Genomic DNA, 92,236 nt, shown 5'->3' on the forward strand with positions numbered 1-92,236 from the left:
GCGTTACGGCACCGGATTCAGGAATTGCACGCCCACGCCGGCGAGCCCAGCGTTCGTGTGACCGTGCGGATCATCGCCGAACGGGGCCTGCTGAACAAGGGCGAGAGCATCAGCCACACCACGGTCAACGCCGTGCGAAGGTGCGAGCGCCGCCCCGCCTGGCCGTACCTGCGGATGGTCGTGGCCGCCTGGGACGGCAACGTCGAGGAATTCCACCAGCTCTGGCTCGCCGCCCGGCCACAGCCAGCATCGCCCCCTGCTCCGCCCCCCGAGGCGACGCCCCCGCATCACAGGCAGATCGGCCGCTCGCTCACCGGCCACGACGACCGGGTGTTCGCGGTGGTGTGGAGCCCGGACGGCCACCGCCTGGCCAGCGCCGGCGACGATCACACGGTGCGGGTGTGGGACCCGGCCACCGGCCAGCAGATCGGCCAGCCGCTCACCGGCCACGCCGGCCCAGTGCTGGCGGTGGTGTGGAGCCCGGACGGCCACCGCCTGGCCAGCGCCGACCGCGATCACACGGTGCGGGTGTGGGACCCGGCCACCGGCCAGCAGATCGGCCAGCCGCTCACCGGCCACGCCGGCCCAGTGCTGGCGATGGTGTGGAGCCCCGACGGCCACCGCCTGGCCACCGCCGGCGCCGACCAGACGCTCCGAGAGTGGGATCTGGCCACCGGGGAGCAGAGTGGCCGGCCGCTCACCGGCCACGACGGTCAGGTGTTCGCCGCTGCGTGGAGTCTCGAGGGCCACCGTCTGGCCACAGCCGGCTTCGATCGCACGGTGCGGGTGTGGGATTCGGCCACCGGCCGGCAGATCGGCCAGCCGCTCACCGGCCACGACGGTCAGGTGTTCGCCGCTGCGTGGAGCCCGGGGGGCCACCGCCTGGCCACCGCCGGCGACGATCGCACGGTGCGGATGTGGGATCCGGCCACCGGCCGTCAGATCGGCCAGTTGCGCACCGGCCACGACGAGGCGGTGTTCACGGTGGTGTGGAGCCCCGACGGCCACCGTCTGGCCACAGCCGGCTTCGATCGCACGGTGCGGGTGTGGGATTCGGCCACCGGCCAGCAGATCGGCCAGCCGCTCACCGGCCACAACGGTCAGGTGTTCGCCGTTGCCTGGAGCCCCGACGGCCACCGCCTGGCCACCGCCAGCGCCGACACAACGGTGCGCCTGTGGGACGCCGCCTTTGATGCCGAGGCGCAGCTCGCTCTTGTGTCCCAGGAGTTGGCCCATCTGCGCCAGGCGTACGCCGCAGTCTGCCGCGAGCGGGATGAGCTCGCCCTGCAGGCCCAGCAATCCCGAGCTCTGCTAGAACCGCGGCAACGTGCCGACACATTGAGCGTCCCGATCGGCTGGCATACCGATGGGCCGTTCACCGGCCACGACGGCGCGGTGCTCACGGTGACGTGGAGCCCCAATGGCCACCGCCTGGCCTCCGCCGGTGTCGACGAGACGGTGCGGTTGTGGGATCCGACCACCGGCGAGCAGATCGGCCGGCCGCTCACCGGCCACGACGGCGCGGTGCTCGCGGTGGCGTGGAGCCCCGTGGGCCACCTGCTGGCCAGCGCCGGCCGCGATCGCACGGTGCGGTTGTGGGACTCGCTCACCGGCGAGCAGATCGGCCGGCCGCTCACCGGCCACGACGACCTGGCGAACGCGGTGGCGTGGAGTCCCGACGGCCACCTGCTGGCCAGTGCTGGCCGCGATTGCACGGTGCGGTTGTGGGACCTGGACACCGGCGAGCAGATCGGCCAGCCGCTCACCGGCTACGACGGCGAGGTGTGGGCGGTGGCATGGAGTCCCGACGGCCACCTGCTGGCCAGCGCCTGCGTCGACCAAGTGATCCGGTTGTGGAGTCCGGCCACCGGCCAGCAGGCCGGTCGGCTCACCGGCCACGCCGGCCCGGTGTGGGCGGTGGCGTGGAGTCCCGACGGCCACCTGCTGGCCAGTGCTGGCCGCGATCGCACGCTGCGGTTATGGGATCCGAACACCGGCCAACAGGCCGGTCGGCCGCTCACCGGCCACGACGGCGCGGTGTGGGCGGTGGCGTGGAGTCCCGACGGCCACCTGCTGGCCAGTGCTGGCCGCGATCGCACGCTGCGGTTATGGGATCCGAACACCGGCCAGCAAGCCGGCCAGCCGCTCACCGGCCACGACGGCGAGGTGCACGCGGTGGCGTGGAGCCCTGACAGCCACCTGCTGGCCAGTGCCAGTGGCGACGGCACGGTCCGGGTCTGGGTAGCGGGAGCGGTTCGGCCCGGTGCGTGATCTCTACGAGCGGAGGGGGCTGGTAGGGGCGAAGCGCATCTGGCCCCTCCAAGGTCGGTACCAGACAGAATCTCCTGGCGGAGTGTACGAATTCGTAGGCGACGAGTTTGTCCTCTGGCTGGTCAGCACCCGGGTCTGCGAAGTGGTCTGGCTGCTCGAAGGAGCAGAGTGAGAGACAAACCGTCTGTGGTTGGGCAGGGGCAACCGGTGAAACTAGAGCGTTATGCGCCCGGCCGGACGGAGAGGCGGACCAGTAGACCCGCGGTTGGTTCCTTCTGATGGTGCTGCCGAGGCGAGGTAGACGGTGCAAGCGGTCGCCTGGAATCGGTCGAGTGCCGCCGCATCGACCATGCGAAGTGCTGTGAGATAGTCGCTCCACTTGTCGCCCGCTAGTAGGTCGGCAAACAGGCTTCGGGTGAACTTCTCGAGGGCGCTCACTGGGCCGCCGTCCGAGAGGAGTTCGGTGATCACCGAATGCGTAGCCCAGTCTTTATCCAGCGCCAGGGCAGCGGCTTCTCTGGCCAGGTTGAGCGCGCGGTCGGGCCGGGATCCGGCGAATACTTTGGCGACGCGGATCAGTCCGGTGGCCCGATCGCCCGGGTCCCCGATACGGCGTACAGCCGTTCGAGCGCGGTGGAAGTCGCCGTCGGCTGCAAGTGCGAGCGCGAACCGCGCAAATGACGCGTCTTCCATAGATACCCGCCCGAGGCGCAGCAAGCCTTGTGAATCGTCCGGCGGTGCGCCGGGTGTATCGGTAGCGTCGAAGAGTTTCGAGCGGACCGCCGCCGGCACTGCCGAATGCGTCGCGAGCCGGGATAGGGCATCGAAGCGGTGGAGCCGATCGGGTAGTAGCTGCACCGCACGCTCCGCCTCGCCGAACTCCCTGCAACCCGCGAGGGCCGTTACAGATGCCGACGTCTGGCGCCATCGTTGCCACGGAGTTGGCAGCGCACTGATCGCCTCGGCCATTTCAAGCTTCAGTGATTCGACTGGCGATCCAGGCAGCGCCGTCGAAGCCGTCAGCAACGCTCGTAACAGATCGATACGGTGCCAGTTGCTCCGAACAGCGGCCGCAGCGGCGATGGCCCGTTCCAGCCACGCACGGGCTTGGGCGGGATCGATGTGGGCAAGGCTATGGGCCAGAGCGCCCATGGCGAAGGCCTGGGCCAGACCGGTCAGCGCAAGAGTCACCTCTTCGGCATCTCGGACATCTCGTCGTTCGACGAGCCCCGAGATCAGTCGCTGGATGACGGACCGACGGTGGGCGTGCGGGCCCAGCGCGCCCAACCAACCCTGCGGTGGTGTGGTGCCGCGGCGCAGGCAGACATCGAGGATTGCTAGAACCGGCGCCTCGACGGTGCCGACGAGATCGTGTGCAGTCAGCCAGGCCCGGTCAAGGTTGCCGAACTCGGCCGCGGCTCGAGCAACCTCGGCAAAGATTTCGCTTCGTATCTGCGCGATTCCGCTGCCGTGGTGCAGAAGAGTCGTCGTCTTAATCGCCTCATCGAACCTTCCGGCACGGGCCAGGGCAACCCCCAACCGGCGAACGACATACACCTCGCGGAGTGACCTCGTCGGCTCCGGACCGTGGACGACCTCATCGAGAATCGCCGACGCGTCTGAGGCGCGGCCAGCCGCGTGCAGAGCATTGGCGACGTCCAGGAGCGCGGCGGCTCGTTGACTCTCGTCTGCCACGGTGGAGGCCAGCATCCCAGCCGTCTCGAATCGACCCAGGTGAGCGAACTCGGCGGCAATCCGTGCCGGAATCCACATGGTCCACTCCGGGTCGGTAAGCGATCGTGACAGCGTCGCGGCCTGAGCGGCCAGCTCCAACCCGAGGCTTGTATCGCTACTGGCGAGCGAGCGGGCCATGGTGAGCAGGGCCTCCGCGCGAGTTTCAATGTGGGTGACTGCGTTGGCCAATCGGCGGCCGGTGTCGACCAGTTCCGTGTCGACCAGCTTGCCGAGGAATCCGAAGGTCTCTCTGGTCAGGTGTGCCCAGTCGGAGTCGGACATCCATGAGTCCAACATCCATGAACCGACATCGTGGTCACCTTGATGGCCGAGAATGTCGATGAGCGCGGCGGCGACCCGCTCAGCGGTCGATCGATCACCGGCGTCGCATCCCGCCTCACCGATTCGGGAGAGCGGCACGATAGCCCAGGCCGGTTTCGAAACCCCGAGGGCCGTGTCCAGGGCACGATCGGTGTCTCCTACCTGCCACCATAGGACACTCAGCCGTTGTAGCGACGCGTCATAAGCCGAAGGCCGCGGCGTACTGCCGAAATCGTAGGGGAGCAGTCCGAGCTCGGACCTCGTCGGAGCAGATATCGACTCCTCGACCTCCTGTATGAGCCGGCGAGCATGGTCGTGGTCGAACATCACAACCGCCTCGGCGAGGTCGAGCAGCAGCCATGTATGTCGCGCGGACTTCGCGAGGTACATGGCATCAATGGCTTTAGCAGTCCGCGCGGCCTGCACTGCGTCACCGAGATGGATCATGAGCCGCACAAAAGTCGGGAGGCACGAGTCCGGGCGTTTTTCCTGCGCGGTCCGCCACGTACGTTCCAAGATTTCACGCGCCAATGCGCTGTCGTTGCGGGCCACCGTGTTGATCAGCTCACTGAAATGGCTCTGCCAAGATTCGGCAGCGTCCAGTTCGTCGATCACCCGCTCGGCTTCACCGTAGTTCCCGATCGACAGCCATGCTCGAGCGATGTACTCGCGTGCGTTGCGCCGGGGATACGAGTAAGACGGCGTACCGTGGAATCCGCCGTGATGATATTTCGAGTCCGGAAGCTCATTGGCGATGGCGGTCGCCTTCCTCAGCAGCCGGCTCACTTGCGGACCGTCCCCCGGAAGCGCTGCCGAGGCGGCTGCAGTCAGCATGCGCACCGCCCAAACTCCGTCCGGCAACCGGTCGCGGAGCGTCTCCGACACCTCGTTCATGAGCTGCCGGGACAGTTCGGGGTCATGGTTCCGTGCGCAGACCGCGAGACGGCAGAGCTGCTCGACGCGCTCGAAGTCGAAGCCGAAGCCGGGGGCATCGATCACGCGACGGGCATCACCGAACATCCCGAGGCGGACGAACACCGTGATCAGCCGTCCCGTCGTCGTCCGGTCGCGCCTGGGCCAGGTCTCTGCTGCCAGTTCGCGCTCCGCGACGCGGGCCACGCGGCCAGCGTCCTCCACGCTGGACGCTGTGAGGACATCGGCCAGGTCGGCCAGTGCGGCGGCCCGTGCACCGGGTTTCTGCATCGTGAGCGCCGCTGCCTCCGCCTGAGTGATCCTGCCCAGATGCGCCAGGACCGAGGGCAGCGCGACGGGCAGGTTGTTATTCCGGTTCCGCAGGCGGGTGCGACAGAGGGCGAGAGCAGCCAGTGTCGCCAGACCGACCTCCGGGTCCGCCCGGTAAACGTTTCGAGCTTCCTCGATCTCAGCGATGCCATCGCGGTCAGCGCCGGTGACCAGCAGCATCCGGTCGTGTCGCCTGATGTCGGTGGCCAGGGCTGTCATCCGCTCGGCCCGGTGGCTTGCCGCGAGCATCCGGCTGTAGGGTCGCAGCAGGTAGGGCGAGGTCGTTTCGGGCCATCCCTGATCCTGGGTGCGTTCGGCCCAGGCTTCGATCTGTTCGGCGAAGCGGGTCACGTCACTGCCTAGGGTCTCTCTGGCGACGACATGCAGCTCGGGGTGGGCGAAGGCGTAGGTCTGTACTGTTCCCGACGCCAGGTTCATCGGCAGTTCGGCCAGGACCCGCGCGAACCGTCGTCGCAGCAGGATCTTGAGATCCGCCTCGGTACGATCGAGGAGAACGGCCAGATCCGACGCCGACAGTCCGCCACCGGCGGCCACCATGAAGCCGACTACTCCCGCCACGTCGGTGTCGGCTGTCGAGAGATGATCGAGGACCTCGTGTTCGGCGCGGGCCCGGATCGCGGCGGCGTGCGGCCATGGGCTCAGATGTCGGGACGGCGCGGTGCGCAGTGGGTGATCGGGCGCGACGTCGGTCGGCAACGCCGGTAGATCGCGGCTGGTCACCACGACGTGAACGTTGGCCGGGGGACGTGCCGGCAACAGCGACGCGATGCTTGGTCTGCCGCTTCCCGGCTGCGCCGCTGAATCCTCGTCCAAGCCGTCCACGACAATCACGAGGTGCTCATTACCGTTCCCCAGCTGTGCTGCCGCCTCCTGCAACAGGCGTCGAAATTCCTGGTCCAGGGCGTCGAAGCTCAGACCAGTCGGAAGTCGTGCACCCGTGAGTACGGCCAGCTGTTCCGCCATCGCCAGGATGAAATCCCCGCTGTCCACCCGGCGCGCGGGATAGGTGCTCGAAATGAAGAAGACGATCCGGGTCCCGGCCGGCGGGTGCAGAACGAACCAGGAACTGAGCGCTGTCTTACCCGCCCAGGGTGGCGCCTTCCACCACAGGTAGCCTTGCGCGCCAGTACTGAAGCGGGTCAGCGAACCGATCTCCTGACCACGGTCCTTCAGCCGGGGCGGGGCGATGTCTTGCAGGAGGGCGGCAAACCGTTTCGGAACGGCCCGGCGACCGATCACTTCCCGCGCCGCGCCCCCGAGCTGTGCCGCCTCGTCCGGGAACCGGCCCACCAGTCTGTCGAAGTTGAAGCGGTCCTCATCGATCGGGTTCCCCCGCGTAGAGGCCGATTCGTCGTAGACGGCCTTGAGACCGATGAGAAACGCTTCGACCTTCGCCTGCTGCAGCCGGCGCCCGCGATTGAGGTCCGAGATCCACGTGTGACCCACGGTGTAGCCCAGGTCCTCAGCTCGTTGACTGATCTGCCGCGGACTCGCTCCGACGTCAGCCAAGAGATCGAGAAGTGCCCGGCGCAACCCCGGCATAAGGTCGATCAAGGGAGTCCCATCACATCGGATTTCCTGGCCGAAACGATACCCCGGAACGGTCCGACAAGGTGTCCGACGTTTGCCGTGTCCGATCGGACCGATCGGACACGGCGGATCGGCAGGCTGGTCTCATGACCCGAGACAACGATCGCCAGCCGCTCAAGACTCGCCGTCGCGCGCGTCGACTCGCCGACGCCGCACTGTACGCCGGGGTCCGCGGCCTCGCCGCTGCCCTGGGAAGCAGCCTGGTCACCTTCGTGATCTGGTGGGTGACCAACCGGTAGGCCTCAGCCGTCACTGCTGACATGTCCGATCGGCCGATACCCCAGCGGGCTCCGTCACCGCAGGGGTGAAGGGCCTGGCCGAGGCATGTGCCGGAGACGATGCGGCCCGTCATCGATGGTCCCCGTTGTTCATGCCTGCCACCCTGTAGCGTCGGTCCGGTACTGAGGTGAAGCCCCCGCGCCAGCGGCGAAGCCGGGGTGATGGGGGCATTCGCTTCCGTGAGCTGCGATGTGGTGAGTCCGCGGAGCATGTTCTGCTGCCTTTCGAGATCGATGTGTTCAGGCATGGCGCTCATCGAGACAGACCCGGGACGCTGCCGGCGCAGCTCAGCGCCGTTCCGGCCGTGGGCGCCGAAGAGCTTTCCGGCTTTGACCGGGGCGTTCCCGTGCCTCTTCGCCGGGCCTGCGGCTTCGATGACTGCCATGGCACAAACCTCGCCGCGCGGCCCCGGGCGGCGGATCGTCCCGGCAGCTACCGTTGACCGTGGATGTGGCTGATCGTCTGATCCACCGAACGGTGGATGGCGCGGTCCAACAGAGACGCGAGGAAGGACGCCGCCGCTTCGCCGCGAGAAGGGATGGGTAGTCACGTTGCCCACGCTGCTCCCGGAGCCGCCTCCTGATGATCGCCCAGATTGTTCTCGAGGCTCCATGTCACCTCAGCGGCCGAAGAAGCTCCCGTGCACTGACGAAACCGTGACGAAGGTCCGCTGCGCGACCCGTGACTTGATGCCCACCAGGGTACGGCGACCTACGTGGACGGTGTTGGGCGATAGGTGATCCCTCGAGTGTTCCGCTACGGCGGCGTATCCGGTGCCGCGGTGTCGTCCGGCTCATGCGTAGCAACGCGATCCAGAGTTTGATCTGCTTGTTTAGCCTCCCCAGTTTGATTGCGTGACCGTGGGTAGAAGGCGGCTGCCTAACAGGCGGGCTGCCGTACAGGTATGGGTCGCGTAACCGTTCGCGATCCTGTGAACGCGACTGCTGCGAGCGGACCGTCGCACGTGCTCCCCTCGCGGCGGTGTGAGGAGCGTCGCGGTATGGCAGACAGCAGTGTTGGGCGAGGCTGGGCGATCGTGGCCGTGGTGCTCACGGGTTTCGGACTGGCCGGCGTCACCTGGGTGGTCGGTCTGGAGAAGATGAGCTGGATCGCCGCGGGTGGCAGCCTGGTGCTCGCCATGGTCGCCGCATTCGGCGGCAGTTCCAGCGGAGCCGGCACGGGCGTCGGCGGCGGAGATGATGGCGGACGTTCCCGGCCGGTGCTACAGAGAAGCCACAAGATCGCGCTGGCCGCTGGGCTGGCGGTCGTCATCGGTTCGACCGCACTGGTCAAGGCCGTTGTTCCCGCGGCCGCCGGATCGGAGGCGGAGGCGTGCCCGGGACCGTCGGACCCGGTCACGCAGGCGCCGGTCCGGTCAACCCGTGTGGCTGCCCACCCCAGCCTGGCGGTCACCTCCTTTGCCTACAGCCTCTTCTACGGAGCCGACGGCACTATGGAACTGGAGCCGACCGGGCAGCTCTCCGAGCCCATCCCGCCCGGGCAGATGCTCTACCCGTTCGGCTGGGCCGATCCGGGTTCACGCGACAGCACCCCCGAGCACAATCCCGGAAGTGGACGCTACCTGTGGGGTCACTCCCGGCAGATCTTCCCCGACGCCAATGGATGCTGGGCACAACCGCGCCGAGCCTACGGCGGCTACTCCGGGGCCCGAGGTCTGACCTTCCGCATGTACTTCGGGCTCGTCCCCCGCGCCCAGCTGCACTGTCTGCAAGGGCTGGTCGCCACCGAAGCTGGCCGCGAGCACGGCCAGACGCTGGACGAACTGACCGGGTGCGGCGTGACGCTGTTGGGATACGCGGTGATCCCCACCCAGCCGGAATAGCTCACCGGCGACCGGCACCCCGGACATAGGGGAGTCCTCCAGAGCGGTCCGTTCCCGGCCTCTCCTCCAGCCCAGTGGTTCAGCACGGAGCCAGGAGTTCGGTGCGCAGGTGCGCGAAGGTTTTGCTGAGGATGCGGGAGACGTGCATCTGTGAGATGCCCAGTTCGTCGGCGATCTCCTTCTGCGTGCGGTCGTCGAAGAAGCACAGCTTCAGGATGGTCCGCTCTCGCTCGGGCAGGGCGCGCACCAGGGGGCGTAGGGCGTGTTTGTCGATGACCATGTCGACGGAGTTGTCGTCGGCGGCGATCAGATCGGCCAGCACCGTGCTGTCGTCGTCCATGCCCGTGGGAACGTCCAGGGACAGGGTCCGGTAGGCCGCTGAGGCGTCCATGGTCAGCAGGACGTCCTCTTCGGAGATGTTCATGCGCTGCGCCAGTTCGGCCACGGTCGGCGATCGGCCCAGGTCCTGGGTCAGCTCGCCGGTCACCGCGTTCAGCTCGGCGCGCCGGTCCTGGTAGGTGTTGGCGGGGCTGATCGCGACAGCGAGGGGCAGACCGGTTCGCTCGGTGATGAGGTGGATCTTCGACCCACTCTTGCCGCGATCGACAGGATTCGGGCCTGTCAGCTCCCCCCTTTGGCAGCCCGCACGCTAACCGAATCGATCGCACACCGAGACCAGTCCAGCTCACCTCGGGCGCCGAGTTCATCCAGCAGGATCCGGTACAGCTTGGCCCACACTCGGGCGCTGCTCCATTCGGCGAAACGGCGGTGCACCGTCTGCCAGGAAGCTCCGAAGACTGGCGGGAGCTGCCGCCAGCAGCTGGCCGCCGGTCAGATGCCGGGTGACCTTCGAGCGGACCTTGGGCAGCTCCATCCCGTCGAACGGGTTGCGCTGCGCGGCCTCGGCGCGCATCAGGTAGCCGTACCAGCTGCGCACCGCCGACAACCGGCGCGCCCGGGTGGCGCTGGCCCAGTCGGCGTGCCGCATCGCCGCGGCGTACAGGTCGGTCTCCAGGAAGTCGACGTCGGCGATGATCAGCCCGCGGGTCTGCACCCACCACAGCCACCAGGACACGTCCTGGATGTAGGCCTGCTGCGTGGCAGGCGAGGCACGCCGCTCCGACATCAGCCAGCCGCCCCTCGCCTGCAGCAGCCGCTCGCCCGCGCCGGCGGTGCGCAGCAGTGCGGCGAGCTCGGTGGCGGTGCGCGCCGGGGGAGAGGTGCCCTTGGGCGGCAGCTCGACCGGGAGCGCGCCGAGCGGGATGAGCTCGCCCCATGCTGCCTCCTCACCGTCGTCGCCGGCCGCATCAGCCTCGAGCCCGCCGCGCCTCGGGGGTGCGTGAGGACGGCCGACCGGTGACCCGCCACATCGGTAACCGGTTCCATTGACCGGCGCAGCCCCTCACCGACGACGACCTCGACTCCATGCTGGTTTCCCGGCAGCTCGTGCTGGGGTGGGGTCGCGCTGGCCTCGTGAACCCGGAGCGGAGTCCATGATCGCTTCTGCGGCGGCAAGTGCGGGGGCTTTGCGGTCGCCAGGGCTGAGATATGACAAGCCGCGCTACGGAGGTTCTGTTGGTGGTGTGGCTCTGAGGAGAAACGGTCGCTCGTAACCAGAGGCAGGAGGACAATCGTTGATGTGATCCTCATGTTCGATGCCAACGCCTTGACCGCCACGTCCTTTCACAACGTCTGGTGGAAAATCCTCGCCCTTGGCAACAAGGCATGGGACGTTCAGATCCTTATCCCGAAGGTGTCGTTTGAGGAGATGGTGGGCCACGCAGAGCGGGCCGAGGACAAGCTGATCGAGGACCTAAAGTCGATCGCTCGTAAGGCGGGGAACACGTCTGGGTTTCAGCAAGCGATAGACGACCTTCGCGCACGACGTCAGGTCGTACGCGCGAATCGGATGGAGGGCCTGCAGGCCATCGGCGCCACGCTCGTGGATCCAGTGCCGGTTGATCACCTGCAGATCGTGAGACGGCAGGTGCAGCGGGTTCGGCCTTGTAAGGAGGCGACTGGTGACGGATATCGCGACACTCTTAACTGGCTGACCGTTCTGGACTACGCAGCCAACCATCCAGACCAAGAGGTGGCTTGGATCTCGGCAGACCGCGACTTCGCGGCTTCCGAAAGAACCTTCCACGCGGAGCTGCTGAGCGAGGCCCAGGCAGCCGGAGTCGCAGATCGATTGTCTCTGTGGCCGACGTTGAACGCGCTGGTTATGGATCTTCTACACAAGAGCGAACTCGGCAGCGACGCCGAAGCCGCCCACCTCGCCCTGATGGTCCAGTCGATTCAACTGCATGTAGCCGAGGAAGCCATCTCCATGGTGCTCGACTACGAGCACTTCAGCCCGATCGACGTCCTGGTTGCCCCTAAACCCTCCGAAGTTGCTGTCGAGCAACCCTCTAGCGACAGCCGCGAGTGGCCCTTCACGGTTAACCTCGCCGGCGCCACTCGAATCAACGGCGTGTTGACCGACGGGGATGTGCTCGTGAGCGGCGTCGTCAAGACCGATGTCTACAGCAAGATCATCGAAAGCCGCATAGACGCAACGGAGTGGACGCTTCTTCCTCGAACGCCGTCCCTTCAGGCAGATCAGACAGTCAACTCGATTGCTCTCGCAATGAGACTCGCAGGACAAGAGGGGACGTTCAAGGACTCGATCCTGTCGGACGACGTCTATACGCAGCTCAGCAAGGCAGTGAACGTCGGCGGCCTGGCACAACAGCTCAGTGGGCTGACGGGTGCAGAGAGCACGGTGGAACGGATCAGCAGGCTGGTGGATGTAGGCAGCCTCGCTGAGCGACTCAACTCCAAGGCACCCCTGAATGAAGAGAAGAGTTCAAATCCTCCGAGGCTTGACGAATGATGCTGTCCAGGAGGGCGTCGAAGCCGGACGGTTCGCCATCGGACTCTTTCTCCACCGCGGAGCACGTCGTCGGTACTGAGCAGGACGGCCAACAGCAAGGGGCGGTAGCTTCGCTGCGGCTTGCCGTTGTCGGATCGTCCCCGGTTTCGCACAACGTCAGGAGGAGATCGCCCGCTCGCCTCTATCGCCGATGAGGCAAAAGGCCGTCCTGGGGAAACACCCCGCGCCGGCGGCGGTGACTCAGGGTGCTTATCTGCGATGGGGTGCCGTTGACGGACGTGTCACCAGCTCCACACGAGCGACATCTCCGGCGGGAACTTCATCTGGCGGGCGACACGCTCGACGGCCTCGTCCGGCAGCTCGGCCCGGCCGCACGGGAAGCGGCCGTGCTGTGTAGAACTTCAGCAAGCGCGCGAACCCCAGCCGTGTCGCACCGCGTTTGCCGGAGATGACGACCATCTCGTCCTCGAGTGACCAGGTCGTCGATGCCTAGCGGCGCGCGCTCCATGCCAGAAGATCCGCTGGGGCCGCGCAGGCATTGCAGTCTCCTCATCGGTCATGATCATCCGCGGTTGGAGCCGGTGACGCGTTCGTTGACGCCACCCGGGTACGGTGGGCCTCCCGACGGTCGACCCCAACGATCACGAGCGTGAGCAGGGTGTATCCGGCGGCTCTCGGGGCAGCGGGACATGGTTTCACCGGATCGCGGCGCGGCTGGATGCTGTGACGGTGGCCCGGGTGCTCACCCTGGTGGCCGCCGACAACACCGTGCTGGCGAAGATCCGCAAGCTGAACGCGATCAGGGCCATCGAGTTGTCGGCCGGGTTGTTCGCGCACCTGGCTGCGACGCCGCCTGAACCCGACTCGTACGACTCGCGCGTGATCAGCCTCGACGCCGGCATGGCGCCGCGCAGTTGCCCCGGGCTACGCCGTGGTGAGCCGGGCGAGCTCGGCGCGCAGCCGATCCGCCTCGTCGGCGGCCACCGTGCGGGCGTGCTCGGCGTTGGTCCGGGCATGGTCGGCCGCTGCGGCGGCGCTCGACGCCGCTTCGCGTTGCCGTCTTTCCTCTTCCAGCGCGAGGCGGAGGCGTTCGTTGTCCTGGGCATGGGTTTGGGCGGCGGCTTGTGCGTGCTCGCGTTGCTGCTCGGCCAAGGCTGCCGCGGTGGCCGCCTGCTCGCGGCGTTGCTGTTCGCCAGCTAGGTCCAGACGCAGCCGGTCGGCTTCGCGGGCGGTGGCGGTGACGGCGCCGACGGCCTGGTCGCGTTCCCGTTCGGTCTCGCGGATGCGGTGTTCGTGCTCTTGCAGCCGTTGGCGCACGTCCGTCAGCTCGCCAAGTCGTTGCTCCATCTGTTGTTCCAGTTCGGCGATGCGGGCGGTGGCGGCGATGTTCGCCTCGCCGAGGGCTGCAGCGTGCTGCCGGGCGGTGTCGCGTTCGGTCTCGGCGTGTTGGCGGCGGGTTACCTCTTCGGCGGCCGTTTGTTCGGCCAGAGCGCGGGCGTTGCGGTGCTCGCCGACCTGACGCCAGGCGTCCTGCTCGCGTTCTCCCGCCCGGGCGCGTTCGGTTTCGGCTTGCCGGAGCGCCTGTTCGGCGGCGGCGATGCGGGTGGCGGCGGTGTTGAGCGCGGCGGTGGCGCGCTGGTCGGCGGCCGCGGCGGCGGCGCGGGCTTCGTCGGCGGCGTGTTCGGCCGCCTCCACCTGGGCCAGCGCTCCGTTGCTCAGCGCGTCGAGCTGGGTACGCAGGGCGTCCTGGGCACTCTGCCAGCGCTCGCCGGCAGCCAGCAGGGGGGTGAGCAGATCCTGCGCCCGCAGCAGGGCGTTGGCGACGGGAGCGGCGTGCGCGGTGGTGCGTGCCCGGTAGGCGGCGGCCCGGCAGGCGTCGCTGCAGTATTTCGCGCGGCTGCTGCGGCCAGGCAGGTCGTTGGCGCAGCCCGGCCCCCCGCATGGTAGCGCAGGCGGCTGCGGCGGCTGGTGCGCTGCCGGAGCAGCCTCCTTCGCGGTGTCCGGCGCTTCCGCGACGACGGCTCCGGAAACGGCGTTGGCCTGAGGGGTCGTGCGATCTTCTCTCACGATCGCATCTTAGCGTTCGCTTCGTACGAACGGAGCTGTTACGTGCGAACGCGAACGCAGCGATGATTCATCCTGACCCGTGATAACCTTCCTTATCGCGGGTTGAAAGCGATGGTCGGCACGCGCCGAAGAGGGGGACGAAACGGACATGGACGAGCGCGGCCTGACACCGGCGGCGGGGGAGTGGGCCCAGGCGACCCAACCGGCCGCCGAGCACGCCCACACCGGCCGCGACTACGCCCTCAGCGCCGACACCCGGCGCCTGATCGCCGACGGCGTGCCGGCCAACACCCGACGCGCCTACACCCGCCAGTGGGCCGCCTTCACCGCCTGGTGCGCCGGCCACCAGCGCCACAGCCTGCCCGCCACCGGCCAGACCCTCGCCGAATACACCGCCCACCTGTGCGCCCGCGGCCAGGCGCCGGCCAGCATCGAACAAGCCCTCGCGGCCGTGCGCACCATGCACCGCCTGTCCGGCCACACCGGCCAGCCCGCCACCGAAGCCGCCCGGCTGGCCCTCCGAGCCTACAAACGCCGCCGCGCCGAAAGCGGCGGCCGCGCCCAGCGCGAAGCCCCACCCATCACCATCGACGCCCTGCGCGCCATGGTCTCGGCCTGCGACCTGAGCACCACGATCGGGCTCCGCGACCGGCTGCTCCTCGTCCTGGGCCTGGCCCTCATGGGCCGACGCAGCGAACTCGTCGCCCTCAACCGCGACGACGTCCGCGAAGCCGCCGACGGCTTGGAGGTCACCATCCGCACCTCCAAGACCGACAAGGAATCACGCGGGGAGACCATCGCCATCCCCCGCGGCACCCACCCGCTCACCGACCCCGTCACCGCCTGGCGCGACTGGCTCCACGCTCTCGACCAGGCGGAATGCTCCGCAGGGCGGCTGCTGCGCCGCGTCAACCGCCACAGCGGCATCGGCCCCAGCCTGGGCGCCGACGCCGTCAACGCCATCGTCCGCGACCTCGCCGTCCGCGCCGGAGTTCCCTCCGCGCACACGGTCACCGCACACAGCCTGCGGGCCGGCGGCGCCACCGTCGCCTACGCCGCCGGCGTCCCCGTCGCCGTCATCGCCAAGCACGGCCGCTGGGCGCCGAGCTCACCCGTCGTGCTCCGCTACATCCGCGCCGTCGACCGCTGGCGCGACAACGCCATGCGCAACGTAGGACTCTGACCAGCGCGAAGGAGCGTTGATCACGCCGCTACGGCAGCTCACAGTGATACCGACCTGGCAAGCGGCGTCGCCTTGGGCCCCCGCACGCAAGGGCGACAGGTCAGCGCACACGACACGCAGCCAGCGATGACAACCCCTGACCAACCGACCGCCGTGGGACGACATCACATGACCACTGCCCAGTTCAACAACTGGTTGGTCGTCATGGTGTCAGGCCATGTGGTCATGACTTGTCACGCGGTGATGGCAGGCGGCGCAGGCCGCTGTAAGCCTCCGTACGGCGGCTGAGCGGATGTGCCGGGGGCGCCTGGCGCAGCAGGTGGGCGACAACGGCGAGGCGACTCAGGACCATCACTTGTCCGCTCGGATCGCAACCGGTGCCGCTTCATTAGAGCCATGACCTGCCGAAACGTCCTGATGGCCGAGCCCAGGACCTGAAGCGCTGACGCGAGCCGATGCAGCCTGCAGGGAGGCGCCAGCCATTCAACCCTGACAACGGTGACCAAAACCCATGACACCTCCGACTAACGGAGAGGTCAACGAAGTGACCAGTCGCAGCGGCGCTCTGGAGACGTACTCCACGCTCACAGTATGGCCGACCCTATCCGACGCAGCGTTACTTGCGGGAATTCTGCATTCTCGCAAGTCATTCGGACGCAACGGATCTTATTTTTCGATTTCCATTTTCTAGAAAACAAAAAATGCTACCGTGAGACCGTGACAGCAGAAGCCGGTGTGATGACCCCGTGTAAGCACTGCGGAGCCCCGATCGAGCAGCGAGGCGGCAAGGGGCGGCCACGCGCCTACTGCCGCGAGGGGGACTGCCAGGCGGCGGCCAAACGGGAGCGGGAGCTGAGGCGCGCCACCCCAGGTCTGGAGGGGGCGCTGGCCAGGGCGGAGCAGTTCTACGACCGCATGGAGGCGGGGCTGAGCGCCGTGCTGGAGCCGCTGGCGCACGCGCTGGCCGAGGAGCTGAGTCCCGCCGGGGTCGAGGCGAAGCTGAGCGCGGTGCAGGCCGAGGCGCACACGCGGGTGGCGATCGCGCGGACGGAGCGGGAGCAGGCGCTGGAGCAGGTACGGCTGGCGCGGGAGGCGGTCGAGCGGGCCAAGGCCGAGACGGAGGCCATGCGGGAGGCGGTCGAACGGGCGCACGAGGAGCGGGACGTGGCCGTCGCCGAGGGGGAGACGGCCAGGGAACAGGCCCTGGCGGCGTTGCGGGAGGCCTCGGCGACCGAGCGGCAGGCCGTACAGGCGGTGCAGGAGGCGGTACGGCGGGCCGAGGCGGCCGAGAAGGCCCGCGACCAGGCCGTCAAGGAGCTGGCCGAGCGGGTGGATGCCGCCGAGGCCAAGGTGGACCACGCCGAACGGGAGGCGCAAGCCGTACGGGAGGCCGCGGAGGAGACCGTACGGCGGGCACGGGAGGACGCCCAGGAAGCCGTGCGGCGGGAGAGGGAGGAGGCCGAACGGGTACGGGCCGCCAGCGAGGAAGCGGTCAGGAAGGCCAAGGAGCGCCTGGGCAGGGCCCGGGAGGAGGCCGAGGCGGCGCGGGTGGCGCGGGCCGAGGCCGAGCGCGAGCTGGCGGTCGCGGCGGCGCGGGCGCAGGTGGCCGAGCGGGAACGCGAGCGCGCCGAGCAAGCACGGGACGAGGCCTCGCGGCGGGAACGGGAGGTGTCGGCGGCGGTGGAGGAGGCGCGCAAGGAGCGGGCGGCGGCCGAGGCGAGGGCCACGGTGGCCGAGGAGCGGGCGGCGGCCGAGCGGGAGCGCGGCGCGGCCACGGCCGAGGAGCGGGACCGGGTGCGGGGGGAGCTGCAGCTCGAGCGGGCGCGGGTGGCCGACCTGCGGGCCGAGCTGGAGGCCGTCCGGGCCGAGGCGGCCCAGTTGCGCGAGCGGGCGGTCCTGGCCGAACTCCGGGCAGAGGGCCCCAAGCCCGGCTGAACCGCAGGACACAGGGCTCTGAATCCGGCGCGACCCGCTTGTCCGAGGTTCTCCGGGTGGGAGAGAAGCGCGGGCGAAAATCGGTGCCGTCAGGATGTCGAGAACGCGGGTCCGGCTCCGTCCCCGCTCCAGCAAAGACCCACCGAACAGGAGAGACACCATGGCACTGCAGCGGATGGACAACATCGGCATCGTCGTAGAAGACCTCGACACGGTCATCGCGTTCTTCGTGGAGATCGGCATGGAGGTGGAGGGCAGGGCGCCCATCGAGGGCCCCTGGGCGGCCCGGGTGGTCGGGCTGGAGGACCAGCGGGTCGAGGTGGCGATGCTGCGCTGCCCCGACGGGCACGGCAGGGTGGAGCTGGCGAAGTACCACCTGCCCGAGGCGGTCGCGGGCGTGCCGGAGAACGCGCCGGCCAACACGCTGGGCATCCGGCGGATCATGTTCGCGGTCGACGACATCGACGACGTCCTCGCCCGGCTGCGCACCCACGGGGCCGAGCTGGTCGGCGAGGTGGCGCAGTACGAGGACTCCTACCGGCTCTGCTACGTCCGTGGCCCCGAGGGCCTGGTGGTGGCTCTGGCCCAACAACTCGGCGGGCCGGCCGAGCGACAGAACTGACCGCCTGACATCCACCGAGAGGAGCGGCCCATGCAACCGCACGAGATCGCCGAGGTCCTGAACCGCCCGCTCAGCCAGGAGCTGCTGGCCCGCGACCTGACCCGCCTGGCCTACGTCGCCAAGGACGGCACCCCGCGCAACATCCCGATCGTCTTCGCCTGGAACGGCTCCGAGGTGGTGATGTGCACCCCGAAGAACGCCCCCAAGCTGCACGCCCTGCGCGCGAACCCGATGGTCGCCCTGACCGTCGACACCGAGTCGCACCCGCCCAAGATCCTGCTCATCCGGGGCCGGGCCGAGCTGGACCACGTGGACGGCATCCCCGCGGAGTTCCTGCAGCAGACCACCACCTACCAGATGACGCCCGAGCAGCGGGTGGAGTGGGAGGCGGAGGTGCGCTCGCTCTACCGCGACGGGATGGTCCGGATCGTGGTGACCCCGACCTGGGCCAAGCTGATCGACTTCGAGACGACCCTGCCGAGCCCGGTCGAGGAACTGCTGCGGCGACGCGCCGAAAGCACGAACGATGATGTCGAGAACCCGCCCGCCGCTCCGTCCCCGGAGTGAACACGGCCACAATGGGCCGGGGAGCGAAGGAGCACCGTCATGGCCAAGTACCTGCTGCTGAAGCACTACCGGGGCGCCCCGGCGGCGGTCAACGACGTGCCGATGGAGCAGTGGACGCCGGAGGAGCTGTCGGCCCACGTGCAGTACATGGTCGACTTCGCCACCCGCCTGCGGGACACCGGCGAGTTCGTCGACACGCAGGGGCTCACCCCGGAGGGCACCTTCGTCCGATACGACGGTGAGGGCCGGCCGCCGCTCACCGACGGCCCGTTCGCCGAGACCAAGGACCTGATCGCCGGCTGGATGGTGATCGACGTCGACTCCTACGAGCGGGCGCTGGAGCTGGCCGCGCAGTTGTCGGCGGCGCCGGGCGCGGGCGGCCGGCCGATCCACGAGTGGCTCGAGGTGCGCCCCTTCATGACCGAGCACTTCCCGGTGATCGAGTGAACGAGGCACTGCTGCGGAAGCTGGTGCCCGAGGTGATCGGCGTCCTGGTCCGGCGCGGAGCCGACTTCGCGGCGGCCGAGGACGCCGTCCAGGACGCCCTGGTCGAGGCCGTGCGCGGGTGGCCGCAGGAGCCGCCGCGCGACGCCAAGGGCTGGCTGGTCACCGTGGCCTGGCGCAAGTTCCTCGACGCCGCCCGCGCCGAGACCTCCCGGCGGCTGCGGGAGCTGCGCGTCGACAGCGAGCCCGAACCGGGCCCCGGCCAGGCCTTCGACGACACGCTGCGGCTGTACTTCCTGTGCGCGCACCCGTCGCTGAGCCCGGCCTCGGCCGTCGCGCTCACCCTGCGCGCGGTCGGCGGCCTGACCACCAGGCAGATCGCCGAGGCCTACCTGGTGCCCGAGGCGACGATGGCCCAGCGCATCAGCCGGGCCAAGCGCACCGTCGCGGGGGTGCGCTTCACCCGGCCGGGCGAGGTCGCCACCGTGCTGCGGGTGCTGTACCTGGTCTTCAACGAGGGCTACTCCGGCGACGTCGACCTGGCCGCCGAGGCGATCCGGCTCACCCGCCAGCTTGCCGTACTGACCAAGCACGAGGAGGTCGCGGGCCTGCTCGCGCTCATGCTGTTGCACCATGCCCGCCGTGCGGCACGCACCACCCCGGACGGCGCGCTGGTCCCGCTGGCCGAGCAGGACCGCGGCCGGTGGGACACCCGCATGATCGCCGAAGGCGTCGACATCCTGCAGGCGGCGCTGGCCCGCGACCGGCTCGGCGAGTACCAGGCGCAGGCCGCCATCGCCGCCCTGCACGCCGACGCCCTTACGGCCGGGGAGACCGACTGGGTGCAGATCGTCGAGTGGTACGACGAGCTGGTGCGCCTGACCGGCAACCCGGTGGCCCGGCTCAACCGGGCGGTCGCGGTCGCCGAGGCCGACGGTCCCCGGGCCGGGCTGGCCGCCCTGGCCGAACTCGACCCCGCTCTGCCCCGGTATGCGGCGGTCGCGGCCTACCTGTACGAGCGTGACGGCGACCTGGTCACCGCGGCCAGACTGTACGGCGAAGCCGCCCGGGCCGCCACCAGCCGCCCCGAACGCGACCACCTCACCCGCCAGGCCGCCCGGCTCAACATCCGCCTGCGCCGGTGAGGACCCACTCGCGGTTCAGCGGGTGCGGCGCAGTCCCTCCAGCGTCGCGGCGACCTCGGCCACCTGCTCGGGACGCCGCGTGGACCAGTCGGCCATCCCGTTGAACCACCGGCTCCACACCGCCGCGACCCGTTCGGGGGTGATCGGCTCCGCACCGCGGACCAGCGCGGCCAGATCCTCCACCTCGGGCCGGTACTCGTCCTGCGGCGCCCCCATGGCCAGCAGCCCTTCGGGGTCGTACCGGTCGATCACGCGATGGACCGCGGCGGTCACCTGATCGTCGCTCATGGGGATCAGTATGCACTTCGCCGCCCGGCGGCCGGTTGTCCCCGCCGCGCTCACACCCCGATGAAGCTCACCGTCTCCCTCAGGTCCGCCCGCCCCGTGCGCAGCCGTGGCACGCCTTCCTTCTCGAACCCCACCGAGACCCCGCAGAACAGCACGAGCCCGTCATCGGCTCCGACCAGCCGGCTGACCGTCTCGCGGCACATCGTCCACATCACCTGGGGGCAGCTGTGCAGCCCTTCCGCTCTCAGCAACAGCATGACCGTCTGTAAGTACATCCCCGCGTCGCCCCACTGCCCGGGCCCCATCGTCCGGTCGAGGTAGCAGAACAGGACGACCGGCGCCCCGAACGCCTGCGAGTTCAAGGCGGCGATCTTCCTGGGCCGGTCGGGGTCGTCACGCTCGATGCCCAGGGCTTGGTAGCGCTGGGCGGCTGCGGCGGAGAAGCGGTCCAGATACGGCGAGGTCAGTTCGGCCGGGTACATCGGATACTCGCGCTCATCACCCGGGTCTGCCGCCCGAGCCCTGGCCGTGGCGCGCCTTTTGAGTTCGGCCAAGGGCTCACCGCCCACGACGTACACGCGCCACGGCTGGAGATTCCCGCTCGACGGCGCCCGCGTCGCCGCCGCCAGCACGCGTTCGAGCAGTTCCTTGGGTACAGGCTCATCGCTGAACGCCCGCACGGCCCGGCGACTGTCCACGGCTTCGTACACATCCACGTCTTCGCGCCCCTTCACTCCACGCTGAGTCTTCCCCCCGGATGGCAGGCAGACCAGCGGCGAATAGCGATGGGCGGCCCTGGCTGCCGCCAGCGGTGTCGGGCGGGTCACCACGCGAGCCCGGCAGCCACGGCCCGCCCGACGGTCGCCGCGATGTCCTCGACGTACACCCGCCGGTGAGCGGGAGCCGCCGGCCAGCCGGGCTTGGCGTCGAACAACCTGAGGACCGTGTCGCCCAGTTCGACCTGGACCTGTACCGCACGAGCTTCGGCGATGGGTCTGGTCAGTGGGTGCCCGGTCGGGGGATGTGGATGCCGGCGGCGCGGAGCTTGGCCTCGACGAGGGCGATGCCGTGCTCGGTGGCCGTTCCCTGCTGTTCGCCGTGGTGGGCGAGCAGGTGGTAGCGGGCGGCGGTGTCGGTGCGGGCCTGCAGGCCGGTCACGATCTTGAGGTGCGCGGGGTTGGCGAGGAAGTGCTCGGCCATGGCGGTGGCGAGCTCGGCCACGCGCGGGTCGTCCGGCTCCCAGGCGGCGGCCTCGCTCGCGCGCCTGCTCAACGCGACGAAGGCCGGGTCGTCGAGGGCGTGCTCGACATGGGCGAGGAAGTCGTCGAAGCCCTCCGGGACCAGGGCCCTGGCCAGCACCCAGCCCTCCCGGGTGGCCGCCACCTGCTCCGCGCCGAAGCCCAGGTGGGACAAACGCTGCAGGAGCGCCACGGCGCGGTCGGGCAGCAGGGCCCGGTCCCCGTCGGCGAGCCGGCGCAGCAGGTCGCGGCGCGCGACCAGCTCCTCGATCCGCTCGGTGAGCTGCCGGTCGACGTCGGCCAGCGCGGTGGCGAACAGCGAGCCGTCGGCCTCCAGCAGGGGCCCGATCTCGGTCAGCGGCACCCCGGCGGTGGCCAGTGTCCGGACCTGCACCAGGCGCAGCAGCTCGGCCGAGCCGTACCTGCGGTAGCCGGAGCCGTCGCGCTCCGGCTCCTTGACCAGGCCGAGCTTGTGGTAGTGCCGCACCGTCTTCACCGTGACGCCGACGAAGGCCGCCGCCTGCCCGATCGTTACCCCGTTCATCCGCCGCATTCTGCTGGTGTCCGGGCCCGGTGACCAGGCGGGCCGGGGAGCGGAGGCCATCGTCAGGCGGCCCGCCGGCCGCAGAACACCTCGTGGACGAGCTTGCGCTGGGCTTCCGGGAAGGCGGCCGCGATGGACATGCCGGCGTCGTCCACCCAGTTCAGCACGGCGGTCAGCGTCCTGCCGCCGTCGGGCGTGCCGTACATCAGGCTCACGGAGCCGACGTTGCCGCCGTTGTGGGTGATGAGGGTGTCGCCGCAGTCGGTTTTCTGGACGAACACGCCCAGCCCGTAGTCCATGCCCGGGAGGCCCGTGGCGTACGGCGTGCACATCTCGGCCAGCAGCGGGGCGGGCAAAATCTTGCCGGCCAGCAGTGCGGAGATGAAGGTGGCCAGGTCCTGGGTGGTCGAGATCATGTCGCCGCCGGTGGAGACCCAGGAGGGGTTGTAGCGGGTGATGTCGGCCGTCTCCTGCCGGCCGTCCTGCTCGTAGCGGTAGTAGATGCGGGCGTGCGGCCGCGGGATCTCCGGCGAGGCGTCCGGCAGCACGGTGCCCGACAGCCCGAGCGGTTCCAGGATCCGCTCGCGCATCTCCTCGGCCAGCGAACGGCCGGTGACCTGCTCGACCAGCAGCCGGGCCAGCACGTAGTTGGTGTTGGCGTAGCTCCAGCCGGTGCCCGGCTCGAACCGGGCCGGCTTGGACAGCGCCAGCCGTACCAGCTCCTCGGGCCGGTAGGTGTGGAAACGGTCGTCCAGCCACTGCCGGCCGGTGGCGCGGTAGGGGACGGGGACGCCGTGCACGGTGGAGCCGTCGTCGTAGACCTCGCCGGTGAAGTTGAACAGCCCGCTGGTGTGCTGCAGCAGCATCCGCACGGTGATCCGCCCGTCCAGGTCGAACGCGGGCAGGTAGCCGGCCACCGGGGCGTCCAGCTCGATCCTGCCCTCGGCCACCAGGTGCAGCACCAGGGCCGCGGTGAAGGTCTTGGTGTTGCTGCCGATCCGGGCGTGCCCGTCGACGGGCGGTGTGGCGGTGCCGTCCAGCTCGGCCACTCCGGCGCTGCCGGTCCATTCGCCCCGCTCGTCGCGCACGCGCAGCGTCACTCCGAGGAACCCGGACTCGACGATCTCCTCGATCGCCTTGCGCAGCTCGGGGCGGTCGAAGCCGTCCTGCTGGGTCATGGTGGTTGCCCTTCTTCTCGGTCGGCCTGTCGCCGCTGCGCCGAGCTTCCACCTTGACCCGAGGTCAACCTCAACCGTGATCTGGCTCACACTCACGGGCGCAGCAGCGTCTTGACGGCGCGGCGCTCGTCCATCGCCCGGTAGCCCTCGGCGGCCTCCTCCAGGGGCAGGTCGAGGTCGAAGACCCTGCCGGGGTCGATCCGCCGGTCCCAGATGAGGCCGATGAGCTCGGGCAGGAAGCGGCGGACCGGGGCCGGGCCGCCGTGCAGGTGCACGCCGGAGAAGAACAGCTCCTCGCCGGGCAGCGCGACGTCGTGGCTCACGCCGACGTATCCGACGTGGCCGCCGGGGCGGGTGGCGCGGATGGCCTGCATCATCGACTCCTGGGTGCCGACCGCCTCGATCACGCTGTGCGCGCCCAGGCCGCCGGTCAGCTCCTTGAGCGCCGCGACGCCCTGGTCGCCGCGTTCGGTGAGGATGTCGGTGGCGCCGAACTCGGTGGCGAGCTTCTGCCGGTCGGCGTGGCGGCTGAAGACGATGATGCGCTCGGCGCCGAGCTGCCTGGCGGCTAGGACGCCGAGCAGGCCGACCGCGCCGTCGCCCACCACGGCGACCGTCTTGCCGGGGCCGGCCTCGGCGGCGACGGCGGCGAACCAGCCGGTGCCGAGCACGTCGGAGGCGGTCAGCAGCGACGGGACCAGGCCGGGGTCGGGCATGCCCGGGGTGGCGACCAGGGTGCCGTCGGCCAGCGGGACGAGCGCGTACTGCGCCTGGGTGCCGAAGGCGCCCATGGGTACGGCATGCACGCACCGCGACTGGTAGCCGGCCCGGCAGATCTCGCAGGTGTTGTCGGAGGCGAAGAACGAGCCGACGACGAAGTCCCCGACCTCGATCGTCTCGACCGCGTCGCCGACCTGCTCGACGACGCCGACGTACTCGTGGCCCATCGGGGCCGGTCCCGCGCCCTGGTCGATGCCGCGGTAGGGCCACAGGTCCGAGCCGCAGACGCAGGCGGCGGTGACGCGGATGATCGCGTCGGTGGGGTCGGCGAGGTGCGGGTCGGGGCGGTCCTCGACGCGGATGTCGCGGGGGCCGTGCAGAACTACTCCACGCATGACAACGATCTCCTTCGACGGTGGGTGGTGATGGATGCGATCAGCGTGCCCGCCCCGCGCAGGGAGGCCTTCCCCAGGTCGGCGGGGGTTGAACAGGGCAGACGATCTCTTTCCCCGCCCTTCGGGGGAGCTGTCCACGACGTGCGCCGCATGTTCGCTATATTCAGTACATGCTAAATATGACCGGTGTGCTCTCGCTCGACGGCTGCGACCTGCGCTACTCGGACAGCGGCGGCGAAGGGATGCCGGTGGTCTTCACGCACGGCGCCGGGGCCGACCACGTGATGTTCGACGCCCAGGCCGACCACCTGCGCGCCCGAGGCTTCCGCGTCGTGGTCTGGGACCTGCGCGGCCACGGCCGCTCCCAGCCGGCCGGACGCCCGTTCACCGCCGAACGGGCGCTGGCCGACCTGCGCGCGCTCATCGGCCACCTGGCGCTGGAGCGGCCCGTCCTGGCCGGCCAGTCCCTGGGCGGCAACCTCAGCCAGGCCCTCGTCCGGCGGGAGGCGAACCTGGCCCGGGCGCTGATCGTCATCGACGCGGCCTGGAACGCCGGGCCGCTGTCGTGGAGCGAGCGCCTGCTGCTCAAGCTGGCCGCGCCGATGCTGCTGGCGCTTCCGGCCGGCCGGCTTCCCGAGCTGATGGCCGCCGCCTCCGCGCACACCCCGGCCGCCCGGGCCGATGCGCGCCGCGCCTTCTCGCAGTTGTCGAAGAAGGAGTTCGTCCAGGTGTGGAAGGCCGCCGTGGAGCTCGTCGCCCCGGATCCGGGATATCGGACGCCCATACCGCTGTGCCTGATCCGCGGCCAGTACGACCGCACCGGCACCATCGCCTCCGCCATGCCCCGCTGGGCTCGCGCCGAAGGCGTCGAGGAGATCGTCATCCCCGACGCCGGCCACCTCAGCACGCAGGACAACCCGCAGGCCGTCAACGCCGCGATCGAGTCGTTCCTGCGCACGCTGACCCGCCAGGAGCAGCGATGAGCGGCGAGCGGCGCAGCGCGTTCATCGGCTCGGTGGGCGACCTGCTCGCCTCCTGGAACCTGCCGCACGCCACCGGCCGCGTCTACGGGCTGCTCCTGGTCAGCGAGGAGCCACAGTCCCTGGACGCCATCGCCGCCGAACTCACGCTGAGCAAGGGCTCGGTGAGTACGGCGGTGCGTCAGCTCGACTCCTGGGGGCTGGCCAGGGTCATTCCCCAGCCCGGCAGCCGCCGGCTGCTGGTGGAAGCCGCCGGCGGCCTCGCCTCCCTGCTGGAGGCGAGCCACGCCCGGGCCAAGACGCTGATCGCCGCCCTCCGGGAGGGCGAGGACCTGGTCGGCGCCGGCCCGGCCCGCGACCGGCTCCAGGACGTGATCGGGCTGTTCGCCGGGTATGTCGAGGTGGGGGAGCAGATGCTCGCCACCTACCGCCGCGGGCGGGAGCCGCACTGAGCCGCCTGTCAGCCGGTGTTGCGGGCCGCCGTCTCGGTGAGGTCCTTGATGTGCTGGTTGCGCAGGCGGATGAGCCGGGTCATGTACCGGCGCAGGACCAGGCGTTCGGCGAAGGCGCCGAGCGGGCCGTAGGGGGCGGCGAAGTCGATCACGTCTCGCATCACGGTGCCCTGGGCGCTCGCCTGGAAGTGGTGCTCGTGGTGCCAGCGGCGAAACGGGCCGGCCACCTGCTCGTCCACGAAGAACGACGGTCTGACGTAGGCGCTGATCGTCGAGGTCAGCCGCCAGGGGAGGCCGAAGTGCCGGGCCTGCCAGGTGACCTGGTCGCCCAGGGCCAGGCGGCCCGAGGTGACGCCGGCGACCGCGCGTTCCCGTGAGGCGCGCATCGAGGCGGTGTGGGTCTCCACCGACAGCGAGGTGTCGAAGACCAGCTCCACCGGGGCGTGGATGAGGGTGTCGACCTCGAAGCGTGGCATGGCCCGATCGTAGGGCGCGCCCGCCGTACCCCGAGAACCGGGCGCTCAGAAGGCGGCGATCCGGCGCAGGGCGGCCTGGGCGGGCGGACCCCAGGTGGGTTGCCCGCCGGGACGGCCCCGCCGCCCGGCCTCGGCGTGAGGAGCGCGCTCACCGCCCGCCCACGCCGGATCCCCCGGCGCGTAGGTCGCCGAAGTCGATCGCCCTGCCCCGGGTCGGGACGTTGGCCCGGGTGCAGGTCCCCGTGCAGCCACACCGGCGGGCCGGCCCAGGCGGGCGCGGCGACGGCCTCCGCCCAGATCGTCTGTCCGGCGAGAGCCACCACGGTAGATCCCGGCTCCACGCGGGGCCATCCAGGTGGATCACCGGGGGAGGAGCCGCGTGGTCAGGCCGCCACCTGCGGCACGCGCAGGCTCTTGAGTGCGCCGGCCCAGGCCACGACCTCCTCCAGCAGCTCGTTGAGGGTCGGCTCCTGGTGGGGGCCGGGGGTGAGGATGCCGGGCTCGGTGGGGTCGGCGAGCTCGAAGTCGGTGAAGGCCGACAGCGCCACCTGGGTGCGCACGCTGGCCACCTGCAGCTCGGTCATGGTCAGCCGCAGATGCTCGACCGCCCGCACGCCGCCGTGCACGCCGTGGCTGACGAAGCCGGCCGCCTTGTTGTTCCACTCGGCGTACAGGAAGTCGATCGCGTTCTTCAGCCCGGCCGGCACGGAGTGGTTGTACTCCGGGGTGACGAACACGAAGCCGTCGAAGGCGGCGATCGTCTCGGCCCAGCGGGCGGTGTGGGCGTGGCGGTAGTCGCCGAACAGCGCCGGCACCGGCTCGTCCAGCACCGACAGGCCGTACTCGGCCAGGTCGACGACCTCGAAGGCGGCCTGGCCGGCGGTGACGGCCGGGTGGCGGGCGGCGACCTCGGCGACCCAGCGGGCCACCACCGCGGTGCGGCGGCGCGGGCGGATGCTGCCGACGACGACGGCAATCTTGATCATGGCGTTCTCCTTCAGCGGGGCGATGTCCGGTAAAGTACAACGCACATGGCAAAAAGTAAAACGCTCCCTGCAATTAAGGAGATCCATGACCGAGCAGCCCCGCCGCGGACGGTCGGACAAGCGGCAGGCGATCCTGGCCGGCGCGCTGGCCGTCTTCGCCCGCGACGGCTACACCCGCGCCAGCATCGACGCCATCTCCGCCGAGGCCGGCGTCTCCACGCGCACCGTCTACAACCACTTCGCCGACAAGGCCGAGCTGTTCCTGAGCGTCATCCACGACAGCGCCGCCCGCGCCGCCGAGGCCCAGATCGCCATCATCGAGCGGCACCTGCGCAAGGTCACCGACCTGGAGGCCGACCTGATCGCCTTCGGCCTGGACTGGACCGCCCCCATGCCGGACCTGGCCGCCCACTTCGCCCTGGTCAAGCAGGTCGGCGCCGAGGAGGGCCACATCCCGCCGGAGGCGATCGAGACCTGGCGGCGCACCGGGCCGCAGCGGGTGCGGGCCGAACTCGCCGCCCGGCTCCGCCACCTGGCCGAGCGCGGCGCGATCCGCGCCGAGGACCCGGAGCGGGCGGCGTTGCACCTGATGCTGCTGGTCTCGGCCGACCTGCCCGAGCGCGACCCGCACGCCCCGCAGCCGGAGCGCAGCGCCGCCACCGTCGCCGCGGGCGTGCGGACCTTCCTGCACGGCCACCAAGCCCCGAGCTAGTCGGGCAGGGCGCCGAGCTGGCGCAACTGGCTGTAGAGGTCGACCACGCCCCACACCTCCGCGATCCGCTCGCCCTCGAAGCGCAGCACGAAGATCTCGTTGTAACGGACCTGCCGCCCTGTCGGCGGCATGCCGCGGTATTCCCCCAGGTGGGTGCCGGTGACGGTGTTGCGCATCACGACCTTGTCCCCCTCGGTGATCACGTCTTCGGTGCTCACCCGGATGTCGGGGAAGGCGCGCAGCAGCGTCGACCACACCAGCTTCAGCGCCTGCGGCCCGCTCAACCCCATCGGGACGGGCGCGTGGAAGATCAGCCCGGGGGTGACGACCTCGTCGATCGCCTGGGCGACGACGTCGGCGTCGCCGCTGTTGATCGCCTCGTGGAAACGGGTGAAACCGGTGTTCGGCACGGGGATTCTCCTTCGCTCACGGCATCGGTGCTCACCTGTTGTGACGGGGCGGGAGGCGCGAATGTGAGGCGTACGGTAAAATCGAAGCACCGAGGACACACAGAGCGTTGGCACCTGGTCGGCGACACCCCGGCGAACCACACTCAACCGGCCCGTCCGCAGGGCCTGGACAGGCGGCACCCGTGCCGCCACCCGCATTCGCCCGACGCCTGACCCTTCTCGATCCTCGTCTTCAGCTTCGCGCCTGACATTCGCCCCGCCCGACCAGCGGGCGGCGCGGTCTCGCCTTCTTCTTCCACTCCGATCGGAGCCCGTCATGACCGTCCGTACGCTCAGCCCGCCGGCCACCATCGTCCACCTGTCGGGTGACATCGACATCTTCACCACCGCCCAGCTTCGCCGGCGGCTGCTCAACGCGCTCGACTCCAGCACCGGCGCCCTCCAGCTCGACCTGGCCCAGGTCACCTTCTGCAGCGCCGGCGGCCTCGGCGTCCTGCTCGGCGTGCAGGCCCGCGCCAAGGCGCAAGGGGTCGCGCTCACGCTCGCCTCGGTGCCGCCGTTCATGCTCCGGCTGCTGCACGTGACCGGCCTGGCGCGCCGCTTCCCGATCGCCCCCTCGCCCCTGATCAGCGCGAACAGTCTGAACTAGGTCTAATCTTCGGTGGTGATTTCCTTCCGCCCCACCACCGAGGCCGACCTGGCCCACCTCACCTCCTGGACCGTCGAGGAGCCCGTCGGCTGGATCCCGGCCGGCCGCTACCTCGACGACCTGGCCGAGGGCATGTACCGGCCGGAGTGGAGCTGGCTGGCCGTCCGTGACGGCCGCCCGGTGGGCCGGGCGCTGTGGTGGGGTCCGCGCCACAGCGACCACCCGGTCGCCCTCGACTGCCTCGACGTGCACCCCTCGGTCCCCGACCGTACGGCTGTCGCCGCCGCGCTCGTCCAGGCGGCGCTCGCCGGTTTCACCAAACCCGTCCAGTACGCGATCAAGGTGGCCGGCGGCTGGCGCGAGCGCCCCGACCTGGCCGCCGCGGTCGAGTGGCGCCGCGCCGCCGCCCACGCCGCCGGCCTGGCCCACGAGGTCGAGCGCCTGCAGTTCGAGTGGCGCCAGGGCGCGCCGGTCCCCGAGGCCTCCGGGGCGCTGCGCTTCGCCCAGGCCGACGACGCCCAGTTCCTGGCCGTCTTCGAGCGCATCGCCGCCGGCAGCCTCGACGCTCGGACCCGGGCGAGCGTGGCCGCGATCGGCCTGGAGGCCGCCGCCCGCGAGGAGATGGACTTCTACCTGTCGGCGCCGGGCAAGCGCGAGTGGTGGCGCCTGGCCTACACCCCCGAGGGCGAGGTCGCCGGCATGGCGATCCCGTCGGCGACGCCGTACCACGTGAACGTCGGCTATCTCGGCGTGGTGCCCGAAATGCGCGGGCGCGGCTTCGTCGACGAGCTGCTCGGCGAGATCACCCGCTTCCACGCCGCCGGCGGCGCCGAGCGCATCACCGCGACCACCGACCTGGCCAACGCCCCGATGGCGGCGGCCTTCCACCGCGCCGGCTACCTCGTCTCCGAGATCCGGCTCACCCTGTCCAACGGCTAGCCGCGGTAGAAGCGCGCGACCGCCTCGAAGGCCTCCTTCGGCTCCCACGGCCGCCCCTCCAGCACCCTGACCAGGCCGTAGCTGCCCAGGTCCAGGTCGGCGGCGGGGTCGCCGGGGCGGTGCGGGTAGTCGTAGAGGGCGAAGGTGAAGACGAAGGCGGCCTCGACGCCGGCCGCCTCGAACAGCTCCAGCAGCTCGCGCACCTCGCGCGCCTGACCGGCCTCGTCACGCTCACGCACGCCGTTGACGCGCACCGGGACCCGGTCGGCGTCCACCTCGATCACCTCCAGGCCGCGCGCCCCGTCGCCCGCCGCGCCCCGGTAGGTGGCGCAGCCGAACTCGGTGATCGCCACCGGCTTGCCGAGCGCGACGAGCTGGGCCACGCCGTCGGCGAAGCGCCCGGCGCTGTCGGCCGAGCGGTACAGGTCCATCGACAGCACGTCGAACAGGCTCCAGTCCACCCGCTCGAGCTGGATGGCGGCGTAGGTGACCGGGCCGGCGAAGCGCTCGCGCACGACGGCGACGGCCTGGCGCAGGAAGGCGTTGAGCCGCTCGGCGAGCGGGCCGACCTGCTCGCGCACGGTGGCCGGGTCCAGCAGGCGGCGCAGCCGCTCGTCGGTGTCGCGGCCGGCGACGAAGCCCGGGTTCATCAGGCTGTGCTCGGCGCCGGTGACGAAGACGACGCTCGCGCCGGTGCGGCGCAGCCGTTCGGCGCGTTCGGCGCAGTCGGCGAACAGCTCCAGCATCTGCGCCTGGCTCTGCTCCAGCGGGTAGGGCGAGAACCACACCTCCAGCCCGAGTCCGGCGGCGATGGTCGCGGCCAGTTCGATGCGGTCGGGGTCGCCGCCCATGACGCGGACCGCGGTGCAGTGCAGCTCGTCGCGGATGACGCGCAGCTCGTGCTCGACGAGGTCGCGGTCGAACTGCGCCGCCCGGCCCACCCTGCCGTTGAGGACGAAGCCGGTGTCGTAGCTGACGCCTTTGATGCGCATGCCGTACTCCCAGACAGAATTTAAGGTACGTGACGTACCTTAAATGGCGTACGGCAAGCCAGGCAACCCCGGTGCGCGGGCTACGATCGCTCCCGTGAGTGGGCAGACGAGGCGGCGCGGGGCCGCCCTGGAGGAGGCCATCCTGCGGGCCGCCGCCGAGGAACTGGCCGAATCCGGCTACGCGGGGCTGACCATGGACCGCGTCGCCGCCCGGGCCGGCACCAACAAGAACGCCCTGTACCGCCGCTGGCCCAACCGCCTGGCCCTGGGCGTGGCCGCCTACCGCCGCCTGGCCCGCGACATCGCGCCGCCCGACACCGGCACCCTGCGCGGCGACGCCCTCGAACTGCTGCGCCAGGCCAACCGGCACTGGAGCTCGCCGCTCGGCGGGGTGCTGCGCGAGCTGCTGGTGGCCGCGGGCGGGAGCGGCGAGCTGCTGGCCGAACTGCGGGAGCATTCCGGCGAGGCGCTCGCCGCGCCGTGGCTGGCGATCCTGGAGCGTGCCGCCGCGCGTGGTGAGATCGCGGCCGAGATGCCGCATCCGCGGGTGGTGACGGTGGCGATCGTGCTGCTGCGCAACGAGTTCGTGGTGCGCGGGGTGCCGAGCGCGCCGGACGAGGTGCTGGCGGAGATCGTGGACGAGGTGTACCTGCCGCTGCTGCGCAGCCGCTGAAGAACCGCTGCGGCGAAGGGAGCCTCAGGCTCCGCTGTCCCCCAGGAGCGCGGCGGCGCCGGGGCCGGTGAGCTCGCCCGGCCGCACGGGGCGGCCGGAGACGGCGAGCAGGAGGGCCAGGGCGCTGCCGCGCACCTCCGCCCCGCCCCCGGAGCCGAATCGGACGTCGGTGGCGACCAGGCGCAGGCCCCGGGCCCGCTCCTTGCCGCCGCCCATGCCGACCCCGGTCTTGAGCTGGTGGGCCAGCGCGGCGGCGACGTGCTCGGCGGGGTACTGCCGCGACAGCCCGAGCGGGCGGCGGATGTCCTCGCCGTGCACGAAGGCCTCCACCAGGCGCGTGGCCGGCGGAGCCGGAGCGCTGCTGGTGCGGGAGGCGGCGGCGCGGAAGGCGTCCAGGGTGGCCTGCGGGTCGGCGGCGCGCTCGCGGGCCACCGCGGCGGCGTTGTAGCGGTCGAAGTCGAAGCGGGCGGCGGCCAGGCGCGCCAGGAAGCCCAGCTTGGTGGTCTTGGCGTCGTCGGCCAGGTGGGCCAGCACGTCGTGCACGTCCCAGCCGGGGCACAGGGACGGCGTGGCGAACCGTTCGGCCGGCACCTGCCGCAGGTCGTCGATCAGCGCGTGCCGTTCGGCGTGGACCACGGTCCAGATCTCGTTCATCGTCGGCTCCTCGTCCTCGCTAACTGAACTGTACCGTACAGGAAAGTTGTTTCTGTACTCAAGAGTTCAGTTGGCGTTAGGATGCGGACGTGGGCAAAGACAGCAGCACCAGACCAGCGCCGCCCTCGGGCCGGCGGGCCGAACGCAACCGGCAGGCGATCGTCGCCGCGGCGCGCGAGCTGTTCACGCGCGAGGGCTTCGAGGCCGGCATGGACCAGATCGCCGCCGAGGCGGGGGTGTCCAAGGTGACCGTGTACAACCACTTCGGCAGCAAGGAGGAGCTGTTCACCGAGGTCGTCGGGCAGGCGATGGGCGAGGCGCACACCACGATGGCCGAGCTCGCCGCCCGCCTGGCCGGCGCCGACGACGTGCGCGAGGTGCTGCTGGACACCGCCCGCGCCCTGGTGGAGGCGGGCACCGACCCGGCCCGGCTGGCGCTGCGCAACCTGGTCACCGGCGAGCTGCGCCGCTTCCCCGAACTCGGCCGGGCCTACCAGCACAGCGGCCCGGCCCGCTCGGCCGCCGCCCTGGGCGAGGTCCTGACCGAGCTGTGCGCGCGCGGCCGGCTGGACATCGCGGACGTGGAGGTCGCCGTCGTGCAGTTCTTCAGCCTGACGCTCTACCCGCATCTGATCGCCGCCTCCATCGGCGGCGCGCTGCCCGCGGACCTGGCCGACCGGCTGCTGCGCGACGGGGTCGAGCTGTTCCTGCAGCGCTACCAGGCGAGCTGAGGCGGTCTCACGCGCTCCACGCCTCGTGCACCGCGGTGACCGCCGAGGAGGCGGGCCGGCCGCCGGTGCGGGTGACGAGCGGCCGGCCGGGCACGGCGTGGCCGTCGACGCTGATCGAGGCGTGCTCGCACGGGATCACCTGCATCGACAGCCCGTGGCTGACGCCGCCCAGCGGGAAGTCGGGCTGCGCGAACGGCCGGGCGTCCAGCGGGCCGGTGATCGTGACCGCCAGGCCGGCCGCCTCGGCGAAGGCGCCCTCGCCGGGGTCGACGCGCAGCCGGACCTGCGCCTGCTCCACCCGCGGCGCCGGCCACGACGGCAGCGCCCGGGCCTCGTCGAAGCGGCGCACGAAGTACTCCTCGATCCACGCCGCCAGCGCCACGTCGCCGCCGGCCACCCGCAGCCCGGCGGGCGTCCACACCACCAGGGCCTGGCCGCTGCCGCGGGTGGACCAGTCGATGCGCCACAGCGAGGCGTACCCGGTGGGGGAGCCGCCCTCGTCGTACAGGGTCGCGAACGGGTTGGCTCCGGTCAGCAGCGGCCGGCGGGTCCGGTAGGTCATGGGGACGATCCTCCAGGCACCCGCACAAGGACGCGCACGCGGGGGCCGACTCAGGCCACCTCAACCGCCACCGCCTGCCGTACGGCGGGGGCGATCTCCTGCGCCCAGCGGCGGAGCGCGCGCTCGTCCTGCGTGCCGTGCTCGGCACTGAACAGGGTGAACCCGGCCGCGCCGTGCTCCAGCACGGCCCCGGTCAGCTCCTCGACCCACTGCTCGGCCGACCCGCCCAGCCAGCGGCCCTCGCGGTCGCGGGTGGCCGCCAGCGGCCGGTCGGTGATGCGGCCGGGCAGGTTGAACACGGTGCGGATCTGCCGCGGGTCGCGCCCGGCGGCGCGGGCGGCCTCGTCGATGATCGGCCGGGAGGCGCGGTAGCGCTCGCTCAGCCAGTCGGCGGCGTGCCCGGGGATCCAGCCGTCGGCGACGCGGCCGGTGGCGGCCAGCGAGCTCGGCCCGACCGAGCCGGTCCACACCGGGGGAGCGGCCACCGGGGCCGGCTCGATGCCGTCCACGCGGTAGTGCTCGCCGTGGAAGGTGACCGGCGCGCCGCCGCCCGACAGCTTCCTGATCAGCACGATCGCCTCCTCGAAGGCCGCCACCGCCTGCCCCGGCGTCAGGGCCGGCACGCCGAGGTCGGCGATGCGGCCCCACAATCCGCCCGCGCCCATGCCCAGCACCACCCGGCCGCCCGACAACGCCGACAGCGAGGTGATCGTGCGGGCCAGCAGGGGAGCGGGCCGGGTCGGCAGGTTGGTCACGTTGGCCAGCCCGGCGATGCGCTCGGTACGGCCCAGCAAGAAGCCCAGGGCGGCGTAGGCGTCCACCCGCCCGCCCAGGTAGGGGTGATCGGACAGCGAGAAGTGGTCGAGCCCGTCACGGTCGGCCTGCCGTACCAGGGCGAGCAGGGCGGGCAACTGCTCCAGGTCCGACGGGGCGCCGAAGCCGAACAGGACGTCAGTGGTGGTCATAGCGGTCTCCAACCCGTAGAGTTCGTGTCCCGAACCATATTGGTTCGGGACACGAACTTCAAGTCGGGGGCGGAGAAAACCGGTTGGGCCGCCGGCCCGCATGGCCCACCATCGAGACCATGGCCCTGACGCCCCACGACCTCGACCGGTTCGTCACCGACGGCTTCGTCCTGCTCGAAGAGGCCTTCCCCCGGCACCTGGCCGAGGAGTGCCGGGCCTTCCTGTGGCGCGAGACCGGCCTCCACCCCGACGACCCCGCCACCTGGACCCAGCCCGTCGTCCGCCTCCTGGGCTACGGCCAGCCGCCCTTCCAGGCCGCCGCCACCACCCCGCGCCTGCACGCCGCCTTCGACCAGCTCGCCGGCCAGGGCCGCTGGCACCCGCGCCAGGGCCTGGGCACCTTCCCCATCCGCTTCCCCCACCCCGACGACCCCGGCGACGCCGGCTGGCACATGGACGCCGGCTACAGCCCCGACGACGGCCGCAGCTACTGGCTCAACCTGCGCTCGCGCGGCCGGGCCCTGCTGATGCTGTTCCTGTTCTCCGACGTCGGCGAGCACGACGCGCCCACCCGCATCAAGGTCGGCTCCCACCTGGACGTGCCGCCCTTCCTGGCCCCGCACGGCGAGGACGGCGTCGAGATGTTCGAGCTGTGCCGCACCATGGACGCCGCCGGCCGCCTCGACGCCCCCGAACGCCCCGTCGCCCTGGCCACCGGCCGCGCCGGCGACGTCTACCTGTGCCACCCCTTCCTCATCCACGCCGCCCAGCCGCACCACGGCACCCGGCCCCGCTTCATGGCCCAGCCGCCGCTGCTGTCCACCGGCCCGCTCGACCTCGAACACGGCCCGCATACCCCGCTCGAACAGGCCGTCCTGCTCGGCCTGGGACGCTGACCGAGGCACCCGCCCGGAAAATGCGTCTTGTCCGGCGCGCGTTTGCCCCGCCATCGACGAGGTAGAGTCCCTCCTTGCCGATGAGTGACACCATCGCCGACTGGGCGACCAACCTGATGCAGACCCTCGGCGCCCCAGGCGCCGGGCTGGCCATCGCGCTCGAAAACCTCTTCCCGCCGCTGCCCAGCGAGGTCATCCTGCCCCTGGCCGGCTTCACCGCCGGCCGCGGCGGCATGGGCCTGGCCGAGGCGCTGATCTGGACCACCGTCGGCTCCGTCGTCGGCGCCCTGGCCCTGTACTGGCTGGGCGCCGCCCTCGGCCGCGACCGCCTGCTGGCCATCGCCCGCCGCATGCCGCTGATCAAGGTCTCCGACATCGAACGCACCGAGGCCTTCTTCCAGCGCCACGGCGGCAAGGCCGTCTTCTTCGGCCGCATGGTGCCCGTCTTCCGCAGCCTCATCTCCATCCCGGCCGGCGTCGAACGCATGCCCCTGGGCCGCTTCACCCTGCTCACCACGCTCGGCAGCGCCCTGTGGAACACCGTCTTCATCCTGGCCGGCTACCTGCTGGGCGACAACTGGGCCCTGGTGGAGGGCTACGTCGGCATCGGCACCAACATCGTCATCGGGCTGATCGTGCTCGCCTTCCTGACCTTCGCCGGCGTACGGCTGGCCGAACGCCACAAGGAACGCAAACGCTCCTAGGGCCGAGCCTCGTACACCAGGTTGAACGGCGTCTCGGCCACCCGCCGGAACCGGCTGAACCCGGCCTCGGCCGTCAGGCGCCGCACCGGCTCCTCCCCGGCCTGGGCGCCGAGGGCGTACCCGCCCTCCTGCGACAACGCGTTCGGCACGCACAGGAACGCCGAGAACGCGTAGTACACCCGCCCCACCGGATTGAGGTTGTCGGCCACGCTCTCCCCGGCCGCCGGCTCGACGATCATCCACGTCCCGTCCGGCGCCAGCCGCTCACGCACGTGCCGCGCCGCGCCCAGCGGATCGCCCATGTCGTGCAGCGCGTCGAACGTGGTGACCAGGTCGTACGGCCCGCCGCCGAAGTCCTGCGCCGAGGCCACCTCGAACCGCACCCGCCCGGCCGCCTCCCCGGCCTGCTTGCGCGCCGCCTCGATCGACCCGGCATGGTAGTCCGACCCGGTGAACGTCGAGTTCGGGAAGGCCCGCGCCATCAGCAGCGTCGAGGCCCCGTGCCCGCACCCGACGTCGGCCACCCGGATGCCGGCCCGCAGCCGCTCCACCACGCCCTCCAGCGCCGGCAGCCACGCGCCGACCAGGTTGGCGCTGTAGCCGGGACGGAAGAAGCGCTCGCACCCGGCGAACACCTCCCCGTCGTGCTCGTGCCAGCCCATCCCGTCGCCGGTCCGGAACGCCTTGGTGATCTCCTCGTCGGCCTTCAGCGCGCCCAGCGCGAGCTGGAAGGCGCCCGGCACGAAGATCGGCCCGTCCGGGTCGGTCAGCGCGAACGCCTGCTCCTCGGTCAGCCAGTACGACCCCGAGGCCGCGTCGTACTCCACGTACCCGCCGGCCGCCTGGCCGCGCAGCCACTCCTCCACGTACCGCACCGCCGTACCGGTGCGCTCGGCCAGCTCGTGCGGCCGCAACCGGCCCCCGGCCAGCGCCTTGTACAGCCCCAGCCGGTCACCGACCACCACGCCGCCGGCCCCCATCGTCGCGCCCAGATCGCCGACGAACCGGCCGACGAACTCCATCAGACGCCCCTCGTCCATGGACCTCCCCCTTCTTCGCTCTTCCGACAGACCCACCGTGCGGCCGCGGCGTGTGCGCGCACGTGTGAGAGCGTGGAAGGTGTGAAACCCGTGCATCTGGGCGCAGCCCTCGAATCCGCCGCCCCGCCCGCGCAGGTCTTCGCCGTGCTCACCGACTGGCCACGGCACGCCGAATGGATGGTCCTGACCCGCGCCGAGGTCCGCCGCGGCGACGGCCGCGGCCCCGGCAGCGTCATCGCCGCCTTCAGCGGCCTGGGGCCGATCGGCTTCCTCGACACCATGGAGATCACCACCTGGGAGCCGCCGCACCTGGTGATCATGCGGCACACCGGGCGCGTCGTGCGCGGCCGCGGCGCCATCCGGGTGCGCCCGTGGGGCGGGGGCGGCAGCCGGATCGTCTGGGCCGAGGAGCTCGACCTGCCCTTCGGCCCGCTGGGCCGGCTGGCCTGGCCGCTGGTGCGGCCGCTCATGCGCCGGCTGGTGCTGCTGTCGCTGCGCCGGCTGCTGCGCCTGGCCGGGCGGGGGGTGGGCGGCTGAGCCGCGCGTGTTTACCCTGGACAGCAGGGAGGTGGTGTCCCATGTCCGCCGAGCCGGCCTTCAACCACCGGCCCAAGGTCTGGCCCCAGGCCGCCCACGACGACGAGGTCGAGGACCCCGACACCTGCTGGGTGTGCGGCGTCAAGATCAACCCGCGGGACCGGTCGCTGCACGCCGGGGAGCTGGCGCCCTCGCAGCTCACCGACCCCGACGAGGAGTCCACCCGCGACTACGTCGAGACGCTGCTGCGGACCGAGCTGGCCGACACGCCGGTCTCGCTGCTGGACAGCCAGGTCGCCCTGCTGGCCCGCCGCGCCGCCGCCGCCCTGTACGCCCGCGGCGCCATCCGCCCCCGCCGCTCCGACTGGCGCCCCCGCCCCTGAACCCCCACCCCCGCGTCCCGGAGTGGCGCACGTTACCCTGGCGGGCGTGCCGAACCCCGCCGCACCCGCGCACCCCACCGGCCCCGCCGGCCGCCCCGCCGACCGCCTCGCCGACGTCAACGGCGTCCGCCTGGCCTACGACGTGCGCGGCCAGGGCCCGCTGGTGCTGTGCGCGCACGGCCTGACCTCCAGCCGCGCCGCCGAGGACGCCTCCGCCCTCCTCGACCACGACCACATCGCCGCAGCCGCCGGCCGTACCGTCGCCCGCTACGACGCCCGCGGCCACGGCCGCTCGCAGGGCCGCCCCGTCCCGGACGACTACCGCTGGCCCGCCCTGGCCGGCGACCTGCTCGCCCTGGCCGACCTGCTGCAGCCGCATGCGCCGGTGGCCGGCATCGGCGCCTCCATGGGCGCCGCCACCCTGCTGTGGGCCGCCGTACGCGAACCCGGCCGCTTCGACCGGCTGGTGCTGCGCATCCCGCCCACCGCCTGGCAGACCCGCACCGCCCAGGCCGCCGTCCTGGCCCAGAGCGCCAAAGCCCTGGAGCAGGCGGGCCTGCGCGCCTGGCTGGCCGCCGCCGGGCCGTCGCCGCAACCGCCGCTGTTCGCCGACGACCCCCTGCCGGTCCTGCCGCCTGCCGTACCCGAAGAGCTGCTGCCCTCGGTCCTGCGCGGCGCCGGCGCCTCCGACCTGCCCGACCCCGAGGACCTGGCCAAGATGGGCGTCCCGACGCTGATCCTGGCCTGGGCCGGCGACCCCGGCCACCCCGTCTCCACCGCCGAACGCCTGGCCGCCCTGCTGCCCGCCGCCGACCTGCACGTGGCCACCACCCGCGCCGAGCTGGCCTCCTGGACCGGCCGCGTCAGCGGCTTCCTCGCCGGGCCCGGCGGTGTTCTAGGCTGACCCGCGGCGGCGTAACGAGGAGAGGCCCGTGGCAGCAGGTGGATCCGGCGTCACCCCCGTCACCTTGACGGGCGTGCTCGAACGCATCACCTTCCAGGCCGAGGACACCGGCTACACCATCGCCCGCCTGGCCACCGAACGCTCCGGCGACGACCTGCTCACCGTCGTCGGGCCGCTGCTCGGCGCCCAGGTCGGCGAATCGCTGCGGCTGAGCGGCCGCTGGGGCTCCCACCCGCGCTACGGCCGCCAGTTCGAGGTCCACTCCTACGCCACCGTGCTGCCGGCCACCATCCAGGGCATCCAGCGCTACCTCGGCTCCGGCCTGATCAAGGGCATCGGGCCCAAGATGGCCGAACGCATCGTCGCCCACTTCGGCCTCGACACCCTCGACGTCATCGAACAGGCCCCGCACCGCCTGGTCGAGGTGCCCGGCCTCGGCCCCAAACGGACCAAGCTGATCGGCCTGGCCTGGGCCGAACAGAAGATCATCAAAGAGGTGATGATCTTCCTGCAGGGGGTCGGCGTCTCCACCAGCATCGCCGTGCGCATCTTCAAGGAGTACGGCGAAGCCGCCATCACCGTCGTCAAGACCCACCCCTACCGGCTGGCCGACGACGTGTGGGGCATCGGCTTCAAGACCGCCGACACCATCGCCCAGGCCGTCGGCATCCCGCACGACAGCCCCGAACGCGTCAAGGCCGGCCTGCGCTACACCCTGTCGCAGGCCGCCGACGACGGCCACTGCTACCTGCCCGCCCCCAACCTCGTCGCCGACGCCGTCAAGATCCTCGACGTGCCCGCCGACCTGGTCACCGCCTGCCTGGCCGAATCGGCCGCCGCCGAGGAGGTCGTGCGCGAGGACGTCCCCGCCGGCGAGGCGAGCGTCCCGGCCGTCTACCTGGTGCCCTTCCACCGCGCCGAGCTGTCCCTGGCCTCCGGCCTGCTCACCCTGCTGCACAACGGCCACGACCGCCTCAAGGCCTTCCACGACGTCGACTGGGCCAAGGCCGAGGCCTGGCTGCACGCCCAGACCGGCGCCGAACTGGCCGCCGAGCAACGCCAGGCGGTACGGCTGGCCCTCACCCACAAGGTCGCCGTCCTGACCGGCGGCCCCGGCTGCGGCAAGAGCTTCACCGTGCGCTCCATCGTGCTCATGGCCCGCGCCCGCAAGGCCAAGGTCATCCTGGCCGCCCCCACCGGCCGCGCCGCCAAACGCCTGGCCGAGCTCACCGGCCACGAGGCCACCACCGTCCACCGGCTGCTGCAGCTGCGCCCCGGCGGCGAGGCCACCTTCGACCGCGACAACCCCCTGCAGGCCGACCTCGTCGTCGTCGACGAGGCCTCCATGCTCGACCTGCTGCTGGCCAACAAGCTCGTCAAGGCCGTCGCGCCCGGCGCCCACCTGCTGTTCGTCGGCGACGTCGACCAGCTTCCCTCCGTCGGCGCCGGCGAGGTGCTCAAAGACCTGCTGGCCGCCCCCGACATCCCGCGCGTACGGCTGACGCAGGTCTTCCGCCAGGCGGCCGAGTCCGGCGTGGTGACCAACGCCCACCGCGTCAACGACGGCCGCCACCCCGTCCTGGAGGGCATGAAGGACTTCTTCCTGTTCCCGTGCGAGGAGCCGGAGGAGATCGCCGCGCTCACCGTCGACGTCGTCGCCCGCCGCATCCCGCGCAAGTTCGGCCTCGACCCCCGCCGCGACGTCCAGGTCCTGGCCCCCATGCACCGCGGCGCCGCCGGGGCCGGAGCGCTCAACCTCGCCCTGCAGGAAGCCCTCACCCCCGCCCGCGAGGACCGCCCAGAACGCCGCTACGGCGGGCGCGTCTTCCGCATCGGCGACAAGGTCACCCAGCTGCGCAACAACTACGACAAGGGCGCCGCCGGCGTCTTCAACGGCACCGTCGGCGTCGTCACCGACCTGCGCGGCGAGGAGTCGAAACTGACCGTCCTCACCGACGAGGACGAGCACGTCGACTACTCCTTCGACGAGCTCGACGAGCTCGCCCACGCCTACGCCGTCTCCATCCACCGCTCCCAGGGCAGCGAGTACCCCGCCGTCGTCATCCCGCTGGCCACCAGCGCCTGGATGATGCTCCAGCGCAACCTGCTCTACACCGCCATCACCCGGGCCAAGAAACTCGTCGTCATCGTCGGCTCGCGCCGCGCCCTGGCCCAGGCGGTGCGCACCCGCGGCGCCGGCCGCCGCCACACCGGCCTCACCCACCGGCTGCAAACCCGGCCGTAAAGCGCCCGCCCGCTGTTCGCCCCGGCTCCGCCGTACCCCCGCAGACCGCTTCGAGGCGACTCCGGGGGAGGGGTGAGCCATCTCTCCGCACCCCGCTTGACCCCGCTTGACCTCGCGGTTGACTGCGATGAGTGATCGAAATGTGACCGAACTCTGCGGAAGCATGCAGCGTCACATAAATAGGACCATTAAGGTTTTGTCACTATGTTGCACGTATGGGGGAGAGGATTGCCGTGAGGATTGCGCCGCCTTGGAGGAAGCCGGTCGCCGGCTTGGTCTTGGCGCTGGTGGCGACGCTTTCGGCCGCCTGCTCGGGCGGCCAGACCGCCGGGGGCGGCACCGGCGGCAACAACGGGGGCGAGGCCGCACCGCCCGCCACCCAGGCGCCACCGGCTCCGAAGATCCAGATCAGCCCCGCCACGGGTAATACCAAGGTCAAGCCTGACAAAAGAGTTGTCGTGGCGGCCAGTGGCGGCACCCTTGACGAGGTGAGCGTCCAGGCCGGCGGCCAGGAAGTGCGCGGCGCGTTCAACGCCGACCGCACCCGCTGGATCTCCAAGGAGCCGCTCAAGCCGTCCACCGGCTACACCGTCTCCGCCAAGGCCGGCCAGACCACCCAGAGCTCCACCTTCACCACGCAGAAGCCGGAACGCGAACTGAAGGTCATCGACGTCACCCCGGCGGTCAAGGGCGAGAAGGTCGGCGTGGGGGCGCCGATCATCGTCCGCTTCAACACCGCCGTCACCGACAAGAAGGCCGTCGAGCAGGCCCTGCAGGTCAACGCGGAAAAGCCGGTCGACGGCGCCTGGCGCTGGGTCGGCGACGACCAGGTCATCTACCGCACCGCCAAGTACTGGCCCGCCCACCAGACCGTCACCTTCACCGCCGCCATCACCGGCGTGCGCGGCGGCGACGGCCTGTACGGCGTCGCCGACCTGACCAAGAAGATCGAGATCGGCGCCCGGCAGATCGCCACCCTCGACGTCCGCAAGAAGGTCATGTACGTCCGCCACGACGGCAAGCTCGTGCAGACCATGAAGGTCAGCTCCGGCATGGGCACCACCCGCGAGTACACCACCACCTCCGGCATCCACCTCACCATGGAGGCGGTCAACCCGGTCTGGATGGAGTCGCCCGGCCGCAAGAAGGGCGACCCCGGCTACTACAAGGTGCTCATCAACCACGCCACCCGCATCTCCAACTCCGGCGAGTACGTCCACGCCAAGGACAACGTCTGGGCCCAGGGCGTGCGCAACGTCAGCCACGGCTGCATCAACGCCCGCCCCGACCAGGCGCGCTGGTTCTACGAGCACAACCAGCGCGGCGACATCGTCGACATCACCGGCACCAGCCGCAAGCTGGAGTGGAACAACGGCTGGGGATTCTGGCAGCTGTCGTTCAAGGAGTGGAAGAAGGGCAGCGCCCTGAAGTAACCCCACCGCGCCAAGCGAAAGGGGGGTGGCCGGTTGCTCCGGCCACCCCCCTTTTCGCCTTTCACGCCCCGGTCAGCTCGCGCTCCAGCACCATCCCCGGCCACGTCCCCACCGTGAACGGCTCGGCCCGCCGAAACCCGCAACTCTCGTAGAAGGCCACCAACCGGCCGTCGTCACCGGCGTAGCAGTCCACCCGCAGCACCGCCACGCCCAGCCGGGCCGCCTCGCCGTAGGACCACTCCAGCAGCGCCCGCCCCACCCCCAGGCCCGCGAAACGGCGGTCGGTCACCAGCGCCTGCACATACAGCTCGGCCACCTTGGCCGGCTCGACGTAGGCCGGCGGCACCGCACCCACCGTCACCGTCCCGGCCGGCACCCCGTCCACCTCGGCGATGCGCATCCCGCCCGACTCCGCCCAGGCGCGCACCTGCGCCTCGCGCTTGCCGTTGCCGGTGAACGGCTCCGACCCCCACTGCCCGGTCCGGCCCTGCGAGGCCAGCCACGCCACCGCGCTGTCGAACATCGCCAGCACCGCGCCGACGTCGGCCACCCCACCCTGTCGAATCTTCATCAGGCGACCATACTGGGACAGATGACGGTCCTTCATCTCAACTGCGGCACCATGCGGCCCGCCGGCGCGCCCCCCGTCGTCTGCCACTGCCTGGTCGTCGAGACCGCCCACGGCCTGGCCCTCGTCGACACCGGCCTCGGCCGCGGGCTCGGCCTGGCCTTCCGCTGGACCTTCAACCCCGACCTCGACCCCGCCGAAACCATGCCCGCCCAGCTACGCCGCCTCGGCTACGCCCCCTCCGACGTGCGCGACATCGTCCTCACCCACCTCGACCTCGACCACGCCGGCAGCCTGCACGCCTTCCCCGACGCCCGCGTCCACCTGCACGGGCGCGAACTCGACGCCGCCCGCCGCCCCGCCACCGCCGCAGAACGCCGCCGCTACCAGCCCGCCACCTGGGCCCACGGGCCGCTGTGGCGGCCCTACACCGACGAGGGCGACCTGTGGTACGGCCTGCGCGCCCAGCCGCTCGACAAGCTCGACGGGTTCGCGCTCGTCCCGCTGCCCGGGCACACCCGCGGCCACAGCGGCGTCGCCGTCCGCACCGGCGACGGCTGGCTCCTGCACGCCGGGGACGCCTACTTCTTCCACGGCGAGATCGCCGACCCGCCCTACTGCCCGCCCGCGCACCGGCTCCTGCAGCGCCTGGCCGCCGTCGAGCACGAACGCCGCCTGGACAGCCTCGAACAGCTACGCCGCCTGCCGGCCCAGGTACGCGTCTTCAGCGCCCACGACGCCACCGAACTGGCCCGCGACACCACCTGACCCGTCGTCTGTTTCCCCGCTGTTCGGTCTACGGCCCGCCTCAGATCAGGGCGAGCTGACCGGGTTCGGTCTTGCCCTGCCGTACCCCGCCCACCGGGGCCATCCCGCACGCCGCCGCCAGCGCCTCGATCTGCGCCACGATCCGCGCCTCATACCCCGCCGCCGGCATCCCCGGCCGGTCGTACACCTGCTCATACCGCTCCACCAGCCCCGGATGCCGCTCGGCCAGCCACGCGGTGAACCCCGCCCGCGTCGCCGCCGGCAACCGCAACACCACCGGCCACACCCCGCCGGCCCCCGCCGCCGCGATCCGCCGCACCGTCGCCTCCAACTGGTCGGCGCCATCGCTCAGCAACGGCAGCACCGGCCCCATCAGCACATGCACCGCCACCCCCGCCTCCGCCAACGCCGCCACCAGCTCCAGCCGCGCCTGCGCGCTGACCGCCCCCGGCTCCACCTCCCGCCGGATCCGCTCGTCCACGAACCCGATCGACACCGCCACCCGCACCCCCGCCCGCGCCAGCAGCCCCGCATCCCGCACCACCAGCGGGCTCTTCGTGTACACCGTCAGCGGCACCCCCGCCCGCCCGGCCGCCGCCACGATCGCCGGCATCAGCCGATAACGCGCCTCGGCCTCCTGGTAGCAGTCACCGGCCACCCCCACCGCCAGCTCCTCACCACCCCACGCCACCAGCTCCCGCTCCAGCCGCACCGCCGCGTTCGCCTTCACCACGATCCGCGCGTCGAAATCCCGCCCCGCGTCCAGCCCCAGCCGCCGGTGCGCCCCACGCGCCCCGCACCCCCGGCAGGCGTGCACGCACCCGCGATACGGCGAAACCCCCCACCGCTGCGGGATCCCCGCCCACGCCGGCACCCGCTCGATCACCGTGCGAGCCTGCGTCTCCAGCAGCCCCGCCCGCGCCACCGACCGGCGTTCGATCAGCGGCCGCTCATCCACCGCATCCACGAGCGAAAGCACGTCCCAGCCCACGACAAACAATGGAACACGCATTCGACCCAGCTCGCAAGGCACTCCACTAAAGTGACGCCCGACCCCCGCACCCAGCTCCGAAGGATCCGCCCCTGCCATGGCCTGGCTCCTGCTCGCCCTCGCCATCACCACCGAAGTCCTGGCCACCACCGCACTCAAACTCAGCGACGGGCTGACCAACTGGTGGAGCGCCGCCGTCGCCGCCGGCTACCTCGCCTCCTTCGTCCTGCTGGCCCAGGTGCTGAAACTCCAGCTCGGCATCGGCACCGCCTACGCCGTCTGGTCCGGCGCAGGCACCGCCGCCATCGCCGTCATCGGCGCCGTCTTCCTCGGCGAGACCCTGTCCGCCGCCAAGATCGCCGGCATCGCGCTCATCATCGCCGGCGTCGTCGTCCTCAACCTCGCCGGCGGCCACTGAACGGCGCCGACCCACGCTGAAATCCCAGGTCGAAACCCGCTCGCACCCGCCCGAACGCCGCTCGTAGACTGCACCACGTGCTGAAGCCGACCCTTCCCCTCACCACCGAACGCCTCGTGCTGCGCGCCTTCACCCCCGGCGACCTCGACGCCCTGTACGCCTACAGCTCACGCCCCGACGTCGCCCGCTACCTGTACTGGGAACCGCGCGACCTGCCCGCCGCCCAGGCCGCCCTCGACAGGAACCTCAACCGCACCGCGCTCAACGCCGAAGGCGACGTCCTCGAACTGGCCGTCACCCTGCGCGACAGCGGCGAACTCATCGGCAGTGTCCTGCTCATCTGGACCAGCCAGGCCCACCAGCAGGGCGAGATCGGCTACATCCTGCACCCCGGCCACCACGGCCGCGGCTACGCCCCCGAAGCCGCCCGCGAACTGCTCCGCCTCGGCTTCGAAGACCTCCACCTGCACCGCATCACCGGCCGCCTCGACGCCCGCAACACCGCCTCCGCCCGCGTCCTGGAAAAACTCGGCATGCGCCGCGAAGCCCACCTGATCGAGAACGAGTTCGTCAAGGGCGAATGGGTCGACGAGGCCGTCTACGCCATCCTCGCCACCGAATGGCGTGCCCAGCAGTGAACGCCCTGATCGACGCCAAGGACCTGTTCGAGGCCGACCCCGGCTTCCTCAACACCGCCAGCTACGGCCTGCCGCCCCGCGCCGCCAGCCAGGCCCTCGACACCGCCCTGGCACAGTGGCGGCGCGGCAGCACCGACTGGAGCACCTGGGACGCCGCCACCGACCGCGCCCGCGCCGGCTTCGCCCGCCTGCTGGACACCACCCCCGACCACGTCACCATCAGCTCCACCGGCGCCCAGCTCGTCTCCAGCATCGCCACCGCCCTGCCACCCGGCGCCCGCGTCCTGGTCCCCGACATCGAGTTCACCAGCAACCTGTTCCCCTGGGCCCAAGCCGCCACCGTCGAGACCGCCCCGCCCGACCGCCTGGCCGACGCCATCCACCCCGGCCTGGACGCCGTCGCCTTCAGCCTCGTGCAGTCCGCCACCGGCCAGGTCGCCGCCCTCACCGACATCATCACCGCAGCCCGCGCCCACGACCTGCTCGTCGTCACCGACGCCAGCCAGGCCGCCGGCTGGCTCCCCTTCACCACCGACGGCCTGGACGCCGTCGTCTGCTCGGCCTACAAATGGCTCATGGCGCCACGCGGCGCCGCCTTCGCCTACACCTCGCCCCGCCTGCGCGAACGCATGCGCCCCCTGGCCGCCAACTGGTACGGCACGCCCGGCCACGCCGGCTACTACGGCCTGCCCATGACCCTCTCACCCGACGCCGCCGCCTTCGACCTGTCACCGGCCTGGTTCTGCTACGTCGGCGCCGCACCCGCCCTCGACCTCATCAACGAGATCGGCGTGCCCGCCATCCACGCCCACAACCTCGCCCTGGCCAACCGCTTCCGCGCCGGCCTCGGCCAGCCGCCCGGCGACAGCGCCATCGTCACCACCCCCGGCGCCGACGCCGCCAAGCTCCAGGCCGCCGGCGTCCGCGCCGCCGTACGGGCGGGGAACCTGCGCGCCTCCTTCCACCTGTACAACACCACCGACGACGTCGACCGGGCACTGGAGGCCCTGGCATGATCCTGCACCTGGCCCTGGAACGCGACTGGCGGCAGGCGGGGGAGACCTACACCGTCTCCACCCTCGGACGCACCCTCGACCAGGAGGGCTTCATCCACTGCAGCGCCGACCTCGACCAGCTCGACGGCGTCGCCGCCGCCTTCTACGCGGGCGTCACCGAACCGCTGCTGGTGCTGCACATCGACCCCGCCGGGCTGGACGTGCGCGTCGAGGGCGGCTTCCCGCACCTGTACGGCCCGCTGCCCCGCACCGCCGTCACCACCATCACCTTCTACCCGCCCACCACCTGACCCGCCTCCCCTGCCGTTTCCCGAGCCCGTCTGCTTCTGATTCCGGCTGTTTGTTCCCGGCCGGCCCGTGGGCCGGCCCGGAAACTGTCGGACCGCCCCCGTAGGCTCACACCCGCCCACCCCGCCGACCGCCCGAAGGACACCCAGCCGCATGCTCACCATGGCCGCAACCAACCGGATCCACGCCGGCCGGATCGGCGCCGTCGTGGGCCGCAACGTCGGCGCCCTGCGCTCGGGCCCCGCCTACTGGCTCGTCCTGCTGTCCGGCTTCTTCGAGCCCCTGCTCTACCTGCTGTCCATCGGCGTCGGCGTCGGCGCCCTGGTCGGCACCATCCCCACCGCCCACCACGGCGAGATCCCCTACGCCACCTTCGTGGCCCCCGCCATGCTCACCGTCTCCGCCATGTCCGGCGCCCTGTCGGAGACCACCTTCAACTTCTTCTTCAAGCTCCGCTACGCCAAAACGCTCGAAGCCGTCCTGGCCACCCCCGTGCGCCCCATCGAAGCCGCCCTGGGCGAGCTCATCTGGGCCGTCATCCGCGGCACCGTCTACACCCTCGCCTTCCTCCTGGTCATGGTCGCCTTCGGCCTGACCACCCCCGCCGGAGCCCTGCTCGCCCTGCCGATCACCCTCCTGGTCAGCTTCGCCTTCGGCGCCATCGGCATGGTCGCCTCCACCTTCATGCGCGGCTGGCAGGACTTCGACCTGCTCACCGCCGCCCAGTTCTCCCTCTTCCTGTTCTCCGGCACCTTCGCCCCCGTCGACACCTACCCCACGGCCCTGCAGTGGCTCGTCTACGCCACCCCGCTCTACCACTCGGTCGAACTCGTCCGCGCCGCCACCATGCTCACCCCCACCCCGGGCCTGGCCCTGCACGCTCTCTACCTGGTGGCGATGCTCGCGATCGGCATGAAGATCGCCGCCCACCGCATGGAGAAGATCCTCCTCAAATAGCGCCCGGGGGGCCTCGCAAGAATCTTCAAGACCCCCGGCCCCCGCCCGGCCGATCCTGGCTGCCATGACCGCACCACCCGCCCCGGCACCACCCGACTCCGCGCCAGCCGACTGCGCGCCGGCCGTCCGGCGCGGCCCGATGCTCGCCGTCCTGCTCACCGGCCAGGCCATGGCCTCCATGGACGGCTCCATCGTCTCGGTGGCCGCCCAGACCCTGCGCGAAGACCTCGACGCCGACGGCAGCGCCATCCAGCTCATCGTCTCCGGCTACCTGCTCACCACCGGCGTCCTGCTGGTCTCCTGCGCCCGCCTCGGCGACCTGCTCGGCCAGCGCCGCGCCTTCCTGCTCGGCCTCGGCTGGTTCACCACCGCCTCCCTGCTGTGCGGCCTGGCCCCCGACGCCACCACCCTCGTCCTGGCCCGCATCGCCCAGGCCGTCGGCGCCGCCCTGCTCACCCCGCAGATCTTCGCCCTCATCCAGCAGCACTGGGACGCCACCGCCCGCCGCACCGCCATCGGCCTCTACAGCATGGTCCTGGCCCTCGGCGTCGCCCTCGGCCAGGTCCTCGGCGGCCTCATCGTCAGCACCGACCTGTTCGGCCTGTCCTGGCGCCCGGTCTTCCTGCTCAACGTCCCGATCGGCGTCGCCGTACTGATCGCCGGACCCCGCCTGCTGCCCCGCGCCCGCCCCGACACCCGCGCCCGCCTCGACCCGGCCGGCGTCGCCGTCCTCACCCTGGCCATGACCGCGCTCACCCTGCCGCTCATCTTCGGCCCCGGCCACGGCTGGCCCGCCTGGGCCTGGATCACCCTGGCCGCCGGCGCCGCCCTGCTGGCCCTCTTCGCCCGCCACGAGACCCGCGCCCGCCACCCGCTCCTCGACCCCGCCGCCCTGCGCCCCGCAGGCGTCAAACCCGGCCTGGCCGCCTGCTGGCTCGTCATGGGCGCCTACACCGTCTTCGTCCTCACCCTGACCCTCACGTCACCGCCGCCCTCACCGTCCTGCTCCTGGCCGGTACGGCCTGCGCCCTGCGCGTCACCCGGCGGGGGAGCGGCCCCCGCACCGAGGACTAGGCGGCCACCGGCAGCTGCGAGAACCCGCGGATCGTCACCGAGGGCCGCAACCGCCCCGCCCCCGCCGCCCGCAACCCCGGCAACCGCTCGGCCAGCACCCGGAAGGCGATCTCCCCCTCGATCCGCGCCAGCTGCGCCCCCAGGCAGTAGTGCACCCCGCTGGAGAACGCGAAATGCTCCGCGGCCTGCGCCCGCGTGATGTCGAACACCCCCGGATCGGCATACACCGCAGGATCACGGTTGGCCGCCGCCAGCACGGTCAGCACCTGCGTGTCCCGCCGCAACCGGCGCCCGCCCAGCTCCACCTCACGCTGGACCACCCGCCCGGTCAGCGGCACCGGCGGATCGAAACGCAACACCTCCTCCACCGCCCCGGCCGCCAGCCCCGCGTCGGCGCGCAGCAGCTCCCACTGCTCACGATGGCGCCCGAAGAGGTGCACGCCGTTGCCGATGAGGTTCACCGTCGTCTCGAACCCCGCGATCAGCAGCAACTGGCACGTGGAGACCAGCTCCCCGGCCGTGATCCGCTCCCCGTCGACCGCGGCCGCCAGCACGCTGATCACATCCTCACCCGGATCGGACCGCCGCCGCCCGGCCAGCTCCTCGAACAGAGCCGTCATCGACCGCGTCGCCGCCGCGAACTCCGCCCGCTCACGCACCCCCAGCCGGCCGTCCATCGCCAGGCCGGTCAGTGTGCCGTACCGGGCGAAATCCCCGCGCCGCTCCTCCGGGATGCCCAGCAGCTCACTGATCACCGCGATCGGCAACGGCGCCGCGAAATCCGCGATCAGATCGAACGGGCCCGCCCCGGCCCGCTCCAGCAGCCGCCCGGCCAGCTCCTCGATCCGCGGCCGGAACGCGTTGATCAGCTTGGGCCGGAACGCCGGCGCCACCAGCCGCCGCAACCGGCTGTGGTCGGGCGGGTCCAGCTCCAGCAGCGACGGCGCCATCCCCAGCGGGATCGCCTGCGAGGCCGGCAGCCGCCCGGCCGAGTCCCGCATCCCGAACTCCGGCCCCCGCAACACCCGCGAGCACAGCTCGTGGGAGGAGACCGCGGCGTACCCGATCACGCTGCGGTAGACCGGCCCCCGCTCCCGCAGCCGCTCATACAACGGCCACGGATCCTGCCGCGGCACGTACAGCGGCGCGATCCGGTCCCCGCAGGCGGCCAGCGTGCGCGCCGCCGCCCGGATCGCCAGGTCCTTCATCATGGACATGCTTCCTCCTCGGGTCCGCGGCGCACGTCGCGCCGGCCATCTCCTCAGGACGGTGCGCCGATCCCGCCCAGCAACGTCGACACCACCAGATCAGGCGCGTCCAGCGGCGCCAGCCGGCCCAGCGTGATCGCCTCCCACGCGCTGTAGACCAGCCCGTGAAAGGTCAGCGCCGCCCACCACACCGGCACCTCGCCGCGGAAGATCCCGCCCCGCTGCCCCTTGCGGATCAGCTCCTCGACCGGCTCGTCGAAGGCCCGGATGCGCGCGGCCAGTTCCTCGTCCAGGTCGAGCGACGGCTGGCGCGCCAGGAACTCGATCCGCGGCCCCAGCGGAATCACCGCCGTGACCAGCCGCCGCAGCGCCTCCAGCACCTGCTCGTCCGGCACGTCGAGGCCCGCCTCGCCGAACGCCTTCTCCACCCGGTCCACCGCGTCGTGGGCCACCGCCACGAGCATCGCCTGCCGCGTCGGATACCGCTTGGTCAACGTCGTGCGCCCCACCCCGGCCGCGGCGGCGACATCGGCCATCGACGCGGACGGATCAGCGATGAGCACCTCGGTGGCGACATCCAGAATCGACTGCCGCGTGCGGGACGCCCGAAGCCCCTCATGACCGATCATGCACCGAAGTGTACAACGATGTCCCCCTTAGGGGCTAGGGCGTCCCCAGGGGTCAAGGCGACGGACCATCCGGGAGCCCGGCAGACTGTCACCCGTGAACAGGAGGGTCCGCACCGCCCTGGAGGCCATCGCACTCCCGCCCACGGCCTTCCTCGGCTCCGGCTGGCCGTGGCGAGCACTGGGATACCTGGCGTGCAGCGCGGCCCTGTGCGGGCTCGCGGTGCTGGCAGGCGCCGGAATCAGCACGCTCGAACAGACCTGGGCCAGGGGAGCGGCCACCCTCGCAGGGGTGTGCGCCGCCGTACCCCTGGTGGGCCGGCTCGAACAACGACGCCTGCCCTGGGTGGACCGCAGAGCAGGCGGTACGGTCACCCCCAAGCGGGCCGCAGGAGCCGGACTGGCGTCACTGCTGATCCTGAGCTGGATCGACGTCATCATGGTCGGCCTGACCGTCGCCGGCCCCATCCTGCTGATGCTCACCCCCCTCGTCCAGCCGCCCGACGCCATCGCCACAGGCCCCGCACTCGCCGTGACCGCGGCAAGCCTGCTGCTGCTCCCACCCGCCGCCTACACCTTCACCGCCTGGGCCGGAGCACGCGGCGCGATCATCCGAGGACTGCTCGGCGGCAAGGACGCCGAACTCGAAGAAGTCCTGCGCTCCCGCGCCCGCCTGGTCGACGCCTTCGAAGTCGAGCGCCGCCGCATCGAACGCGATCTCCACGACGGCGCCCAGCAACGCCTGGTCGCCCTGTCCATGCGGCTCGGCCTGGCCAGACTCGACCTGCCCGCCGACTCACCCGCCGGCGAACAACTCGCCCTGGCACACGAGGAAGCCAAGCGCGCCCTGACCGAACTACGCGAACTGATCCGCGGCGTGCACACCCAGGTCCTGACCGACCGCGGACTGGCCGCAGCCGTACGGGAGGCAGCCGACCTCGCCACGATCCCCGTGGACCTCGACCTGGTGATCGAACCACGCCCCCCGGCCGACGTGGAGATCGCCGCCTACTACGCCGTCACCGAATCCCTGGCCAACATCGCCAAACACAGCCGAGCCCAGCACGCGTCGATCCGCGCCCGCCTCCAGGACGACACGCTGACGCTCCAGATCGAGGACGACGGCCAAGGCGGCGCGGACCCGGCCCGCGGCACCGGCCTCATCGGCCTGTCGGACCGCCTCGCCGTCCTCGAAGGAACCATCGCCGTGACCAGCCCGCAAGGCGGGCCCACCCGCATCCGGGTCGACATCCCGGTACCCCACTCGAGAAGGGACACCCATGCGGGTCGTGATCGCTGAGGACGACGTGCTGCTGCGGGAGGGACTCGCCGGACTGATCGCACGCTTCGGACACGAGGTCGTCGCCTCCGTCGGCGACGCCGCAGCCCTGACCGAGGCGGTGCACCAGCATCGCCCCGACGTCGTGGTGACCGACGTACGAATGCCACCCGGATTCACCGACGAAGGACTCCGGGCCGCCGTCGCCCTGCGCACGCAGACACCGCTGCCGGTGCTCGTGCTCAGCCAGTACGTCGAGCAGACCTACGCCGCCGAACTCCTGGACTCCGGCGGCGGCGCCGCAGTCGGCTACCTCCTCAAGGACCGGGTGGGGGAGGTGACCGAATTCGTCGACGCGCTCACCAGAGTGGCCGCCGGCGCCACCGTCGTCGACCCCGAGGTCGTACGGCGGCTCCTGCGACGCAGGCGCGACCCGCTCCACCGGCTCACCCCCCGCGAACTGCAAGTCCTCGGACTGATCGCCGAAGGACGCGCCAACGCCGCCATCGCCAGGCAACTCGTCGTCACCGACGCCGCCGTCGCCAAGCACATCGCCAGCATCTTCACCAAGCTCGACCTGCCCCCCACCGGCGACGGCCACCGGCGCGTCCAAGCCGTCCTGGCCTACCTGAACGAGCGAAGGTAGTGCCAGCTCTACCTCCCAGGCTCGCCCGCACGCCAATGTGCCCCCAGGCCCCCGCCGCTTGAATCGACACCATGAACAACGACTTGCCCGGCAGATGGATCGAAGGCACCGGACTCATCGCGGGCCCGCTGCTGGTGGCGACGGGCGTACTGCTGAAACTCGGCCACGACGCGTTCTTCCCCGCCCAGCTCGCCGCCTTCGCCGACAACCCCACCCAGATGACCGCCGCCTACAGCTGTCTCGCCGCCGGGATCGTGCTGCTGTGCCCGGCCGTCCTGGCCGTGGCCAGAAGGATCGGCCTCACCCACCCGCGCTGGGCGCAGTGGGGGCTGGCCCTGACCCTCGCGGGACTGTTCGCCCGCGCCTTCCACGCCGGAGTGAGCCACCTGGCCTTCCAACTGGTGACCGTCCAAGGCACCAGTACGGCACAGCAGGCCGTGAGCGCGCAGTACGGCTCCTTCCACATCTTCCAGACCATCAACCTCGCGACCATGGCCGGCTGGATCGTCCTGGCGGTCGCCGCCTGGCGCTCCGGCGCCCTGAGCCGGGTGGCGTCGGTCGGCCTGGCCTTGATGGCGGCCATGCCGGTCGGGGTACTCAAGGGCACGGGCGTGATGTCCATCGTCGCCGCAGCGGGCCTGTGCGTGGCCCTGATCCCGCTCGGCGTCAAGGTCCTGTCGCAAGGGCCGGCGCCGCGCTGGTGGACCTACCCCCTGGCCGCCGTCATCGCGACGGCCGGAGCCTTCATCAGCCTGGCCGGCTGACACCACCGGACGGCCAGGCCGCGATCATGAGCGACCGCGGGAAAGGGGGAGACCCGGCTCCTTTCCCGTCCTTTCCCGTCCTTTCCTTCATCTCCCCGTACGTTTCCGTCCTTTCCCGCAACCACATGCGACCGCCGCCGCGGCCGAGGCACCATGGGGTGCATGCCGCGAGCCCGCCCACGCCTCGCGCGCGCTCTCCGGCGCCTGCTCGAACCGGCGCCGCAACGACCAGCGCGCCCCCGCACCGGCACCCGCCACCCGCGGCCGGTCACGAACACGACCACACGAACCGCACGAACCGCCGACAGGGCCCGCCTCCTGCGGCAACAGGCCGAGATCGAACGACTCCGCGCCGAACTGGCCGCGCGAGAACACCACGACGCCGCTCACCAGGCAGCGGCGACGCCACGGCACGTGGGGCGAGCGGTGCACTGGTGGACCGCCACCGGCACCGCCCTCGCCGGACTGGCCGCCGTCCCAGCGCTGGTGATCTCGATGAACGCGCTGGCGATCAGCGAGCAGCAGCGGGCCGACACCCACGCCGCCTTCATCGGCCGGGTCGCACTCCAGCCCGAGACCGGCTGGGCCTCAGAGATCCTCGACGGAGGCCAACTCGTCGTCACCAACGCGAACTCGATGCCCACCGAGCTGTTCCTCAGCATGAAGGTGACCGCCGGATCCTTCCAGCAGGCCTACGACTTCCAGGTCGAGATCGACGCCTGCACCCAGTTGACCATCGACACGGTCGAGATGGAGCTCGACACCAGCCAGGGCTGGGAAGGCATCAACCACGCCTACGTCCACAACCCCCTCGACGGCCGCTGGTGGAAGTATCCGCCGGCCGGCGACCTCATCCCCGCCCACCCGGTCGCACGGGAGATCGCCGTCCCTAGCCGCTACAAGTCGCTCCCGCCCGCGTTCGAGTCCGTGGGCAAGACCAAGGACCTCTCCGGCTGCGTCTGACCGGCCCACCCTCCAACGGCCGGTGCACAGCAGAGCTTCGACGACCCGCCCTCGGCCTCAGTCGCGCAGCCGGCGAGCGAACGCCACCGAAGCCCACCACGTGCCCAGCGCCACGAACGCCACCAGCACCCCCACATGCGCCACCAAAGGCCACGGAGTCGCATCGCCCAGGATCGCCGCCCGGCACAACACCACCGCATGCCACAGCGGCGACACCCACGCCAGCACCCGCAACGCGCCCAGCTCGTCCACCGGGAAGAACACCCCGGAAAACAACGACGCCGGAATCATGACAAACCGGAACAACAGCGCGAAATAGCTATCATGCTCGATCGACGCCGCGAACGCCGTCACCGGAGCCGCCACCGCCACCGTCAACAACGCGGCGACCAGGGGAGTGGCCAGCACCCACGGCGACGCCACCACCCCGAACGCCCACACCACCGCCAGGAAGACCACAACCGCGATCTCCACCCGCACGACCAGATACAACAACCAGCCCCGCAACATGTCGCCCACCGACACCCGCGTGGCATACATCGCATGCGCCGAACGATCCCACTTGAACGACCCCAGCACCGGATACGTCGACTCACCCACCGCCATCTGGAACGCCGTCGACGCCAGCACCCCCGGCACGATCCACGCCGCGTAACTCACCCCGCCGAGCTCGCCCACATACTGACCCACCCCCAGCCCGATACTGGCCAGGAACAACAACGGCAACGCGAACGACGAGAACACCGACGCCCGCCACAACCGCTTGTACAACACCATGTACCGCTCGAACACCGCATACGTCGGATGCGCCATCAGTCCACCAACGTCCGGCCGGTCAGGTGCAGGAACACATCCTCCAGCGACGAACGCCGCACCAGCACACTCGACGGCGCCAACCCCCGCCGATGCACCTCGTTCACCGCCGCGTCCCCGTCCTTGGCATACAGCAGAATCCGATCCGGCAACGGATCCACCCGATCACCGATCCCGTCCAGCGCCGGCACGAACCCCGCCAACTCCTCCAGCCCGAACCGCAACTCCACCACCTCAGGGGAGGAGTACTGCCCGATCAACGACCGCGGCGACCCCTCCGCCACGATCCGCCCACCGTCCATCACCACCAGCCGATCACACAACTGCTCGGCCTCATCCATGTAATGCGTCGTCAGCACCAGCGTCGTGCCCCGCTGCTTCAACCGGAACAACCGCTCCCACAGCAGATGCCGCGCCTGCGGATCCAGCCCCGTCGTCGGCTCGTCCAGCAACACCAGCTCCGGATCGTTGACCATCGCCCGCGCGATCGTCAACCGCCGCTTCATCCCGCCCGACAACGGCTCCACCATCGACGAAGCCTTCTCCGTCAACTGCGCGAACTCCAGCAACTCCACAGCCTTCGCCCGCGCCTGCGCCCGACTCAACCCGAAATACCGGGCATACGTCGTCAGATTCTCCCGCACCGTCAGATCAGGATCCAGATTGTCCAACTGCGGACACACACCCAGCCGCGCCCGGATCGACGGACCCTCCGACACCGGATCCCGCCCCAAAATCCGCAACTCACCCGCCGACGGCAACGACACACAACTGATCATCCGCATCGTCGACGACTTACCGGCCCCGTTCGGCCCCAGAAACCCGAACGCCTCGCCCGGCGCCACCTCCAGGTCGATCCCATCGACCGCGGTGAAGTCACCGAAGCGCTTCACCAGCCCACGCGCGTAAATCAACGGAGAGTCAGACACGCAGCAGACCCTAGCCGCCGCCACCGACACTTCCGCAACCCGATAATGACCCCATGAACCCCCGGCAGGCCGCCCAGCACTTCGCCGACACCTGGCAACACGGCTGGAGCACCCACGACGTCGACACCATCGCCGCCCTCTACCACGACGAAGCCGTCCACACCTCCATGCCGTTCCGGCCCCCGCACCACGGCAAAACCCAGATCACCGACTACATCCGGCGCTCATTCCACGACGAGACCAACCCCCGAGCCCGCTTCGCCGTACCCCTCGTCGACGGCAACCACGCGGCCATCGAATACCACGTCACCACCGACCAGGCAACCCTGTCCGGCTGCGTCTTCGTCACCTTCGACCCAGACGGACTCGCCCGCACGACCCGCGACTACTGGCACGAGTCACCGAACGCCACCGACCTCACACACGCACCGGGGGAGTGAGCGAACCCACCGGGCGCACCATCTGCCGCGTCACCTCTTCCGCCGACGCCGACGCCGGGGCCTGCACCGGACGGCGCGGCGCGCACCCACCCCGGCAGTAACCGTTCGTCACGATCAGCCGCCCACGCAGCGGCGTGTAGGCGTCACGACCGGAGGCGGGCAGGACTCCCTGGCACACCTGGCACAAGACTGTGTCGTTCCCCACGGGTGCACTCCTTTATCCAGATGTAGCTACTGGCAATCAGACTATGTGCGTACATCACAGACGTGTCGCTATTTCCACGGGCCGTCAAGATAAACGTCAGGGGGCGGAAGAGGGTCTACTTGACATAATGTTCATTATCGAGCATATCGGGTGATAGGGTTCGTACAGGATCATCACCCGAGCGTACGGCTTGCTCGCCCCATCGGTTTCGGGTGGCGGGCGCCCGGGATCCGGTCGGCGGCGGGATTCGCCTGCCGTACCGGCGATTGTCGTGGGCCGGCACCAGGGCGTGCGCGGCGTGTGGCGCGTTACCATCGAGGCATGCCGAGCCTGGCGATCTCCACATCCGGCCTGATCGTTGTGACCATCCTCGTGACCGCGCTGCTCCTCGCGCTGATCATGCTGGCGGTCCGATTCGTCCACCGGCCTCCGACCACCGCCCCCAGCGGCGAACTCCTCGAAAGAATCCGCGACCTCAAGGCGCGCGGCCTCGTCCAGGACGCCGTGCTGCTGGTGCGCGGCGAGGCCGGGATGAGCCACCGTGCCGCGGTCCGGTTCGTCCGCCGTCTTTGAACCGTTCTTGGCCGGACAATATCCCATACCAGACAGAAGGTGAATTCTGTCTGGTATGGGATTTACTCTCGCCGGAAGGGACGGTTGACCCAGTCGCCTCGTCGATCACCCCCTCCTTGACGTACGGCGGAGCATCCCGTGACCCCGGGCGCGTGACCGCCCCGCCCGCACCCCGCCACGCCGACGCCACACCGGGCCCACCTTCCGCTGCCGCATCTCATATCTGAGATATGGTTGCCGACTATGGCAGACGACTACCTCGCCCGCATCGGACGGCTCATCCGCGACGCCCGCCAGCACCGCGGCTGGACGCAGTTGCAGCTCGCGGACGCCCTGGGCACCAGCCAGAGCGCGGTCAACCGCATCGAGCGCGGCAACCAGAACATCAGTCTTGAGATGATCGCCAGAATCGGTGAGGCGCTCGACAGTGAGATCGTCTCTCTGGGGTACTCGGGTCCCATGCATCTGCGTGTGGTGGGCGGCCGCCGGCTGTCGGGCAGTATCGACGTCAAGACCTCGAAGAACGCGTGCGTGGCGCTGCTGTGCGCGTCGCTGCTGAACTCCGGCCGCACGATCCTGCGGAACGTGGCGCGGATCGAGGAGGTCTACCGGATTTTGGAGGTGCTGTCCTCCATCGGCGTGCGGGCGCGCTGGATCAACGGTGGCGATCTGGAGATCGTCCAGCCGGCGCGGCTGGAGCTGGAGTCGATGGACACCGAGGCGGCTCGCCGTACCAGAAGTGTGATCATGTTCCTGGGGCCGCTGATGCGGCGGATCGACCGCTTCACCCTCCCCTACGCCGGCGGGTGCGACCTGGGGACGCGGACGGTGCAGCCGCACATGACGGCGTTGCGGCAGTTCGGGCTGGAGGTGACCGCGACGGGTGGTTTCTACCACGCGGTCGTCGACCCGGAGGTCTCCCCCACGCGCGCCATCGTGCTGACCGAGCGTGGCGACACGGTGACGGAGAACGCGCTGATGGCGGCGGCGCGGCACGACGGGGTGACGGTGATCCGCAACGCCTCGTCGAACTACATGGTGCAGGACCTGTGCTTCTTCCTGGAGGAGCTCGGGGTGCGGGTCGAGGGCATCGGGACGACGACGCTGACCGTGCACGGGGTGGCGCAGATCGACGTGGATGTGGACTACTCCCCCAGCGAGGATCCGGTCGAGGCGATGTCGTTGCTGGCGGCGGCGGTGGTCACCTCTTCGGAGCTGACGATCTGCCGGGTGCCGGTGGAGTTCCTGGAGATCGAGCTCGCGGTCCTGGAGGAGATGGGGCTGGAGTGTGATCGGGGTCCGGAGTACGCGGCGGCCAACGGGCGGACCCGGCTGGTGGATCTGACGGTGTTGCCGTCGAAGCTCCGCTCCCCCATCGACAAGATCCATCCGATGCCGTTCCCGGGGCTGAACATCGACAACGTGCCGTTCTTCGCGGCGATCGCGGCGGTGGCGCAGGGGTCGACGTTGATCCATGACTGGGTCTACGACAATCGGGCGATCTATCTGACGGAGCTGACGCGGCTGGGGGCGTCGGTGAAGCTGCTGGATCCGCATCGGGTGCTGGTGGAGGGGCCGACGCGGTGGCGTTCGGCGGAGATGATGTGCCCTCCGGCGTTGCGTCCGGCGGTGGTGGTGTTGCTGGCGATGCTGGCGGCCGAGGGAACTTCGGTGCTTCGGAACGTTTATGTCATCAATCGGGGGTATGAGGACCTCGCTGAGCGGTTGAATGCCGTTGGGGCGCAGATTGAGACGTTCCGCGACATTTGACGGAGTCGGTAGGGGATGCGTGGGGCGAGGGCCCGGCTCGTGGCGAGCCGGGCCCTCGCTGTTGCCGCCCGCGGCCGTGGTTTCGTGGTGGTGTTGTGTGGCAGTACGGCGGAGCCGCTCCCCCGCTGTCCCGGTTGGTGTTCTCCCTCTTCGGCGGGGTGGTGAAAGTGTCGGTGGGGCCCGCTAGCTTGTCGTTCAGTCCGCCGGGCAGGGCGGGTTCGTCGAGGGTGGAGGGGGTCGGGTGCGGCCTGCGGAGCTCGATCGGCTGACGGTGGCCGAGGCGGCTGATCGGTATGTGGAGCTGGTGCGCGCGCGGACGCTCACGGGTGGGCTGTCGGCTTCGACGGCGGAGGTGTACGCGCGTGATGTGGCGACGTTGGTGGAGCTGGCCGGTGAGGGCCGGGTGCTTGACGATCTGACCGGTGAGGATGTGGACGCCATTTTGCTGGCGTTCGCGCGGAAGCCGGATGGTCGGCGTCGTGAGCCGGGGTCCGGGGTGTTGCAGAGTGCGTCGTCGCAGGCGCGGTTCCGGCGGTCGATCTCGGCGTTGTTCAAGCATGCGACGCTGGCGGGGTGGGTGCAGATCAACCCGATGGCGATGGCGACGGTGTCGGCGCGTGAGCGTGGGGGTCTTCGGGCCGAGCGGCGGGCGTTGACGCGGGAGCAGGCGCAGGGGTTGATCGGGGCGGCGCGGTCGATGGCTCCTGAGGGTGAGCGGCGTCGTGATCAGCGGACCGAGGCGCGGGATGGGCTGATCGTGTTGTTGCTGGCGACGGTGGGGCCGCGGGTGTCGGAGCTGGTGCGGGCGAATGTGGAGGACTTCTTCACCAACGACGGGGTGCGGTATTGGCGGATTTTCGGTAAGGGGGGCAAGACGCGGGATGTGCCGCTCCCCCAGTTGGTTGCTGCGGCGTTGGATGCGTATTTGGCTGAGGGGCGGCCTGCGTCGCCGGACAAGGCGTTGTTGTTGTCGTGGCGGGGGCGGCGGCTGGCTCGGGGGGATGTGCAGGCGGTCATCGACCGGGTGCAGGAGCGGGTGGAGCCGGGTCAGCGGCGTTCGGTGACGCCGCACGGGTTGCGGCATACGACGGCTACGCATTTGCTGGCTGATGCGGTGGACATGGATGCGGTGCGTCGGGTGCTGGGGCACAGCGACCTGTCGACGTTGGGGCGGTATCGGGATGAGCTGCCGGGTGAGCTGGAGGTGGCGATGCGGTCGCATCCGTTGTTGCGTCCGCGTTCGGGTGGGTGAGCTGGGCGGGGTGGCGTTGCGGGGTGGGTGATGCGCCCGGGACCGCGTGTCGTCTCACGTACGGGGTGGCTGAGCCGGGGTCGAGGTGTTGGTGTGCTAGCAGCGGTGGCGGGCCTGCCCGGTCGGTCGCGGTAGCCGCTCTCCCCGCCACTTGTGCTCCCCCACCTGGCCTCGCGCGGGGCCGTTACTGGTGTCCTGGCGTTCCCTCTGCTGAGGTGGTGGGGAGCTGGGCCCGGAGCCAGGTGGGGTCGGGGTTGGTGTGGGCCTGGCCGGACAGGACGACGGTGGGGACGGTTTCGTTCCCGTGGTTGGCGGCGCGGACGATGGCGGCGGCTTCGGGGTCGGTCCAGATGTTGACCCAGTGGAGGTGCTTGGCGTGGCGGCCGAGGCGGAAGCACAGGCGCATGCAGTACTTGCAGCGTGGGCGCCAGTAGACGATGGGCCGGCCGTCGGTGGCGCTGAGGTGCCGGGCGCGGGCGGCGGTGACGGGACGTAGGAAGAGCAGGGGTGAATTGAGCCAGGCCAGGGCGGTGAAGGCGGCGGCGATGATGGCGGCGCTGAGGTGGGTGCCCTTGGTGGCCAGGAGGATCGCGGCGGCCAGGCCGAGGGTGAGGATGGCGGCCGGCGTGGCCCAAACGCGTGTCACGGTCTGTGAGAGTACCGGGGCCTTGCGGTAGGGGCGGGTGCTCTCGGGAGCCATGGGGCCAGGGGTCACGTCGAGGCCGTCCCTCGGGTCCTGGTTCACGGACCTCGGGCTCTAGTTCACGGACCTCGGGCTCTGGATCACGGGAGGCCGTGTCATGCCATGTGACTCGGTCGCGGAAGGGCCGGCCACTCGGGCGGGCGTCCGCTGTCAGGGGGACGCAGCGTCGCATCGCCCAGGACGTGCCGCCACCCGTCCGGCAACTCCCCGCCCCACCCACTGCTGCCGGTGATGCTGCCGGGGCTGGGGTTCGGGTCGGGACGCCTGCGTCCGGCTTCGCCGTACATCTGATGGGACAGGGTGCGGGGCGGGGTCAGGAGACCGGTTCGGAGGCGGGGTCGGTGAGGAGGAGGCGGTGGGCGAGTTCGTCGAGGGAGACGCCGAGGGTGGTGGCGAGGGCGGCGATGGTGAAGAAGGCGGGGGTGGCGATCCGGCCGGTTTCGATCTTGCGGAGGGTTTCGGCGGACATGTCGGCCGCGGCGGCGACTTCGACGATGCTGCGGTCGCCGCGGGCTTGGCGCAGGACGGTGCCGAGGCGTTCGCCGCGCAGGCGTTCGGCGGGGGTCATGGGAGGGCGGACCATGGGCAGAGTCTAGCAAGCGGGATTTTAATACCGGTATAGTTATCCGCATGGTTGAGATCAAGACGCCTGGCGAGGTCCAGGCCATGCGCGAGGCCGGACGGGTCGTCGGACGGGCCCTGGAGGAAGTGCGCAAGCACGCGGCCGCCGGGGTGAGCCTGCTGGAACTGGACGAGGTGGCCGCGCAGGTGATGGCCGAGGCGGGGGCACGCCCGGCGTTCCTGCACTACCAGCCGCATTTCGCGCCCACGCCGTTCCCCGCGGTCATCTGCACCTCGGTCAACGACGCGATCGTGCACGGCATCCCCACCCGCCGCCGCCTGGCCGACGGGGATCTGCTGAGCGTCGACTGCGGGGTGTACCTGGACGGGTGGGCGGGTGATGCGGCGATCAGCTTCTCCATCGGGGCCGGCTCCCCCGGCGACGCCGCGCTGATCGAGGCGGGCGAGCGGGCGCTGGAGGCGGCGATCGCCGCCATGGTGCCCGGCGGGCGGCTGGGCGATGTCGGGGCCGCGATCGAGCAAGTTGCCAAGGCCGGCGGGTACGGCGTGCCACGGGACTTCGGCGGGCACGGGATCGGGCGGCACATGCACGAGGACCCGGCGGTGCCCAACCGGGGCAAGGCGGGGCGCGGGATGGTGTTGCGGCCGGGGCTGGCGCTGGCGATCGAGCCCATGTTCGTCGCGGGTGGTGACGGGCGGTACACGGTGGATGAGGACGGGTGGACGTTGCGGGCGCTGGGCGGGCGGCGGGCGACGCACTCCGAGCACTCGGTGGCTGTCACCGAGGACGGGCCCGTGATCCTCACCCTTCCCTGAGCCGCGAGCGCGTGCCCTCCCCCGCCGAACCGTCTGCCGGGCGGCTCCGGCTGGTCGCGCCCGAAACCGTGTCATGGCATGGGGGCGCCTCGCCTGGTTGTGGGGATGCGGCCCAACGGTTGTTTGCCCCCGGGAATCTGCCATCGCTTTGATACCTCCGGTCAACGATCGGTTGTGCGGGCGAGGGGTTGCGGATGCGGTTCGGGTGGTTGTGGGCGGCGTACGGGACCAGTTCGCTGGGTTCGTGGCTGGCGTTCGGCGCGTTTCCGCTGATCGCGATCGAGGTGCTGGGGGCAGGTCCGGCGCAGGTGGCGGTGTTGTCGTCGGTGGGGGCTTTGGCGGGGGCGGCGATGGCGGTGCCGCTGGGGCCGTGGCTGGAGGGGCGTCGCCAGCGCCCGGTTCTGATCAGGATGGATCTGGTGCGGTGCGCGGCGTTGGCGACGGTTCCGGGGGCGTTCGGGCTGGGGGTGTTGTCGTTCGGGCAGCTTGTGCTGGTCTCGGTAGTGGTTTCGGCTGCTGACATCGTCTTTCGGGCCGCTTCCGGGGCTTATCTGAAGGCGGTGGTGCCGGCTGGGGAACTGCTGGTGGCGCAGGCTCGGCTGGAGTCCACGGCGTGGGCGGCCACCGTCGTCGGGCCGCCGCTCGGGGGTATGGCGATGGGGGTGCTCGGGCCGGTGGTGACCGTGGTGGGCGATGCGGTCAGCTACCTGCTGTCGGCTCTGGCGCTCCGGGCGGTTGGCGGCCAGGAACCGCAGCCGCAACCTCGGCCCCAGAACCTGCCCCACACCCCACCCCAAGCCCGGCCCGAACCTCAGCCGCGGCCCGTGGCTAGGACCCCTTGGCCTCAGGCCGGACCGCGGGCCGACCTCCCTCGGACCGCCCGGCCTCGGTTCCCCTCACAGCGCCGGCAGCGGTGCGGTGGGTGGGGCGGGGAGGTGCTGGACGGGCGGCGGCAGGTGCTGGGTGATGCGACGCTGCGTCCGCTGCTGGCCAACACGGTCGTCTTCAACGGCCTGATCATGGCCTCCGCCGCGCTGCTGGCCGTACTGATGCTGGGTGAGCTCGGGTTCGAGCCGTGGCAGTACGGCCTGGCCGTGGCCACGCCGGCGGTCGGCGGGCTGTTCGGCTCATCGCTGGCCCGGCCGCTCGTCGCCCGGTTCGGACAGCATCGCGTGCTGGTCGCGGCGGGGACGGCACGGGCGCTCTGGCCGGTCGGGCTGGCGTTCGCGCAGCCGGGGACGGGTGGGATGGTGCTGGTGATGGCCGTCGAGTTCGGGTTGATCTTCTGTTGCGGGCTGTTCAACCCGGTCTTCGCCACCTGCCGTCTGGAGCGCGCCGAGCCCGGCCGGGTGGTGCGCCTGCTGACGGCGTGGGCGGTGACGACCAGGGCGGCCACGCGTTGCTGACCGCGCTGTGGGGGGTGCTGGGCGGCCTGGTCGGGGCGCGCGCGGCGATCGGGGCGGCCGGGGTGCTCGTGCTGGCGACACCGCTGCTGCTCCCCCGCCACGCTCCGCAGCGCACGTCGGGGCGATCATGAGGTCGCCGGGCGGCTCCGGTTGACCCTCACGTGAGGGGAGGGTGCACGCTGGAGGCATGAGCTTCTCCGTGGGGCAGGTGGCGCGGCTGGCCGGGATCACGGTCCGTACGCTGCACCACTACGACGAGATCGGGCTGCTGTCGCCCGGCGAGCGCAGCGCCGCCGGCTACCGCCGCTACACCGACGACGATCTCGTCCGGCTGCAGCAGATCCTGTTCTACCGTGAGCTCGACTTCGGCCTGGAGGAGATCGCCGTCATCCTGGACGACCCGCAGGTGGACGAGATGACCCACCTGCGCCGCCAGCACGAGCTGCTGCAGGTACGGCTGGGCCGCGTCCAGGACCTGCTGGCGGCGGTCGAGCTGGCCATGGAGGCGCGCGGCAGCAGCATCACGCTGACGGCGGCCGAACGGCTGGAGGTGTTCGGCTCCTTCAAGCCCGAGGAGCACGAGGCCGAGGCCGAGCGGCGCTGGGGCGGCGGCCGGGAGTTCGCCGAGTCCCGCCGCCGGGTCGCCTCCTACGGCAAGGCCGAGTGGCTGCAACTGCGCGAGGAGGGCGAGCAGCTCATGCGGGAGGTGGCGCAGGCACTGAAGGCGGGGCTGGAGCCGGACGATCCGCGGGTGATGGATCTGGCCGAACGCCACCGGGGCTACATCAGCCGCTGGTTCTACGACTGCGGCTACGCCGTCCATCGCGGGCTGGGGCAGCTGTATGTGGAGGATCCGCGCTTCACCGAGGCGGTCGACCAGGTCATGCCGGGGGTCGCGGCCTTTCTGCGGGAGGCGATCGAGGCGAACGCCGACCGGTACGAAGGCTGAGCGGCCGCCGAACGGTCACAGGCCGAGGGCGGCCCGGGTGAGCGCCCTCGCCAGCGGGGGCCGCATGAGGACGTCCACCGAGTCGGTGAGCTGGTCGATGCTTCCGGTGGGCGGCAGGGCGGCCAGTTCGCCGCCGGACAGGAGCGCCTCGGCGAACCGTTCGCCGCCGATCACCTCGAACGGCCGGCTGTGGAAGGCGCGCACGCGGGCGGGCAGCGGTTCGGTGAGCGCGATGCGGTTGTGCCAAGCGGCCACGCGCTCGTAGGCGGCCGACAGGCCCGCCTGCCGTTCTCTCCAGGTACGGCCGGCCAGCGCGGTGGCCAGGGCCTGCGACACCTCGGCCGAGCCGGGCAGGCGGGCCATGGCGCTGCCGAGCCATTTGGCGTACGGCGGATAGCGGCGGCGCAGCAGCAGCGCCAGCCGCATCACCTCGCGGGCCAGCCGGGCGGTGTTCACCGCCGAGCCGACGTCGTCGCCGACCTCGCCGCAGCGGCCGACGAACGGCTCCTCCTGCGCGATGCGCCGCCACTGGCAGGCCAGCACGTACCGCCAGATCGACTCCGGATACCAGCGCAACGCCGCCCGCGCATCCTCCAAGCCGCCTTCACCGATCCCGTCACCAAGCCCTTCACCGAGGCCGTCGTGGAAGACCTCGCCGCAGGTCACCTCGGCCAGGCGCTGCCACGGGGCCGACAACCAGTCGAGCACGTCCATGCCCTGACGCGGGTCGAACCCGAGCAGGCCGCGCAACCAGCCACCCAGCTCGCTCACCACCACACCCGGCTGGTCGACCTCGTGGTAGGGGAAAACCGTGCGGTAGCCGCGGAAACTGGCCGGCAAGCGGGGCACGATACGCTCGGTGGCCTCCTGCTCGCAGCCCGGCGGCACGAACACCAGAACCCGCGGCCCCCAGTCGTGGTCGACCGAACGGGCGGTGTCGAACGCCAGCACCTCCGAGCCGGGGCCGACCAGCGCGGCGCTGTGCGGGAGGGAGCCGGCGAGGGGGGCGACGACCTCGGTGTAGAAAGCTCGCGACAGGTCCAGGCCTGGTATGAATCCGCTCATCACCAGGTCAACTCTGCCTGACGCCCATGCCGGGAATCACCCGGTTTTCCGGGCACCGCCCTCCAGAGAGATTCGGGCCCGCCGAAGGAAAGCCACCCGCCGCACGCGGATCCCGCCCGAGGTTGGGCTCGGCCGGACGGCCGCGAACCGACCAGCCGAGTCCCCGCTAGGCGAGCGCCGGCAGCCAGCCCACCGCCAGCCGCCGCCGGCTGAATCCCAGCCGCGCGTACACCGCCAGCGCCGCCGCGTTCTCGTCGTCCACCATCAACGCCGCCCGCCCGTGCTCGGCCACCAGCTCACCGGCCAGCCACCCGCACACCCGCGCGGCCAGCCCCGCACCCCGATGCCGCGCGACCGTCGCCACCCCGGCCAGCAACCCCACCGACGGCGTGCTCCACGCGTCAGCCGCCACCGACGCCAGCTCGCCCTCCACCCGCACGCCCGCCCAGCGCCGCACCGCGGCCATCCCCGGCTGCGCGTACGACGAGGGCGCGTGTACGGCCAGCAGCGCCGCCACCTCACCCTCCTCCGAGACGGGCAACCAGCCCACCCCCGGCCACCCGTCGTCGTCACCGAGCGGCGGGGCGGGCAGGCTCATCCACGAGAACCTGCCGCCGATCTCCAGCCCCTCGACCTTCAACGCCAGCTCCTCCAGCAGCGACGCCGACCCCATCGGCCGATACGAGCCGCCCAGCTCCGCCAGCGCGAACCGCACCAGCTCCACCGCGCATGCCGTACCGCCGGTCACCACCAGCCGGTCACGGTGGGCCAGCCCAGGACAGGCGGCCACCACCGCGTCCCCCAGCGCCCACGCCCGGGCGCCACCGTCGAGCCGCTGCGCGGCCCACACCGCCAGATCGTCGTCACCGCACGCCGAGCGAACCTCCTCGACGCGCGCCAGCTCCCTGATCACCTACGGTCAGAGGATCGCGCCCGGCCGGTAGGCCGCGGCCTCCGGGTAGGCCGACACCACCGCGCCCACCTGCTGCGTCACCGCCTCCACCTGGTCGGCCGCCGCCCCGGTGAACCCCACCCGGTCGGCCAGCAGCGCCCGCAGCGCCGCCTCGTCCAGCGGGAAGCGCTCGTCGGCCGCCAGCCGCTCCACCAGCGTGTTCCCCACGCCCTGCGAGCGCATCGCCAGCGCCGCCGCCACCGCGTGCTCCTTGATCAGCTCATGCGCCTGCTCGCGGCCCACCCCGGCCCGCACCGCCGCCATCAGCATCTTCGTCGTCGCCAGGAACGGCAGGTACCGGTCCAGCTCCGCCGAGATCACCGCGGGGAAGGCGCCGAACTCCTCCAGCACCGTCAGCATCGTCTCGACCAGGCCGTCGAAGGCGAAGAACGCGTCCGGCAACGCCACCCGCCGCACCACGCTGCAGGAGACGTCCCCCTCGTTCCACTGATCGCCCGCCAGCTCACCGGCCATCGAGGCGTACCCGCGCAGGATCACCATCAGCCCGTTGACCCGCTCGCACGAGCGCGTGTTCATCTTGTGCGGCATCGCCGACGAGCCGACCTGGCCCTCCTTGAACCCCTCGGTCACCAGCTCGTGCCCGGCCATCAGCCGGATCGTCTTGGCCAGCGACGACGGCGAGGCCGCGAGCTGCACCAGCGCGGAGACCACCTCGTAGTCCAGCGAGCGCGGATACACCTGCCCCACGCTGGTCAGCCGCCGCTCGAACCCCAGGTGCGCCGCCACCCGGTCCTCCAGCTCACCGGCCCGCGCACCCAGCAGATCCGTCATGTCCTGCGCCGTCCCCACCGGGCCCTTGATCCCGCGCAGCGGGTAGCGCACCAGCAGCTCCTCCAGGCGGGAGAAGGCCACCAGCAGCTCATCGGCCGCCGTCGCGAACCGCTTGCCCAGCGTCGTGGCCTGCGCCGCCACATTGTGCGAGCGCCCCGCCAGCACCGTCGACTCATGCTGCGAAGCCAGCGCCGCCAGCCGCGCCAGCAACGCCACCACCCGGTCGCGCACCAGCACCAGGCTCTGCCGGATCTGCAACTGCTCGACGTTCTCCGTCAGATCCCGCGACGTCATGCCCTTGTGCACGTGCTCGTGCCCGGCCAGCGCGTTGAACTCCTCGATCCGCGCCTTCACATCGTGGCGGGTGGCCCGCTCCCGCTCGGCGATCGACCCCAGGTCGACCTGCTCGACGACCTTCTCGTAGTCGCCCACCACCCCGTCGGGTACGGCCAGCCCCAGCTCCGCCTGCGCCTTCAGCACCGCCAGCCACAACCGGCGCTCGGCGATCACCTTCGCCTCCGGCGACCAGATCCGGGCCAGCTCCGCCGAGGCATAGCGGGCGGCGAGCACATTCGGGATACGCGGCTTCGTCACGTTGCCCCAGCCTACAAGCGCCCCGCCCCTTCCCCCGCACCAGGGGGCGATAATCCCCAGGTCGAACCACTGGAGGACGGATGACGCTGTTCACCTGCACCGGCTGCGACGCCGTCCGACCGCGCCCCTGTCACGCGTCACGCTGCCCGTGCACGCCCGCCAGCGCTGGGGCCACGAACTGCTCGGCCTGCTCATGGAACCCGGAACCTACGCCGTCGACCCCCACACCTCCCGGTCGCCGGGCGAGATCGTCATCACCCCCGGCGACCTGCGCGGCACGGTCATGATCCCCGCCAACTGCGAAGCCGGGTGCTGCGGGCCGGGAGACTTCGGCCACCTCAACACCGCCTGCGCCCGATGCGGGAACCAGGTGGCCACCCGGGTCGACGACTGCGGACAGTGGCAGTGCACCTGGCTGCACCCGTCCGCCGTCCGCGCCGTCATGGGCCCTGAGCCAGCCCCGGCGCCCTGGCACCGGTTACGCGAACTGCACCCCGGTATCCCCGCGGTCGACCTGGACGGCGTCCACCATCCGATGTGGGCGGCCGCGATCGGCGAAAGCCTCGCCCACCTGCTGGCCGCATCGCACGGCACGCCGATCACCGTCCCGCCCGGCCCGCTCACCGGCCTGCTGCGCCGTACCCTCGACACCCTGCTACCGCGGCGAGGCCCAGCCAAGACCCTCGTCCTGGCCGGACCCGACCTGCCGCTGCGTCACGGCGGCCCCGAGGTGATCGCGCTCGTCCCCCGCCACCCGCAGACCGGCCTGCTCTGGCACCCCCACGACGACACACCCGTCGCACCCCTGGCCGCCGACGTCTGGACCTACCTGACCCGCCCCGACGACCGCCTGCCCACCCCCGCCTCAGGCACCCTGCACCGCAGCATCCACCTCGACCACCCGTCACCGCCGCCCGCCCGCCTGGGCTTCGAACCGGACTACGCGATTCTCCTGCGCACCCTCGCCCGGCTGCCCCAGGTGAGCGAGCCGTGGCTCCGAGCCGCCTACGACAGGCTCCTCCGCGAACGGCCCTACACCCTGCACGCCCTCTGACACGACCGCGCCCGGCACCCCCAACGCAGGGGATACCGGGCGCGGTGAACCGGCGGTCAGACCGAGGCCTCCTCCAGCACCTTCGGCTCCGGCGCGCCAGCGCCCTTCGCACGGCCGCCCAGCCGGTCCTTGGCCCGCTCGACCAGCACGTACAGAGCCGGAACCAACACCAGCGTCAGCAGCGTCGAGGACACCAGGCCGCCGATGACCACCACGGCCAGCGGCTGCGAGATGAACCCGCCCGACCCCGTCACCCCGAGCGCCATCGGCGTCAGAGCGCAGATCGTCGCCACCGCCGTCATCAGGATCGGCCGCAACCGCCGCCGGCCGCCCTCCAGCACCGCCTCCACGATGCCCATGCCCTGCTCGCGGTACTGGTTGATCAGGTCGATCAGCACGATCGCGTTCGTCACCACGATGCCGATCAACATCAGCATGCCGATCAACGCCGGCACCCCCAGCGGCGTCGAGGTCGCCACCAGCAACCCCACCGCACCGGTCGCCGCGAACGGCACCGACACCAGCAGGATCAACGGCTGCACGAAACTCCGGAACGTCGCCACCATGATCATGAAGACGATCGCGATCGCCGCCAGCATCGCCAGCCCCAGATCACCGAACGCCTCCTGCTGATCAGCCGACACCCCGCCGATCTCGTAATCGACCTCCAGCGCATCCAGCTTCTCCTTCAACGCCGCCGTCACCGACCCCAGATCCGACGCCTCCGCCTTCGCCGACACCGTCGCCGAACGCTCACCGTCGATCCGCGTCACCTGCGTCGGACCGTCGACCCGCTCCACCTCGGCCACCGACGACAGCTTCACCAAACCCGCCGCCGTCGCCAGCTGCAGCTTCTCCACCGCCTCGACGTCCTCAGGCGCGTCCGACACCCGCAACACCAGGTCACTGGCCCGCCCGTCCAGCGTCAGCTGACCCAGCGGAGCCCCACGGAAAGCCTGCGCCACCGCCTGACCCACCGCCGCCTCCGACAGACCGCGCGCAGCCGCCTTCTCCCGGTCGACCCGCACCTCGATCCGCGGCGCCGACGCCTGCAGGTTCGACGACACCTCCCGAAGCCCCGGCACCTGCTTCATCGCCGCCGCGACCTCGTCGGCCGCAGCCGTCAACGCCGCGGTGTCCGCGCCACGCACGACCACCTCGACCCCGTCGGAGGCGAAACCGCCACCGCCGCCGCCACCGACCGACACCTCACCGACACCCTCCAGGGCGCCGATCCGCTCACGCAACCGCTCCTCGACCGCGGGCGTGTCCGCCCCCTCGGCCACCGTCACCGAATAGCTCACCCGGTCGGCGCCGCCGCCCAGGCCGCCCATCATCTGGTTGCCGCCGCCGACGGTCACCTGGTAGGAGGAGACCTCCTTGACCTCCGACAGCACCTGCTCGACCTTGCGCGCGGCGGCGTCCGAACGCTCCAGGTCGCTGCCGACCGGCATCCGCTGCGTCATCGAGATGGTGTCCTGGCCGGAGGAGTCGATGAAGTTCGTCTCCAGCCGCCCCGCCAGCCCCATCGTGCCGGCGAAGACGACCACACCCAGCAGCAGCGTCAGCCAGCGCCGCCTGGTCGCGAACCGCAGCACCGGCAGGTACATCCGCTGCAGCGGCGAGCGCAGCTCCTTGTCCTGCACCGCCTGCGCCTGCTCCGGCGAGAGCGGCTTCGACTTCAGGAACCAGTACGCCAGCACCGGGATGATCGTCAGCGACACCAGCAGCGACGCCAGCAGCGCCACCGTCACCGTGATCGCGAACGGCGAGAACAGCTCGCCCACCATCCCGCCGACGAACGCGATCGGCGCGAACACCGCCACCGTCGTCAGCGTCGAGGCCGTCACCGCCCCCGACACCTCACGCACCGCGCTCACGATCGCCTGCCGCTTGGCCTCGCCGTACCCGAGGTGGCGCTTGATGTTCTCCAGCACCACGATCGAGTCGTCGACCACCCGGCCGACGGCGATGGTCAGCGCGCCCAGCGTGAGCATGTTGAGCGAGTAGTCACCCGCCCACAACGCGATCAGCGCGATCACCACCGACAGCGGGATCGACACCGCCGTCACCAGCGTCGAGCGCACCGACAGCAGGAACACCAGGATGACCAGCACCGCGAACGCCAGACCGAGCAGGCCCTCGGTGGTCAGGTCCTCGATCGACCGCTCCACGTACGGGGCCTGGTCGAACACGACCGTCACCGCGGTGTCGCTGGAGTCGCCCAGCGCCTTGGTCAGCGACGGCAGCTTCTCCCGCACCGCGTGCGAGATCGACACCGCGTTGCCGTCCGGCTTCATCGTCACCGACACGCCGAGGCTCGGCTTGCCGGAGGTGCGCGTCAGCGTGCTGGCCTCGGCCAGCTCCCGCTTGACCTCGGCCACGTCGCCCAGCCGCACCGGCTTCGGCGCCACCGCCCGAGTCTGCGGCTGACCCTGGGGCTGGGCCTGCCCGGCCTGACCCTGCTGCCCCGCCTGAGGCCGCTGGCCGGTACCCGGCCGCGCCTGCTGCTGACCCGGCTGGCCGGCCTGACCTTGCTGACCCTGCTGCTGACCCTGCTGCTGGCCGGCCTGCGGTACGGCAGGCGTCAGATACAGGTCCTCCAGCTTGTCCACCGTGTCGACCCGCGACCCGACCTGCACCGTCAGCGACGTGCCGTCCTCGCTCAACGACCCCGCCGGGATCGGCGTCCCGTTGGCCCGCAACACCTCGGGAATCTGCGCCGGCGACACCCCCGCCAGCGCCATCTTCCCCAGATCCGGCTTGATCACCACGACCTCGTCACGAACCCCCGTGACGCTCGCCTCCCGGACCCCCTCGATGCCCTGCAACTCCGGGATCAACGTCTTGCGCAGCTTGTCGGCCATCGCCCGCTGGTCGCCACCGTCACCGACGGCCAGCACCAGCACCGGAATGTCGTCCGTGCTGCCCGCCACCACCTGCGGATCCACCGCGTCCGGCACCTGCGCCCGGCTCACCGCCTGCTGCATGCGCGAGACGGTGGCATCCATGTCGGTGCCGTAGGCGAAGGCGACCATCACCGTCGCCAGCCCCTCCTTGGAGGTCGAGGTCACCTCCTCCAGGCCCTCCAGGCCACGGAAGGAATCCTCGATCGGCTTGGTGACCTGCTCCTCCACGATCTCCGGCGAAGCGCCCTGGTAGACCGCGAACACCGACGCCATCGGAAACGACAACGACGGGAACAACTGCTGCTTCAGCTGCGGAATGGTGAAGAGCCCGAAACCGCTGACCACCAGGGCGATCAACACCACCAGGCTGCGGTTGGCAAGGCTCGCCCGAGCCAGCGCCGTCATGCGTCCTCCTTCGTCACGTGGCCCCGGGCCACGCCCCCTCCAAGAGTTCGCACCACACTAACACTTTGCCTTGAACGAATATTTAGCCCCGCATGTCATTCCTGATAACCTTCTCAGGAAGCGAGAGGTGGACGTGACCGACCAAGGCGACGAACGCGAAGAACTGATCGACCGCATCAGCCAGACCCAGCGCCACCTGGCCCGGTTGCTCGCCCGCCAGCACTCCCCGCTGTTCACCTCCACCCTCACCATGCGCCAGCTGCACGTCATCATGCTCCTGGCCTGCACCGACTCCACCTCCGGCCAGGACCTCGCGCACCGGCTCGGCGTCAGCCTCGGCACCGTCACCGGCCTCATCGACCGCCTGGTCCGCCTCGGCCTGGCCGACCGCCACGAAGACCCGCGCGACCGCCGCGTACGCCGCATCGCCCTCACCGACGCCGGCCGCAAGCTCGTCGAGGAGCTCAACGACGCCGGCCTGGCCCACTACCGCGCCATCATGCAGCGCCTCGACACCGAGACGCTGCGCGCTCTCGACCACGTCACCGCCAAGATCCGCGAAGTGGTCGAAGACCCGGGCCTCTCCCCTGGATGACGGGGTTTTCAGGGTGGGTACGGCATGCCGTACCCACCGATCGCCTTTACTTTGTAGATTTAACAGCGACCCGGACCGTCACCGACCCCGCCGTCGGGAAACGGAAGGTCACCGGGAACGGGGTCGCGCCGAGCTGCCGCGTCGTCCCCGCCAGCTCCAGATGCGGCGGATCCGACCCCTCCTGCAGCGACACCTGCCCCTTGGGCGGCACCACCACCCGGATGCCCCGCGTCCGCGCCCCCGAGGCGTCCACGTACACCACCGCCGAGGCCGCCTCCGTGCTCACCTGATCCAGCACCTGCTCCTTGTCGCTGTCGTTGAACAACGTCAGGTACAACGGCAGCGACTGGCCCACCTTCTGCTCGTCCATCGGCGGCGCCACCACGTGCACATGCACCAGCCGCACCTGCCCCACCTGAGCGTCCACGTGATTGCTGCGCCAGTCCTCCGGCCCGCGCGCCGAACCGCACCCGGCCAGAACCACCACGGCGGCCAGCGCCGCCCACCCCCGAACAGCCCCCACAGCTCCCCCTCTACACCGCGTCCCGCTCGATCGGGCAGGTCATGCAGTGCGCGCCCCCACGCCCCTTGCCCAGCTCGAACCCCTCGAACTCCAGCACCTCCACCCCGCGCTCACGCAGCAGCTTGTTGGTGTACTGGTTCTTGTGGTAGCCCATCACCACCCCGGGCGCCAGCGCGAAGAAGTTGTTGCCCGAGTCCCACTGCTCACGCGCCTGCTGGTAGTCGTCGCCGCCGGTCGGGATCACCTCCAGCTTGCCCACCCCCAGCGACTCCTCCAGCGCCCGCACGAACCCCGCGTCCCGGTGCACCTCCAGCGTGCCGGGCTTGTCACCGGGCCGCAGCGAGTACGTGGTCGCCGTCTCCAGGAACGGCGGATAGGCCGTCGCCTTGTCGGCGTCCAGCAACGTGAAGACCGTGTCCAGGTGCATGTAGGACCGCCGCTTGGGGATGTGGACCGCGATCACCCGCTCGGCCGCGCCGGCGGCGAACAACGACAGCGCGATGTGCTCGACCGTGCGCGCCGTGGTCCGCTCGCTCAGCCCGATCGCCACCGTCTTGCCGCCCACCGGCATCATGTCGCCGCCCTCCATCGCCGCGGTGCCGTAGTCCTCCTCGTGGAAGCGCTCGTCCTCGCCCGCGTGCGGGTACCAGAAGCCGAACTCCGCCTCGGTGAACATCGGGTGGTGGTGGTAGATCGTCGACTGGTTCATCGTCTCCAGCAGCCGCGCGTGGTAGAACATCGGGTTCAGCGACACCCCGCCGTACAGCCACGCCGCCGGATCGCGCTGGTAGAGCGAGTTCGGCAGCGGCGGCAGGATGAACTCCGCGTCCCCGGAGGCGGCCGCCACCAGCGAACGGTCGTCGTGCACGGCCGCGCCGTACTCCTGCTTGGTCAGCCCGCCGATCAGGTGCGTGGCCAGCTTCTGCCCGCTCCAGCCGGCCAGCGTCTCCCGCACGGTGTCCACCAGCGCCGGGCCGACCGTCAGGTGCGTCACCGCCGCCTCGATCGCCCGCTGCTTGGCGTCGAACGTCGCCTCCAGCGCCTCGGCCAGCAGCTCGTGGTGGTAGAAGACCTGCACGCCCCGCTCGCGCATCAGCGCCACGAACGCGTCGTGCTCACGCTGGGCCTGCTCCACCCACAGGATGTCGTCGAACAGCAGCCGGTCGTTGTTGGTCGGGGTGAGCCGCTGCAGGCTCAGGTCGGGCCGGTGCACGATGACCTTGCGCAACGTGCCGACCTCGGAATGAACGCCGAAACCCATGATGATCCGTCTCCGTTCTCAGATGGTGATCAGGCCGGTGGCCAGGCCCGCGACCCCCGCGACCGCCCCCGCCGCCACCGCCGCGAACAACGCCAGCTCGGCGGGGGAGAAGACCCTCCTGCCCCGCTCGCGCCTGGTGATGACGAACAGCACCGTGCCCGGCGCGTAGACGATGCACGACAACAGCAGGAACTCCAGCCCCGCGGCGAAGATCAGGAACGCGGTGTAGAGCACCGCCAGCGCCGACACCAGAACCTGCCGGGCCGCGCCGCCGAGCTTCAGCGCGTACCCGGCCGCCAGCAGGTAGGGCACCAGCGACAACGAACTGCACAACTTCAGGGTGAAGGTGAAGGCGTCCTCCGACCACAGGGTGACCGCCAGCACCGCGGTGATCAGGAGGCTGCTCATCACCAGCGCCGCGACCGGCGCGCCGTGGCGGTTCTCCCGCGTCAGGAACGCCGGCATGTCGTCGTCCTTGGCGGCCACGTACAACACCTCGGCCGCCATGAGCGTCCAGGCCAGGTAGGCGCCCAGCACCGAGACGATCAGCCCCACGCCGATGAAGGCCGCGCCCCACGGCCCGACCACCGCCTCCAGCACCCCGGCCATCGACGGCTGGCGCACCTCCTCCAGCTCCGCGCGCGGCAGCACGCCGTACGACAGGACCGACACCGAGGCGAAGACCGCCAGCACGCTCAGGAAGCCGAGGACGGTCGCCCGGCCCACGTCCTCGCGGCGGCGCGCGTAGCGGGAGTAGACGCTGGCGCCCTCGACGCCGAGGAAGACGAAGACCGTCACCAGCATCGTCGCCCGCACCTGCGCGAACAGCGACCCCCCGGCCTCGCCGCCCCAGAAGTTGCCCGCGAACACCCCGCCCTTCAGCGCCACCGCGACGATCACGATGAACAGCAGGATCGGCACCAGCTTGGCGATCGTGACGATCCGGTTGATCGCCGCCGCCTCCCGCACCCCGCGCACGATCATGAAGTGGAAGGCCCACACGCCGGCCACCGACACCACGACCGCCAGCACCGTGTCCCCCTCGCCGAAGCCGGGGACGACCGCGCCCAGCGTCGACTTGATCAGCACCCAGTAGCTGACGTTGCCCACGCACGCGCTGGCCCAGTAGCCGAAGGCGGAGAAGAAGCCGGGGAACTCCCCGAACCCCGCCTTGGCGTAGGCGTAGACGCCGGCGTTCAGATCAGGCTTGCGTACGGCCAGCATCTGGAAGACGAAGGCCAGCATGAGCATCCCGAACCCGGCCACCGCCCACGCGATCAGCGCTCCGAACACCCCGGTCGCCTGCGCGAAGTTCCGCGGCAGCGAGAACACCCCGGCGCCGACCATCGAGCCGACCACCATCGCGGTCAGCGTCGGCAACGACAGCCGCCCGCCGCTCACCCGCCCACCTCCTCCACCTTCGCCACCCTCTCCACCTTGAACCCGGTGAACCCGTACAGCACGCTCAGCAGCGGGCTGAAGATGTTGAACAGGCAGAACGGCAGGTAGGCCAGCGTCGAGACGCCCAGCACGGCGCCCATGAACGCGCCGCAGGAGTTCCACGGCACCAGCGGCGAGGTGACCGTGCCGCTGTCGGCGCACAGCCGCGACAGGTTGCCCGGCGCCAGCCCCCGCCTGTCGAACTCCACCCGGAACACCCGCGCCGGCAGCACCAGCGCGATGTACTGGTCGCCGGCCACCACGTTCAGCCCGAACGCGCACGCGAACACCGTCAGGAACAACCGGCCGGTGCTGGTCGCGGCCCGGATCATCGGCTGGATCAGCCGGTCGATCAGCCCGAACTCCTCCAGCACCGTGCCGAAGGTGACCGCCCCGATGATCAGCCACAGGGTGAGCAGCATGCTGTCCATGCCGCCGCGCGACAGCAGCCGGTCGACGTCGGCGATGCCGCTCGCGCTGGTGAACCCGGTCGCCATCGCCTGCCAGGTGGCCTTGATCCCGGCCAGCACCGGGTTCAGGCCGGGCTCGGCGACGAAGGCGCGCACCACCTGCGGCTGGGTGAAGACCGCCAGCACCCCGGCCACCAGGCTGGAGGCGAGCAGCGCCAGCGCCGCCGGCGCCTTGCGCACCGACAGCACCACCAGGACCAGCAGCGGCAGCAGGTTGAGCGGCGTGATCCAGAAGATGTCGCCGAGCGCCTTCAGGTCCACGGCCGTCTCGGCGGCCGGCGCCGGGGCCGGGCCGGCCGCGCCGAGCACCGCGAAGACGGCGAAGGCCAGCACGAAGGCCGGGATCGACGTCCAGGCCTGGCGTTTGATGTGCGCGTACAGGTCGATCTTCACCAGTTGCGCGGTCAGGACCGTCGTCTCCGACAGCGGCGACAGCTTGTCGCCCAGGTAGGCGCCGGAGATGACGGCGCCGGCGGTGATCGCCGGCGAGACCCCGATGAGGGTGGCGATGCCGACCAGGCCGACGCCGATCGTCCCGGCCGTGGTCCACGAGCTGCCGATCGACAGGGCGATGACGCCGCAGATGAGCGCGCCGGCGGCGTAGTAGATGCCCGGCGACAGGACCTGGATGCCGTAGTAGACCAGGGTCGGGATGGTGCCCGACAGGTTCCAGGTGCCGATCAGCGCGCCCACGGCCAGCAGGATGAACATGGCGCTGGTGATCGACGACAGCGCCCGCCGGCTGCTGGCCTCCACCTCGTGCCAGGGATGGCCGTTCTTCAGCGCCACCAGCGAGGCGATCATCGCGCACAGCACCAGCGCCACCTGGATCGGGCCGTCGAGGGCGTCCAGGCCGAACAGCGCCAGCGAGCCGCCGATCAGCAGGATCAGCGCCCCCAGCGGGATGAACGCGTCGGCCAGGCTCGGCTCGCGCACCTCACCGGCCACGCCGTTCCCTCGTGGTGGCGAGGATGACATGCGCCTAGCGTGTCCTCAACGAAGGCGAGCGAACCGGGCGGCAAGGAAGATTCTTCGCAAACGCCAGGCAGTCGCCGGCCGGTCAGACCGGCTTGCGGGCCTCCACCAGGACGCGGGCCGAGTGCGCGACGAACACCCCGTCCCGCTCGATCTGCTCGTGCAGCTCCCGCAACCGCTCGCCGTAGCGCTCCACCTCGAACCCCGGCACCAGCCACACCACCTTCCGCAGCAGGTAGACCACCGCGCCGATGTCGAAGAACTCCATCCGCAGCCGCTCCGGCCGCACCGTCACGACCTCCAGCCCCGCCTGCCGCGCCTGCGCCGCCTCCTCCTGCGGATCCCGCTGCCGCCGCGCCTCCGGCTGCAGCCCCAGGAAGAACTCCACCAGCTCGAACACGCTCGCCGGCCCCACATGCTGGGCCAGATAGGAACCGCCCGGCCGCAGCACCCGCGCGATCTCGGCCCACCACGGCCGCACCGGATGCCGGCTGGTCACCAGGTCGAACGCCTCGTCGGCGAACGGCAGCGGCGGCTCGTCCCCGTGCGCCACCACCACGACGCCGAGCGGATGCAGCAGCCGCGTCGCCTTGGCCACGTTCGGCGCCCAGCCCTCGGTGGCGACCATCGTGCGCGGGAAACGGCCCGCACCGGCCAGCACCTCGCCCCCGCCGGTCTGCAGGTCGAGCGCCGCCTCCACCTCGGCCAGCCGGCCGGCCATCAGCCGCTGGTAGCCCCACGAGGGGCGCTCCTCGGTGGCGCGGCCCTCCAGCCAGGAGAAGTCCCAGCCCTCCACCGGCGCGGCCGCCGCCTCGGCGACCAGGTCCTCGAACGATCTGCGCATGCCGCCATCATCGCAAGCCGGCCGCGCCCGGGACGAAATCGGCTCGCCCCATCGCGGTCGCGTCCGTAGACTGGCCACATGTCCACGCCCCGGATTTCTTAGCTCAGGACCCGCCTTCGCGCCACAGGTGTGTCCTCAAGCTATTCCGGAGCGTCAACTCATGCTTACCTTCCGTGCACTCGACGTGCGCGTGGGCCCCCGCCTGCTGCTGTCCGGCGTCACCGCCCACGTCTCCCCCGGCGACCGCGTCGGCCTGGTCGGCCGCAACGGCGCCGGCAAGACCACGCTGATGAAAACCCTCGCCGGCCTGCACCCGCCCGCCGCCGGTACGGTCACCCGCACCGGCCCCCTCGGCTACCTCCCCCAGGACCCGGCCGCGGCCGAACCCACCCAGAGCGTCCTGGCCCGCGTGCTGTCGGCCCGCGGCATGGACACCGCCGCCGGCGACCTGCGCGCCGCCGAACACGCCCTCGCCGAACACGCCGACGAGCGCGCCATGGCCCGCTACGCCCGCGCCGAGGCCGAGTTCACCGCCCGCGGCGGGTACGCGGCCGAAGCCGAGGCCGCGCGCCTGGCCGCCGGACTCGGCCTGCCCGCCCGCCTGCTCGACCAGCCGCTCGCCACCCTGTCCGGCGGCCAGCGCCGCCGCGCCGAACTGGCCCGCGTACTGTTCTCCGACCGCGGCACCCTGCTGCTGGACGAGCCGACCAACCACCTCGACGCCGACTCCGTCGCCTGGCTGCGCGCCTTCCTCACCGGCTACGCCGGCGGCCTGATCGTCATCACCCACGACACCGGCCTGCTGGCCGAGGTCGCCAACCGCGTCTGGCGGCTCGACCCCGACCGGGCCACGCTGGAGACGCACAACACCGGCTGGGAGACCTACCTGCTCGACCAGGACAGCGCCGAACGCCGCCGCGCCCGGCAGCGGGCCGCCGCCGAACGCAAGGCCGCCACCCTGCACGCCCAGGCCGACAAGATGCGCTCGCGCTCGGCCACCGCCGTGCGCGCGCGGGACATGGCCCGCCGCGCCGACCGCATGCTCGCCGGCCTGGAGCCGGTACGGCGTAGCGACAAGGTCGCCCGCATCCGGCTGCCCGAACCCGATCACTGCGGGCGCATGCCGCTGGGCGCGATCAGCCTGACCAAGTCCTACGGCAGCCTGGAGGTGCTCGGCGGCGTGGACCTGGCCGTCGACCGCGGCAGCCGGCTGCTGGTGCTGGGCCTCAACGGCGCGGGCAAGACGACGCTGCTGAAGATCCTCGCCGGCCGGCTGGCGCCCGACGCCGGGCGGGTCGTGCCGGGGCCGGGGCTGCGGCTGGGGTACTTCGCGCAGGAGCACGACACGCTCGACCCCGCGCTGACCGTGGCGCAGAACCTCGCCGTTGCCGCACCCGGGCTGAGCGACGGGGAGGCGCGGCGGGTGCTGGGCTCGTTCCTGTTCTCCGGCGACGACACCGGCAAACCGGCCGGGGTGCTGTCCGGCGGGGAGAAGACGCGCCTGGCGCTGGCCGGGCTGGTCAGCTCCGGCGCGAACGTGCTGCTGCTGGACGAGCCCACCAACAACCTCGACCCCGCCTCGCGCGCCGAGGTCCTGGCGGCGGTGGACGCCTACCGGGGGGCGGTGGTGATGGTGACGCACGACCCGGCGGCGGTGGAGGCGCTGCGGCCCGAGCGGGTGCTGCTGCTGCCCGACGGGGTCGAGGACCTGTGGAGCCCGGGCTACGCCGACCTGGTCACCCTCTCCTGACCCGAGCCCTTGTGACCCACCGACTCCCCCGCCGCCCGTTCCGAAGCCACCGGCTCCCGCCCGGCCTCCCGCCGACCCCCGCCCTCCTGGCCCCCGCCCTTCTGGGCCGGCGGCTCCGGGTGGGTCGGCGGCTCCGGGTGGGCCGGGGGTGATTCCGGTACGGCGGAGCCCGCCTCGCTCGCGGGGCGGGCCCCGCCGGCCAGGGCGTGCCAGGCGGCCAGCGCGCAGATCACCACCAACGCCACCAGCAGCACCCGATGATCGACCACCGCCACCAGCACCGCCCCGGCCGCCACCGACACCAACTGCGCCCCACCCGACACCGCGTCGAACGCCGTCGCCACCCGCCCCACCACATGATGCGGGCTGCGCCGCTGCACCAGCGTGCTCATCGCCACCGACGTCAACGTCAGCCCCGCCCCCGCCGCCGCCATCGTCGCGACCATCACCAGCTCGGCCGTCACCAGCCACAACCCGACGGCCCCGCCGTACAACGCGACCCCCACCCCGATCACCGCCAGCTCACCCCACCGGCCGATCGACGCCCCGGCCGCCAGCCCGCCGAGCACCGCCCCCACCCCCATGGCCGCCGACGTCACCGCGGTGAACTCCGGCGCCCGCCCGAGCTCGTCGATCACCGCGAAGATGAGCGACTCGGTCGCCCCGCCCACCGCGAACATCAAGCACAACGCCAGCCCGGCCCGCCGCAACGCCGCATCCACCCGTAAGTGCCGCACCCCGGCCAGGAACTCCTCCCGCCAGCGCGGCCGGACAGCGACCCGCCGCCCGTCGGCCCACCATCCGTCCGGCCGGCCCGGCGCCACCCGCGCCGGCAGCAACCCGAAGGCCACCGCGGCCAGCGCGAAGGTCACCATGTCGAACACGACCACCGCGCCCAGCCCGAACCCGGCGTACAACGCCACGCCCAGCAGCGGCCCCACCACCCGCAACCCCTGGCGCAAGGTGAGCAGCGCGCCGTTGGCCTGCGCCAGCAACGCCTCGGGGATCATCGACTTCAGCAGCCCGCTCAACGCCCCGAAGATCACCGTGTACGAGCAGCCCATCGCCATCGACACCAGGTACAGCACCCAGAACGAGCCGGGCCCGCGCACCGCGGTGAGCGGCAGCAGCGCCGGCGCCGACAGCAGGCAGGCCGCGATCAGCAGCCGCCGCCGGTCGACCCGGTCGATCACCATGCCGAACAGCGGCGCCAGGCACATCGGCACCGAGAAGAACAGCAACGTCAGCCCGGCCGCGCTGTTGGACCCCGAGTAGGTCTTGGCGAGGATCGCCGGGATCAGCAGCAACGAGGCGTCACCCAGCAGGCTGACCGCCATCCCGAGGCAGACCAGCCGGAAATCCCGCCGCCCCAGGACCGCCCGCATCAGACCGGTCCGCCGGCCTGCCGGCCCACGATCCGGTGGCGCCCGCCGAGGCTCCTCAGCGCGCCTCCTCCCCTTCGCTGCTGTTTTTCACGGAAACATCAGCCGCAGGCTGGGTCAACCAACCGACCGTCTTTACTTTGTAGATTCCTAAGAACGTCGGGGAGCGGCCCCTCGTGCACAATCGTCAGCCGCCGCGTGGCCCGGGTGACCGCCACGTAGAGGTCGCGCGCCCCCTGCGGCTGGGCCAGGATGCCGGCCGGGTCGACGACCACGACCGCGTCGAGCTCCAGGCCCTTGGCCTGCGTCACGGTCAGCACCGCCACGGCGGCGTCGACCTCCCCGGCCTCCGGCAGCAGCGCGGCGATCTCGGCGTGCCGCGCGTCGCAGACCACGACGCCGACCCGGCCCTCGCCGATCGCCTCCTGCTCGCCCGCCACCAGCTCCGGCAGCCGCTCGGGAGGGAGTTCGAGCGCCAGCGGCGGCTCGCCGCCCGAGCGCACCGACTCCGGCGGCTCCAGCGCCGGGTCGACCAGGTGCAGCACGTGCCGGGCGACCTCCATGATCTCCACCGGCGTGCGGTAGTTGACCAGCAGCCGCTCCTCGCGCCAGCGGCCCTCCAGATGCGGGTCGAGCACCTGCCCCCAGGCCGAGGCGCCGGCCGCCGAGCCGGTCTGCGCGATGTCGCCCACCACGGTCAGCGACCGGGCCGGGACGCGCCGCATGAGCATCCGCCAGGCCATCTGCGACAGCTCCTGCGCCTCGTCGACGATGACGTGGCCGTAGGCCCAGGTGCGATCGGCCGCCGCGCGCGCCGCCGTGCTCAGGCTGGGGCCGCCGTCGTCGTGCCGGTCGGCCAGCAGGCCCGCGTCCAGCTCCTGGTAGCCGAGATCGGCCACGCCCGAGCTGTCGAGCACCTCGCGCGCGTACAGCTCGGCCTGGTCGCGCTCGGCCTGACGGCGGCGTTCGGCCACGCGGCGGGCGCTGTCGTCCTCGCCGAGCAGCTCGGCGGCCTCGTCCAGCAGCGGCACGTCGCCCAGCGTCCACTCCACGCGCTCCCAGTCGACGCCGCGCCAGGTGAAGGCGTCGCCTTCGGCGGCCACCAGGTCGGCCAGGTCGACGCGGTCCCAGTCGACGCGCGGCTCGCGGACCAGCAGGGACCACTCCAGGCCTTCGGGCGCCAGGCGGCGCAACGTCTGCCGGTCGGCCAGCAGCTCGCCGACCAGGCGCTGCGGGGTCAGCTCCGGCCACAGGGCGTCGATCGCCTGCCGTACCTCCTTCAGCTCCCACAGGTCCGCCGCGTCCTGGGCCAGCTCGCGCTCGCGGGCGCTGTCGTCCTCCTCCTCGGCCGGGGCCAGCTCCTCGGCCAGCGCGGCCTCGAAGGCGGCCGCCTCGCGCTCGGACATGAAGGCGGTCAGCGCGGTGGCCTCCTCGAACTGCCGCTGCCGGTCGAGAGCCAGCTCGCGCAGCAGTTCGGTGACGAAGAGCTTGCGGGCCATGTTGTGCGGCAGCCGTACCGCGCGGGCCCGTTCGCGCACCTCCGCGCACCGCTCGCGGGCGACGCGCAGCACCTCGCCGTCGAGCTCGACCTCCAGGTCGCCCTCTGGCAGGCGCTGGCGGTCGGCGACGGCGGCGGCGATCAGATCGGCCATGCGCGGGTCGCCCTTGACCACCGCGACCGGCGCCGGGTCGTCGCCCGCCGCGCGCACGCCCGGGAACAGCTCGCCGACGGTGGCCAGCACGACCTGCGTCTCGCCCAGCGAGGGCAGCACCTGGCCGATGTAGCGCAGGAACATCGCGTTGGGGCCGACCACGAGCACGCCGCGCCGCTCCAGGGTGTCGCGGTGGGTGTAGAGCAGGTAGGCGGCGCGGTGCAGCGCGGCCACCGTCTTGCCGGTGCCTGGGCCGCCCTGCACGACCAGCGCGCCGGCCAGGCCCGAGCGGATCACCCGGTCCTGCTCGGTCTGGATGGTGGCCACCACGTCGGTCATCCGGCCGGTGCGGCCCCGGCGCAGCGCCGCCAGCAGCGCCGCCTCGCCGACCAGGGTGCCGCGCTCGGCCTCGCCCATGCCCTCCAGGTCGAAGACCTCGTCGTCGAGGGCGACGACGGACCGCTCGCGGGTGTGGATGTGGCGGCGGCGCACCAGCGTGCCGGGCTCGCTCGCGGTGGCGACGTAGAAGGGCCGCGCGGCCGGGGCGCGCCAGTCGATCAGGACGGACTCGTGCTCCTCGTCGCGCAGGCCGATGCGGCCGATGTAGGTGACCTGGCCGGCCCGGTCGTCGACGCGGCCGAAGACCAGCCCGTTCTCCACCGCGTGCAACTGGGCCAGGCGGCGGGCGCGCTCGCCCGCGGCGGCCTCGCGCTCCACGCGCTCGCGCGCGATGGTCACCTCCGAGCCGCCGGCGTAGGCGGTCCGCAGCGCCTCGGCGGTGCTCCGGCGCAGCTCATCGAGCCTGCCGTAGACCGCTGAGACTTTTTCCTGTTCGAGCTTGACAGCTTGACGGATGGCCATTCCGCTGTTAGTCTCCTTCATAGAGGTTTCGGACCTCTCTTTGTTGTGCGCCCGAGTTATTCAGCTTAGCACGCGCCGGTAAGCTCCGTGACCATGATCTCCGGCTACCTGCAGCGCCTGTTCTCCCTCGATGGCCGCACCGCCCTCGTCACCGGCGGCTCCTCCGGCATCGGCTACGCCATCGCCGAGGCGCTCGGCCGCGCCGGCGCCGCCGTCGTCCTCGTCGCCCGCCGCCCCGGCCCGCTGCGCGAGGCCGCCGACCGGCTCACCGGGTACGGCGTGGCCACCCGTTTCATCACCGCCGACCTCGGGGTGCGCGCCGACGTCGAGCGGGTGTGCGCCGAAGCCGGCGAGATCGACATTTTGGTCAACGACGCGGCCAACAACATCCGCAAGCCGATGGCCACCCTCACCGACGCCGACTACGAGCAGACCATCGCCACCAACCTGACCGCGCCCTACCTGCTCGGCCAGCACTTCGGCCCGCGCATGGCCGCCCGCGGCTGGGGCCGCGTGATCAACATCGGCTCCCAGCAGAGCGTCAGCGCCTTCGGCGACAGCGGCGTGTACGGCGTGGCCAAGGCGGCCCTGACCGGGCTGACCCGCTCCCAGGCCGAGGCGTGGTCGCCCGCCGGGGTGACGGCCAACACCATCCTGCCCGGGTTCGTGCTCACCCCGCTCACCGAACCCGCCCAGGCGATCCCCGGCCGGGTCGAGGCGCTGGCCGCCCGGCACATGGTCGGGCGCAACGGCCTGCCCGCCGACTTCGCCGGCGCCGCGGTCTTCCTCGCCTCCCCCTCCGCCGGCTTCGTCACCGGGCAGATCCTCTATGTGGACGGGGGCTTCTCGGTGCACTAGAAACCGGGATGAGTACCATTCGAGGGTTCTCGAGGGAGGAGCGGCCTATGAGCACGTTCGAGCGGTATGTGGCACTGGGTGACTCCCAGACCGAAGGCATGAACGACGGCGACGAACGCACCGGCTACCGCGGCTGGGCCGACCGCCTGGCCGCCGAGCTCGCCGCCTGCTCCCCCGGCCTGCGCTACGCCAACCTCGCGGTGCGCGGCAAGCTCGCCCACCAGGTCCGCGCCGAGCAGCTCGGCCCCGCCCTGGCCTTGCGGCCCGACGTGGCGACCGTCATGGCCGGCATGAACGACCTGGTCCGGCCCGGCTTCGACGCCGTCGCGGTGAGCGCCGAGCTGGAGGCCATGTACGCCGCGCTCGCCGGCGCCGGGGCACGGGTGGTCACCTTCACCTTCCCCGACATCGGCCGCATCGCGCCGATCGCCGCCCGGCTGCGGCCGCGGCTGCTCGACTTCAACGACCGCATCCGCGCCGCCGCCGGGCGGCACGGCGTGCTCGTCGTCGACACCTACCCGCACGACGTCACCGTCGACCCGCGGCTGTGGAGCCACGACCGCATCCACGCCACCTCCCTGGGGCACACCCGGATCGCCGCCGCCGCCGCGCACGCGCTCGAGCTGCCCGGCAGCGGGCCCTCCTGGTGCGACCCCCTTCCGCCGCTGCCCGCCCTGCCGTCCTGGCGGCGGGCCGGGGCGGAGCTGGCGTGGGCCGGGTCCTTCCTCGGGCCCTGGCTGTGGCGTCGCCTGCGCGGGCGCTCCTCCGGCGACGGCCGCACCGCCAAGCAGCCGGACCTGCTGCCGGTCATCCTCTCCGACTGACCGGGAGCCTGTCCCCCGGCTGCTCTGCGGAGGTGGTTTTGCCCAACCTTCGTGCTCCCGGGCGGTCAGGCAGAGGCCCGGGCGGCAATACCGGAGCATGTGACCAGCAAGATCATCAGCCGCCGCCCGGACCTGACCGGCCTGGCGCTCGCCCTGGTGTTCTTCTGCCTGTCCCTCACCCCCTCCCTGCTCCCCCGCCCCTGGGCCTGGCAGGGCGTGGTCGGCGGGATCACCGCGGCCATCGGCTACACCCTCGGGGTCTTGGCCGCCACCTGCTACCGGGCGGCACGCTCGTGGATCGGCCCGCCACCCCGCCGACCGGCGATCGACCCCGGCCGGGTGCTGACGTGGGCGGCGGCGGTGGCGATCCCCGTGTCCCTGATCGGAGGCGCCCACGCCCAGGGCGAGGTGCGCCGCCTGATCGGCGTGGAGCAGGTCGAAGGCTGGGAACTCCTCCTCGTCCCCCTGCTGGCCGCGCTGGTGGCCGCCGCCTTCGTCCTGGCCGCCCGGCTGGCCAGGCTTGCCGTACGAGCCCTGATCTCGCTGCTGGCCCGCGTGCTGCCCCGCCGGGCGGCGGTCGCGGCGGGGTTCACGCTGGGCGTGGCGCTGCTGACCCTGGTGGTGTGGGACCTGCTGCTCGGCTCCCTCATCAACCGCACGGCGGCCGGCTTCGGCCTGGCCGACGGCACCACCCCGCCCGGCATCACCCGCCCGCCGTCCGGCCTGCTGGCCGGCGGGCCCGGCTCGCTCACCCCCTGGGAGACCCTGGGACGGGAAGGCCGGATCTTCGTCGCCCACACCCCGGACGCCGGGCGGATCGCCGCCTTCACCGGCCGTCCCGCCAAGCACCCGATCCGGGTCTACGCCGGGCTGGGCTCGGCCGCCTCCCCCGCCCAGCAGGCCGGCCTCGTGGTGCGCGAACTGCACCGCACCGGCGCGTTCGACCGCAAGATCCTCGTGGTGGCGGCCAGCACGGGGACCGGGTGGGTCAACCAGAAGGCCGCCCAGGCCGTGGAGTACCTGCACGGCGGCGACACCGCCATCGCGGCCATGCAGTACTCCTACCTGCCGAGCTGGATCTCCTTCCTCGTCGACCGCAGCCGGGCCCGGGAGGCGGCCGGCGAGCTGTTCGCGGCGGTCCGGCGCGAGTGGGCCCGCCTGCCCGTCGGTGACCGGCCGCGGTTGCTGGTGTACGGCGAGAGCCTGGGCGCCTTCGGCATCGAGGGCGCGCTGCGCGAGCCGGACACGCTGCTCACCCAGGCACAGGGGGCGCTGCTGGTCGGCTCCCCGCGCTACAGCCCGATCCACCGGCAGGTCCTGGCCGGACGTGACCCGGGCAGCCCGGTCTGGCGTCCCGTCTACCGCGGCGGCCGCCACATCCGCACCGCCCAGCACCCCGCCGACCTCACCTCCGCCGCCACACTCCACCCGGCCACCGCCCTCCACCCGGCCCCCGGCCTCACCGCGACCGCCCCGCCGCGGCCTCCACGAGCACGGGTGCTCGGGGAGTGGGAGCAGCCGCGGGTGGCGTATCTGCAGAACGCCTCCGACCCGGTCGTGTGGTGGGAGCCGGAACTGCTCTACCAGCGGCCCGACTGGCTGCGGGCGCCGGTCGGGCCGGATGTGAACCCGCGGATGAGCTGGTGGCCGATCATCACGTTCTGGCAGGTGCTCGCCGACCTCGTCGCCGCCGCCGACATGCCGCCGGGCCACGGGCACGACTACGGCACGGCGATCCCCGCGGGCTGGGTGGCGGTCGCCGCGCCCGAGGGCTGGACGGCGGCCGACAGCGCCCGGCTCCAGGCGCTCATCGCGCAGGTGCGATCGGGCCAGTAGCGGCCGGCTCACACCGTGCTGCGACCGGCAAGCGCCTTTACTTTGTAGATTACTTACGGGCGATCCGCCGGAACCCGCGACCCGCGTGCCAGGTGTCGATCACGAGCTCGTCGCCCGACACCCGGGTCCACACGACCTCCTCCACGCTGACCCGGAACAGGTGCGCCCCGCTGCCGGGCAGTTCGTGGGCGGCCAGCACCGCCGGGTCGGTGACCTCCTCCGCCCGGCCCGACACCTTCGCATCCCCCGGCCACGACGACGGATCGCTCTCGTCGGGGTCGGGAGAGGTGACGTGGATGGCCATGCGCGGGTCGCGCCGCAGGTCGAGAGCCTTGACCGCGCCGGGCATGGAGCCCATCCAGAGCTCCCCGTCGCGGAAGGCGGTCTCGGTGCCGCTCACCCGCGGCGAGCCGTCCTTGCGCAGCGTCGCCAGCACCTTGTGCTTGTGCGCCGACATCAGCCGGTGGACGACGGCCGCGAGCTGCGGCGCGTCCTGCTCGAACTCAGCCCACGTTGTCATGTGGCCCATCCTGCACCAGGGCACCGACAAAACCCGGCCGGGAGCTATCGTGGACCCACAATGGTTAACAGCGATGTGAACGACCTGGACGCGACGCTCGCCGCCCTGGCCGACCCGACCCGGCGCAAGGTCATCGACCTGCTGCGCGCCGGGCCCCGCCCAGCGGGGGAACTGGCCGCCGCGGTCGAGATGAGCCCGCCCGCGCTCAGCCGGCACCTGCGCGTGCTGCGGGCGGGCGGCCTGGTGGAGGCGCACACCGACGAGGACGATGCCCGGCTGCGGCTGTACCGGCTGCGGCCGGAGCCGTTCACGGCGTTGCAGGCCTGGCTGGACCAGGTGCAGGCGTTCTGGTCGGAGCAGCTCGGCTCGTTCAAGGCCCACGTGGAGCGTGGATGAACGATCGGCCCGGCTGCGGCGGGGAGGGGGCGCGGTGAGTTCGGTGCGGGCCAGCGTGGTGGTGCCGGTCGGGGCCGAGGCGGCCTTCCGGATGTTCACCGCCGAGATCGACGCCTGGTACGTGCGCGGCCCGCACAGCTGGGTGGACCCGGAGCGGGCGGTCGGCATCCGCTTCGTCGACGGCTACCTGCGCGAGCTGTGGTCCGACGGCGGGCATGTGGACACCGGGCGGGTGCTGACCTGGGAGCCGCCGCGCCGGCTGGTCTGGGCCGACCTGCTCAACGACGGCTCGATGGAGATCGAGGTGGCCTTCACCCCGGTCGCGGAGGGCACCGAGGTCACGCTGGAGCACCGGGGGCTGGACACGCTGCCGCCCGCGGTGGAGCGGCGCATCCGCAAGGGGTACTCGTGGAACATCGCGCTCGGCTGGTTCGCTAGCGCCTGCCGTACTTCTTGTGCACCGCCTGCTTGCTGACCTGCAGCGCGTCGGCGATCTGCGCCCACGGCAGGCCGTTCACGCGGGCGCGGCGCACGTGCACCGCCTCGATGCGCTCCAGCTCGGCGCGCAGCGCCCGGGCGGCCTGCAACGCGCGCAGCGGGTCCTCGTCCTCGGTCTGCTGCAGGAGGGCGGCCAGATCGCTCATGCGCCCAAGGTAGCCGAGCCTCAGCGTGTGTCCATCACCAGCCGGGCGCCCAGGCCGATCAGGACGACGCCGCTGATCTGCTCCAGGCGGCGCCGTACGGCAGGCCGGCCGAGGAAGGCCTTGGCGCGGGCGACCGCCCAGATGACCAGGCTGTACCAGACCGTGTCGACGATCACCCAGATCAGCGCGAGCGCGACCAGGGTGAGCGGGACGTTCTGCCCGGCGGGCACGAACTGCGGCAGGAACGACAGCGCGAACACCGCCGCCTTGGGGTTGGCTGCGCAGGTGCCCAGGCCCATCAGGTAGGAGCGCCTCCACCCGCCGGCCACCGGCGGCTCGGGCCCCTCCTCGGCCTGAAGAGCGGGGCGGCGGGCCTGCCACAGGACCTGCGCGCCCATGACGACCAGCACCACCGCGCCGACCACGCGCGTCAGGTCGTAGGCGACCTGCGAGGCCAGCAGGAGCGCGGTCAGGCCGAAGGCGGCGGCCAGACCCCACAGCAGCACGCCGGTCTCGTTGCCGAGCGTGGCCGCCAGGCCGGAGCCGCGGCCCGAGCGGATGGTCTGGCGCAGGATGATCGCGGTGCTGACCCCGGGGACCATCGCCACCAGGACGCACGCGCCGACGAACGCGAGAAGGTACATGTCGGCGATCGTCGCACGCGCCCGCCCGCCACGGCCGCTGGTTTTCCGCCCCGTGGAGCGCTGGTACGGCTAGCCGTACAGCTTGTGGAGTTCGGCGGCGGCCTCGGTCATCAGGGCGCGCATCTCGGGCGGCTCCAGCACCTCCACCCGGGCGCCCAGCCGCAGCAGCACCCAGCGGGCGTGCGTGAGCGACTCGACCGGCAGCTCCAGCACGCGCCAGCCCTCGGCGTCCGGCTCGCTCGCCTCCCGCAGCGCCGCCGCGCCGACGTCCTCGCCGACGGTGTAGCGGAACAGGGCGTCCAGGTCGGGAGCCAGGCGGATGAGGACGCGGGCGGTGTACATCTGCTCCATGAACCGGCGCGAGTACTCCTGCCAGAAGGCGGCCAGGTCGAAGCCGGGCGGGTGCTCGAACGTGCCGGGCAGGGTCTCCACGGTCAGGATCCGCGCCACCCGGTAGGTGCGCGGCGAGGCCCCCGCCGGGGCGGCCACCAGATACCACGAGCCGCCCTTCAGAACCAGACCGTACGGCTGGACCACCCGTTCCACCTCGGCCGGGCCCCACTTGCGGTAGGTCATCCTGAGCGGCCGGTTGCCCCACACCGCCTCCGACACCTCGGCCAGGTGGGGGACGTCGTCGGCGCTGCGGTACCAGCTCGGCACGTCCAGGTGGAAGCGCTCGCGCAGCCGGGCGGCCTGCGAGCGGGGCTCGGGCGGCAGGGCCGAGAGCAGTTTGAGCTCGGCGTTGGCGGCCAGCCGGTCCAGGCCCAGCTCGGCGGCCGGGCCGGGCAGTGCGGCCAGGAACAGGCCGGAGGCCTCGTCGGCGGTCAGGCCGGTCAGGCGGGTGCGGAAGCCGTCCAGGAGCTGGTAGCCGCCCGCCGGGCCTCGGTCGGCGTAGACCGGGACGCCGGCGGCGGACAGGGCCTCGACGTCGCGGTAGACGGTGCGGACCGACACCTCCAGCTCGGCCGCCAGCTCCGGCGCTGTCATCCTGCCCCGCGCCTGGAGCAGGAGCAGCAGGGAGAGCAGGCGGCTGGCTCGCATACCCGCCAGTTTAGGCCCGCCGCCCCCGGCGCCCCGGCGCGAGGGAAGCCGTCAGGCCCGGGGGCCGGTCAGCCCCACTGCATCCAGGCGAGGCGCGCGACCATGGCCACGACCACCACGAGAAGCACCACCCGCACGAACGAGGTGCCGCGCCGCAGGGCCATGCGCGCCCCGAGCTGGGCGCCGGCGACGTTGCACACCGCCATCCCGAGCCCCAGCGCCCACAGGATGTGCCCCTGGACGGCGAAGACCGCCAGCGCGCCGAGGTTCGTCCCGGTGTTGATGATCTTCGCGGTCGCCGAGGCGTGCACGAAGTCCAGCCCGACGATCGTGGTGAAGGCGATGATCAGAAAGGTGCCGGTCCCCGGCCCCATCACCCCGTCGTAGTCCAGCGAGGCGCGGGTGCCGAACGCCGCCTGCCGCTCCTCGGCGCCGGTGATCCCGGCCTCCGCCTCGTCCAGCACCGCGAGGGCCGCCTCGCT

The 92,236-nt window shown here is 71.5% G+C and carries 92 protein-coding genes and 3 pseudogenes (1 of these 95 running past the window's edge); 51 read left to right on the forward strand and 44 right to left on the reverse strand.

Features of this window, described 5'->3' with window-relative positions; genetic code table 11:
• On the forward strand, nt 1–2,271 hold the 3' portion of the coding sequence (locus AB0I67_RS16695; RefSeq protein WP_357923899.1) for a WD40 repeat domain-containing protein. The gene continues 60 nt to the left of window position 1, outside the view; the window shows 2,271 of its 2,331 coding nt (coding positions 61–2,331); its start codon lies beyond the left edge, outside the window; it ends in the stop codon at nt 2,269–2,271.
• A 213-nt stretch (nt 2,272–2,484) separates the two neighbouring features.
• On the opposite strand, the gene AB0I67_RS16700 is transcribed toward AB0I67_RS16695, so the two are convergent.
• Nucleotides 2,485–7,143, reverse strand: a complete 4,659-nt coding sequence (locus tag AB0I67_RS16700) for a hypothetical protein (protein ID WP_357923901.1) — start codon at nt 7,141–7,143, stop codon at nt 2,485–2,487.
• A gap of 122 nt (nt 7,144–7,265) precedes the next feature.
• Between AB0I67_RS16700 and AB0I67_RS16705 the strand changes: the two genes are divergently transcribed.
• Both AB0I67_RS16705 and AB0I67_RS16710 read left to right on the forward strand, forming a co-directional pair.
• Nucleotides 7,266–7,418, forward strand: coding sequence for a hypothetical protein (locus AB0I67_RS16705; protein WP_357923903.1), 153 nt, complete (start codon nt 7,266–7,268; stop codon nt 7,416–7,418).
• A 1,040-nt stretch (nt 7,419–8,458) separates the two neighbouring features.
• The gene (locus AB0I67_RS16710; protein WP_357923904.1) at nt 8,459–9,301 is read left to right on the forward strand and encodes a hypothetical protein; all 843 of its coding nucleotides are present in this window, start codon (nt 8,459–8,461) and stop codon (nt 9,299–9,301) included.
• 79 nt (nt 9,302–9,380) lie between these two features.
• Here AB0I67_RS16710 and AB0I67_RS16715 read toward each other — a convergent pair whose 3' ends face one another.
• The 3 genes and pseudogenes from AB0I67_RS16715 to AB0I67_RS16725 form a co-directional block, all read right to left on the reverse strand.
• A complete protein-coding gene (locus AB0I67_RS16715) occupies nt 9,381–9,836 on the reverse strand; it encodes a sigma-70 family RNA polymerase sigma factor (protein WP_357924085.1) in 456 nt (151 codons plus the stop codon).
• Nucleotides 9,816–10,117, reverse strand: a pseudogene (locus AB0I67_RS16720) (IS5/IS1182 family transposase); the annotation flags it as partial. The pseudogene AB0I67_RS16720 and the gene AB0I67_RS16715, both read right to left, overlap by 21 nt.
• Nucleotides 10,005–10,427 carry a site-specific integrase gene (locus AB0I67_RS16725; protein ID WP_357923906.1) on the reverse strand — a complete coding sequence of 141 codons (423 nt, stop codon included), beginning with the start codon at nt 10,425–10,427 and terminating at the stop codon, nt 10,005–10,007. The gene AB0I67_RS16725 and the pseudogene AB0I67_RS16720, both read right to left, overlap by 113 nt.
• A gap of 522 nt (nt 10,428–10,949) precedes the next feature.
• On the opposite strand from AB0I67_RS16725, the gene AB0I67_RS16730 reads away from it, so the two are divergent.
• Nucleotides 10,950–12,176, forward strand: coding sequence for a PIN domain-containing protein (locus AB0I67_RS16730; protein WP_357924087.1), 1,227 nt, complete (start codon nt 10,950–10,952; stop codon nt 12,174–12,176).
• 695 nt (nt 12,177–12,871) lie between these two features.
• Here AB0I67_RS16730 and AB0I67_RS16735 read toward each other — a convergent pair.
• Together AB0I67_RS16735 and AB0I67_RS16740 are read right to left on the reverse strand one after the other, a co-directional pair.
• On the reverse strand, nt 12,872–13,078 hold the full coding sequence (locus tag AB0I67_RS16735; RefSeq protein WP_357923908.1) for a hypothetical protein: 207 nt from the start codon (nt 13,076–13,078) through the stop codon (nt 12,872–12,874).
• A gap of 22 nt (nt 13,079–13,100) precedes the next feature.
• On the reverse strand, nt 13,101–14,243 hold the full coding sequence (locus tag AB0I67_RS16740) for a hypothetical protein (protein WP_357923910.1): 1,143 nt from the start codon (nt 14,241–14,243) through the stop codon (nt 13,101–13,103).
• A 148-nt stretch (nt 14,244–14,391) separates the two neighbouring features.
• Between AB0I67_RS16740 and AB0I67_RS16745 the strand changes: the two genes are divergently transcribed.
• The 6 genes from AB0I67_RS16745 to AB0I67_RS16770 all read left to right on the forward strand — a co-directional run bounded on the left by AB0I67_RS16745 (nt 14,392) and on the right by AB0I67_RS16770 (nt 20,139).
• A complete protein-coding gene (locus AB0I67_RS16745; protein ID WP_357923911.1) occupies nt 14,392–15,426 on the forward strand; it encodes a tyrosine-type recombinase/integrase in 1,035 nt (344 codons plus the stop codon).
• 738 nt (nt 15,427–16,164) lie between these two features.
• Nucleotides 16,165–17,361, forward strand: coding sequence for a hypothetical protein (locus AB0I67_RS16750; protein ID WP_357923913.1), 1,197 nt, complete (start codon nt 16,165–16,167; stop codon nt 17,359–17,361).
• Between the two features lie 160 nt (nt 17,362–17,521).
• Entirely contained in the window at nt 17,522–17,983 is a 462-nt protein-coding gene (locus AB0I67_RS16755) for a VOC family protein (protein WP_357923915.1), read from the forward strand.
• Between the two features lie 30 nt (nt 17,984–18,013).
• Complete coding sequence (locus tag AB0I67_RS16760) at nt 18,014–18,550, forward strand: pyridoxamine 5'-phosphate oxidase family protein (protein WP_357923917.1); 537 nt, start codon at nt 18,014–18,016, stop codon at nt 18,548–18,550.
• Between the two features lie 39 nt (nt 18,551–18,589).
• The gene (locus AB0I67_RS16765; protein ID WP_357923919.1) at nt 18,590–18,997 is read left to right on the forward strand and encodes a YciI family protein; all 408 of its coding nucleotides are present in this window, start codon (nt 18,590–18,592) and stop codon (nt 18,995–18,997) included.
• Nucleotides 18,994–20,139 carry a DUF6596 domain-containing protein gene (locus AB0I67_RS16770; RefSeq protein WP_357923920.1) on the forward strand — a complete coding sequence of 382 codons (1,146 nt, stop codon included), beginning with the start codon at nt 18,994–18,996 and terminating at the stop codon, nt 20,137–20,139. The genes AB0I67_RS16765 and AB0I67_RS16770 overlap by 4 nt, the downstream gene beginning before the upstream one ends.
• A 15-nt stretch (nt 20,140–20,154) precedes the next feature.
• Here the strand turns inward: AB0I67_RS16770 and AB0I67_RS16775 are convergent, their stop codons facing one another.
• The 5 genes from AB0I67_RS16775 to AB0I67_RS16795 form a co-directional block, all read right to left on the reverse strand.
• On the reverse strand, nt 20,155–20,427 hold the full coding sequence (locus AB0I67_RS16775; protein ID WP_357923922.1) for a hypothetical protein: 273 nt from the start codon (nt 20,425–20,427) through the stop codon (nt 20,155–20,157).
• 50 nt (nt 20,428–20,477) lie between these two features.
• Entirely contained in the window at nt 20,478–21,161 is a 684-nt protein-coding gene (locus AB0I67_RS16780; RefSeq protein ID WP_357923924.1) for a nitroreductase, read from the reverse strand.
• Between the two features lie 265 nt (nt 21,162–21,426).
• Nucleotides 21,427–22,209 (reverse strand): MerR family transcriptional regulator, encoded by a 783-nt coding sequence (locus AB0I67_RS16785; protein WP_357923926.1) that lies wholly within the window; start codon nt 22,207–22,209, stop codon nt 21,427–21,429.
• A 62-nt stretch (nt 22,210–22,271) separates the two neighbouring features.
• Nucleotides 22,272–23,387, reverse strand: coding sequence for a serine hydrolase domain-containing protein (locus AB0I67_RS16790; RefSeq protein ID WP_357923927.1), 1,116 nt, complete (start codon nt 23,385–23,387; stop codon nt 22,272–22,274).
• A gap of 92 nt (nt 23,388–23,479) precedes the next feature.
• Nucleotides 23,480–24,502 (reverse strand): zinc-dependent alcohol dehydrogenase family protein, encoded by a 1,023-nt coding sequence (locus tag AB0I67_RS16795; RefSeq protein ID WP_357923929.1) that lies wholly within the window; start codon nt 24,500–24,502, stop codon nt 23,480–23,482.
• 179 nt (nt 24,503–24,681) lie between these two features.
• Here AB0I67_RS16795 and AB0I67_RS16800 point away from each other — a divergent pair, with 179 nt between their 5' ends.
• Nucleotides 24,682–25,485: an alpha/beta hydrolase gene (locus AB0I67_RS16800; RefSeq protein ID WP_357923931.1), complete on the forward strand. Its 804-nt coding sequence runs from the start codon at nt 24,682–24,684 to the stop codon at nt 25,483–25,485.
• Nucleotides 25,482–25,934 (forward strand): transcriptional regulator, encoded by a 453-nt coding sequence (locus AB0I67_RS16805; protein WP_357923933.1) that lies wholly within the window; start codon nt 25,482–25,484, stop codon nt 25,932–25,934. Before AB0I67_RS16800 ends, AB0I67_RS16805 begins: the two co-directional genes overlap by 4 nt.
• An 8-nt stretch (nt 25,935–25,942) precedes the next feature.
• Here AB0I67_RS16805 and AB0I67_RS16810 read toward each other — a convergent pair whose 3' ends face one another.
• The 3 genes and pseudogenes from AB0I67_RS16810 to AB0I67_RS16820 all read right to left on the reverse strand — a co-directional run bounded on the left by AB0I67_RS16810 (nt 25,943) and on the right by AB0I67_RS16820 (nt 27,396).
• Nucleotides 25,943–26,410 (reverse strand): SRPBCC family protein, encoded by a 468-nt coding sequence (locus AB0I67_RS16810; RefSeq protein WP_357923935.1) that lies wholly within the window; start codon nt 26,408–26,410, stop codon nt 25,943–25,945.
• Between the two features lie 45 nt (nt 26,411–26,455).
• Nucleotides 26,456–26,721: pseudogene (locus AB0I67_RS16815) on the reverse strand (phosphotransferase); the annotation flags it as partial.
• A 72-nt stretch (nt 26,722–26,793) separates the two neighbouring features.
• Nucleotides 26,794–27,396 (reverse strand): NAD(P)H-dependent oxidoreductase, encoded by a 603-nt coding sequence (locus tag AB0I67_RS16820; protein ID WP_357923937.1) that lies wholly within the window; start codon nt 27,394–27,396, stop codon nt 26,794–26,796.
• Between the two features lie 85 nt (nt 27,397–27,481).
• On the opposite strand from AB0I67_RS16820, the gene AB0I67_RS16825 reads away from it, so the two are divergent.
• Nucleotides 27,482–28,108 carry a TetR/AcrR family transcriptional regulator gene (locus AB0I67_RS16825; RefSeq protein ID WP_357923939.1) on the forward strand — a complete coding sequence of 209 codons (627 nt, stop codon included), beginning with the start codon at nt 27,482–27,484 and terminating at the stop codon, nt 28,106–28,108.
• On the opposite strand, the gene AB0I67_RS16830 is transcribed toward AB0I67_RS16825, so the two are convergent.
• A complete protein-coding gene (locus tag AB0I67_RS16830; RefSeq protein ID WP_357923941.1) occupies nt 28,105–28,518 on the reverse strand; it encodes an ester cyclase in 414 nt (137 codons plus the stop codon). The genes AB0I67_RS16825 and AB0I67_RS16830 overlap by 4 nt on opposite strands.
• 316 nt (nt 28,519–28,834) lie before the next feature.
• Here AB0I67_RS16830 and AB0I67_RS16835 point away from each other — a divergent pair, with 316 nt between their 5' ends.
• Together AB0I67_RS16835 and AB0I67_RS16840 are read left to right on the forward strand one after the other, a co-directional pair.
• The gene (locus tag AB0I67_RS16835; protein ID WP_357923943.1) at nt 28,835–29,167 is read left to right on the forward strand and encodes an STAS domain-containing protein; all 333 of its coding nucleotides are present in this window, start codon (nt 28,835–28,837) and stop codon (nt 29,165–29,167) included.
• Nucleotides 29,168–29,182: 15 nt separating this feature from the next.
• On the forward strand, nt 29,183–30,106 hold the full coding sequence (locus AB0I67_RS16840) for a GNAT family N-acetyltransferase (RefSeq protein ID WP_357923945.1): 924 nt from the start codon (nt 29,183–29,185) through the stop codon (nt 30,104–30,106).
• On the opposite strand, the gene AB0I67_RS16845 is transcribed toward AB0I67_RS16840, so the two are convergent.
• Complete coding sequence (locus AB0I67_RS16845; RefSeq protein ID WP_357923947.1) at nt 30,103–31,098, reverse strand: hypothetical protein; 996 nt, start codon at nt 31,096–31,098, stop codon at nt 30,103–30,105. The genes AB0I67_RS16840 and AB0I67_RS16845 overlap by 4 nt on opposite strands.
• A gap of 94 nt (nt 31,099–31,192) precedes the next feature.
• Between AB0I67_RS16845 and AB0I67_RS16850 the strand changes: the two genes are divergently transcribed.
• Nucleotides 31,193–31,771 (forward strand): TetR/AcrR family transcriptional regulator, encoded by a 579-nt coding sequence (locus AB0I67_RS16850; protein ID WP_357923949.1) that lies wholly within the window; start codon nt 31,193–31,195, stop codon nt 31,769–31,771.
• A gap of 24 nt (nt 31,772–31,795) precedes the next feature.
• Here AB0I67_RS16850 and AB0I67_RS16855 read toward each other — a convergent pair whose 3' ends face one another.
• Entirely contained in the window at nt 31,796–32,425 is a 630-nt protein-coding gene (locus AB0I67_RS16855; protein ID WP_357923951.1) for a maleylpyruvate isomerase family mycothiol-dependent enzyme, read from the reverse strand.
• An 89-nt stretch (nt 32,426–32,514) separates the two neighbouring features.
• Between AB0I67_RS16855 and AB0I67_RS16860 the strand changes: the two genes are divergently transcribed.
• Complete coding sequence (locus tag AB0I67_RS16860) at nt 32,515–33,156, forward strand: TetR/AcrR family transcriptional regulator (protein WP_357923953.1); 642 nt, start codon at nt 32,515–32,517, stop codon at nt 33,154–33,156.
• Between the two features lie 7 nt (nt 33,157–33,163).
• On the opposite strand, the gene AB0I67_RS16865 is transcribed toward AB0I67_RS16860, so the two are convergent.
• Nucleotides 33,164–33,718, reverse strand: a complete 555-nt coding sequence (locus AB0I67_RS16865; protein ID WP_357923955.1) for a hypothetical protein — start codon at nt 33,716–33,718, stop codon at nt 33,164–33,166.
• A gap of 50 nt (nt 33,719–33,768) precedes the next feature.
• Entirely contained in the window at nt 33,769–34,683 is a 915-nt protein-coding gene (locus AB0I67_RS16870; RefSeq protein WP_357923956.1) for an LLM class flavin-dependent oxidoreductase, read from the reverse strand.
• Between the two features lie 119 nt (nt 34,684–34,802).
• Here AB0I67_RS16870 and AB0I67_RS16875 point away from each other — a divergent pair, with 119 nt between their 5' ends.
• Both AB0I67_RS16875 and AB0I67_RS16880 read left to right on the forward strand, forming a co-directional pair.
• Nucleotides 34,803–35,579 (forward strand): phytanoyl-CoA dioxygenase family protein, encoded by a 777-nt coding sequence (locus AB0I67_RS16875; RefSeq protein ID WP_357923958.1) that lies wholly within the window; start codon nt 34,803–34,805, stop codon nt 35,577–35,579.
• Nucleotides 35,580–35,659: 80 nt separating this feature from the next.
• Nucleotides 35,660–36,283: a DedA family protein gene (locus tag AB0I67_RS16880; RefSeq protein WP_357923960.1), complete on the forward strand. Its 624-nt coding sequence runs from the start codon at nt 35,660–35,662 to the stop codon at nt 36,281–36,283.
• Here the strand turns inward: AB0I67_RS16880 and AB0I67_RS16885 are convergent.
• Nucleotides 36,280–37,323, reverse strand: a complete 1,044-nt coding sequence (locus AB0I67_RS16885) for a class I SAM-dependent methyltransferase (protein ID WP_357923962.1) — start codon at nt 37,321–37,323, stop codon at nt 36,280–36,282. The genes AB0I67_RS16880 and AB0I67_RS16885 overlap by 4 nt on opposite strands.
• Before the next feature lie 90 nt (nt 37,324–37,413).
• On the opposite strand from AB0I67_RS16885, the gene AB0I67_RS16890 reads away from it, so the two are divergent.
• The 5 genes from AB0I67_RS16890 to AB0I67_RS16910 all read left to right on the forward strand — a co-directional run bounded on the left by AB0I67_RS16890 (nt 37,414) and on the right by AB0I67_RS16910 (nt 42,825).
• On the forward strand, nt 37,414–37,860 hold the full coding sequence (locus tag AB0I67_RS16890) for an SRPBCC family protein (RefSeq protein ID WP_357923963.1): 447 nt from the start codon (nt 37,414–37,416) through the stop codon (nt 37,858–37,860).
• 41 nt (nt 37,861–37,901) lie between these two features.
• On the forward strand, nt 37,902–38,243 hold the full coding sequence (locus AB0I67_RS16895) for a hypothetical protein (protein WP_357923965.1): 342 nt from the start codon (nt 37,902–37,904) through the stop codon (nt 38,241–38,243).
• 46 nt (nt 38,244–38,289) lie between these two features.
• Nucleotides 38,290–39,147 (forward strand): alpha/beta fold hydrolase, encoded by an 858-nt coding sequence (locus AB0I67_RS16900; protein WP_357923967.1) that lies wholly within the window; start codon nt 38,290–38,292, stop codon nt 39,145–39,147.
• Between the two features lie 28 nt (nt 39,148–39,175).
• Complete coding sequence (locus AB0I67_RS16905; protein WP_357923969.1) at nt 39,176–41,392, forward strand: ATP-dependent RecD-like DNA helicase; 2,217 nt, start codon at nt 39,176–39,178, stop codon at nt 41,390–41,392.
• Nucleotides 41,393–41,679: 287 nt separating this feature from the next.
• On the forward strand, nt 41,680–42,825 hold the full coding sequence (locus AB0I67_RS16910) for an Ig-like domain-containing protein (protein WP_357923971.1): 1,146 nt from the start codon (nt 41,680–41,682) through the stop codon (nt 42,823–42,825).
• Nucleotides 42,826–42,886: 61 nt separating this feature from the next.
• Here AB0I67_RS16910 and AB0I67_RS16915 read toward each other — a convergent pair whose 3' ends face one another.
• Complete coding sequence (locus tag AB0I67_RS16915) at nt 42,887–43,396, reverse strand: GNAT family N-acetyltransferase (protein ID WP_357923973.1); 510 nt, start codon at nt 43,394–43,396, stop codon at nt 42,887–42,889.
• Nucleotides 43,397–43,417: 21 nt separating this feature from the next.
• Between AB0I67_RS16915 and AB0I67_RS16920 the strand changes: the two genes are divergently transcribed.
• On the forward strand, nt 43,418–44,161 hold the full coding sequence (locus AB0I67_RS16920; RefSeq protein ID WP_357923975.1) for an MBL fold metallo-hydrolase: 744 nt from the start codon (nt 43,418–43,420) through the stop codon (nt 44,159–44,161).
• A gap of 40 nt (nt 44,162–44,201) precedes the next feature.
• Here AB0I67_RS16920 and AB0I67_RS16925 read toward each other — a convergent pair whose 3' ends face one another.
• On the reverse strand, nt 44,202–45,128 hold the full coding sequence (locus AB0I67_RS16925) for a radical SAM protein (protein ID WP_357923976.1): 927 nt from the start codon (nt 45,126–45,128) through the stop codon (nt 44,202–44,204).
• 121 nt (nt 45,129–45,249) lie between these two features.
• On the opposite strand from AB0I67_RS16925, the gene AB0I67_RS16930 reads away from it, so the two are divergent.
• The 6 genes from AB0I67_RS16930 to AB0I67_RS16955 all read left to right on the forward strand — a co-directional run bounded on the left by AB0I67_RS16930 (nt 45,250) and on the right by AB0I67_RS16955 (nt 49,742).
• Entirely contained in the window at nt 45,250–45,570 is a 321-nt protein-coding gene (locus tag AB0I67_RS16930) for a multidrug efflux SMR transporter (RefSeq protein WP_357923978.1), read from the forward strand.
• A 77-nt stretch (nt 45,571–45,647) separates the two neighbouring features.
• Nucleotides 45,648–46,208 (forward strand): GNAT family protein, encoded by a 561-nt coding sequence (locus AB0I67_RS16935; protein ID WP_357923979.1) that lies wholly within the window; start codon nt 45,648–45,650, stop codon nt 46,206–46,208.
• Nucleotides 46,205–47,224 carry an aminotransferase class V-fold PLP-dependent enzyme gene (locus AB0I67_RS16940; protein ID WP_357923981.1) on the forward strand — a complete coding sequence of 340 codons (1,020 nt, stop codon included), beginning with the start codon at nt 46,205–46,207 and terminating at the stop codon, nt 47,222–47,224. Before AB0I67_RS16935 ends, AB0I67_RS16940 begins: the two co-directional genes overlap by 4 nt.
• The gene (locus AB0I67_RS16945) at nt 47,221–47,514 is read left to right on the forward strand and encodes a DUF952 domain-containing protein (protein WP_357923982.1); all 294 of its coding nucleotides are present in this window, start codon (nt 47,221–47,223) and stop codon (nt 47,512–47,514) included. The genes AB0I67_RS16940 and AB0I67_RS16945 overlap by 4 nt, the downstream gene beginning before the upstream one ends.
• 151 nt (nt 47,515–47,665) lie before the next feature.
• Nucleotides 47,666–48,469 carry an ABC transporter permease gene (locus AB0I67_RS16950; protein WP_357923984.1) on the forward strand — a complete coding sequence of 268 codons (804 nt, stop codon included), beginning with the start codon at nt 47,666–47,668 and terminating at the stop codon, nt 48,467–48,469.
• Between the two features lie 64 nt (nt 48,470–48,533).
• Complete coding sequence (locus AB0I67_RS16955) at nt 48,534–49,742, forward strand: MFS transporter (RefSeq protein ID WP_357923986.1); 1,209 nt, start codon at nt 48,534–48,536, stop codon at nt 49,740–49,742.
• Here the strand turns inward: AB0I67_RS16955 and AB0I67_RS16960 are convergent.
• A pseudogene (locus tag AB0I67_RS16960) lies at nt 49,705–50,760 on the reverse strand (cytochrome P450); the annotation flags it as partial. The gene AB0I67_RS16955 and the pseudogene AB0I67_RS16960 overlap by 38 nt on opposite strands.
• Nucleotides 50,761–50,804: 44 nt before the next feature.
• The gene (locus AB0I67_RS16965) at nt 50,805–51,380 is read right to left on the reverse strand and encodes a TetR family transcriptional regulator (RefSeq protein WP_357923988.1); all 576 of its coding nucleotides are present in this window, start codon (nt 51,378–51,380) and stop codon (nt 50,805–50,807) included.
• A 94-nt stretch (nt 51,381–51,474) separates the two neighbouring features.
• Between AB0I67_RS16965 and AB0I67_RS16970 the strand changes: the two genes are divergently transcribed.
• The 4 genes from AB0I67_RS16970 to AB0I67_RS16985 all read left to right on the forward strand — a co-directional run bounded on the left by AB0I67_RS16970 (nt 51,475) and on the right by AB0I67_RS16985 (nt 55,029).
• The gene (locus tag AB0I67_RS16970) at nt 51,475–52,677 is read left to right on the forward strand and encodes a histidine kinase (protein ID WP_357923990.1); all 1,203 of its coding nucleotides are present in this window, start codon (nt 51,475–51,477) and stop codon (nt 52,675–52,677) included.
• Nucleotides 52,658–53,302 (forward strand): response regulator transcription factor, encoded by a 645-nt coding sequence (locus AB0I67_RS16975; RefSeq protein ID WP_357923991.1) that lies wholly within the window; start codon nt 52,658–52,660, stop codon nt 53,300–53,302. The genes AB0I67_RS16970 and AB0I67_RS16975 overlap by 20 nt, the downstream gene beginning before the upstream one ends.
• Nucleotides 53,303–53,373: 71 nt before the next feature.
• Nucleotides 53,374–54,066, forward strand: a complete 693-nt coding sequence (locus AB0I67_RS16980) for a hypothetical protein (RefSeq protein ID WP_357923993.1) — start codon at nt 53,374–53,376, stop codon at nt 54,064–54,066.
• 162 nt (nt 54,067–54,228) lie between these two features.
• Nucleotides 54,229–55,029: a hypothetical protein gene (locus AB0I67_RS16985; RefSeq protein ID WP_357923995.1), complete on the forward strand. Its 801-nt coding sequence runs from the start codon at nt 54,229–54,231 to the stop codon at nt 55,027–55,029.
• Between the two features lie 57 nt (nt 55,030–55,086).
• Here AB0I67_RS16985 and AB0I67_RS16990 read toward each other — a convergent pair whose 3' ends face one another.
• Both AB0I67_RS16990 and AB0I67_RS16995 read right to left on the reverse strand, forming a co-directional pair.
• Nucleotides 55,087–55,842: an ABC transporter permease gene (locus AB0I67_RS16990; protein ID WP_357923996.1), complete on the reverse strand. Its 756-nt coding sequence runs from the start codon at nt 55,840–55,842 to the stop codon at nt 55,087–55,089.
• Nucleotides 55,842–56,771: an ABC transporter ATP-binding protein gene (locus tag AB0I67_RS16995; RefSeq protein WP_357923998.1), complete on the reverse strand. Its 930-nt coding sequence runs from the start codon at nt 56,769–56,771 to the stop codon at nt 55,842–55,844. Before AB0I67_RS16995 ends, AB0I67_RS16990 begins: the two co-directional genes overlap by 1 nt.
• Before the next feature lie 53 nt (nt 56,772–56,824).
• Between AB0I67_RS16995 and AB0I67_RS17000 the strand changes: the two genes are divergently transcribed.
• The 4 genes from AB0I67_RS17000 to AB0I67_RS17015 all read left to right on the forward strand — a co-directional run bounded on the left by AB0I67_RS17000 (nt 56,825) and on the right by AB0I67_RS17015 (nt 61,011).
• The gene (locus tag AB0I67_RS17000) at nt 56,825–57,211 is read left to right on the forward strand and encodes a nuclear transport factor 2 family protein (RefSeq protein ID WP_357923999.1); all 387 of its coding nucleotides are present in this window, start codon (nt 56,825–56,827) and stop codon (nt 57,209–57,211) included.
• Nucleotides 57,212–57,737: 526 nt separating this feature from the next.
• Nucleotides 57,738–57,989 (forward strand): hypothetical protein, encoded by a 252-nt coding sequence (locus tag AB0I67_RS17005; protein ID WP_357924001.1) that lies wholly within the window; start codon nt 57,738–57,740, stop codon nt 57,987–57,989.
• A 243-nt stretch (nt 57,990–58,232) separates the two neighbouring features.
• Nucleotides 58,233–59,759 (forward strand): UDP-N-acetylglucosamine 1-carboxyvinyltransferase, encoded by a 1,527-nt coding sequence (locus AB0I67_RS17010; RefSeq protein WP_357924003.1) that lies wholly within the window; start codon nt 58,233–58,235, stop codon nt 59,757–59,759.
• Between the two features lie 241 nt (nt 59,760–60,000).
• Nucleotides 60,001–61,011, forward strand: a complete 1,011-nt coding sequence (locus tag AB0I67_RS17015) for a tyrosine-type recombinase/integrase (protein ID WP_357924005.1) — start codon at nt 60,001–60,003, stop codon at nt 61,009–61,011.
• A 184-nt stretch (nt 61,012–61,195) separates the two neighbouring features.
• Here the strand turns inward: AB0I67_RS17015 and AB0I67_RS17020 are convergent, their stop codons facing one another.
• The gene (locus AB0I67_RS17020; protein WP_357924007.1) at nt 61,196–61,657 is read right to left on the reverse strand and encodes a glutaredoxin domain-containing protein; all 462 of its coding nucleotides are present in this window, start codon (nt 61,655–61,657) and stop codon (nt 61,196–61,198) included.
• Nucleotides 61,658–62,027: 370 nt separating this feature from the next.
• On the reverse strand, nt 62,028–62,297 hold the full coding sequence (locus tag AB0I67_RS17025) for a helix-turn-helix transcriptional regulator (RefSeq protein WP_357924009.1): 270 nt from the start codon (nt 62,295–62,297) through the stop codon (nt 62,028–62,030).
• A 47-nt stretch (nt 62,298–62,344) separates the two neighbouring features.
• Here AB0I67_RS17025 and map point away from each other — a divergent pair, with 47 nt between their 5' ends.
• From map to AB0I67_RS17045, 4 genes are all read left to right on the forward strand, one after another.
• On the forward strand, nt 62,345–63,112 hold the full coding sequence (gene map, locus AB0I67_RS17030) for a type I methionyl aminopeptidase (RefSeq protein WP_357924010.1): 768 nt from the start codon (nt 62,345–62,347) through the stop codon (nt 63,110–63,112).
• A gap of 194 nt (nt 63,113–63,306) precedes the next feature.
• The gene (locus AB0I67_RS17035) at nt 63,307–64,518 is read left to right on the forward strand and encodes an MFS transporter (RefSeq protein WP_357924012.1); all 1,212 of its coding nucleotides are present in this window, start codon (nt 63,307–63,309) and stop codon (nt 64,516–64,518) included.
• Nucleotides 64,482–64,649, forward strand: coding sequence for a hypothetical protein (locus AB0I67_RS17040; protein ID WP_357924014.1), 168 nt, complete (start codon nt 64,482–64,484; stop codon nt 64,647–64,649). The genes AB0I67_RS17035 and AB0I67_RS17040 overlap by 37 nt, the downstream gene beginning before the upstream one ends.
• Before the next feature lie 56 nt (nt 64,650–64,705).
• Nucleotides 64,706–65,467, forward strand: coding sequence for a MerR family transcriptional regulator (locus AB0I67_RS17045; protein ID WP_357924016.1), 762 nt, complete (start codon nt 64,706–64,708; stop codon nt 65,465–65,467).
• 15 nt (nt 65,468–65,482) lie between these two features.
• Here AB0I67_RS17045 and AB0I67_RS17050 read toward each other — a convergent pair whose 3' ends face one another.
• The 3 genes from AB0I67_RS17050 to purB form a co-directional block, all read right to left on the reverse strand.
• Nucleotides 65,483–66,532: a DUF4037 domain-containing protein gene (locus AB0I67_RS17050; protein ID WP_357924018.1), complete on the reverse strand. Its 1,050-nt coding sequence runs from the start codon at nt 66,530–66,532 to the stop codon at nt 65,483–65,485.
• Between the two features lie 166 nt (nt 66,533–66,698).
• Entirely contained in the window at nt 66,699–67,445 is a 747-nt protein-coding gene (locus AB0I67_RS17055; protein WP_357924020.1) for a GNAT family N-acetyltransferase, read from the reverse strand.
• A gap of 6 nt (nt 67,446–67,451) precedes the next feature.
• Nucleotides 67,452–68,870, reverse strand: a complete 1,419-nt coding sequence (gene purB / locus AB0I67_RS17060; protein ID WP_357924022.1) for an adenylosuccinate lyase — start codon at nt 68,868–68,870, stop codon at nt 67,452–67,454.
• A gap of 148 nt (nt 68,871–69,018) precedes the next feature.
• Between purB and AB0I67_RS17065 the strand changes: the two genes are divergently transcribed.
• Nucleotides 69,019–69,924: a hypothetical protein gene (locus tag AB0I67_RS17065; RefSeq protein WP_357924024.1), complete on the forward strand. Its 906-nt coding sequence runs from the start codon at nt 69,019–69,021 to the stop codon at nt 69,922–69,924.
• A gap of 56 nt (nt 69,925–69,980) precedes the next feature.
• On the opposite strand, the gene AB0I67_RS17070 is transcribed toward AB0I67_RS17065, so the two are convergent.
• Complete coding sequence (locus AB0I67_RS17070) at nt 69,981–73,238, reverse strand: efflux RND transporter permease subunit (protein ID WP_357924026.1); 3,258 nt, start codon at nt 73,236–73,238, stop codon at nt 69,981–69,983.
• A 127-nt stretch (nt 73,239–73,365) separates the two neighbouring features.
• On the opposite strand from AB0I67_RS17070, the gene AB0I67_RS17075 reads away from it, so the two are divergent.
• Nucleotides 73,366–73,833: a MarR family transcriptional regulator gene (locus tag AB0I67_RS17075; RefSeq protein ID WP_357924028.1), complete on the forward strand. Its 468-nt coding sequence runs from the start codon at nt 73,366–73,368 to the stop codon at nt 73,831–73,833.
• A 46-nt stretch (nt 73,834–73,879) separates the two neighbouring features.
• Here AB0I67_RS17075 and AB0I67_RS17080 read toward each other — a convergent pair whose 3' ends face one another.
• The 5 genes from AB0I67_RS17080 to AB0I67_RS17100 all read right to left on the reverse strand — a co-directional run bounded on the left by AB0I67_RS17080 (nt 73,880) and on the right by AB0I67_RS17100 (nt 79,346).
• Nucleotides 73,880–74,356, reverse strand: coding sequence for a copper chaperone PCu(A)C (locus AB0I67_RS17080; RefSeq protein ID WP_357924030.1), 477 nt, complete (start codon nt 74,354–74,356; stop codon nt 73,880–73,882).
• Nucleotides 74,357–74,366: 10 nt separating this feature from the next.
• Nucleotides 74,367–75,617, reverse strand: coding sequence for an arginine deiminase (locus AB0I67_RS17085; RefSeq protein WP_357924032.1), 1,251 nt, complete (start codon nt 75,615–75,617; stop codon nt 74,367–74,369).
• An 18-nt stretch (nt 75,618–75,635) separates the two neighbouring features.
• Nucleotides 75,636–77,018, reverse strand: coding sequence for a basic amino acid/polyamine antiporter (locus AB0I67_RS17090; protein WP_357924034.1), 1,383 nt, complete (start codon nt 77,016–77,018; stop codon nt 75,636–75,638).
• A complete protein-coding gene (gene nhaC / locus AB0I67_RS17095) occupies nt 77,015–78,505 on the reverse strand; it encodes a Na+/H+ antiporter NhaC (protein ID WP_357924036.1) in 1,491 nt (496 codons plus the stop codon). The genes AB0I67_RS17090 and nhaC overlap by 4 nt, the downstream gene beginning before the upstream one ends.
• An 82-nt stretch (nt 78,506–78,587) precedes the next feature.
• A complete protein-coding gene (locus AB0I67_RS17100) occupies nt 78,588–79,346 on the reverse strand; it encodes a methyltransferase domain-containing protein (RefSeq protein ID WP_357924038.1) in 759 nt (252 codons plus the stop codon).
• A 160-nt stretch (nt 79,347–79,506) separates the two neighbouring features.
• Here AB0I67_RS17100 and AB0I67_RS17105 point away from each other — a divergent pair, with 160 nt between their 5' ends.
• The gene (locus AB0I67_RS17105) at nt 79,507–81,096 is read left to right on the forward strand and encodes an ABC-F family ATP-binding cassette domain-containing protein (protein ID WP_357924040.1); all 1,590 of its coding nucleotides are present in this window, start codon (nt 79,507–79,509) and stop codon (nt 81,094–81,096) included.
• Here AB0I67_RS17105 and AB0I67_RS17110 read toward each other — a convergent pair.
• Complete coding sequence (locus AB0I67_RS17110; RefSeq protein ID WP_357924041.1) at nt 81,069–82,481, reverse strand: MFS transporter; 1,413 nt, start codon at nt 82,479–82,481, stop codon at nt 81,069–81,071. The genes AB0I67_RS17105 and AB0I67_RS17110 overlap by 28 nt on opposite strands.
• A 98-nt stretch (nt 82,482–82,579) precedes the next feature.
• Complete coding sequence (locus AB0I67_RS17115) at nt 82,580–84,991, reverse strand: ATP-binding domain-containing protein (protein WP_357924043.1); 2,412 nt, start codon at nt 84,989–84,991, stop codon at nt 82,580–82,582.
• A gap of 93 nt (nt 84,992–85,084) precedes the next feature.
• On the opposite strand from AB0I67_RS17115, the gene AB0I67_RS17120 reads away from it, so the two are divergent.
• The 3 genes from AB0I67_RS17120 to AB0I67_RS17130 all read left to right on the forward strand — a co-directional run bounded on the left by AB0I67_RS17120 (nt 85,085) and on the right by AB0I67_RS17130 (nt 88,509).
• Entirely contained in the window at nt 85,085–85,849 is a 765-nt protein-coding gene (locus AB0I67_RS17120; protein WP_357924045.1) for an SDR family oxidoreductase, read from the forward strand.
• A 47-nt stretch (nt 85,850–85,896) separates the two neighbouring features.
• Nucleotides 85,897–86,673 carry an SGNH/GDSL hydrolase family protein gene (locus AB0I67_RS17125; protein ID WP_357924047.1) on the forward strand — a complete coding sequence of 259 codons (777 nt, stop codon included), beginning with the start codon at nt 85,897–85,899 and terminating at the stop codon, nt 86,671–86,673.
• Between the two features lie 99 nt (nt 86,674–86,772).
• Complete coding sequence (locus tag AB0I67_RS17130) at nt 86,773–88,509, forward strand: alpha/beta-hydrolase family protein (RefSeq protein ID WP_357924049.1); 1,737 nt, start codon at nt 86,773–86,775, stop codon at nt 88,507–88,509.
• 49 nt (nt 88,510–88,558) lie between these two features.
• Here the strand turns inward: AB0I67_RS17130 and AB0I67_RS17135 are convergent, their stop codons facing one another.
• Nucleotides 88,559–89,029 (reverse strand): pyridoxamine 5'-phosphate oxidase family protein, encoded by a 471-nt coding sequence (locus AB0I67_RS17135; protein WP_357924051.1) that lies wholly within the window; start codon nt 89,027–89,029, stop codon nt 88,559–88,561.
• Between the two features lie 60 nt (nt 89,030–89,089).
• On the opposite strand from AB0I67_RS17135, the gene AB0I67_RS17140 reads away from it, so the two are divergent.
• Entirely contained in the window at nt 89,090–89,425 is a 336-nt protein-coding gene (locus tag AB0I67_RS17140; RefSeq protein ID WP_357924053.1) for a metalloregulator ArsR/SmtB family transcription factor, read from the forward strand.
• A 34-nt stretch (nt 89,426–89,459) separates the two neighbouring features.
• Nucleotides 89,460–89,900 carry an SRPBCC domain-containing protein gene (locus AB0I67_RS17145; RefSeq protein WP_357924055.1) on the forward strand — a complete coding sequence of 147 codons (441 nt, stop codon included), beginning with the start codon at nt 89,460–89,462 and terminating at the stop codon, nt 89,898–89,900.
• Here AB0I67_RS17145 and AB0I67_RS17150 read toward each other — a convergent pair.
• The 4 genes from AB0I67_RS17150 to AB0I67_RS17165 all read right to left on the reverse strand — a co-directional run.
• Entirely contained in the window at nt 89,860–90,069 is a 210-nt protein-coding gene (locus tag AB0I67_RS17150; protein ID WP_357924056.1) for a hypothetical protein, read from the reverse strand. The genes AB0I67_RS17145 and AB0I67_RS17150 overlap by 41 nt on opposite strands.
• Before the next feature lie 20 nt (nt 90,070–90,089).
• Entirely contained in the window at nt 90,090–90,713 is a 624-nt protein-coding gene (locus AB0I67_RS17155; RefSeq protein WP_357924057.1) for a LysE family translocator, read from the reverse strand.
• Between the two features lie 69 nt (nt 90,714–90,782).
• A complete protein-coding gene (locus AB0I67_RS17160) occupies nt 90,783–91,754 on the reverse strand; it encodes a YafY family protein (protein WP_357924059.1) in 972 nt (323 codons plus the stop codon).
• 68 nt (nt 91,755–91,822) lie between these two features.
• Nucleotides 91,823–92,236 (reverse strand): TSUP family transporter (locus tag AB0I67_RS17165; protein ID WP_357924061.1); only part of this gene is annotated, 414 nt, incomplete at its 5' end.

Source organism: Nonomuraea sp. NPDC050310 (assembly GCF_040655795.1).
Classification (GTDB): domain Bacteria; phylum Actinomycetota; class Actinomycetes; order Streptosporangiales; family Streptosporangiaceae; genus Nonomuraea.

Excerpts from the sequence above, each read along its gene's own strand:
- AB0I67_RS17150 (WP_357924056.1), bottom strand. The coding sequence starts at position 90,069 with ATGAGCGATCTGGCCGCCCTCCTGCAGCAGACCGAGGACGAGGACCCG.
- AB0I67_RS16855 (WP_357923951.1), bottom strand. The coding sequence starts at position 32,425 with ATGAACGAGATCTGGACCGTGGTCCACGCCGAACGGCACGCGCTGATC.
- AB0I67_RS17035 (WP_357924012.1), top strand. The coding sequence starts at position 63,307 with ATGCGGTTCGGGTGGTTGTGGGCGGCGTACGGGACCAGTTCGCTGGGT.
- AB0I67_RS16870 (WP_357923956.1), bottom strand. The coding sequence starts at position 34,683 with ATGACCACCACTGACGTCCTGTTCGGCTTCGGCGCCCCGTCGGACCTG.
- AB0I67_RS17045 (WP_357924016.1), top strand. The coding sequence starts at position 64,706 with ATGAGCTTCTCCGTGGGGCAGGTGGCGCGGCTGGCCGGGATCACGGTC.
- nhaC (WP_357924036.1), bottom strand. The coding sequence starts at position 78,505 with ATGTCATCCTCGCCACCACGAGGGAACGGCGTGGCCGGTGAGGTGCGC.
- AB0I67_RS17050 (WP_357924018.1), bottom strand. The coding sequence starts at position 66,532 with ATGAGCGGATTCATACCAGGCCTGGACCTGTCGCGAGCTTTCTACACC.
- AB0I67_RS16980 (WP_357923993.1), top strand. The coding sequence starts at position 53,374 with ATGAACAACGACTTGCCCGGCAGATGGATCGAAGGCACCGGACTCATC.
- AB0I67_RS16800 (WP_357923931.1), top strand. The coding sequence starts at position 24,682 with ATGACCGGTGTGCTCTCGCTCGACGGCTGCGACCTGCGCTACTCGGAC.
- AB0I67_RS16865 (WP_357923955.1), bottom strand. The coding sequence starts at position 33,718 with ATGACCTACCGGACCCGCCGGCCGCTGCTGACCGGAGCCAACCCGTTC.
- AB0I67_RS16835 (WP_357923943.1), top strand. The coding sequence starts at position 28,835 with ATGACCGTCCGTACGCTCAGCCCGCCGGCCACCATCGTCCACCTGTCG.
- AB0I67_RS17120 (WP_357924045.1), top strand. The coding sequence starts at position 85,085 with ATGATCTCCGGCTACCTGCAGCGCCTGTTCTCCCTCGATGGCCGCACC.
- AB0I67_RS17105 (WP_357924040.1), top strand. The coding sequence starts at position 79,507 with ATGCTTACCTTCCGTGCACTCGACGTGCGCGTGGGCCCCCGCCTGCTG.
- AB0I67_RS16710 (WP_357923904.1), top strand. The coding sequence starts at position 8,459 with ATGGCAGACAGCAGTGTTGGGCGAGGCTGGGCGATCGTGGCCGTGGTG.
- AB0I67_RS16750 (WP_357923913.1), top strand. The coding sequence starts at position 16,165 with ATGACCCCGTGTAAGCACTGCGGAGCCCCGATCGAGCAGCGAGGCGGC.
- AB0I67_RS16945 (WP_357923982.1), top strand. The coding sequence starts at position 47,221 with ATGATCCTGCACCTGGCCCTGGAACGCGACTGGCGGCAGGCGGGGGAG.
- AB0I67_RS16845 (WP_357923947.1), bottom strand. The coding sequence starts at position 31,098 with ATGCGCATCAAAGGCGTCAGCTACGACACCGGCTTCGTCCTCAACGGC.
- AB0I67_RS17135 (WP_357924051.1), bottom strand. The coding sequence starts at position 89,029 with ATGACAACGTGGGCTGAGTTCGAGCAGGACGCGCCGCAGCTCGCGGCC.
- AB0I67_RS17070 (WP_357924026.1), bottom strand. The coding sequence starts at position 73,238 with ATGACGGCGCTGGCTCGGGCGAGCCTTGCCAACCGCAGCCTGGTGGTG.
- AB0I67_RS16745 (WP_357923911.1), top strand. The coding sequence starts at position 14,392 with ATGGACGAGCGCGGCCTGACACCGGCGGCGGGGGAGTGGGCCCAGGCG.
- AB0I67_RS16795 (WP_357923929.1), bottom strand. The coding sequence starts at position 24,502 with ATGCGTGGAGTAGTTCTGCACGGCCCCCGCGACATCCGCGTCGAGGAC.
- AB0I67_RS16875 (WP_357923958.1), top strand. The coding sequence starts at position 34,803 with ATGGCCCTGACGCCCCACGACCTCGACCGGTTCGTCACCGACGGCTTC.
- AB0I67_RS17010 (WP_357924003.1), top strand. The coding sequence starts at position 58,233 with ATGGCAGACGACTACCTCGCCCGCATCGGACGGCTCATCCGCGACGCC.
- AB0I67_RS17005 (WP_357924001.1), top strand. The coding sequence starts at position 57,738 with ATGCCGAGCCTGGCGATCTCCACATCCGGCCTGATCGTTGTGACCATC.
- AB0I67_RS16920 (WP_357923975.1), top strand. The coding sequence starts at position 43,418 with ATGACGGTCCTTCATCTCAACTGCGGCACCATGCGGCCCGCCGGCGCG.
- AB0I67_RS16790 (WP_357923927.1), bottom strand. The coding sequence starts at position 23,387 with ATGACCCAGCAGGACGGCTTCGACCGCCCCGAGCTGCGCAAGGCGATC.
- AB0I67_RS17000 (WP_357923999.1), top strand. The coding sequence starts at position 56,825 with ATGAACCCCCGGCAGGCCGCCCAGCACTTCGCCGACACCTGGCAACAC.
- AB0I67_RS17160 (WP_357924059.1), bottom strand. The coding sequence starts at position 91,754 with ATGCGAGCCAGCCGCCTGCTCTCCCTGCTGCTCCTGCTCCAGGCGCGG.
- AB0I67_RS16775 (WP_357923922.1), bottom strand. The coding sequence starts at position 20,427 with ATGAGCGACGATCAGGTGACCGCCGCGGTCCATCGCGTGATCGACCGG.
- AB0I67_RS17155 (WP_357924057.1), bottom strand. The coding sequence starts at position 90,713 with ATGTACCTTCTCGCGTTCGTCGGCGCGTGCGTCCTGGTGGCGATGGTC.
- AB0I67_RS16760 (WP_357923917.1), top strand. The coding sequence starts at position 18,014 with ATGCAACCGCACGAGATCGCCGAGGTCCTGAACCGCCCGCTCAGCCAG.
- AB0I67_RS16735 (WP_357923908.1), bottom strand. The coding sequence starts at position 13,078 with ATGCCGGCGTCGAGGCTGATCACGCGCGAGTCGTACGAGTCGGGTTCA.
- AB0I67_RS17025 (WP_357924009.1), bottom strand. The coding sequence starts at position 62,297 with ATGGTCCGCCCTCCCATGACCCCCGCCGAACGCCTGCGCGGCGAACGC.
- AB0I67_RS16975 (WP_357923991.1), top strand. The coding sequence starts at position 52,658 with ATGCGGGTCGTGATCGCTGAGGACGACGTGCTGCTGCGGGAGGGACTC.
- AB0I67_RS17085 (WP_357924032.1), bottom strand. The coding sequence starts at position 75,617 with ATGGGTTTCGGCGTTCATTCCGAGGTCGGCACGTTGCGCAAGGTCATC.
- AB0I67_RS16930 (WP_357923978.1), top strand. The coding sequence starts at position 45,250 with ATGGCCTGGCTCCTGCTCGCCCTCGCCATCACCACCGAAGTCCTGGCC.
- AB0I67_RS17110 (WP_357924041.1), bottom strand. The coding sequence starts at position 82,481 with ATGCGGGCGGTCCTGGGGCGGCGGGATTTCCGGCTGGTCTGCCTCGGG.
- AB0I67_RS16705 (WP_357923903.1), top strand. The coding sequence starts at position 7,266 with ATGACCCGAGACAACGATCGCCAGCCGCTCAAGACTCGCCGTCGCGCG.
- AB0I67_RS16985 (WP_357923995.1), top strand. The coding sequence starts at position 54,229 with ATGCCGCGAGCCCGCCCACGCCTCGCGCGCGCTCTCCGGCGCCTGCTC.
- AB0I67_RS16755 (WP_357923915.1), top strand. The coding sequence starts at position 17,522 with ATGGCACTGCAGCGGATGGACAACATCGGCATCGTCGTAGAAGACCTC.
- AB0I67_RS16730 (WP_357924087.1), top strand. The coding sequence starts at position 10,950 with ATGTTCGATGCCAACGCCTTGACCGCCACGTCCTTTCACAACGTCTGG.
- AB0I67_RS16990 (WP_357923996.1), bottom strand. The coding sequence starts at position 55,842 with ATGGCGCATCCGACGTATGCGGTGTTCGAGCGGTACATGGTGTTGTAC.
- AB0I67_RS16895 (WP_357923965.1), top strand. The coding sequence starts at position 37,902 with ATGTCCGCCGAGCCGGCCTTCAACCACCGGCCCAAGGTCTGGCCCCAG.
- AB0I67_RS16915 (WP_357923973.1), bottom strand. The coding sequence starts at position 43,396 with ATGAAGATTCGACAGGGTGGGGTGGCCGACGTCGGCGCGGTGCTGGCG.
- AB0I67_RS16965 (WP_357923988.1), bottom strand. The coding sequence starts at position 51,380 with ATGATCGGTCATGAGGGGCTTCGGGCGTCCCGCACGCGGCAGTCGATT.
- AB0I67_RS16805 (WP_357923933.1), top strand. The coding sequence starts at position 25,482 with ATGAGCGGCGAGCGGCGCAGCGCGTTCATCGGCTCGGTGGGCGACCTG.
- map (WP_357924010.1), top strand. The coding sequence starts at position 62,345 with ATGGTTGAGATCAAGACGCCTGGCGAGGTCCAGGCCATGCGCGAGGCC.
- AB0I67_RS16785 (WP_357923926.1), bottom strand. The coding sequence starts at position 22,209 with ATGAACGGGGTAACGATCGGGCAGGCGGCGGCCTTCGTCGGCGTCACG.
- AB0I67_RS16885 (WP_357923962.1), bottom strand. The coding sequence starts at position 37,323 with ATGGACGAGGGGCGTCTGATGGAGTTCGTCGGCCGGTTCGTCGGCGAT.
- AB0I67_RS16825 (WP_357923939.1), top strand. The coding sequence starts at position 27,482 with ATGACCGAGCAGCCCCGCCGCGGACGGTCGGACAAGCGGCAGGCGATC.
- AB0I67_RS17100 (WP_357924038.1), bottom strand. The coding sequence starts at position 79,346 with ATGCGCAGATCGTTCGAGGACCTGGTCGCCGAGGCGGCGGCCGCGCCG.
- AB0I67_RS16725 (WP_357923906.1), bottom strand. The coding sequence starts at position 10,427 with ATGTCGGAGCGGCGTGCCTCGCCTGCCACGCAGCAGGCCTACATCCAG.
- AB0I67_RS16950 (WP_357923984.1), top strand. The coding sequence starts at position 47,666 with ATGCTCACCATGGCCGCAACCAACCGGATCCACGCCGGCCGGATCGGC.
- AB0I67_RS17115 (WP_357924043.1), bottom strand. The coding sequence starts at position 84,991 with ATGGCCATCCGTCAAGCTGTCAAGCTCGAACAGGAAAAAGTCTCAGCG.
- AB0I67_RS16765 (WP_357923919.1), top strand. The coding sequence starts at position 18,590 with ATGGCCAAGTACCTGCTGCTGAAGCACTACCGGGGCGCCCCGGCGGCG.
- AB0I67_RS16820 (WP_357923937.1), bottom strand. The coding sequence starts at position 27,396 with ATGATCAAGATTGCCGTCGTCGTCGGCAGCATCCGCCCGCGCCGCCGC.
- AB0I67_RS16955 (WP_357923986.1), top strand. The coding sequence starts at position 48,534 with ATGACCGCACCACCCGCCCCGGCACCACCCGACTCCGCGCCAGCCGAC.
- AB0I67_RS16880 (WP_357923960.1), top strand. The coding sequence starts at position 35,660 with ATGAGTGACACCATCGCCGACTGGGCGACCAACCTGATGCAGACCCTC.
- AB0I67_RS17125 (WP_357924047.1), top strand. The coding sequence starts at position 85,897 with ATGAGCACGTTCGAGCGGTATGTGGCACTGGGTGACTCCCAGACCGAA.
- AB0I67_RS16810 (WP_357923935.1), bottom strand. The coding sequence starts at position 26,410 with ATGCCACGCTTCGAGGTCGACACCCTCATCCACGCCCCGGTGGAGCTG.
- AB0I67_RS17140 (WP_357924053.1), top strand. The coding sequence starts at position 89,090 with ATGGTTAACAGCGATGTGAACGACCTGGACGCGACGCTCGCCGCCCTG.